Source organism: Cupriavidus sp. F041 (assembly GCF_057814235.1).
The window spans coordinates 230,687-346,029 of sequence record NZ_JBVASY010000003.1; the positions used below are offsets into that span (position 1 = coordinate 230,687).

The window sequence follows — 115,343 nt, forward strand, 5'->3', positions numbered from 1 at the left end:
ACCAGCAGCCTCGCCACCACGGACAAGCCCTGGTACGCGCGTACCCCGATCACAAGCTGGCGCTCCGCCCACGGTTCGTCCAGCCTGATGGTGTGGATGCCAAGCGTGTGCTGGTATGGCGCGGCGCTGCATTTGGGCAGGATGCCCAGGCCCAGGCCGGCCTGCACCATCAAGCACAGGGCGTCGTAGCCCGGCACGTGAATACGCGGCTTGAGCGCCCTTCCCGCCTCGCTGGCGGCCTTGATCAGCTGCAGGTTGATGTGGCTGCCCGCGTGCAGGCTCACGTGGTCGTAGTCCAGCGTCTCGCGTATCGCCACCGACTGCCGGCCGGCAAGCGCGTGCCCTTGCGGCACGATCAGCACCAGTTCGTCGCGCCGGTAGGGAAAGGTCTCCAGCTCCGCCCCTGCCGCCCCGGCGGTAAAGATGCCGATATCGGCGGCGTTCTCCGCCACGGCCCGCACAATCGCGGAACTGATGCGCTCCTCCAGGTGCACGTCGATCAGCGGATATGCCGCCAGGAAGGACTTGAGTTGCGCCGGCAGGAACTGCGTGATGGTGGAGATATTGGCGAATACCCTGGCTCGCCCCCGCAGTCCCCCGGCATAGTCGCGCATGCGAACGGCAATATCGTCGAGGTCGTGCAGGACGCCACGCGCCAGGTGCATCAGCTCCACCCCCGCTGCCGTCGGGCGCACCCCCTTGTTGCTGCGCACGAGCAACGCCGTTCCCAGGCAGTGCTCCAGCTCGCTGACGCGCTTGCTTACCGCCGCCGCGGCAAGATGCGCGCGTTCGGCGGCAGCCGAGATGGATCCCTCTTCGAGGATGCAGACGAAGAGCCGCAATGACGTTGGATCGAGCCTCACGATGATCTTGTGCTCCGGAATGCCGATGGCGGCTGTCTTGTGGCTAAAATACGCGCATGAAACCAATCGCCAAACCCACTGCCGCGGCCGACGAGGACGCGCAGCCCAAACTGGAAGAAGGCCACCGCGACTATGTCGCGGCCCTGGCGCGAGGCCTTGCGGTCATTCAGGCGTTCACCGACAGCGAACCCGAAATGACGCTGAGCGAAGTCGCCCAGGCCACGGGAATGAGCCCCGCCACCGCACGCCGCGCGCTGCTGACGCTGCAATCGCTCGGTTACATCGGCGCGAACGGGCGTCGATTCCTGCTCTTGCCCAAGGTGCTGTCGCTTGGGGCGGCCTTCCTCAGCTCCATGAACCTGCGCGACATCGTGCAGCCCTTCCTGCAAGAGGTGGCCGAGCGCTTTCGCGATTCGGTCTCGCTGGCCATCCTCGACGGCGACAGCGTGGTCTATCTTGCGCACGTGCCAAGCAGCCGCCGCATCGCGTTTCGCGCCTCGGTTGGCTACCGCCTGCCGGTCCACTGCACCTCGCTCGGGCGGCTGCTGCTTGCGCACGCGCCGAAGCGGCAGCAGAACGCTGTCCTCGCCAAGGCGCCGTTCCAGAAGTACACCCCGATGACGCTGAGCGAAGCGGACGATCTGCGGGCGGCGCTGGCCAAGGCACTGGAGCAGGGTTACGCGGCACAGGACAGCCAGCTGGAAATCGGCGTGCTGTCGATCGCGGTACCGGTGCGCGACCCGCAGCAGCGGGTGATCGCCGCCATCAATTGCTCGACCGAAGCCGAACGGACCAGCATGGACGAACTGCTCTCCACCCGCTTGCCCGCGCTGCGCGAGGCCGCCGCCTCGATCGAGGCGGCGATACAGCGAGCGCCCGCCCTGGCGCACTCCATTTCGGCGGCGTCCTGAGCCGGGCAAGACCGGCACGCGCCTAGCGTGCCGCCTCGGGCTCCATGGCGATATCGAGCTCCACCAGTTGGTAGTTGTCGCGCTCGGGATGCGGGCGCACTGCCACGATGTGGTCGTCGATGGTCGAGAAGATACAGTCGACCGGATTGGCGGGATCGCCGGCGAAATAAACCTGCGAGGTGAGCATCCGATAGCCGGGATGTACCACGCGGTAGTGGATATGCGGAGCGCGCTGGCGGTTGCGGCCGAGCCGCTTCATCAGCACGCCGACTTCGGTGTCTTCGCGGCCGATGATGTAGCCGCCTGGCCGCACCGTGAGAATGCTGAAACCGCCATCCGCGTTGCAGCGCAGCTTGCCGCGCAGGTTGTCCGCCGACTGGGAATCGTCCTCGTTTTCATAGCGGCCGAACTGGTTCGGCTGCCACACGATGAGTTGCGCCCCCGCGATGGAACGGCCGGTCACGGCGTCGCGCACCTGCCCCCTTAGCTCGAGACGCTGGCCGGGCTCTTCGTCCGTCGCCAGTGAACAAGGATTGGGGCCTTCGGCGATGCCGTCCTTCGGGAAGGGACCGGTCACGTTCTGCGGGGTGGCCTGATCGTCGGAGCGTGCCAGATCGAGCGCCCGCATGGTCATGCCCATCATGTCGCAAAGCATGATGAGTTCATCCTGGGCCGCCACCTTGCCCAGCCAGCCTACGATGCGATAGAGCTCCTGGTCCGTCAGGCGCAATTCGTCCAGCATGGCGTGAAAGTGGCGAAGCGCCACCGCGAAGCGAGCCTGAAGCGCCGGATCGGAACCTGCGGCACCTTCGCACATCGCGCCGATTGCCCGTTGCAGGGTGGGATTGTCTTGCATGTTCATGGTTGTCTCCGTCTCGATTTATCGGGTTGCGGCGCCGCCGGCCAGGTCGACGGCTCGCGCAAGCAGGGTCGAATCCGCCTTCAGCTTGTGCTTGGCCGGCTTATGCGTGGGCGTGTGGGGAATGGCGTCGACCAGCACCACGAAGCGCGGCAGCTTGTGCGCGGCAAGCCGGTCTTTGGCCCAGGCAACCAGGGCTGCCGGATTGACCGTCTGGCCCTTCCTGAGCTGCACTGCCAGCATGATTTCTTCTTCGCCAAGCTCGGCCGGCACGCCAACGGCCGCGGCTTCTTCGACCGCGGGATGCTCGCCGAAAATGCGGTCGAGTTCGGCGCCGGACACGTTTTCGCCCTTGCGCCGGATGACGTCCTTCTTGCGGGCGACGAAGACGTAGTAGCCGTCGGCGTCCTGGCGCACCAGGTCGCCAGTGGCGAACCAGCCGGCCTTGAACGCGGCTTCGGTCTGCGTGGCGTCTCGAAAGTAGCCCTGCATCAAGGTGGGCGTGCGGATCAGCAACTCGCCCTCCTCGCCCTGGGCCACGTCAACTCCCTCGTCGTCAACGATGCGGGCTTCGGGCGCCGCGATGCTGGTATCGGGATGACGCGAGATAAGGCCCATCGTCCCCAGCTTGTGCGGCCCATTGAAGGGGTTGGCGATCACCCCCGGAATTTCGGTCATGCCATAGCACTCGATCAGCCGCGGCACATGAAACTCGTTCTTCATCACGCGGACCATCTCCTGCGTCTGCGGCGCGATGAACATCTTGGTGATGCGGTGGCCGGGGACGAATTCCTCGCGTGGCCGGCGCGCCAGGATGCTGCCGGCGGCAGCCACGAGGTTGACCTCGGTCGCGCCGCTCTCCGCGGCAAAGCGCCAGAAGGACGAGGCGGAGAACTTGCGCAGCAGCACCAGGCAGCCGCCGCATGCGAAGGCGCCGCCAACCGAGTACATCAGCGCATTGATGTGGAACAACGGCATCACGCACATCACCCGCTCGCTGGGCTGCAGGTGGAGGCGGCCAACGAATGCCTCCGCGGTCAGCACATAGCCGCGATGGCTGTGCATGGCGCCTTTCGGGAAACCGGTGGTGCCCGAGGTGTAAATGATCAGCGCGGTATCGGTCGCGTTGCCCGTGCCCGGCGGTACCTGCGCCGGCGTGCCGGCGCCCATCGATTCCTCAAGCGTGGGCACCGCGTGCTGGCCGGCCTCGTTGGCACGCAGCCAGACACTCTCGCCAAGTTCGGCGACGACGGCCGCCGCGGTTTCGAAGGTGGCCGGGGAACACACCACGCCCGAGACCTGCGCGTGCCGGAGCACGTAGAGCGCCTCGTCCAGCCGGTAGTCCGGATTCGCCGGCACCATGCTGGCGCCGATCCGCGCCAGCGCGAACATCAGTACCACCGTGGAGGGATGGTTGGCCGACAGGATGCCGATCCTGTCGCCGGGGCGCACACGCATATCGTGCGCCAGCCAGTTCGCGGCGCGGGAAATCCGCGCTTCCAGCTGCCCATAGGTCCAGGACTCGCCTTCGAACAGGACGGCGGGCTTGTCCGGATGTGCTTCGACCCGCGCGGCGAGAAAATCCGGGAGCGTGAAGTCATGCGCCCGGTACTGCCGGAGCACCTCCAGCGGGGTGATCATCGCCGGGTTACCGACGGAATGAGGATGGCTCATGCTGCCCTCGCCGGGATGCCGTCAAAAGCGATGGCGTGTTCGGCGGCATCGGCCAGGATGAAGCCAATAGGCTGCCGTTGCTCTTCCTGCAGGTGGGCGATCAGGCTTGCCACGCGGGCCAGCAGCGGCACCCCCTTCAAGGCGCCGGCCGGATATCCGGCATCCAGCAGAACCGCCGGGATCGCCCCGGACACGTTCATGGGCAATGGCTTGGCGTAGTGCGCCGGGACCGCTTCGGCGACCGCTTCCAGCGCGGCGACGTGTTCGCCCGCCAGGCCTAGTTCGCGCGAGTACGCCAGCAGCCGGTGCGCGCGCGGGTCGCCCTGCTTGTGCGTGGGATGGCCAAAGCCCGGCAGCGACTTGCGCGCCTGGCGCAAGGCCCGGACCACCGAGTGCGCGCTTTCGGCAATGGAACCAACCTCCCTGCCCGCCAGCACTTCCTTGAGCATCAGGCCAGCGGTTTCCGATGCACCCAGTATCACGGAGCCGCAGCCAAGGACGCCGGCCGCGACCGCGCCCTGCAGCGCGTCCGGGGCAGCCGCAAGGGTCATTCGCGCAGCCTGCACGGACGGCACCAGGCCATGTTCGGCGATGGCGACGAGGCAGGCATTGGTGACCGCCACCAGTCCTTGGTCAGGTATCCGCCCGGTAAGGAGAAACAGGAAGTACTCCGTGAAGCCGACCTTGCCGATGAGTTCCTGGCTCAGGTCCTTGCCGTGCACGGAGACCCCATGGATATCCACCTCGGCGATGGCCGTACGGCCAGCCGGGGGCTGCTTTGTCTGCTCGATTGTCATATCATCTCCTCTTTATTTTTGCGTTAGGCGCAAATAATAGCGATATGCGAAATAATTCTAGGGCGGGATCTACCAGTTGGCAAGCCACCTGAACGAGGACAGGCGAACCGCATAGCTCGGCAGGTTCGCCCAAGGCATCGCTCACGCTCCGTCCGTGAATGGCTCCGCATTGCCGATCTTTGCCAGCGAACCGTCCGTGAACGGATCGACTTGCCGGATGGCCCCATCGGTGAAGGGATCAACTGGGCGAGCCGCGCCATTGGTATAGGGATCAGCCTTTTGCACCGCTACCTTGCGGAACTGCTCATCGACAAGTCCGCCGTGTCGCGGGAGGTCCTGCGTCGCCACCTGGGGTGCTTCGAGCCGACTGCTGCGCGCACCATCCAAAAAGACGTCGGGAGAACGCACAGTCGCCTGCGCGACTGAACTCGCTACCAGCATCACGGCCGCGCCAATCATTGCCTTTCTCATCGCACTTGCTCCTTTGAAAACTAAAAAAGAGAACGGTAAATCACGTCAGATGCACTTTTCGACCCGAGTGGTTACGCCCTTGGAGCACACTATAGACAAAACCGTACCGTATGGTATTCTTCGGTTTGGAAGACAGGGTTCGGTATCGTTGAATGCTCTGAGCGGCGCAGGACTGCCGCAAGGCCCTGGATCTTCGATTTGATAGACTGCAGAGGACCTGAGACATCAGGTCGCGATTTTGGCGCTTGGCCTCTTAACCACCTTGCTACTCAATGGACCTACAACAGAGCACGTTGACGAAAACCTCCGCGAAGTCGCCTGTGCGCTTGACGCGCCGGGGGGAAGATAAGCGCGCGCTGATTCTGACCATCGCCGCCGACATGTTTCTCGATCACGGCTACGACGGCGTCAGCCTCGACGAGATTGTCAAGGCGTGTGGAGGCTCAAAGACCAATGTCTACAGCTACTTTGGCGGCAAGGACGGGCTCTTTGTCGCCGTTGTAGAGATGCTTTGCGGCAAATTCCTGGAGAAAACCGAGTGCCTGGACCTCTCGCACAGCAGCGCGGCGCAGGGCTTGCAGAAAATAGCGCACAGCTTCCTTCAGTCGCTGCTGGAGGAACGCCACCTCGCATTCCTGCGGCTCATCATCGCCGAATCACGCCGGTTCCCTGAACTAGGGCGATGCGTGGTACACCCGCGGCCCGAAGGCTTCCTGCACGTATATCGCCAGTTTCCTGGCAATGCATGAGGCGGCAGGGGCCACGCTGGTTGCAACACCTGAGATCGCCGCCCAGACATTCCACAGCATCGTGATCGCCGGCACATTGCACCGCGCGCTCGCGACTGACTACCGCCCCACCGAAGGCGAACTCGACGCGCTCATTCTGTCTGCCATTGCTTTGATCGTAAGGTCATAGCTGCCTATCGGTATTTCCCGAATGCCGGGGCCTTGTCGGCTCACAGCGCCGCATTGCGAGCGTCAACGCGCTCGACGCGCGTCCTGTGCTCACTCGGCTCCTCTGACAATCGGTTGCGACAGCCGCTTGCTCCCTCCACCGCCGGTGGCGGAGATATCGCCGTTGTTCCAGCAAGGCCTAGAGTCCCTTCTCGGCCAGCACCTGCCGACTATCCTCGATTGACGTCAAAGCGGGCGCCATCACACATCAACAGGCTGTGATATGAAAATTACGCGCCAGCTTTTGCCGCTGATTTGCTGCGCCTTTTTGTCGTCCGCCGCCCTGGCGGACGCGGTGACACTGCCCCCGATGAATCTCGGCAACACGAGCTTTCTGGACGGCATCGCAGGGCCGGGCTTCCTTTTTGAAGTTGGCTCCAGCTACTACCACGCCACGACCATCAAGGACGACGCCGGCCAACGCCGGTCCGGCGGCCCCGCGCATCGAGGTGGCTGCCATCGTCCCACATATTGCCTACATATCCCCCAATATCACGCTGCTTGGCGGACACGTTGGCGGCGAGATATTGCTTCCGCTTGTCTATGCCAACCTGAAAGTCGGGCCCGGCCTCGAAGACAGCAACTTTGCCGCCGGCGGACGTCCAGTTCAGCCCCTTCCTGGTTCAATGGGACGGGCCAGACGCTGTTTGACATGCCCTTCTTCCAGCGGTTCGATCTGCTTGTTTCGGCGCCAACCGGGCAGTACAACCGCAATGCGCTCGCCAACGCCGGAAGCCATGCCTGGGACGGTCGCGCCTTACTATGCTTTCACGCTGATGCCCACCGATAAGTTCGAGATCAGTGCCCGGCTCAACTACCAGTGGAGCAGCAAGAACACCAAGCCATCCTCGGCCTTCAACGCAGACTCCGTGCAGGCCGGTGACGCGCTGTCTCTAAACCTCTCTGGCTCCTATGCTGTTTCCAAGCACTGGCGGATCGGCATCGCTGGCTATGCCCTGCAACAACTCAGCGAGGATCGCATCAATGGCAAGTACCAGTCGGACTCCAAGGAACGGCTCTTCGGGGCTGGCCCGGGGGTGCTATACCAAGAAAGTTCGTACCAGATCCTGTTGAATGCATATAAGGAATGGGGCGCCAGGAATCGCCCGGAGGGCAGCAAGATCGTGCTGCGGTACCTGCTCCCGTTCTGATTGGAAACACCGCGCCAGCCTCTTGCCTCACTTTCCAGGGGCGGCTTGTTATGGCTGCATGAATTGGCATCATCCGTACGAAAGGTCTCGCCATGGAATATTTGCTGGATCCTCTTTGCCTGGGTGTTGGCTTGGTGCTATGCGACGTTCTCGCCTGGCGCCTCATCGAACCCGGCTACAAGCGGCTGCGCCTTGCCGCCCGGCTGGCAATATTTGCATTGCTGACTGCCGTGCTTCTCCATGGCGGCATGAGCCCGCTCGATGCAGCACCGTCGCCTGAACAGCCGGTTCGCCATTTCCTTGGACAGGCGCTGGAGATCATCTGGTGGCTGCTCGGCGCCCGCGCCCTCACCATTCTCCTGGACGCGCTCTTCATGCCCAAGGCCTGGCACCAGGAGCGCCTGTTCCAGGACGTGCTGGGTGCGCTGATCTTCGTTGCCGCGGCCGTGGCGGCCATCGCCTACGTGCTTGAGCTTCCTGTGAGCGGCTTGCTGGCGACGTCGGGCGCCCTGGCCATCATTGTTGGCCTGGCGATCCAAAGTACATTGAGCGATGTGTTCTCGGGACTCGTACTGAACGCCACACAGCCCTACCATCTCGGCGACTGGGTCTCCATCGATGGCGTGGACGGCAAGGTGCTGGAGATAAACTGGCGCGCCACCCATCTGCTGAGCGCCCAAGGGAATCTGGTGGTGATCCCCAACAACGTGACTGCCCGGGCCAAGATCACCAATATCAGCCGGCCCTCGGAACTGCACGGCGTCAACGTATCCATCCAGGTCACACCGGAAGCCCGCCCGAATGTGGTTGTGGAAGCGCTGGAGCGCGCGGTTCTAGGTTGCAAAGTCGCATTGGCAAAGCCCGCGCCATCGGTGATGGTGAAACAGGCCGGCGCCAACTCGATCGAATATGAAATTACCTGCTACGTCGAGGATATCGCCAATAAGAGACTGGCCACGAATCAACTCTTCGATCTCGCGCATCGGCACCTCGCATCCGTCGACGTCAATCTCCGTCCGCTCGCCGTCCCCAACACAGGCACCCCGGCGACCGATCGCCGCCAGCGCCTGCTTTCGACTGTGAGCATCTTCCAGGCGCTCGGCGCGGACGAACTCTCCCAGCTTGCCAAACGCCTGTCGCGGCATGAATACCAGGCGCACCAGACGGTTGTGACAAGTTCCGATGTCACGGACTACATGCTCCTTGTGGACTCGGGTGTGCTCTCCGTCTCAATTGCACGCGGAAACGAGCGCGTGGAGACTGCCCGCCTCGGACCGGGTGAAGCGTTCGGCGAGCCTGGCGTTTTGGCGGGCATTGCCATGCAGGTGACCATTGAGGCAATTACCGGCGTGGTCCTCTACCGGCTCGATAAAACGGATCTCACACCGGTACTTCAATCCCGTCCTGAAGTGGGATCGCAAATGTGCCAGCTGCTTTCCCAGCGGCAGGAATCGAACAGCGCCTTCGGCAACATGCAACCGCCTGCCCATGCCGGCAAATCCAGCGTCTTGCAATGGCTCCAGGACAAGATGCACAGCCTCCATCATCTTGCCGGACACTAGGTGCCGTGACCCCGGGCACTGGCCTCTCCGGCAGAACACCGTGTTCGGTCGCGCAGAACGCCGGCGCACCTCGTGCTCGACTATGATGACACCAGTCCAGAAACTGCGGGAACACCAGCGTTTGCGCTCTTTTACCACCCTCGTCAGGCTCTGACCCAAGTGCAATGGCAAAGACATCCGGCAGCACGTTAGCGCCAGAGCGCGCATCATTCGCCAATGCCGTCCGGACATACTGGCAGGCGGACCGGGGACGGCTGGTGCACGCGTCCAAGACCGCGCTTGCCGTGGTCCTTGCCATGTGGCTCTCGATGCGGCTTGAGCTTTCCTCGCCGCGCACCGCCATGGTTTCAGCGGTCATCCTGATGATGCATCAGCATAGCGGCATGGTGCTGGCAAGAGGTTTCTACCGCGCCCTGGGGATGCTGGTTGGCAATCTGGCCGCCCTGCTGCTGTTCTTCGCCTTTCCACAAGAACGCGTGCTATTCCTGCTCTGCTTGTCCGTCTGGACCGGGCTATGTGTTTGCGGGGCTGCCTACTACCGGAACTATCAATCGTATGGGTTCGTACTCGCGGGCTACGCGACGTGTATTGCCGCCGTTCCGTCCATCAACAATCCCTATGCGATCTTTGATAACGTGATTGTCAGCCTTAGCGAGGTATCGATCGGGATCCTTTGCGCAGGGTTGGTAAGCGCGCTGATCTTCCCACAGCGGGTCGCCACGATGATGCTGGCTGCGGGCCAGCAGCATATCACCACCTTTGTCGGCTTCATCCGCGAGGCCCTGCACGGCAGGCAATCCCCGTCCGCGCTTGGACTTTCACACCTGCATCTGATGGGCGAACGCGCCCAGCTTGAGAACTTGCGCAGCGCGGTGGTCTTCGAGGATCCGGAGCTGCGCGCGAACAATGACCTGATGGTTCGCCTGAATCACGATTTCCTCGATGCCATTGCGCGCTTTCACACCATTCACCAACTGCGCGCACGCATCGAAAAGACCGACGATCATCGGGCCGGAGGCGCGCTCGATGCCCTCTTCGACTCGCTGTCCAGAATCCTGCCTTTCCCCTCGGACGGCGCCAGGCTAAGCCTGGCGGAGGTACGCGGCCTGCATGCCGGATTGCTGGCATTGAAGTCCGAACTGCCCGGCAGCATCGCGTCCGCCTCGGCGGCGCTTTCCGATGCCCCGCCGCCGGCATCGGACCGGTTTGCCGCTGGTGCGGCAGCACTCGACGAAGCCACGGCCGATCTGCTCTCCTATACCGAGCACTATATTGCCCTGCGCACGGCGCGCACATTCGTCACGGAGCGCCCCCGCAAACGGCCGCACAAACTCTTGTACTCGGGGAATCGCGCCTTTGCCCTGGCATCCGGCCTGCGCGCGGCGATAGCCATCCTGGCATGCTCCTGGCTCTGGATTGTGTCGGGCTGGAACGGCGGCAGCTCGGCAGTCATCGCCGCTGCCATCGCCATCGCGCTCTACTCGGTCATGCCCCAGCCGACCGCCGTCGCCCGGCAGATGCTCATCGGTTGTGCGGCGGCCTGGCTGGCCGGCCTGTTTTTCAACTTCTTCATCCTGCCTCGCCTGGATGGATTCCTGCTGCTCGCGGTCTGGATCGTCCCGTTCATCATGGCAGGCAGCTATCTCGGCACCTTTCCGAAAACCGCGACGATCGGGTTGGGATTCGGTATCTATTTCAATTTCCTCAGCAATCTGACAAACCCGACTATCTACAACCCGACCAGCTATCTCGACTCGGGCCTTGCCACGCTGCTTGGCATTGCGATAGCATCGCTCGCGTTTGCGACCATCGTGCCCCAGGGCGGCCATTGGCTGGCCGAGCGCTATCTGCATCAGTTGCGCAAGCTGGTGGCAAGAGAGGCGTGCCATGGCGCACTCGACGGCCTGCGCCTGACCTTCGAGAGCAATATCCGCGATTTCGTGCAGTACGCCGGCACCCGGCCGGTGACCGGCCGCGCCAGCCAGGCGGAACTGTTGGGATGGTCTTTCGCCGCGCTGGAAATCGGGCTTGGTGTGATCAATATTCGTGAAGCCACGGCCAGGGAGACCATGCCAGCGAGATGGAAAGAACAACAAGACAGCATGCTGGCGGCGATCTCCGCGCTATTCCTTGCACCCTCGCCGCAGACTCATGGGGTCGCGTTGCGCGCCGTCGAAAACGCCATTGAACAGACAGCCGGAACGGCAAGCAATACAAGCAATACGGCAGGCGGCGAGCCTGGATCGCGGCCGTCGCAGGTCCGGGCCTTCCTGCACTTCATCAGGCTGTCGCTGCTGGACGATGCCCTCCCCCTGGTCAATGCCTTTCCGGGCACCGGTGCCGAAGCTGCCTGATGCAAGCATGCGCGCCGTTGCCTCCCATCATGCGGGTGTTCGCCGTGCCAGCTAGATCCCTGATTTGCGCCTGTGCCTGCGCTTGCGCCCTCGCCGGTTGCGCCAATACAGGCGGCATCGCCCCGTCATCCACCCTGATCGATGCCACCGCGGTCGATGCCGGTGCCGCCTTGCGCGCGACGCAGCAGGACGCCGACTGGCCGCAGCAGGCCTGGTGGGACCGCCTTGGTGACCCGGCTTTGAATGCGCTGGTAGAACGTGCGGTCGCAGGCAGTCCCGATATGCGAATCGCGCAGGCAAGAAGCCAGCTTGCCGAAGCGCAAGCCCGGATTGCCGGCGCTGCCGTCGAACCCAGCGTCACCGGTGGCGGTGCATTTGGCCGGACTCGGTTTCCACGCCTGTCCACCCCGCAGCCCATTGGCGGCCACACCACATGGAACAACCGCATAGGCATCGATCTCTCCTACGACCTCGACCTTTGGGGCAGGAACCGGGCCGTACTGCAGGGCACCATCGACAATGTGCAAGCGGCCGCCGCCGATGCCCGCGCCGTGCAGTTGAACCTGGAGACCTCCGTAGTTCGTGCCTATGTGGAACTGGCCCTGCAGTATGCGATCTGGGATGTGAACAAGGCAATGCTTGCGCGGCAAAGCAACATCTACGACATCATCCGCAAGCGCGGGAGCCGGGGCCTGGCCAGCCAACTGGAACTGAGCCAGGCGCGCACGCCGATCCCCGCCCTGCTTGCGCAGCTACAACAATCGGAACGGGAGATCGCGCTGATCAAGAACCAGCTTGCGGTGCTCAGCGGCGACGGCCCGGGCGCGGGGGAGCGGCTGCAGCGCCCAAAACTGGTACTGGAAACGCCGATTACCGTGCCAGCCATGCTGCCGGCGGAACTGGTCGGACACAGGCCCGACATCGTCGCGCAACGCTGGCGCGTAGAAACGGCCGCGCAAGGCATGAAGGTGGCAAAGGCGGATTTCTACCCGAACATCAATCTCGTGGCGAGCCTGGGCCTGGCTTCCGCGGCCTTCGGCAACTTCTTTACGTTTATCAACAACGACGCGATCGGACACAACGTTGGCGCCGCGTTCTCGCTGCCTATCTTTGACGGTGGGAGAAGACAGGGCAACTATGGCGCCGCAACCTCGAACTACGACCTCGCGGTCGAGAGCTACAATAAGGCTGTGCTTTCCGCCTTCCAAAGCGTGGCGGATCAAGTGATCTCCCTCCAGTCGCTCACACAGCAGCAGGCCGGCATCGAGGAAGCGCTACTGTCGGCAAAGCAGGCGTACGGGCTCGCCGAGAAGGGCTACCGCAGCGGGTTCACCGACTACCTCAACGTACTGAACACCGAGAACGAACTCAGGCGCCAGCAGCAAAGCCTCGCGCTGGTGCAGGCCAGCCGCCTCGATGCATGGGCACGTCTCATGCAAGCCCTGGGCGGCGGCTTTGACGCGACAAAATCTGCGAGCCAGAAATGAGCAATGCCGGAGCACTGTCCCATGCCTCGTGAAATCGCCTTGTCATCTGTTCTGATGCCGACGTTGTTGCCGGTATTCCTGGCTTGCGTGGTGCTCTACCTGCTGGTCGACTACCTGTTCGCACGCATTGGTCTCTATCGCCTGGTGTGGCACCCCGCGCTGTTTCGCGCGGCCTTGTTCGTGTGCATGTTCAGCGGCATCGGCCTCATGCTATGGGCCTGATCTTCCCATCCGGGGTTATCGCCAATCACTAATCGGATCAAAATCATTCAGGAACATGAAATTGAAAACGCAATTCCTGTTGCGTCTGCTTGTCACCTTGCTATTGACAACAGCGGCGATCGTACTCGGCTACAGTCTCTGGACGCACTATATGTACTCACCATGGACGCGTGACGGCCGTGTCCGCGCGGAAGTGGTGAATATCGCGGCGGATGTCTCCGGCCTGGTTTCCCGCGTGCCCGTGAAGGATAACCAGGAGGTACATCAAGGCGATCTGCTTTTCGTGATCGATCAGGAACGCTTCCGGCAGGCGCTCGCCCAGGCCGAAGCACAGGTCCAGGCCCGCAAGGCGGAGCTGGACATGCGGCACCAGCAGACTATCCGGCGCCGTGACCTCGATAGTTCTGTCATCTCGATAGAGAGCCGGGAAGATACCAGTGCCCAGGAAAAGCAAGCGAAAGCGAACTACGACGCAAGCCTGGCAGCCCTAGACACCGCGAAGCTGAATCTGCAAAGAAGCGAGATTCGTTCCCCGGTAGACGGATACGTGACCAACCTGAATCTCTATGCTGGCGATTACGTGAGTGCCGGGTCGGCTCGCATGGCCGTCATCAACAAGCACTCCTACTGGATTTACGGCTACTTCGAAGAAACCAAACTATCGAAGGTGCGCGTAGGCGCGAAAGTCGAGATCAGGCTGCTATCTGGTGGCGATCCGTTAAGCGGACATGTGGAGAGCATCGCACGAGGCATTGCCGACCGCGACAACCCTACCAGTGCGAATCTGTTGGCTGACGTGAATCCCGTGTTCACCTGGATCCGGCTGGCGCAGCGCGTGCCCGTGCGCATCCATCTGGATGCTCCCCCTGACGATCTCCGCCTTGCCATGGGGACCACGTGCACCGTCACCGTCGTTGCCGACGGCGGCGGCAAATAGAGCGCGCCCGTTCCGGCGGCGCGATGCCAAGCCATGCATGCCTAGGAAACGAGCTTCAGCTTGTAGAACAATTCGACACGCTCCACCAAGTCACCTTTGTGCTCCTCGAACCGGCGTATATGTTCGGCTTGCGTGTGATGCTCTCCCTGGGCCTCTTCGCTCGCCCAATGCTCTAGGAAGACGAATCGGTTCGGATCATCCTGCTGTTCAAATAGCTCATAGCGCAAGTTGCCCCGGTCCTTGCGCGATGGCTCCACCAGAGCGTTCAGCTTCTCCCTGAGATCCGCCTCGCGCCCCGGCTTCGCATATACGATTACCATTACAAAGAAATCGTCCATTTTCCCCTCCGTCGTGCCGTCAAGAGCGTGCAGCCGTGCCGCTATCGGGCCGGGACATGGCAGGCGCGTCAAAAAGGGGCCACGAACTCGCTAAGTCCCCCTGCAGCGTGAACCAATGAAACGGTCCGCCAGGCACGGCGGCCGGAACCGGGCCGATACTAATCCTTCTTCTCGTAGGCGAACTGGATGCCGGCCGTTCCCCCCGTCTCGATGAAGAGATTCATGAAGGCAGGCACCGTATCCGACCTGGCCCAGTCGCGCTGGAGTTCACACAGCATCTGCGTCCAGCTGATCATCTGGCCGCCCGCTTGCTCGATCCGCCGCAATGCGGCCTCATGCGCCGCAACCGAGGTTCCGCCAACGGCGTCCACTACTGCATAGACTTCGTAACCCTCCTCCAGCGCATCCAGTGCGGGAAAGGATAAGCACGCCTCTGTCCACAGCGCGGTCATGATCAGCTTCTTCCGCCCCGTTGCCTTTACCGCCTGCTTGAACTCCGTGTCCTCCCAAGAGTTGATGGAGGTGCGATCGATGGTCGGCAGGTGGCCGAGCACCTTCTGAATCTGCGGGATTGGCGGCTTGTTCAGCCCGGTCTTCACATTCACCGTCGAATGGACAATCGGCAACCCGTACGCCACTGCCATCTTCGCGGTGCCTACGATGTTGTCGATCAGGAGCTGACGATCCATCGAGGCAATGGAGTTAACCTGCACCGGCTGGTAATCGATGATGATGAAGGTTGAGTTCTGCGGGGTGAGAAGGTGATCACTCTTCGGATCGCGGATCGCTTCGCTGGTCATACTAGTCTCCAATGCGGTAGTTTTGCCATGGGTGCCATGATTGGGCACACACCTGTCGAACCGCCTTTCAATGCCAAAAAGCGCGGTACCGGCACGCAGCTAGACAGGTCATCCACCTCCTAGCAACTCGATGTGTCGAGCCGAGTAAAAGATACCCCCTCAATCAAGGACAATCCGCCAGCAAGAAAAAGTGAACGTGTTCGCGATTTCCCGTTGCCACGAAGAACAGAATGTCAGCGCCGAATTCCGCACCGCCGCCGGGAACTCTGTCGTAGCTGGCTATCGTTTTTTGAGCCGGCGCCGCCACCTTGGTGATAGCGCGCCTGGCACGCGGCCAGAAACAGTACATGCATCTGTCCACGCGAATGCCGCAATGCTCAATCCAGTTGGGCCCCTGAATCCTTGACGAGCTTTGCCCACTTTGCCAGTTCATCCATGATCAAGGCCCGGAACTGTTCTGGCGTGTCGGAAGTAGCTTCGGCTCCCTGCACCGCCAGCCTGTCCTGCACATCCTTGCTATTGAGCACCTTCACGGTCTCCGCGTGAAGTTTCGCGAGGATATCTTTCGGCGTGCCCGCTGGCGCAAGCAGGCCATACCAGGAAACGGCTCCGTAGCCGGAAACGGTTTCCGCGATTGCCGGAACCTCGGGCACGAGCCGGGAACGCTTCTCCGTAGCCACGCCAAGCACGCGCAGCTGCCCAGTTTTCACAAATGGCATCACGCCGGGCAGGCTGCCGAACGTGATCGGGACCTGGCCACCGACGACGTCGGTAGCCGCGGCAGCAGCGCCTTTATATGGTACGTGCGCAAGATCGATCCCCGCCTTTGCCTTCAGCATTTCCCCAAGCAAATGATTCAGCGTGCCATTTCCCGCCGACGCGTAGTCGAGCTTGCCCGGCCTGGATTTGGCCAGACTGATCAACTCCTTGACGGATCTCGCCGGAAACGCAGGATTCGTGACCAGCAGATAGGGGGCCGTAGCCACCAGCGTGATCGGCTCGAAGTCCTTGACAGGATCGAAGGGAATCTTCCTGTACAGCGACGGATTGATCGTGTACGAGCTGCCCACGGTCAGCAGCAGCGTATAGCCATCGCGTGGTGCCTTTGCCGCCAGCTGAATCCCGATATTGCCGCCCGCCCCCGGCCGGTTGTCGATGATGAAAGGCTGCCCCAGGTTTGCGCTTAGCCTTTGCGCGACAATTCGTGCCACCGCATCATTGGCGCCGCCAGGGGCCTGGGGAACGATCAGCGTCACTGGCTTGCCGGGATAGCCGCTGGCCGCCGCCGTGCCGCAGGCAAGTGAGAGGGTCAGGGAAGCCGCCGCGCCAAAGAGGCGGCAAAATGGCTTTGTCGTGTTCTTCAAGTTCTGTCTCCATACAGGGCATGTCCCTGTTCTTCCACCTACGCTACCTGCGCGGTGGAAGCCATGGAGGGTGAAAGAACCCGAGGCGGCTGTAAAGCAATCTTTGGTGAAAGCGCCATCGCGGAAAACGATGGCAAGACAGGAATGAGGCGGACTACCGCAGAAGACGACTGGCGAAGATCGGCCGAAACGGCGTCAGCCCCCCAGTTCCACCGATGCGCTCCGCTTGCGCGCCCGCGCCGACTTGGCTTTCGGTTGCTGGAGGAACTTCAGCACCAGGTTCGTGGTCGCCTGGAAATGATCGGAAAGAAGCCTGCAAGCTTTGTTGGCATCGCGCTCGACGATGGCATTGACGATTGCCTCATGTTCCACCGCCACATCCCGGCCTCGTTCAGCCTTGGGCACAGCGAGAGAAATAAAGCGGTAACGCGCCGTCTGGTCCCTGAGCACTGTCGAAAACCGGCGCATCCATGGCGACTTGCATCCTGCGATCAGAACCTCATGAAAGGCGGCATCGGCCTCCTCCCACTCGGGATTCAGCGCTCCATCCTGTCCACGCAGAACCATCGGGATGCGCGTCAGGCGATAATGCGCGGCAACGACCTCTCCCTCCCAAGCGATATCTCCCGTTTCGATCGCGTCCCGGAGTGCGCTGGTTTCGATCTGCTGCCTGACACGGGTGATGTCCAGAAGCTCCTCCGGCGACAACTCCGCTACCCGAAAGCCCTTTTGATCGATTGCCAATACGAATCCGGTCGTGCACAGGCGAGACAGTGCCTCTCTTAGCGGAATAACACCTGCCTGGTAGCGCTCAGCCGCGAGAGGAAGCGGGAACTGCCTGACCCGGCGAGCGCATCACGACGACGCGCCCCGAGGATGTCGGGCATCCGGGAGACCATGGATCGGAGACAGCATGCACTCAATTGCCCCGCCACATCGTTCGACAAGATAGAACAGCGTGTTCGGCATATGCCTATCACACTCAGCACGGGGGATCGCCTATCCTGCACAGGCTCATCGCGGCGTTTCGATCGATCGAAAGGCGGCAAGCTAACGCCGACAGCCCGCGGTGCGCACACAGGCATCATCAATGCGTATTGAATAGCAGCATCTTTCTTACTGATATGGAGAAAACTATGGCCAGCGAACCCATCCGTGATCCTGCAAGCGACCATCTGCTGACTCCGCAGAATGCAGCGTTTGTCATCATCGATTACCAACCGGTGCAAGTGAACTCCATTGCGTCGATGGACCGCCAGCTTTTGATCAACAATATCGTTGGGACGTCGAAGGCGGCCATTGCATACAAGCTGCCCATCATTCACTCAACGGTGAATGTGAAGACCGGCTTGAACAAACCACCGATTCCGCAGCTGCGCAAGGTCTTGGGCGACTATCCGACCTATGACCGCACGACCATCAACTCGTGGGAAGACGTCGAATTCAAAGCGGCCGTCAAGGCCACGGGCCGCAAGAAGCTCATCATGACTGCACTGTGGACCGAGGCTTGCCTGACGTTCCCCGCACTGGACGCGCTCAAGGAAGGATATGAAGTCTATGTGGTGGTGGACGCCGTCGGCGGTACTTCGGTGGCGGCACACGAAGCTGCCCTGCGTCGCATTGAGCAGGCCGGCGGCAAGATGATCAGTGCTGCGCAGTTGTTCTGCGAATTGCAGCGCGACTGGGCGCGGGAGGAAACCGTACCGGCCTTCATTAACCTGTTCGTTGAAACAGGCGGCACTGCCGGAATCCAGTTCTCCTACGATCGCAGCTGACGATAGCCGGGCTGGCGCCGCACGCCGTTGCGGGCCAGTCCGTTTTTCCCATTGCCAGGAATGCAGCCACGGCCTTCCGGCACTGACCGGCCCATTTGGAGTCTATATGCCTGATTACTACTTGCTTGCTGGACGTGTATTCATCGCATTCATGTACGTGCTCAGCGGCGCCAATAAATTTCTGTTCTTCAGCCATGGCCTGGAAGAAGTCAGATCAAGAAATATTCCGTTTCCGCGTTTGATCCTGTCTAGCACAATACTGGTTCAGCTTACATGCGGCGTAGCCGTCATGGCTGGATGGCAAACCGGGATCGCTTCGCTGCTTCTTGCAGTATTCACGCTGGCAACTGCGTTGGTATTCTACGACTTCTGGAATCTGAAAAGCGCGCAGCGCACTGTCTCCCTAACGGGCTTTCTGGAACATATCAGCATTATTGGCGGGTTTATCATCCTGATTGCGGCGGGACCCGGAAATATCGTCGTCCGAACTCTTTAAGTCCACCGTTTTCCATTGTTCCGGTGTTCCTTTCTTTGATTGTGTGTAGCGAAGATAGTAACGGGGCGCCCGCAGCAGCACCTCAGCTGCCAGCCCGGCCACCGAGTCATCGGCGTCGAGCACAGGGGCTATCGAGTCGGCGATATCGGCCAGGGCATCCACCTGATGCGCCCAGATCCGCGCATCGGAAAGATGCCCGGGCAGCAGCAAGAGCGGCTCCCGCACGCCGGCGCCAGCGCATGCGTCAGCCATGCACAGCCATGTTGCGCCAGCGGCCTGTGGCGCCCTGCCCGTGATTGGAGACGCTGCCCATGCCGGCTTCGAGAGGCTTGAGCGTCATCAGGCCCACGCCAGGCGTGACGCTCCGGACCTCCACCGGGATATCAGTCACGGAATACATGCGCTTACCGTCCAGCCACCATTCGCAAGCGCGCGCCTTCCGGTCGAAGCGGATCTCGTACCGGTGAAACTCGCCTGGACGGGACTGCGCCATCAGCGGGGACTGCACCACATGGATCCAGTCCGCGCCCGTGGGCACGATGCCCGGCAGGGCGAGACGCTCATAGACCACGCCGATGCATTTGCCCGACATGATGAAATCGAACACCATGCCGGTTCCGAAGTCCCCGAGGCTCAATACGGCAAAGCCGTCAAGCAGGTCGTCGGGATTGCCGTTGTGGTTCTCACAGGCCATCTCCCATGAAATCGTCGTGACGTTCGTCTCAGAGAGCGGCACCGGCTGGCGCATCACCATGAGCAGCTTCGGGTTGTCGAACATCTGCACGTGGTCATGCCGGATCCGGAACGTTTCGATGCTCGCCTCCAGCACGCCGTCAGAGGCGCTCAGCTGCAGGCCGGGATCGCGGAACGCCCAGGTGGTGCCGTCGCCGGCCGGCAGCTCAAGCATGCGCCAGGTTGCCGGCACGGGCTGCCCGGAAGTGAATGGGTCGAGAATGATGGTTGGCATGTCGTGGTCTCCGTAGCGCTGTACTGTACTCAGGAAAAGCTGCGGCCTTCAAAGGCTGCGATCTGCGATTGGCCGACCGGCCAGCCCGCGACCGTTTCCGCCACGAAATCCTCATAGCTGCGCGGGGAATGTCCGAGCAGACTGGCAAGGCGGCCCAGTTCTTCGTCGGTGGCGACCAGGCCATCGGCCTGCCAGGCGGTGAACATCATCTTCAGGTCCAGTGCGAACCACTGGGGTGCCCCATGGGTGAGCTGTTGCTGCTCCCACCGCTCCATGTCATGGTCACCATACGTAATCGCCTTGCCCAGCACGGCCGACCACAGCGCCGCCGCGCGCTTTCCCGTAAATGGCTCCGGCCCGGCGATGGTGTAGGCCTGCCCGTCATAGCCATCGGTGGTCAGCACAATGGCCGCGGCCTCGGCAATATCCCGCACATCGCACAGCGAAGCGCCCAGGTCACCCAGCGGCTGCGGATAGATGCCATGGCCGAGCAAGGCGTCCCGGTACCAGTAGTCGTTCTGCATGAACACATTGGGACGGAGAAAGGTGTAGGGCACACCGGAGTCCCGTATCACCGACTCGATCAGCAGCTTCGAGCCGATATGCGGCACGTGGCGTGGCGGCCTGGCGGTCTGGTGCACCGACAGGTAGACGATGCGCTTCACGCCAGCCGCGCGTGCCAGCGCCACGGCCGTCAGCCCCTCGTGCGCCTCGCTCGGGACGCCCGCCAGCAGCAGGAAGAGCGCGTCGATATCCTCGAACGCCGGGCGGAGATCGGAGGGGCTGAGAAGGTCGCCCACCACGGCCTCCACGCGCGGCGAAATCGCCTTGGCGCGCTCCGCGCTGCGCGTCAGGACCTTGACCTGCACTCCTCGCGCGAGCAGCTCGCGCACCACCCGGCTGCCGGTCGTGCCGGTACCGCCTGTCACCATGACTTTCATTGCCGCTCCTCTTCTCGTTGTGTTGGTTTTGGATTGTTGGATTTCAGTGCCGGACGCCGGATGCGCCATCGGCGATTGCATCAACGGGCACCGGCGATCTTCCGGCCCTGCCTTCCGGCAGCAGCACCCATGCCAGCGCCGGCAGCAGGATCAGGGCGCCGAGCATGTTCCACAGGAACATGAAGGCGAGTAGGACGCCCATATCGGCCTGGAACTTGATTGGCGACAGCGTCCAGGTGGCCACGGCAATCGCCAGCGTCACTCCGGTCAGCATCACCACCTTGCCAGTGAAGCGCAGCGCGCGCCGGTAAGCCTGCGGCAGGCTGGCGCCGGCGCGCAGTTCGGCCAGCAAGATCGCCATGATGTAGAGCGCATAGTCCACGCCTATGCCGACGCCCAGCGCGATGACCGGCAGCGTCGCCACCTTGACGCCAAGACCCAGAGCCACCATGAGTGCCTCGGCCAGCACCGAGGTAAGCAGCAGCGGCACCACAGCACACACTGCCGCGCGCCAGGAGCGGAATGTCAGCATGCACAGGACGATGACCGCGCCGTAGACCCAGAACAGCATCTCGCGGCTGGCTTGCCGCACCACGATATTGGTGGCAGCCTCGATCCCCGCGCTGCCGGCCGCCAGCATGAAGCGCGCGTGCTGGCTGTCGTGCGTCGCTGCGAAGGCTTCCACCGCGCTCACCACCCTGGCCAGCGTCTCGGCGCGGTGGTCCTGCAGATAGACATAGAGCGACAGCAGGTTGCACGCCTGGTTGAAGCTCTCGCGTGGAGACCGGTTGGCGGCCGTATTGAGCGTGGCCTGGTTCTGCACTAGCTCGTACCACTTCGGGCTGCCCTCCGCCATGCCCGCGACGATGCGGCGCGCCAGCAGCGCCAGCGAGTTGGTACCCTCGACGCCCGGCAGCTTCCTGAGCTGCCATTCGAGCGCATCCACCTGCCTGAGCGTGGCGTAGTCCGCGCAGTGCCCGTCCGGCGTGCGCACCATCACCACCAGCAGGTCGCTGCTGGCTGCATAGTTGGCGGTCATGAAGCGGTCGTCGCGGTTATAGCGCGAGTTGGCGCGCAGTTCCGGCGCGCCTTCATCGAGATCGCCTACCTGAAGGTGCTGGCTGACCAGGTATCCGCCCAGGCCGAGCACGGCTGCCGGCAGCAATGCAGCCAGGGCCCACCGGGCGGTGGTGAAACGCTCCAGGAAACGCCACGGGCCGCCGGCCTGTGCCGGGGTGTCTTGCGAGCGCAGCGCCCTGGCCGCCGCTTTCGCGTCCACGCCCGTGTATGAAAGCAGCACCGGCAGCAACACCAGGTTAGTGAAGATCAGAATGGCAACGCCCAGGCTCGCCACTACCGCCAGTTCCTGGATCACCGGAATGCGGATCACGAGCAGCACCGCGAAGCCGACTGCATCGCACAGCAAGGCGGACAACCCCGCCATGAACAAGCGCCGGAAGGTATAGCGCGCCGCCACGAGCCGGTGCATGCCACGCCCGATGTCCTGCATGATGCCGTTCATCTTCTGCGCGCCATGGCTCATGCCGATGGCAAACACCAGGAAGGGCACCAGCACAGAATATGGATCGAGCGCATACCCCAGCAGCGGCAGCAGCCCGAGCTGCCAGACCACCGCCAGCAGGGATGTCAGCACCACCAGGAGCATGCTGCGCAGGCAGCGTGTGTACCAGAGCACCGCCGCAGCAGCAATCACCACGGCCAGCGCGAAGAACACCATGACTTCGCCGGTGCCGGTGATCAGGTCGCCCACCACCTTGGCGAAGCCGGTGACGTGAATGCGGATATCCCTGGTCTCGTACCGCTGCCGCACAGCTTCGAGCGCATCCGATAAGCGCTTGTAGTCGAGCGCCTGTCCGTCCTTGGGGTCTCGCTCCAGCAGCGGCAGGAAGATGATCGACGATCGATAGTTGCCGGCAACCAGCTGGCCGATTTCGCCCGACCGCTCCACATTGCGCCGCACCTGCTCCACGGTCTGTGCCGAGCCGTCATAGTCGTCGGGAATCACCGTGCCGCCTTCCAGGCCCTCCTCGGTCACGCCAAGCCATCGCGTGTTCGCGGTCCAGAGCGACTTCTGGTAGGCGCGGTCGACACCGGGGATGAGGAAGAGCTCGTCGTTGATCCTCTTGAGCCGGTCCAGATACGCGGCATCGAAGATCGTCCCTTCGCGCGTCTCCACCGCGACGCGCACCGAGTTGCCCAGGCCGCTCAGATCCGCCTTGTTCTGCAGGTAGTTCTGGATATACGGATGCGCGGCGGGGATCATCTTCTCGAAGTCGGCGTTCAGTCGCACTTGCATCGCCTGCCAGCCGAGCAGCACGGTGACGATGACGCACAGCGCCACGATCCAGGCGCGGTGATTGAAGATAAGACGTTCGACCACCGAGCCCGAGCCGGCGTCGAAATCCTGGATACACTGCACCACCTGCCAGTCGGCCTGGCCTGCCTTGCTTTGCTTCTCATGCATGAGAGGAAACTCCGGTTTGCATCACCGCCTGCCGGCTGTTGCTGGCGCCGCCGAACTGCCGCGAGCGCCCACCAGCACGATCCTGTCGCGCTGCTGCGCCGCACCGGCAAAGGGTTGCGGATGGTCCGGCGCAACCCGCACGAAGGCCTCGGGGTGCAACGGCTCGCTCACGAACATTTCGCCTGCCTGTGTCACCAGCGCTGCCCGGCCGTCGGCCAGGGCCACGCCGGCGGTAATTGCGGCGCTGGTGCCGAGGGCCAGCTTCGACCAGTTCGCGCCCTGGTCGGTCGAACGGAAGGCATTGCCGCGCAGGCCGTACACGATGACGCTGCCATCGGCCTGCGCCAGTACGCCGAAGAGCGTGCCCCGATATGGCGAGACCAGCGGCCGGAAAGTCTCGCCAGCATCGGCCGAGCGCAGCAGCAACCCTTGCTCGCCCGCGATGTACAGATTGCGGCCCGCGCCTGCAATGCCGTACAGATGCAGCGCCTTGGGATTGGGAATGCGATCCTGCCACGGCACCCAGTGCCTGCCGCCATCGGTGGTGCGAAACGCAAGATTGAAGGCACCCACCACCAGCGCCGTGCGGGCGTCGGCCGCATACAGGTCGAGGAATGGCTTGTCCGGCCCGTCCTCCACCAGTTGCTGGGCCTCGGCACGCCGGGCGGGGTCGTTCCCCGCGGCCGCCAGCACCAGACGGGCGGCGGCTTCACCGTCAAGCTGCCGCGACCAGGTCAGGCCACCATCGGCCGTGTGTAGCACCGTCCCGGCGTGGCCGGCTGCCCAACCCTCCAGCGGCGTGGCGAAGCGGACCGATGTGAGCGTGACATCGGTTGGCGCACTGGCGTGCCGCCAGTGCCGGCTGCCATCGTCGGACAGCACCACCGTGCCGCGCTCGCCCACCGCCACCAGGCGCGTGCCAGCGCTCGCCACGCCGACCAGCGCAGCATCCTGGCGAAAGGCGCGTACGGGCTCCGCCGCCGCGGCGCCCTGCACCAGCGCGACCGCCGCGCCGGCGCCGGCCAGCAGCATGGCCAGGCGGCCCGCGGTGCGGCGCCGTGGCGTTTTCAAGCATGCAAACATGGCAATCGTCTCCACAGGGATCATCGCCGGCTTGCTAGCGCACGCCCTCGCCCGCGAGGGCCTCGGGCGAGAAGTAGCTGGAAGGGATGCGGTCGAGCAGCTTGTAGTGATAGCGGAAGCCCGGGCTGCCGTAGTCGGGGTATGCGGCGGCCAGGTATGCGCCGGAAAGCAAGTTGTAGATGCACCACGAGCTGGTGGCGTTGACGAAGGGGCCCTCGGGCACCACATACGGATTGGCGACCTGCACGCGCCACAACTGGCCTTGCGCATCCCAGCCTTCGCCCAGCACCGCGGCCCAGGTGTCCTCGTCGAGATACAGGCGGCGCTTGGGCACGACATGGCGTTTGCCCTGCGCCAGTTCGGCCTCCACCACCCAGACACGATGCAGCTCCCAGCGCATCGAATCGGGGTTGGCATGATGGGGCATCAGCAGTTGCTCGGGCGAAAGGCCCTTCTGGTACAGCTTGTTATTGTTGTAGGGAATGTAAATCTCCTTCTTGCCGACCAGCTTCCAGCTGTAGCGATCCAGCTCGCCCAGGAAGACAAAGGCCTCGTCGAAGTAGCTCTGGCCGGAATTGATGTCGTCCGGCGTGTCATAGCCAAGCGTGGGCGCCTTGCGCACGCGGCGCTGCCCGGTCAGGTATTCCCAGGCCTGGCGCGGCCGGTTGACCGCATCGACCAGCAGGAACTGCGAGCCGGCCTTGAGCGGCGGCTCGGTGGTAAAAATGCGCAGCTGCTGCGACTCGCCCGTAAACTTGTCTGCGGCCCCGCCCTTCTCGTAGTACGGATACTGCGACTTGTTGTAGCCCTTGGTGACCATGATCAGCTTGCCATCCGGCGTGCCGATGTAGTTGACGAAGTAGCTTGAAACCGTCTCGCCCGTCCATTGCAACTTGTGGTTCCACATGGCCTCGTTGCCGCTCTTCGGAATCGGAAACGGAATGCCGCCATAGGCACCTTCCACCCACAGGCCGTTGTCGGTGGTGCGCGCGCGGGTGGCGTTCTGGAAGGTGTTGTCGTAGACCCACTGCGGCGCCGCAGCCGTGCGCCGGGTCGGGTAAACGTCAAGCCGGAAGGTGTCGGGATACTTCTTCAGAAGGCCCATGACGCCCTCGCTGAGCTTGTCGGCGTACTGCGCGGCGTTCTTTGCGTCGATCTTCAGGAGGGGCTTGTCGGCGGCGAACAGGTCGGGTGGTGGATCGCCACTCTTGTAGTTCGGCGGCATCAGGGTATGGCCTCCTGTCCATGCGGGAATGCTGCCATCCTTATTGCCGGCACGCTCAGCGCCAAACGGTGTGAGCGTGGACTTGAGCGCGGCGGCTTCCTGCGCGCTGACCATGGCCAGCGCTGGCTGCGCCGCCAGCATGGCTGCGGCGAGCCATGGCGTCACAATGGAAAAGGCTTTCATCAATCGTCTCCTCTGTTTCAGAACGCGCGCTGGATCGTCAGCGACACGAAATCCCGGTCTTTGAAGGTCTGGCCGTAGGAATACGCCTGGCTGGCGGCGTTAGGCGGCGTCAGCACGGTTGCGGCTGGGCCGAAGTAGTGGGTGTAGTTCAGGCCGATGTTCCAGACCTGCTCGTAGATGCCGTTGACACCCACGCTCAGGTCTCCGCCACGATGCACGCCGAAGCCCGGATTGATCACGGACGACTGGCCGAACAGGCCATAGCCGATGCCGATCGGCACGTTGATGTCGAGTCCGTTGATCACCTGGTAGTAGGCGGGCTGGAACACCATGCGGATGGCCCCCGCGTCGCGCGTTGCGTTGGGATCCAGCGCGCCGGCATTGCGGCTTACGCCCAGGCGCCGGTTCCACGCAATCTCCCCGACGATGCTGCCGCCCCCCCAGATTGCCGTGGGCGGCAGCAGGTTGACCCATGAAATCTGCCCATGCAGGGTATCGCCCACCGGGTACAGCGCATTGCCAGCATTGTTGGCGCTCATCCCGGGCGGCACGAACACCGAGCCACCGCGCGCTACCAGTGGCATGTTGTGCCGGTAAGAGAGCTCGCCAGCCACGTTGGCCGTGCCCAGCGTGGTGGAGAAGCTTGTGCCGAGCACTTTGATGTCTTCCGGGAACACCAACTGGTACTGGCCCAGCTTGCCGGCAGCCAGGTCCTGCCCGGCAAAGCTGGTGTACACGACCGGATCCTTGGCGTGGAAATTCGCGGCATACAGACCGAACTCCGCATCGAGGCCGCGCGGGCGGTAGCGCAGCTGCATGCCGCCCTGACCGGACGACTTCGCCTTGATGTCACCGGTGCGGCTGAAGTACGCGCCGGGGCCGGCAAGAATCCGCTCGCCGCCGGCGTCGAGAATATCCACCGCGGAAAAATAACTGCCCACGCCGGGCAGGCGGTTGCGCTCCCAGTCGAACTGGTAGTACCCGCCCACAGCCAGGTTTGGCGTGACCTGCACTTGTCCGGAGAGCTGCGGCACCGGCCGGATCAGTTCCTTGAACTGAGTGTTCGGTACCGACAGCAGCTTGACCAGGTCGATCGGCGACTGCGCCGCCGCAATGCCGTTGTTGCCGAAAAAGAGACTCTCGCCATAGAGCAACGAATGCTGCCCCAACCGCATGCTGACGGGAATTCCACCCACTTCGACCTTGCCAAAGGCGAAGGCATCCAGCAGTTCCACATCGCGGCCGTTGATGGTACGCGTGCCAGCGGGGAAACGGTCGTGCGGCACTGATGCAGCGTTGGCCGTGGCGGGGGAGTTGTTGTCGTTGCCGCGGTTGTAGACATCGTCGTACCATGCCGCGCCGCTCACGCGCACGCCGAAGTTGCGGTAGCTGACGTCGAACTCCGAGAGCAGGTCAACCCGGTTCGAGATCAGCCCCCAGCGCCGGAAGTTACGGTCGCCATCGTCGGCATTGGCATCGGCCGTCAGGGTGGAAGAGCGGTCCTTGAGGCGCTGGGCGACGCTGTACTTGACGGTGTTGTCCCAGCGGATCATCAGGTCTTCGCTATCGGTCGGAATCTGGAAGGCATGCGCAGGCGGCGCGAGCAGCGCGCACGAGGCCAGCGCCAGCGCGCCGGCGGCGCGGGCCTGGAAGGTGTTGGCGTTCAAGATGGTCTCCTCGCTACTTTATTTTTGTGTGTGCCGCATTGGCGGCCGCTCCCCTTTTTTAGGGGCGATTACCGCTGCATGGCCGCCTCGCTCGGATGGATGCCATACTCGCGCGTATCCAGCAGCGCGGATGCCTCCAGCGCTATCGGCGTGAGACGCAGTGTCGGCCGCGTCTCCAGCAGCCATGCCTGGTAGCCTTCCGGCACGTTCTCGCTGGGCCCCTGGTGGATGACCCCCTTCGGCACCCAGCTCACCGTGCCGGGCTCGCTCACGTCACCCCATGCGCCCGGACCGGCGTGGTAGAGAATCACTTCGTCAAAATCGGCGTTGACATGGATCGGCGGACGCTGCGTGATGCGCGCGCAGAGCGTGTAGATCATGATCTCTCCATCGTCCGAGGTGATGAACTGGAACGGCGGGCCGCCATGCGGCAGGTAGGTGCCGACCTGGACGTTGGCCAGGTTCACCTTCCACACCGGCACGTTCCCATACACGTGCGCCACCGCGCGCAGCGGGTCCTGCGGCAGCCGGAACACCGTCGGACCGTCCTCGGCCTTCAGCACCAGCGTCACCTCCGTCGGCGCGTGGCCGTCTTGTTGCGGTTCAACCCTGGCGTAGTGCACGTCGCGCGCGAAATTGATCATGCCGGACGGGGTCTGGGGGTTCAGGCGCAGCGGCGAGGGGCTTTCGACGATGAACCGCCACGCCGGACCGCCGCGCGGCGTGGTGCGGTAGGCCACCGATCGCGGAATGCAGACAAAATCCCCGGCCTGCGCGTCCAGCACGCCGCAATCGGTTTCGAAGCGCACCTCCCCGCGGTGCACGAAATGCAGTTCGTCGGCCTCGACGTTGCGTACCACAATGAAGGGCTCCTGATCCTGGAGCGCGACGCTCAGCGACACCCCTTTGCGCGAGCTGGCAACCGGCACCGGCATGGCAAGCGCGTCATCGCCGTGAGACATCGCCAGCTTGTCCAGCTGGAATCGGCGCGGCGCATGCGGCCCCTGTGCCGACAGATACGCCGGCGCGTAGTGCGGGCGCAATACCATCGAGCAGGCGCCGTTGAAGCCGTCACGCGTCCACAGCTCGCCCTGCCCCGCCGCGTCGCCATCGCCGGGCGCCGGCCCGAATCGGTTGTCTTTCACGCTACCCCCTCCTTCTTACGTTTTGCTTCGGACAATACGGAGTCGAACCGATATGGTTCGACAACGGATGATTTGCTTCCCTGGCCTTGCCGGCGGACGGTGGTAAACTCCCCTCGCCTGACAAAGCGGAGAATGTAAACGTGGCCACCAGCCGAACCAAGCCCACCACGAAATCCGGCAAGCCGGAGCCTACCGAAGTCCACCCTCCGGTGTTCGACGTAGGAGGCCGCAGCATCGCCTGGCATGTGCGCGACATGCACCGGCTGTTCACCAGCCACCTGCAAGCCCTGATGACCGACGAAGGCGCTTCGGTGGGACATTGGTACTACCTGCGCGTGCTGTCGGAGCAGAACGGGCTGACGCAACTGGAGCTCAGCCGCCGCGTCGGGCTGGCCGCCACCACCTCCGTGCCCGCGCTCGACAGCATGGAAAAGCAGGGCCTGGTCAAGCGCGTGCGCGACACTGAGGACCGGCGGCGCAGCTTTGTGTTCATCACCGACCAGGGCCGCGCCCTGGTCGAACGGCTGATGCCCGCGATCACGGCGCTGCTGCAGCATGCCGTCGACGGTGTCTCCGAACGCGAGCTCAAGAGCTTCCTGAAGGTCATGGTGCACATCGAGGAAAACCTGCTCACGGCAGCCCCAAGCCTCAGCGAAGTGAACGACTGAAACGCCCGGCGCGCGCGTCATACCCGATGCACCTCCAGGGTCGAAGGGTGCAGCAGTTCCTCGACCCGCACCCGGCGTGGCGACAGCCCCTGCGCATGGTGGTACTGCAGGAATGCGTCGAGCGTATGCAGGTTCTGCGCCGCGCCGTAGCTCCAGTAGTCGTGCCCCATCAGGCCCTGCATGGCCTGCATGGTCTCCTGCGCGAGCGGCAGGGTGATGGCGGATGCGGCGATCTCGGCCAGCGATGTCATCGCCACCGCCTTGGCACGCTCGAAGGCCTTGAGCAATGTGCCCGGCAGCCAGGGATGCGCGTGCACCAGCTCGCGCCGCACGCCCAGCAGGTGCATGATGGGAAAGATGCCGGTGCGCCGGAAGTAGTCGCTGGCGGCCTGCACCGGCTCGGAGAACAGCCTGCCCACACCGGGATGGCCCTGCACCCAGCATGAAGGCGGGCGCGGCGCGATCAGGGCATCGATCTCGCCCGCCGCCAGCATCGCGTTGAGCGTAGCGCCGTCAGGCGCGCTCTCCAGGCGCACATCGGCAGGCAGCGCGAGCTCGATCTTCTCGACCCGGCCCGGCTGCTCCTGCCCGCCACGTATCCACTGCAGTTCCGACGGCCGCACGCCATAATCCTCTACGAGCATCGCGCGCACCCAGACGCATGCGGTCAGCTGGTACTCCGGCACGCCCACGCGCTTGCCGCGCAGGTCGGCCGGCTCGCGGATGCCGCGGTCGGTACGGATGTAGATGGCGGTGTGCCGGAAGGCGCGCGACAGGAACACGGGCACGCCGACATAAGGACAGGATTCGCGCGCCGTCTTGACGGTAAAGCTGCTCAATGACAGCTCGCAGACATCGAATTCGGCGTGCCGGAACGCGCGAAAGAAGATCTCTTCCGGATCCAGCGCGAGGAAGACCGGGTCGACACCATCGATCGGTACCCGCCCGTCCAGCAGTGCCCGCGTGCGGTCGTAGTCGCCCATTGCCAGCGACAGGTTCAGCTTGCTCATATCAGATTTACCTTCGCACAGGTTCCATTCCGCCTGCCGCTCACGCGAAGCGGGCCCAGAGATTGCGCCAGCGCCCGCTTGCGCCTTGACCGTGGTTTGACACGCTGCCCATGCCTGCCACGGCAGGCTTCAGCGTGAACAGCCCAAGCGCCACCACCACGCTGCCGATATCCACCGCGCTATCGCGCACGGCATACATGCGCCTGCCATCCACATGCCATGTACAGGTGCGTGCCGGGCGGTCGATGGTGATCTCGTAGCGGTGGAACTCTCCCGGGTGGTTCTGCGCCAGCAGGGGCGACTGCACCACGTGCAGCCAGTCGCCGCCAGCTGGCGTCACACCGGGGATTGGCAGCCGCTCATGCACCACGCCGATCCGCGTGCCGGAGATAATGAAGTCAAACACCATGCCCTTGGCGAGGTCGCACACATTGAAGCCCGCAAAGCCATCGAACAGGTCGTCCGGGTTGCCGTTGCGGTTCTCGCACGCCATCTCGCAGCCGATGGTGAGCACGCCGCCTTCGGCGATGGTCAGAGGCTCGCGCATGGCCAGGAAATGCTTGGGGTTGTCGAACATCGGTATGCGTGCGTGCTGCCGCGTGAACCTGTCCACCTGTATTTCCAGAACACCACTTTCGGCCCGCACGCGCGCGCCGGGCTCCTCGTAGCGCCACTTGCCGCCGTCCGGCATGGGCATCTCCAGCACCTGCCACACTGCCGGGTCCGGCGAGCCGGTCCAGAAGCCGTCCAGCGGGTGGGGCGTCATGCAGGCACCTGTGCGGCGGCTGCAACGCCTACACGGGCGGGCTTGCCGATCATGCGGCGATAGGTGTCCGCGCTGGCGGTGCGGCGGCCATGAAGCTCGGCAATGTCGCGTGCCATGCGGAACATCTCCAGGTTGTCACGCAGACGGACATCGCTGTTGGGGTATTTCCACGGCGTGTCTTCGGTGCCGACGCGGATGTTCAGGCCCATCATGGTGGCCAGCGTGGTCATGTAGAGTGTGGACCGGCCCGCCGCGCAAACGGTGATGACCGAAGCGGGATCGATCTGGCGGATCTGGTCGACCATCATGAACATATGGCGCGCCATGTCCTGCGCATTGCTGGCCCAGGTACCCGAGATCAGCGTACGGCCGACGTTGAACGGCAGCCCATACAGAATGATCCAGTTGTAAGGACCTTTCAGGATGCCGGTATCGATCAGCTTGCGCTTGGCCAGCTCGATCTCGCCGGAACTGTGGATCACGATTTCCGGCTTGACGTCGTACTGCTCCAGCGTGCGCACCGCCGGCACCATGAAAGCATCCGGGTGCCCCGCGGCGCACGGCGCGACTTCCGCCAGCCCGGCCCGGGCGGGGCTCATGCAGATATCGAACGTGCTGCCGTTGAGCACGTTCAGGTTGGCGACGAACTCATGGCCAAAGCGGTCGCGCAGCGGGCGCAGCACTGCGGCGTACGCTTCCACCGGCGGCACGTCGCGGTCCAGGCGGCGCCCCCGGTGGTCGGTAACCATCGAGAAATCGATATGCACGCCGCAAGCGCCAGCCTCGATGACCTCGGAGGCGGCATCGACATAGGCTTCAATGGAGGTCGGATGGCCCTCTTCCTGGCTGTCGCTGAAGCGGCCCGACACGGCAACATTGATGGCGATCTCGGACGGCACGTCCCACTTCGGCTGAAGCTCGGCCCCGGCAACGAACTGGTAGTCGTCCATTTCGCGCTTCGCGGCTTCCCACAACGAGATTCCTTCCTGCATAGCTCACCTCTTTTTTGTTGGCTGATGGGTTGGCTCTCCGGCCCTGCGGCAGAACCAATAAAACTTCTACGTCGGAAAATTTGATATCGACTAATTTTGATACCGCAACTGCAAGAATCAGGCGGCTCAGGCCGTACCGCGCTCCTTCGCCAGGACCAGCGCGAAAAGCACGGCCGCGGCCAGCAGCGGCGTTGCCAGCACGATCGAAAACTGCGTGCGCGACCAGCCCGCCTGAATCAGCACCCCCGCCAGCCAGGGGCCGACTGTGCCACCCAGGCGGCCAAAGCCCAGCGCCAGCCCGGTGCCCGTGGCGCGCACTTCCGGCGGGAAGACCCGGGTCGAGAGCGCGTTCAGGCAGGCCACGGCACCGGTGATGAGGAATCCGATCACCGCGCTCACGGTCAGCACGTGGCCGGCTGCCGCCGACAGCGAACCAAACCAGGCAACCGACAGGAAGCACAGGCAGAGGTAGATCACTGACATCGCCCTGAGCCCGTAGCGGCCGGCCGACCAGCCCAGGGCAATGCCGCCGACAACCCCCGACAGGTTCATGATGACGGCCCCGGAAATGCCCTGCTCCATGCTCATGCCCATGTCCACCAGCAGCTTCGGCATCCAGCTCAGCAAGAAGTAGTTCGTGAGCATGACCAGCAGGTAGCAGGCGCAGGCCAGCAAGGTCAGCCGACGGAAGTCCGGGTGAAACAGCGCGCGCCACGCCGAGCCCTGCCGGACCTGCTCCCCGTGCGGCGGCAGCATCTGCAGCGGCTCCGCGCCAGCCTTGCGCAGTACCCGGTTCAACCGTGCCAGCGCATTGCCCGGCCGCTTGCCGGCAAGGAAGTCAAGTGATTCGGGCAGCCAGGCGAACGCTACCGGCACCATCAACACCGAAAGCAGGCCGCCCACGAGGAACACGGAGCGCCAGCCGTAGCTGCCAACCAGCAGCCCGGAAGCCGCGCCGCCGCAGATGGCGCCCACGGCATAGCCAACGGTCGTCATGCTCAGCGCCAGGTCCTGGCGCCGGTTCGATGCATACTCCGCAACCAGCGTATTGATGCCGGCGATGATGCCGCCCACGCCCAGACCTGTCACCAGGCGCAGGCCGGCAAGCTGCCAGGCGTTGGCCACAAATGCCGAGGCAAGCATGGCGGCGCTGATCATGCCAAGGCATCCAAGCACGATGGGACGGCGGCCCAGCTTGTCGCCCAATGGAGCGATCAGGACCGAGCCGAGCGCCATGCCCGCCACACTGGCGCTCAGCAGCATGCCCAGCAATGCTGCCGGCAGTTGCCACTGCGCCGCTACCGCAGGCGCGGTGAAGGCGGATGCGAGGGCGTCGAAGCCGTCCAGCACGTTGATGGCGATGCAGATGCCGATCACTATCTGCTGATAGCGTGACATCGGCCTGCTGCGCAGCATCGCGCCGACTGCGGCGACGGCGGGCTGCGGTGCGGCGAGCGTCTCGTTCATCGCGGTCATGGGCTCAGACCCTCCCCGCCATGGCTGCGTCGGTGGCGACCGCGCGGGGCGCATACAGCCAGTCCACCGGGGCGAAACTGTCGTCTGCCCGCGCCGACAGCAGCGCATTGCGCACCTCGGCCCCCATATGGCCCAGGTGGATGAAGTCGCCGAACCATCGCGCCGTCAGCTGCACGCGCGCGGTGTGCAGCCGCCTGGCCTCCTGGTAGGCCAGCAGTCCGCCCGGCACGTCGCGGGCGTGACGGCTCAGCGCATCGGCCAGCGTGCCCGCATCCTCGATAGCCTGGGCCGCGCCCTGCGCGAGGTATTGCAGCATCGGGTGAGCGGCATCGCCCAGCAGGGCGATGTGGTTGCGCGTCCAGTCGGCGATGGGATGGCGGTCATACATGGGCCAGCGCCGGTTCGTGTGGATCAGGCTGATCGCGCCACGCACGGGTGCGCAGGCATTGGCGAAGCGCGCCTCCAGCTCGTCAACCGTGCCCCAGTCGTCTGTGGACGGATCGAAGCGGTAGCTGCGGAACACTGCCACCTGGTTATAGAGTTCCCCGCGGCGTACCGGATACTGGACAAGATGCATGTCATGGCCGGTCCACATCACCACATTGTCCAGCCCGGCATGCTCGGGCATGTTCTCCAACGGCAGGGTGCCACGGTAGGCCACATATTCCGAGCACACCGGTGCGCCGTCGTCCGCAATCATGCTGCGCACGGTGGAGTGCAGCCCGTCCGCTCCGATCAGCGCCTGGCAACGATAAACCGAGCCGTCGGCACATCGGACCTCGGCGCCGTCGCCAAGATCCTGCACCGCCACCACGTCGCGGCTGGTTTCCAGCGTGATGCGGGCGTCGCGCCGGCACGCGGCCAGCAGCGCGGCGAGCAGGTCGCTGCGGTGCATCACCAGGTAGGGATAGCCGTATGCCTGCCGGAAGTTGGCGCCAAGGTCCAGCGCGGTCAGCCGGCGGCCGCTCATCGCGTCCATCCACATCAGCTGGCGCGGAAACACCGCGCTTTGCCAGACCGCATCGAGCACACCCAGACGCTCGAGCATGCGCGATGCGTTGGGCGCCAGCTGCAGGCCGGCGCCAACCTCGCTGAACTGCGGCGCACGCTCGAGCACGTGCACCGTGCGGCCGGACTGGGCCAGGGCTAGCGCCGTGGCGAGGCCGCCGATGCCGCCCCCCACAATCAAAGTCTGGATCTTGTTGCTATCGTTCATGAAGGATATCCGTGTGCGGTGAACTCAGGCGGCGCGTACCGGGACACGCATGGCGCCGATGCCTTCGATGCTGGCCTCGATCAGGTCACCAGGCACCACCGGCCCCACGCCGTCCGGGGTGCCTGTGTAGATGACGTCGCCGGGATGCAGGGTGTAGTAGGACGATGCCCAGGCAATCAGCTGCGGAACGCCGACCACCAGGTCACGCGTGTTGGCACGCTGGCGCAGCTCGCCGTTGACGCGCAGTTCCAGCTCCAGGTTTGCCGGGTCGGCGATCTCGTCGGCGGTGACAAGCCACGGGCCGAGCACCGAATAGCTGTCAATCGATTTGCGCAGCGAGCGCTCCTGCGGGCCGCGCACGGTCATGTCCAGCCCGATGGCATAGCCGGCAACGTAGTCCATTGCACTGTCCACCGAAACACGATCCGCGGTGCGGCCGATGACCACCGCCAGCTCCAGTTCGTGGTCGTTGCGGCGGTCGGTGTGGCGCAGCGCCACGCCCTCGCCGGGGCCGGCGAGCGAACTCGATGCCTTGAGGAACAGCCCCACCTCCTGGATGCGCTGCAACTGGTGCGCATGGAAGGTCGCGGGATCGGCCTGTGCCTCGGCCAGGTGGCTGAGATAGTTGACCGGCGCCGCGGCCAGCTTGGACGGATTGGCCACCGGGCTAAGCAGGCGCACGCCGGACAAGGCGCAGCGCGGTGCCGCATCCAGCAGGCGCGGCGCGTGCTCGCGAATGAGCGGCAGGTGCGCAATGAGCGAGTCGCCTTGGGGGAAGGGCCAGCGGTATGAGGGCAGCATCTCCAGGGCGGGTGAGATATCCGCTACGAAGTGGTCCTCGACGATGCCGAGGCGCTCGCCCCGATCATCCTGGAATCGGCAAAATCGCATGGTGCAGGCAGTTTGAAGGATTGATCGGTGTTGTTCAGGCGAGCTGGCGTGCCTGGAAGAAGCCCAGCTTCTTCTGCAGGGGCGCGTCGTCAACGCGAATCAGGAATGCAGGCTGCCCGGGCGTGACACGGTGCGAGACGCGAGCGAACGTGGTGGCGCTGAAGGTGTCGCCCGCGCTCCAGTCAAACACGTGATCGTCGACCCGACTCTCGCCGCTGCCCTCGACAACGTGAAACACCGAACTGGCTGACGTGGGCACTGCCTGCCAGTGCTGGCCAGGGCCGATCATCATCGCCGTAAAACCAAGGATTGGCAGGCAGTCCTGCCCGGTCTCCGGGTTGACATAGGCCAGCTCCGCGCAAGCTTGACCCGTCCCCTCGGCCAGCCGCTCCAGCGCAACCCTGGCGGTCTGCCACGGATAGCGCAGCATCGGGTAGGGATTCTCCCTGCGCCAGCCTTGCGGTGGCCGCAAGCCCTGGCGCAGCAGTTCTGACGTCAGCGTCATCAGCGGCTCTTCGACATTGCAGCCATCATGGCCACCTTCGGCATAAGCGGATTCCGCCGCGGTGAACACCGGCAGGTCCAGCACATCGAGCCAGGTCACCGGACCTTCGCCGTCATGGCCGTGGTCGTGCCACTGCCCGCCCGGCGTGAGGATGAGGTCGCCCCGCTCCATATCGCATCGCTGCCCGTTGACGACGGTGAAGCCGCCGCGGCCTTCGATGACGATGCGCGCCGCGCTCGGCGAATGGCGATGCGTGGGGGCGGTCTCACCGGGCAGGAGCAACTGGATGCCCGCGTAGAGCGTGCCCGTCGCCGACATCGCATTGGGACCGCGCCCAGGATCGCTCAGCACGATCACGCGGCGCTCGGCCTGCGCAACCGGCACCAGGCGCCCGGCTTCCAGCAGCAGCGGACGCACATCGGCATAGCGCCAGCGGTGCGGACGCGTGACGCCCGCGGGGCGGCCGTGCGGCAGGGCAGCCTTGAGGAAGTCCCACAACGGAGCCAGTGCGTGATCGCGCAGCGCTGCGCGGAAATCCTCGGGCAACGAGGCAGTCTCGCGGGCATGCCGGTCCTGAGTGTTTGAGGTGATGGTCTGATTTATCATTTTTATCGAATCATTCGACATCGAATCAATGTGTGTATGATAATCAGCGTGCTTCACATATCCACTGGGGTAAACGTCAGGGTAGGGTCGATCCCACCTGTCGGACCGATCCGCGAAATAGAATGATGGACGAATCCAATCTCGACGAACTGATCTACAACAAGCCGGGCCATCTCATCCGGCGGCTGCACCAGATTGCCACCTCGGTCTTTCACGAAGAGACCGATGGCTTCGATACGACGCCCGTGCAATACGCCGCGCTGTCGGCAGTGCGCGCCTATCCGGGCATCGACCAGCTCAGGCTGGCCAATGCTATCGGCTTTGACCGCACCACAATTGCCGGTGTGGTGGAGAGGCTGGAGGGAAAGGGACTGATCTCGCGCTCGCCGGGCATCGCCGATCGGCGTACCAAGCTGCTATCGCTGACGGCAACCGGTGCGGCGCTGCTGCAGGACATCTACCCGGGCACGGAGCGCGCCCAGACCCGCACGTTGGCCGGTTTGGACCCGGCAGAGCGGGCACTGTTCGTTGCCATGCTGCAACGCGTAGTGGCGGCCAACAACGAGACCAGCCGGGTGCCGGTGTCGCCGCCGCCCGCGCGCGTTGCCTGAGCACGCTCAGCACGCGCGCGGACCCTCCACGAACGCAGCGAAGCCAGCAACGAATTCCTTGAGCCGCGTACGCGTGCCGGCATCCGTGAGTTCACCCTGCGCCTCGAACACCTGGCCCGCGCGCGCAACCAGCAGCCAGCCTGCTGCCGCTATAGTGCCGCGTGCCCAGTGTCTTGAGCACCGGCAGCCAGTCGTTCTGTGCCAGCACGGTGCCAAAGCCCCCGGCGGACGCCCCGAGGACTGCTACCGGGCGATCGCCGAAGACTGCGAGAATATCGCTGGCCGGTCGCGAGAGCCAGTCGATGGCGTTCTTGAAGACACCGAGGATGCCGTCGTTGTATTCAGGCGTGGCCAGCATCAGGCCATCGTTCGCCATGACCTGTTCGCGTAACGCCACCACGGCGGCGGGCAGCCCCTTTACGCGCCTCCAGGTCTGCGTCGTAAAGGGGAATGCCATGCAGGGTGGCGATATCGAGGCGGACCTGCGCGTCAGCGTCGTCCTGCGCCGCCCGCAGCAACGCAGTGTTGTACGATCGCGCACGCAGGCTGCCCGAAATTCCCAGGATTCTGATCATGTGGTGTTCCTCTGGCTATTTCAATCTCGGTGTCTGCTGGCTGCCCGTCGCGCGGGCATGTGCAGGGCGGCAGCGACATGGGCATTGCGTTTCGCGATCCGCACTGCCCCACGCCTACTATTGACGCCCCGCAGCCAACCATCACGCCGGCTCTTGTGCCGCTGCTGTTCGTTCCGCTGGCAGAAGTGCTCAGGCAGCGCTTTTCATACTCTGACACGGTGCCTGAATGGCCGGAAAACGCCGGCCCGATGCCGGGTTCGGCGGGCGGACTTGCCAGGGCCAGCACCGTTGCGACATCGTTTGTTCCCGGAAATAAAAATGGCAACCGGTGTATGGAACCTGGTTGCCATCAAACATCTTTCACTACACCGTGCAACCTGCGCGGTCGCCTCTCACGGCTTCTTTGCACCGTCCGTGTATGGGTCCGCCTTACCAGTCTTGGCGCCATCCGTATACGGGCTACGCGGATCGCCAGCCTTGGCCGCACTTTCACCCGGCTTCAGGTTGCTCTTTGTCGATTGCTTTGCGCCATCGGTATAGGGGTCGAACTTGCCCGACTTTGCACCGTCGGTGTAGGGGTCTGCCGCGCCTGAGCGACCGCCATTGGTATGAACGCTGTTGCCATCCGACTTGTTCGACTGGGCGAAGGCTGGCGAAACTACACCTGCCGCGGCAACCGAAGCTACCAGGACTGTCTTCAGAATTTTGCTCAACATCGTGGTCCTCGTGAAATCGAGACGCATTGCGTCACAGAAGTTTGCGGATGCCGGCAGCCGGCATTAGATCTTCGCGAGCGTTCTATGCCTGCCACCCGCTGGATGACGCTGGTACTCTAGCCGAGTTTAGGGGAATTGCTCGTGATAAAGTAGCCCTGATACAAGAAACTCCATGTTTCACGAGCCCGAACAAGGCTCTCCGCATTAGTGCTCAACAATGCTGGCGCTCCAGGGCTTACAAGCGGCTCTGCCGTCGTCTGCAGGCATCGCTGCTCTCCGAGCCCACGCACCTGTTTCACTTCGCCGATTGCGACTACACTGGGCCAGTCATCAGCAGGCCGCGCCGCCGGATTGGAGCACGCTGCCACGTGTTGCAGGGCTATCCATATGAAATTGACTCATGACCCAAGACCCTACGGCAGGATCGCTCATATACCGGGATGGCCGGCACGCCGGTGCAAGCCGCTCTGGCGATCACTTGCGGCGGCCTGGCTCGCCGCAAGTGGTCTGCTAGGGATCGCGTGTCACCGCGTGTACGCCGGACAAATATGCGACGCGCCCTATGTTCATGAGGGCGGGCAGATCCGTTTCGAAGCGGATGGACTGACGCCGATGACGACGATAGCCTTCTTCAGGAACGTCAACGACCTCGAGCGCGACATTTGTTCGCTCGATCTGGATATCTACTCCAAGTCTGCCCTCCGGCGCTTGATGGGGCCGCCCGTCGAGACAGTGCAGCGTCACCGGCTCGTGATTGATGAGCGCTCAGGACAACCGATCGTACGCAGTCTGAACGCACGTGTTCAGGCCCACGGCCAGTACACCGATCTGGACGGGGAAATGAGTACCAACTCGAACGGACTGCTGCTCTACCCGCCGACGCTGGTCGAGGGCCAGGTACTCCCTGCGGAAACGTTTGTGTCCCGCTACGACTTTCGTATCGTGGATCGCCGCACCGGCACCAAGGTCTCCGATTTCTTCGGTTCAAATGTCCGCCTGACCTTGTCCGAGCGGACGGTGGGGCCACTGCAGCGTTTGCAACTTGCCACCGGCACACTCCTCTGCTGGCCCATCCGATATACCAAGTTCGTTGATCCAGGCAGCTTTCGGTTGGTCGATACTGATATCGAACTGGAGCCGACGGTGCTCGACATGACCGACTGGTATTGTCCCGCCCGGCGATTCGTCATGCGTCAGGAAGTCCGCTACAGGAATCAGCAGCAAATGGTAGATGTGGTGGAAATTGAATAGGACAGCCGTAGACCAAAGGAAAGTTGGGTCTTCCGCAATTTGTGTGACGACGGCGAACTCGCGTGGAGGACCTTGCCGTCGTCTCCCCCGCCCCATTACCACCATTCTTCTGCTTGTTGACAAACGTGGGCGAGCCCGCCAGTCTCGTCCTGGCCGCACGAGCTCACTCGCCTGCGATGGCGACCGGACTAGTACAACATTCCGCAAATAGGTTTAATAATTATCGGGCTGCAAATATGGCTCCAGTAGGGTGACGATCACCTTTAACCATCTCGTCAAGTGTGCCGGTGCCGGGCAGAGGTTCCCAACGCCCACTATGGGTACGAAAGGCGGCGCCATAACGATTGCAGCTGAGCTCGGTCAGCCAAGCCACCACTGTCGGCTCCTCGTCGTCCATACGTTTGATCAGCAGATAACGCCCGTAGGCCTGCGTGACGATTTGCTCGTGGCCGAGCAGGGTGCGTAGTTGCCGCTGCAATTCGGCAGCGTAATGTTTGGCGGGCAAAGCTGGCATGTCGATCCTCGATTACGATGCGCCGGTTTGCAGCGGATAGCCCCGGAAAGTCCATTTGAATGGGCGTGCCGCCTGATTGTGCGCGCTGACAAACTGCTCGGTGCGCTCGCGCAGGTGCGCGGTGCTGGTGTGGCTCGCATGGCGCAGCACCCGCGGCGTGTAGCGGGCAAACCAGAGTTCGATCTGATTGACCCAACTCGTGTGCAATGGCGTGAAGTGGAAGTGAAACCGTCCATCGTGCCGCGCGTTGAACGCCTGCCAGACCGCGTGGGCGCGATGCGTGTTCAGGTTGTCCCAGACGACGTGCACCTGTTTGTCTGGGTACGCGCTTGCCACGCGCTCCATGAAGGCCACCAGATCGTCCTGGGTGCGCCGCTCGCGGCATTCTGCCAGCACCTGTCCGGTATGCACGTCTAACGCGGCAATCACCGCCTGGGTGCCGTGACGAATATATTCAAACTCACGGCGACGCAGCCGCCCCGGCGCGGGCGCGCGTCCCGGGTACTTGCGCTCGATGGCCTGAATGCCTGTCTTCTCGTCAATACTGAGCACTACCGCATTTCGAGGCGCCTTACGGTACAGCTTGCAAATTCCGTTGACCTTCTCGCGAAAGGCCGGATCTGGGCTGTGTAGCCATTGCTGGACCCGGTGCGGACGCACGTCGCCGGCCTGCAGAATGCGCTGCACCTGGCAGCGGCTGATCTGCCCGACGACGCCGCGCTCCACGGCGCGCGCCACAATCTCGTCGAGCGTGGGCGTGACCCGTCCCTCAGGTTCCTGCGTTTCACACGCCAGCGCGATTACCTGTAGCCGCTCCTCGTGCATGATGCGTGGCGGACGGCCACTGCGCTCGCCCTCGCGAATGCCTTGGGCACCTTGCTGGGCAATCCGCTTGCGCCACAGGCAGACCGTTTGCACCGACACGCCCAGTTCCTGCGCAATGACCGTATTGCTGTGGCCCTCGTGGGCCCACAACGCGATTCGCGCCCGCATCACATCTCGCTGTGCAGCCGTCTTGCGTTCGATTAGCGATAGCAGTTCCTGTCTTTCTTTTTTCGCCAGCTTCACTGGCGTTGCATGGCGGCCTCGACTCATCCCGCCATGATATCCGAGGCAATTAATTATTCAACCTATTTGCGGGATGTTGTACTAGCTGGTCCAGCAGGACAAGGCAGGCCAGTTTACGTTATCGCAGAAACGACAGCCGCCGCAGTCGTAGACCAAAGGAAAGTTGGGTCTTCCGCAATTTGTGTGACGACGGCGAACTCGCGTGGAGGACCTTACCGTCGTCTCCCCCGCCCCACTACCACCATTCTTCTGCTTGTTGACAAACGTGGGCGAGCCCGCCAGCCTCGTCCTGGTCGTACGAGCTCACTTGCCTGCGATGGCGACCGGACTAGCGGGTCCAGCAGGACAAGGCAGGCCGGTTTAGCTTGGCTTCAATACCCGCAGCCGCAGAAGCTCAATGTTTGCGCGGCCATACATCTGGCGCTTGAGGAACTTGAGCCGGTTGACGTGACCCTCGGTCTGGCCATTGCTCCATGGCACCTTGAAGGCCGCCCGCACAGCCGGTAAGTCGGCGCGCAGGCTCTGCGCGAACCTACGCATTTCCGCAGCGTCGCAGCGCGAAAGACGCTTCAACCATCGATCGAACTGCCGCGGACTTCGCCGGTGCATGAGCCCGAGAAACTCCCGCGCGAGGCTGCGGACGTCGCCCACCACGGGTTCGATCTTGCACAGCGCCTGCACGAAGCGCTCGTGGTCCGCGCTCCTGGGCTCCTCGACCGCGAGCTTCCTCCATCCGACAGCCATCCGAACACGCGCCTGGCCGACGGGCACGGCATCGTGCGCACGGGTGCCTGGAGAAGCGACTCCTTGCCCTGCGGAAAGAGGAGGCGAACCACGCAATTCCGCACGGCGGCGCGGCTGCCCGTATAGCCTCGCTGCTTGAGTTCGTGCCAGATCAGTTCAGGAAAGCAACAGCCCTGCGCGATTCGTTCCTCGATATAGCTGAGATAGGGATCCAACGGCGTCGGACTCCGCGCCCTGGGTGCGCGCTCGGGGAATGCCTCCGCGGTGACGAAGTTGCGCACGGTTCGTTGGTCAATTGAGAGCTCGCGCGCAATTCCTTTCATCGTGCCGCCCTGGGCACGTAGCGCCATCACCCGCTCGTACAGCGCCAGCCGCGTGGCGCGTCGCTGATCGTTCAGGCGCTGCCATGACCACAGTGAGTTGCGGCTCAGCACCCGCTGCCGGCCCAGGGTCACGCCACCGACTTCGACTTGCTGCGCGGCTTGGCGCAGTTGCGGTCCGAGTCGGTACAGCAGCCTCTCGACGTTGTCGCGCAGGTTGCACAGCAGATGCCAGCGATCGGAGACTTGCGTGGCTGCCGGCAGCGCGATGTCGACCGCCTCGGAGTAGGCCCCGGCCCGGTCCCTGGCGACGATCTCGATCGATGGGTGCGCACGCATCCACGCGGCCACCGCAGTTGCTTCCCTGCCGGCGAACACTTCGATCGGCTCACGTCGCTCCAGGTCGACGATGATCGTTCCGTACTGGTGACCGCGCGCGATCGCCCAGTCATCGATGCCGACGACCCGCGGTCGTGGTTTGCGCTTGCGCCCAGGAGCTCTACGCGACTCCCGCAGCACGGTGTCGGCACTGGTGCGCAAGCCCAAGGCGTTGGCAAGCCGGGCGGCCGCCTCACCACCGAGGGCATGGCCCAGCGCGTGCAACGCCCGAGCCTGCGATCGCGTACGACGTTGATGCCGACCGGCCAAGGCGTGGATACTCTCGGCAAACGTACGACGCGGGCAACCGGCGTTTGGACACTTGAAGCGACGCACCTCAACGGCGAGAACGACCCGTTGCTCGAGCATCGGACGTTCTTCCAGCTTGCGCACATAGCTGCCGTGGCGTCGGTTACTCCAACGATGGCAGGCAGGACAAGCTGCCGCGCGAACCGTACTGCAGGCTTCGACAGTGATGGTCTCCCCTCGCGCGTCGCTGGAGACGACGCGCTTACCCACACGGGCGAGAATACGATCGATCCCATCGAGAACTTGGCTCATGGTAACGATCAACGTGGGGCCAGATCGGCCCGAAATCAAGCCCTCGACGCGGCCGTCACACAAAGTGCGGAAGACCCAGAATTGCTTCGTTCTACGTTTCCTGAACTGATCTGGCAAGAACTCAAGCAGCGAGGCTATACGGGCAGCCGCGCCGCCGTGCGGAATTGCGTGGTTCGCCTCCTCTTTCCGTAGGGCAAGGAGTCGCTTCTCCAGGCACCCGTGCGCACGATGCCGTGCCCGTCGGCCAGGCGCGTGTTCGGATGGCTGTCGGATGGAGGAAGCTCGCGGTCGAGGAGCCCAGGAGCGCGGACCACGAGCGCTTCGTGCAGGCGCTGTGCAAGATCGAACCCGTGGTGGGCGAGGTCCGCAGCCTCGCGCGGGAGTTTCTCGGGCTCATGCACCGGCGAAGTCCGCGGCAGTTCGATCGATGGTTGAAGCGTCTTTCGCGCTGCGACGCTGCGGAAATGCGTAGGTTCGCGCAGAGCCTGCGCGCCGACTTACCGGCTGTGTGGGCGGCCTTCAAGGTGCCATGGAGCAATGGCCAGACCGAGGGTCACGTCAACCGGCTCAAGTTCCTCAAGCGCCAGATGTATGGCCGCGCAAACATTGAGCTTCTGCGGCTGCGGGTATTGAAGCCAAGCTAAACCGGCCTGCCTTGTCCTGCTGGACCCGCTAGTCCGGTCGCCATCGCAGGCGAGTGAGCTCGTACGACCAGGACGAGGCTGGCGGGCTCGCCCACGTTTGTCAACAAGCAGAAGAATGGTGGTAGTGGGGCGGGGGAGACGAGGGCAAGGTCCTCCGCGCGAGTTCGCCGTCGTCACACAAATTGCGGAAGACCCGTTATTCGCCTCACCTAGTGCGGCGATAGCCCCTGATATTCACTGCAGAGAGGCAAAGCTGGCCGGTCGCCTAGCCCGGGCACCAGCGGCAGTTTCCATGGATTGGCCAGTGACGTGTGTCTTGGCCCTGGCAAAGACCGTCCCGGGCTTTTTAACGGCTTCCCTCAACTGTTGCCCACCGCCGGGCGGCGTCGTGGGCGACACAAGCGCCCCGCCGCCCGCCCGTGGACAACTCGCACGACGCCATCAAAAGGAACCCAACTATCGACATAAAGTTCAAATGTAAGACTTTCCAACGAAGCGGGGTAACCTCGAAAGGTTCAAGCGATTCGGTCGACTACATTCATCCCCTCCTTATTATGTGGAAAAACCTCACCTGCAAACCAAGGATGGTTTGAGTTGGCAACCGCAAATGGCTCCCAAGGGTGTCGCCAGATCGCCTCACTTATTCGACGACGATCTTGCGGTCCTTGATGAGGGTCGACAGCCTCTTGCTCTCGTCGGCCAGCAATTCCCGGAATGCGGTCCGGTCCATCGCCGCCGGTTCGGCACCGAGTTGTCCGAACCGCTGCTTGAGGGTCGGTGATGCCAGGGCCTTCTTCAACGCGGCCGAGAACCGCTCCGTAGTGTCGGCCGGGACCTTGTTCGGCGCCCAGACGCCGAACCAGATGTCCAGGCTCGCATTTCGAATGCCCAGTTCCGCGTAGGTGGGCGCATCCGGGAAGAAGGACGACTTCCTTTCACTGGCAACAGCCAGCAACTTGACCTTGCCGCTCTTGATAAGCGCCTCACAAGAAGTATCTCTATACTGTCGGGCCGAACAAGAACCGCTACATAGACGATGGCCGTATTGAAGCCGCTGGAACTGACGAAGGAAGAACGTACCGAGCTTGAGGTTCTGGCGAGAAGCCGCCGTGATTGGAGAACACGAGACAGGTCTCGGACGATTCTGATGTTTAGCAACGGCGTGCCAGCCAAGGAGATAGCCAGGCGGCAGGAGTTGACGTTGGAGGCGGTGTACGAGAGGCGCTATCGTTGGTTGGACAAAGGCATGGCAGGGCTGTCGGACGCGCCGCGTAGCGGTGCGCCGTCGAAGCTGTCGCCGGCGCAGGTTGAGCAGTTGAAGATGTGGGCGACGCAGGAGGCGCTGACGGCCGCGGAACTGCTGGCACGACTCGAAGAGAAGTTCGGGATTCGAGTTCATGTGCGACCTGAAAGTCGCTTGAGTTTCTGTTTCACTGGAGCAGGTATTACCTGATGAAACCGGTTGTTCCATCAACCGTTCCCTACCCGGGCATGCGGAGCCGGTAACAGCTCGGTGTGAAGCTCTGGGGACAACGTAGCCGCCGGATAACCGGTACGCCGAGCCGCGAGGTAAGGCCGAATCTGCCAGCACAGAGGCGGAGAGGAGCAAGGGATGAGTGGGTACGATCAACATATGTGAACTTCCGATAAACGTCGTCAGAATCAACAAGCCAAACGTGCTGACAGGCTTGGACCAAAACGGTACGCGGTGTGGAGTGGCCTTCGTGAACTGGGCCACCATGGACGACAAGCCGCCGGCGAAGAGGAAGGGTCCGCCCCGCTCGGAAATTCATGCGGAACAGGGTAAGCCCATCGCGGCGCCGGCAACGGCAGGCGAACCGCGAGGAACGCTGTTGGCGCGGTGGGTAAAGGAATGCGGAGAAAGCGAACGCCCGGCTGTAATGGACGGGATACGGGCTGAGACATCGCCCGACGCGAAAGCGGGCAGACTTCCGCGTGGTCATTCATGGCGAGATAACCTTGAACAATCGTTATACGGGGGAAAGCAGATGACGGCAACGGACGCGAAAGCTCCTGACGCTGGTGCACTCTCGAGCGCTGCGCAGATGTGGGACCATGCAAACTGGTCGCACATCGAAGCAGAGGTGAAGCGACTTCAGATGCGTATCGCCAAGGCCGCTCAGGAAGGCCGATGGGGCAAGGTGAAAGCATTGCAACGTCTGCTAACCCGCTCGCATGGCGGCAAGATGCTCGCCGTCAAGCGTGTGACGGAGAATCGCGGTAAGAGAACGCCGGGGGTGGACGGCAAGATATGGTCATCCCCGGCGGCCAGATGGAACGGAATGCTGTCGCTACGACATCGCGGCTATCGTGCGATGCCGTTGCGGCGTGTCTACATTCCCAAGAGTAATGGGAAGAAGCGTCCGTTAGGAATCCCGTGTATGCGGTGCAGGGCGATGCAGGCCTTATGGAAGCTCGCTCTGGAACCCGTCGCGGAGACCCTTGCAGACGCCAATTCCTACGGCTTTCGGCCCGAGCGCTCGACCGCCGATGCCATCGAACAGTGCTTCAACGTTCTGGCCAAGCGTGCCTCGTCAGAATGGATTCTGGAGGGTGACATTCGGGGCTGTTTCGACAACTTCAGTCATTCCTGGTTTCTGGAGAACGTACCGATGGATAAGGAGGTTCTGCGCAAGTGGCTTCGAGCCGGATATATCGATGAAGGAACCTTGTTCGAGTCACAAGCGGGCACACCCCAAGGGGGTGTGATCTCGCCTGTGATCGCGAATATGGCGTTGGACGGACTTGAAGCAGCAGTTCATGCAAGTGTGGGCACATCCACACTTGAGTGCAGAAAGGCGCAGCTCAACGTCGTCCGCTATGCCGATGACTTTGTGGTGACTGGCGTATCGAAAGATGTGCTGGAATCCCGGGTACTTCCGGCAGTCAGGCAGTTCATGGCGGCTCGGGGTCTGGAGCTCTCGGAAGAGAAAACCCGGATCACGAACATAGCGGCGGGTTTCGATTTCCTTGGCCAGAACGTGCGCAAGTACGACGGCAAGTTGCTGATCAAGCCAGCGAACAAGAGCATCAAGTCGCTGCTTGACAAGGTCAGGGGAATCATCAAGGAAAACGCGAGCGCCACGCAGGAGGCGTTGATACGACAGCTCAACCCTGTGATCCGGGGATGGGCCCAGTATCACCGTCACGTCGTGTCGAAAGCGATCTTCTCCTCAATCGACTCCCACATCTGGCAACGGCTCTGGAGATGGGCGAAGCGTCGTCACCCCCATGAAAGGAGCCCGATGGGTCCGGCAACGGTACTTCCGGCGCGACGGATACCGGTCCTGGGATTTTGCAACAGAGGGTTCAACCGAGGGTGACACCTGCGGCCTGCAACTCTTCCGCGCAACGACCGTCGCGATCCAGCGACACGTCAAAATCCGGGGACTGGCCAATCCGTTTGACCCGGCATGGGCCGCCTACTTTGCCCGCCGTCGAACCGCGAAACGTTCCGCTGGTCTGCCCGGTGCCACACAATGGTGCTGAACGAATGGCTTGAGCCGGATGCGGGGCGACTCGCACGTCCGGTTCTTAGGGGGCGGCGACGTAGTAATGCGTCGCTGCTACCCGACCGCAATACGCTGACAGGGATTCTCAAACGGGCGGGGCTGGTATGGAAGCGAACCCGGCATAGCTTAAAAAAAAGCGGGACGAACAGCGGTTCCGACAAGCCCAATCCGAAATTGGGGAGTTGGTCCAGCAAGCCCAGCGTGGCGAAATCGAACTCGCCTACGTAGACGAAGTTGGCTTCGCGCAAGCGCAGCCGAATCGAAGTGCGTGGACACCTGTCGGGGAGCAACACATGATTGAAGCCCGGCGTGGTAAGCGTCTGAACGTGGTCGGAGCACTGCTGTCCTCGGGAGAACTGTTTGCAGCGAAGTTGTGGGAGACGATGACCTCGATGCTGTTCGCTGGATTTCTCGGCCTGCTGGTCGAACACGTCGGCAAGCCGCTGACCGTGATTCTCGACAATGCTTCGGTCCACACGGCCCGCGCACTGCGGCCTTATCTCCGGCTGCTACAAACGAAAGGCTTGACGTTGTATTTCCTGCCACCGTACAGCCCGGAGCTCAATCGCATCGAGAAGCTCTGGCACAAGATGAAATACGAGTGGCTGGCCTTCAAGGCCCGCGACACCAAAACCCTTGAAGCTGATGTCGATGTAATCCTTCAGGGATTCGGGGCAGACTACAGATTCACTTTTTGTTGAAAGCTTATGCGGGAAGCCGATACCGGGATCGAAGACGACGTCGGCCTGACCGGCCATCACGTCTTGCAGGGCGGGCGCGGAGCCTTTGTAAGGTACGTGCGTAATGGAGGTGCCGTTGCTCTGGTTGAACAACTCCGCAGCGAGATGGGGCGCCGTACCAGTGCCGGACGACGCGATGGTCAGCTTGCCGGGTTGAGCCTTGGCCGACGCGATGAACTGTTTTACGTCCTTGGCTTCCAGCGTGGGGCGGGCAACGAGATACATCTGGGCGCGTCCGATCGCCATCACCGGAGTGAGGTCGCGAGAAGGCAGCAGATTGGACTTGAACAAATAGGGGTTGGCCGTTTCAACCGAGGTTGGCGCGATGAGAAACGTGTAGCCGTCGGGCGCCGCCCTGACCACTTCTCCAACCGCCATGTTGCCGCTGGCACCAGGCTTGTTGTCGACGATCACGCTCTGTCCCAGCGCTTCGGTGAGCAACTGTCCGATCGCGCGCGCCATCACGTCCGTCCCGCCGCCCGGGGCGAAACCCACCACCAGGCGAATGGGCCTGGACGGCCACGGCGCGGTCTGGCTTGCCGCCGGAAAGGCTGCACCAGCCAGCATCAAGGCCGCAAGAGCCATCACCGAACGGCGTGACAGGGAATGAACGATGGGATTGGACTTGGGATCCATGGGTGTCTCCTCGTGTGTGAATTGGTGGACGCGTCATCGATGCGCCGTTCGCATCGCTCGTCCGTGCCTTAGTCGAGTTCAGCGCTTGTTTGCCTCCCCGCCGAAGCCAAGAAAGTGCAAGTCACCGAAACATAGACTGCCGCGATGATGTTGTAAATAGGGTCTCATGATTATCCATAGGATAACTTTTGAGGTGCTGGCTCCGAGCGAGCTTGATCACGGTCCCATGCGTTTCCTGGATCACAACGTAGTCATATCGCCGCGCTGAGCGGGCTCCGAGGCGTTCAAGCCGCAACAACCCGACGGAGCGCCATCCGCCAAATGCCGTGCAAGCACCACAGAGCCGCCACGCCCTTAAAATTATCCTATAGATAACGGTATAACCCTATTTACAAAGCCAAGGCAATGTTCTACCGTTCGATCACTGGCACTTTCCTGGCACCGATCTGCACTGCATCGCGCAGCAGTCGTCCGAAAGCCCCTTCTGTTCCGCATCCGAAAATTGAGAGACAACGTGCTTGATAAGAGACAGTTTTATATCGATGGGAAGTGGGTCACACCTGAGACGGCCCGCGAGCTAGTGGTGATCAATCCATCGACCGAACAGCCCTGCGCTGTCATTTCCATCGGCGGTGTGGCCGACACCGACCGCGCAGTGAACGCTGCGCGGCAGGCGCTCGAGAGTTGGTCCAGAACCAGGCCCGCTGAACGTCTTCGGCTGGTCGAGCGACTTCTCGAAATCTACGAACGACGTGCCCCCGAGATGGCGCTCGCGATCAGTCTGGAAATGGGCGCGCCGATCGACATGGCGCTGTCCGATCACGTTGGAGCCGGCGCTTATCACACCCGGAACTTCATCACGGCGTTTCGCGAGTTTTCGTTCGAGCGGCCGCTCGGCCTGCATGCGCCCGGAGATCGCATCCTCATGGAGCCGATTGGCGTAGCGGGCTTGATTACGCCGTGGAACTGGCCCATGAATCAAGTGGCGCTCAAGGTTGTGCCGGCATTGCTGGCGGGATGCACGACGGTGCTGAAGCCCTCGGAAATCGCGCCGCTTTCATCGATGCTCTTTGCCGAGTACATCGATGAAGCCGGCTTCCCGAGGGGCGTCTTCAATCTCGTCAACGGTGACGGCGCTGGGGTCGGTACGCGCCTGTCTTCTCATCCAGATGTCGACATGATCAGCTTTACGGGCTCCACGCGCGCGGGCATCGCCATCTCCAAGGCAGCCGCCGATACGCTCAAGCGCGTGGTGCTTGAGCTTGGTGGCAAGGGTGCAAACCTCATATTCCCGGATGCGGATGCCAACGCGGTAAAGCGCGGCGTGCTTCATTGCTTCAAGAACACCGGGCAAAGCTGCAACGCACCCACGCGCATGCTGGTCGAGCGCTCCATCTATGGGCGGGTGGTCGAAGAGGCCCGGGTGATCGCGGAGAGCGTCGCAGTCGATGCGGCGCACGCGGCTGGCAAGCATATCGGTCCGCTCGCCTCGGATGCGCAGTTTCAGAGAGTCCAGGAGATGATCGAAAAAGGTATTGCCGATGGTGCGCGTCTCGTCGCCGGTGGCCTCGGCCGTCCGAAGGGACATGACACCGGCTACTTCGTCCGGCCAACCGTATTCGCAGATGTGAACAACCAGATGGCCCTCGCTCGCGAGGAGATTTTCGGACCGGTGCTCTCGATCATGCCGTTCGACAGTGAGGAAGAGGCGATCGCCATCGCAAACGACACGCCTTATGGGCTTGCCAATTACGTGCAGTCGACCGATGGCGAGAAGCGCAACCGCGTGGCTGGCCGGCTGCGATCCGGCATGGTCGAGATGAACGGCAAGCCTCGCGCTCCAGGATCGCCTTTCGGCGGTATCAAGGCATCCGGACGAGCCCGTGAAGGCGGTGTATGGGGCATCGAAGAGTTTCTCGAAGTCAAAGCGGTTTCGGGTTGGGCCGATCGGCCGAACGCACTCCAGTAGAGCAAGCCCCGAGGCAACGGCGGTCCCCGCCATTGAATGACATTGATCTGGCGCGAGGAGATGCCCCAAAGCGATATCCGGAGTTTTTCCGCGTACTCGCCTTGTCGCCACCCGACCCGCAGATTGTTGAACCGGAGAATACGGAATGAACGGCGCTGAAAGTCTAGTCACCACCCTGCTGGAGTCGGGCATCGATACCTGCTTCGCCAATCCTGGAACCAGTGAGATGCACTTTGTCGCGGCCCTGGACCAGATTCCCGGCATGCGCTGTGTGCTGGGTCTTCAGGAAAATGTCGTGACCGGCATGGCCGATGGCTACTATCGCATTGCCCGCAAACCCGCGAGCACGCTGCTGCATTGCGGGCCGGGACTCGCGAATGGCTGGGCCAACCTGCATAACGCGCGGCGGGCGAACAGCGGGATCGTGAATATCGTGGGCGATCAGGCAACCTATCATCAACCCTACGACGCGCCACTCACTGCCGATACGGCTGGTCTCGCGGGCGCCGTTTCCGCGTGGGTACGCACCAGCCGGCAAGCGGCCGATGTCGGGCGCGACGCCGCCGCCGCCGTGTCCGCAGCCCGAACCGCTCCTGGCCAGATTGCCACGCTGATCCTGCCCTCAGACACATCCTGGGACGAGGGTGGCGCGGCCGCTCACGCGCTGCCAGTGCCCGCGGCGCCGGCGATCGATCCGTTCGCCGTCGACAACGCAGCGCGAATACTGCGTCAGAACAAGAACGTACTGATTCTTCTCGGCGGAGGCGCTGCGCTTCCCAAAGCCCAGGCCCTCGCGTGGCGCATTGCCAGCGCAACCGGCGCGACCTTGAGGTACGAATACGTCATCGGACGGGTCGCGCGTGGACGCGGTCGTCTTCCAATTGAACGGGTGCCGTACAACACCGATCAGGCAATCAAGGTGCTGGCGTCGTTTCGGCACATCATCCTGGTCAATGCGAAGCCGCCAGTCGGGTTTTTCGCTTATCCCGGAAAGCCCTCCATCCAGCATTCGGCCAGCGCGCAGTTGCACTATCTGTCGCGGGTCGATCAAGACCCCGAAGCTGCGCTGCTGGCCCTGGCCGAAGCCCTGAAAGCCCCGGCCGTCGATATGCCGGGTTGCGGGCCATGCCCCGAGGCAGCTAGCGGCGCGCCGACGCCGGAAGGCCTGGCTCAGACGCTCGCGGCCTTGATGCCAGAGAACGCAATCATCTCGGATGAAAGCATTTCCTTTGGCCGTGGCTTTTACCGATTCACGCATGGCGCGGCACCGCATGACTGGCTGCCACTGACCGGAGGCGCCATTGGCGATGGCCTTCCCGTAGCAACTGGCGCCGCTGTTGCCTGTGGCGGATCCAGACGAGTCATTAGTCTGCAAGCAGACGGCTCGGCCATGTACTCGCTTCAATCCTTATGGACCCAAGGTCGCGAGAAGCTTCCCTGCACGACGATCCTGCTCAGTAACCGCAAGTACAACATCCTGATCGGTGAATACGAGAACGTTGGCGCTGTCCCGGGGCCAACTGCCATGGGCATGCTCGATTTGTCGAATCCTGATCTCGACTGGGTCAAGCTTGCGAATGGCATGGGCGTTGAGGCGGCGCGCGCCACGACGCTGGAGGGATGCGCCGATCTGATGAAGCAGAGCTTTCGTCAGGACGGCCCGTTCCTGATCGAATTGCAGATTTGACAGGGGTTGTCGTGGCATGCCCACACACTCCCGTCAAATGACAGACAGACAACATGAGTACCGGGTTGGGATCGCTGTCATGCCCTCAGTCCGAGCAAAACATTGGAGACATACGAATGAGCGACAGAGAACACGTCGGATTTCTTGGCCTTGGGAACATGGGCGCCGCGATGGCCAAGCGCCTTATTCATCCTGAGTCGAAACTTCATGTTTTCGACCCGGATCCCGAGGCCGTGTCGCAACTCGTTGAGCTGGGCGCGGTTGCCCATACGAGCCCTCGCTCGGTTGCGGATTCCGCTTCTGCCGTCTTCGCCTGCCTGCCGAGCAGCGCAGTTTGCGAGACGGCGATCTTCGGGCCGGAGGGCATTGCGGGTGGCAAGAACGTGCGCACCTACGTCGAGATGTCGACGATAGGACCGACTGCCGTCTCGTCGATTGCGCAGAGGCTTGCCCACAACAATATCGCCACGGTCGATGCGCCCGTCAGTGGCGGCCCCTCGGCCGCGCGCGCCGGCAAGCTTTCGATCATGTTGTCCGGCGACAGCAACGATATCGCACATGCCATGCCGTGGTTAAGGCAGATCGCCAAGACGATTCACAAGCTGGGCGATCGAGCCGGTCAGGCGCAGGCAATGAAGCTGGTCAACAACATCATGCTGGCCGCCAACATGGCGGTTGCATCGGAAGCGCTGACGATGGGCGCCAAGGCGGGGTTGAATGCCGACGCCATGATCGAAGTGATCAAATCCAGCACAGGGCAGAGCGCAGCGGCGGACATCCTGGCCCGATTTGCAATTCCCGGAACATTCGATTTCGGCGCGCATATTGCTATCGTCGCGAAGGATGTGGAACTGGCCATTGCCGAAGCGCGCGCCCTGGAGGTTTCCGTTCCCGTCCTGGACCAGGCCAGGGGCGTTTGGCACTCAGCGATGGAACAAGGCCGCGGTAGTGACGATTTCACTTCGATTCTCAAGAGCGTGGAAGAACGCGCCAATGTGCTGGTACGTGGAGCGCCACGACAGTGATCTGCCAATCGGCAGTCATCCACTCCAGACAATTTCAGACCCTTACGGAGAAGACCATGGATTCATCCAGCGAGAACATCCATTCGACCACCAAATCTGATGACGTCGCCGGGCTTGCCGGAAAGCTCGCATATGCCACGCTTGAGACGGCGCCACTTGTGCCGGGACGCCGAACGTTCTTCAAGTATCGCGACCTCGGCGTCACGGACGCTACGGATGGGCGCATGCGCGCCCAGATCACTATCGCGACGGGAGAAATGCAGCAGACTGGCTGGCACTATCATCTCTGCGAATCACAGTTCATTTTTACGCTGCGCGGCTGGGTCGATCTGGTGTTCGAAGACGGTCGCCAGCTTCGAGTGAGTGCGGGAGAGTCGCTCCATATTCCGGGCGGACTCAAGCATAACGAACTCGCGATCTCTGAAGACCTCGAGCTTCTCGAGGTGTCGGTTCCGGCGAAGATGGGTACGGTAGCTTGCGATGCGCCGCCGAACCTTGTCGCGCAGGGCTAATTGCACTCCGACAGACATGTCACGCTGCCGAGGTGCCAGAGAACCGGCATGGCGCGCGGTGAAACCCAATCAAATGCAAAACAAAATGACTAAAGGTTATATCTTCGCCGAAGTGGACATTCATTCTCCCGGAGCGGAATGGGAAGAATACAGCAGCAAGGTCCAGCCTACGCTGGACGCCTATGGTGGCGTGTTCCTGATTCGGGGCGGTACCCCAAACGTGCTGGAAGGCAAGGGCGAAACCGGCACTATCGTGGTTCTCGAGTTTGAGAGTCCGCAGAAGGCCGAGGAGTGGTATGCATCGGAGGACTATCAGAAAATCCTGCCTCTTCGGCTGCGCAATGCCGAGGCGCGAGTTATTTGTCTGCCGGGCGCAAACTAAGGTTTCGAGAAGCGACGGCGTCACTGGGTTCTTGCGCTCCAATGACGTCCTGTGCTTTGTCCTTTCAGACTGGCCTCTCAGAAGTGCTTCGCTTCGCCGTTGAAACAGCCCCGTGATAGACTCGAAAGCCGTTTAGGTGCCCTGCGAGTCGAGGCTCTCGCTAAAGTGGCACACGCGCGAGAAGAACGCGCAAACTGGTTCGCGGCCCGAGCCCTTTTGAGGAGTATCGACGGCTTTGACAGAAGCAAAAAAAACAGTCGCAAAACGATCCGCGGTGATGGCGGACGACGCACCTTCGGCTCCAGCGGGCAACGGTGGAGGGCGGCGCCGCATTCAGTCGGCTGACAAGGCAACGGAAGTTCTCCTCGCGCTTGTCAACGCAGGAAAGGCGACGCCCCTGCGTGACCTGGCGCGCGCCATCGGCATGCCAAATAGTCTCGCGCACCGCTATCTGGCGAGTCTGATGGCGAGCGGCCTGGCGGTTCAGAACGAAATCACCGGTCTTTATGACCTGGGACCTACCGCGGTTCGCATAGGCGCTTCGGCGCTGGCGCGTGTCGATCATCTGCGCCTTGCAAGCGAAGCCATGCCGCAACTGGTAGCCAGTACGGGACTTCCTGCACTGCTCAGCGTCCTGGGGGATCGCGGCCCGACCATCGTTCGTTGGGAGCGCAGTTTTGTTCCGTTTATCACCACGCTGTCGGTTGGCTCCACATTCCAGTTGACCAATTCTGCGACCGGACGAGTATTGCTGGCATTCACACCTGAGCAGGTCAGGAATGATCTGATCGAGCTGGCTGTCTCCCGTAATCTGGAGCAGCCGCCAGCGAAATTGCTCGAGCATCTTGAGAAGATCCGCAAGCGAGGATACGACGAAGCCGAATCGGTCCTGATTCCAGGCCTGTCAGCGATCAGTGCCCCGATACTGGATGTGCAGAACGAGGCGGCTGCCTGTCTGACGTTGATCGGCGCAAGCCCTGATGTGCAGCGTATCAAAGCCAAGGCTATCTCGTGTCTGGTAGAGACAAGTACACGTATCTCGCAAGCTTGTGGGAGCAACTTGTCGTTCGCTTGATAGTTTCAGCCGTGGCAGCCTAAACACGAATATCGCACGGACACCTCGGGATCGCGCAATAGGCGATGCCGCTTCCGGCTTGCCTTAAGCGCGATCTCCACGCCTGCCTTCGCCTTGACCATTTCCATGGTGACGTAGCCCACGCTGGCCGGACCGGACGAGCCATAACTGAGCTGGCGCGCCCCGCGCGCCTGCGCTCGCGCGGCCCCGAGTGGGAAAGCCGGGCCACGGTGCTCGCCAGCGCGTCGGCGCACTGGCTGCGCCATACCGCGGGGTCGCACATGACCGACCAGCAGGTGGACCTGCGTTTCGTGAGGGACAATTTCGGGCACGCTTCCATATCGACCACCAGCGCTTACCTGCACACGGAGGACGATGCGCGGCACGAGGCTACGCAGGGACGCCACCGGATCGGCTGGACGTCTGCCACCGCGGCGCCAGCCCACGCGCAGCCGGAGGAGGCGGTGCCGTTAGACCCCGGTGTCGGCACGCCCGGGAAATCTTCACGTTCGTGAAAGAATCCACGGCCCCCGTCACTCGGCGCTCGCGATGCTGTTCTGCCGGCACGGCGGACGGACCGCACGGCGTTCGTCACGCGCGAGGGGGGTTGCGGCGCGCGGGTCGCGCCACCCACCCACGCCGAGTTGCACGCGGGAACGATGTTCGCCACGAAGCCTCGCCGGTGCGCCCAGCAGATGGAATGGGCGTCCCGCTCAGGCTTGCAGGCCCTGCCCTCACGCCGCAGCGCTCCTCTGGCAAGCGGCCCCCTCCTGCTGATCTGTGTTCTAGTCGTTGGGTGCAAGTGCTGGCGATTAATTGCGTTTTTAGCCCAACTGACAGCGCCGGGCGCTGGGCGCTTAGATTAGACGTCTGCCATCCTGCCAGTATGATCGGACCTCGCAGATCCGACATGAGGGCCTTGGCGTCATGCTGCTCAACAGCCCGCGTTGGCGCTCGCCCCGGATCGCCGGCATCGCCATCGAGATGGCAGCACCGGCATCGACTATCGGGAGCGTTTTTCCTGCGGGACGACGGGATAAGCCTGAGCCTCTATCCGCCCTGGCAGCAAAGCAAGCGGTTGTTGTGTCAGAACATGACCCCCGACAGGTTCACCCACCCACAGGATTGCCAAGACCAGAGGGGACGGTCTAACGACACTTTGGTCTTGTCTTGCTGCTTATACCAGTTTTGGTATAATACTGCCATGACCAACAAAGAAAAATCGCTTGTCTGGATCGGGAGCAGCAAAAAGGACTTGATGGCGCTTCCGCGCTCGACGTGCGGAAGTTCTTTGGTCACGCCTTGGACTTCGCGCAGCACGGCGACCAGCACGACGCGGCGAAAGTGCTCAAAGGCTTCGGCGGCGCCGGCGTCCTGGAAGTGGTCGAAGACGATGCCGGCGGCACTTACCGCGCCGTCTACACCGTTAAATTCGCGGAAGCTGTGTTCGTCCTTCACTGCTTCCAGAAGAAAAGCAAGAGTGGCATCGCCACGCCGAAGGAGGACATGGATATCATTCGCGCCAGGCTGAAGGTAGCCGAGGCGCTGGCAAAGGAGTTAAGACATGGCAAAGCGCATGATTGACGGCATCGAGGTCGAAACCAGTTCCGGCAACGTGTTTGCCGACCTGGGCCTGCCGGATGCCGACAAGCTCAAGATCAAGTCCGGCCTGGTGATCGAAATCGCTCGCGCCGTGCGCCGTCTCGGCCTGACCCAAGACGAGGCCGCCCGACGCATGGGCATCGCGCAACCGAAGGTTTCTGGCCTGCTGCGCGGCGACTTCGCTAACCTGTCCGAACGCAAGTTGATGGACTGTTTGAACCGCCTCGGATACGACATTGAAATCAAGGTGAAGCCTGCGGCTGAACCGGTCGGGCACCTGACGCTGGCGGTTGCTTGAAGCGAGTTGCGGAGGCCGACCCTCTATCGCGTTCAGCACCGCGGAAATGTCTCTCCCCGTGGCTGGTGGCATTGCCGAAGTGCATGTCCCCATTGCAGCCGGCTTTGTCGGGCTCGTGTCCCTGCAGGCGCAGGCACGCACATTTTCACGCCGTCGTCCACGAACTCGGCGGTACGACGAACGCCGCTGCCAACTTGTTCCGGAAGTCGTGACGCGTTGAGAATTCGGGGACGAAGGAAGCCTGGGGAAGTTTTTTTTCCGCCAACTCGGTTGACCGCGCAGTAGAAGGGGGGCTTTTCGTGCATGTAAAATCTAGCGCTTTACCCCGGCGCACCGGCACGCAATCGATAGTCCGCGAGGAGTTGTGCCTGCGCGTCGAACTGTGCGGTCGTCGGGGTAGGGGTAATCGTACTTTTCGTGAATCTGGCGGTTTTGATCTAAAAATCCATATAGATCAATAGGTTGCCAGATTGCTTGATGCGCAAAACAGCAGCGAGCGAAGAGGCTTGCTGCAAGCGCCTCTTCGGTTGCCTTCCGCCACATATCGCACGAAGAGTACGATTACCCCGAACCTGCCCCAACGTCAAGCCGGTGCTGCTGCTCCAGGCCGACACCAGATGAATCGCACTTTGTTCGCCATCATGCGAGCCGCGCACGCACTTGCCGTCGATAGCAATGTGATGCCCTTCCAAACTGGACTGTGCCCGCTAATGTCTTCAAACGTTTTCTAGACGCTCTAGCGAATTGAGCCCGCGTATCAACATGTCCGCATAGCTACGCGGGTTGATATTTGCGCCACAAATAACGACAGCTACGCGCTTGCCTGCGAGCCGAGCTCTGTATGGACCCAAGGCTGCGGCGATCGCGGCCGCACCGGCCGGTTCGACCGCGATCTTTGCCTCTTGTTGTAAAAGAGCGAGCCCAGCGCAAATCAAATCGTCGTCTATCGCAACGAGGTCGTCGAGGTGCGTGCGGCACAGCTGATAAGAGTATGGCGTCACCATAGGCGGAGCGAGGCTGTCGGCGACGGTAGAAGTGCGCCCGAGTTCAATTGCATGGCCAGCCTGAAAGCTCCGGAGCATCGCGTCAGCCCCCGTCGGCTCAACGCCCAGTACTTCGCAGTTTCGATGCACCGCCTTGATCGCTGCCGCAAGACCACCGGCAAGTCCGCCGCCGCCAACTGAAACTACCACCGCATCGAGATCAGGTATTTGCTGGACTAGTTCAAGTCCTAAGGTGCCGGTACCGCAGGCAGTCCGCTCTCCGTCAAATGGGTGGAGGAACGTCATTTTCTCCTCACGCTCAATGCGCATCGCTTCGGCAAACGCTTCAGACGGTGGCTTTAATATCACTTCGGCTCCAAAGTCGCGTGCGAGCCTGACGCGCATAGGGTCTGCGATTGACTGCATGACGACCTTCGCACGAGTACCCATCTTCGAGGCGGCCCACGCAACGGCCACAGCGTGATTTCCTGCACTTACTGCGGTTACACCACGCTTGAGCGCGTCAGGAGATAACGCAAGCATGTTCGCAAGCGCTCCGCGAGCCTTGAATGTGCCGGTGTATTGGAATAACTCCAACTTGAGTACAAGCTGCGATATTCCCTTGGGCACAGTTCCCGGCCATGGAATAGCGGGCGTGCGACGCACATAAGAAAACAGTTCAGCAGCGGTGTTCTCTATCTGTTTTAGTGTCGGCATGTTCTCTTCTTTCTGCTTTAGTGTGGGCATGTTCTCCTCTTTCCGGAAATCTCTGCCGGTTTGGCGCGTCAATATTTCATCGGCTTTCGCTGGCGCGGGACCATATGTCGCTTCTTCATTTCTGCCATTGCTTCACCAACTCGATCATTCATGAACTTCGAGAAAACCTGCTGCGCCACGCGAGGCCCATCAGCGCGCCGTATTTTGCGGCGCGGCGACCGCGCTGGCGGCCAGGCCATCGGGACGGGCGATGCGTGCCTGCGCCCACTCGGCCACCAGCAGCCCGGCCGCGATGAGCACGGCACCGACGAGACCCAGCGCGTGGGGGTCGATCCAGGTGATGGCGGCACCTCCAAGCAAGCCCGACATCGATACGCCGACATAGATCGCGGCCGAATTCAGCCCCAGGAGCAGCGGCGCGGCGGTGGGCGTGATGCTGATCAGGCGATGCTGCTGCGGAACGACCAAGCCCCATCCGCACACGCCCCAGACGACAAGGGCGGGAATAGCGGTGGCGAGCGACGCCGAGGTCCAGGGCAACAGCGCGAAATCGAGCGCGACGAGCGCGATCGTGGCATTGATGATGCGGCGGCTTCCGAAGCGGTCGGTCATCCGGCCGGCAGCCAGGTTGCCGGCCGTCGCCGCCACGCCCCACAGCAGCAGCAGTCCGGCCAGGATGCGCGCGTCGCCGCCCGTGGCCCGGTCGAAGCTCGATCCGATGTACGTGTAGACCAGGAAAAGACCCGAGTAGACGAGCCATGTCGTCAGCAGCGTCAGCAGCACCCGGGCATCGCCCAGCGGCGCGAGCCGACGTGCGAGGCTGACCGGCGGCGGCGTCGGGATATCGCGCAGGCGCCAGGCCACGCCCATCGCGGCCAACGTGCCGACCGCCGCGACAAACCACATCGTCGCGCGCCAGTCGAGCCAGCCGCCGATGAAGGTGCCCAGCGGCGCGCCCAGCGCGGTGGCACTGGACAGCCCGGCGACAACGATAGCAAGCGCGCGGCCCCGCTGTTCGGGAGGCACCAGCGACGCACCGGTGGCCGTCGCGGTCGGGCTGAACATTGCGGCCCCCAAGCCGGCGATTAGGCGGCTGGCCAGGACGAGCCCGATGCTGGGCGCCACGGCCGTCACCACGTTGCCCAGCACGAACACGGCAAGCCCGGCCAGCAGCAGCCGCTTGCGCGGCCAATGGGCCGCCGCCGCCGCGATGACTGGCGAAAGCAGCGCGTAGCTCATCGCATAGAGCGTGACCATTTGCCCGGCCAGCGCCACCGATACGCCCAGCGATGCCGAAACCTGGGAGAGCACGCCAGCTACCACGAAGCTGTCCGTACCGATGGCAAACATGCCGCTGGCCAGAATTATCAGACGTTTATCCATTTGGAAGTCCTTTTGCGACACATGCGGGCCATCCAGGCGCACGTTGGGTGCCAGTAAGTTTCGTGACGAAACTTACGATAGCGCATTACGTTGCATGACGCAACTCTTTCATTTAGGATGACGACATGTACCGAAAAACTTTCGAAGGCATGAACTGCTCGGTGGCGGGCGCGCTCGAGCAGGTCGGCGAATGGTGGAGCCTGCTTATCGTGCGGGAATGCACGATGGGTACGACACGCTTTGACGATTTCCAGCACAAGCTGGGCATCGCGCGCAACGTGCTGACCGCGCGGCTCAACCGCCTGATCGAGCACGGCGTGCTGGTGAAGGTGCTGGCCGAGGGCAGCGAGCGCCGCAACGAGTACCGGCTGACGGAGAAGGGAGAGGCGCTCTACCCGGTCCTTGTCGCGCTGATGCAATGGGGCGACGCGTGGTGTGGGCCCCAGACGCCGATCCGTATCGTCGAGGACAGCTCCGGGCACCCCATCGAACCGGTAAGCGTGCGCGTAGGAGCGCGAAAGCTTGGCCTGCGTGACGTACGATTCGAGCTGGGCGACGGCGCCACGGCAGGTACCAAAGAGGTCGTCAGGGCGCGCAACCTTGCCATTCTGGGCAAGGAGTGACAGACCTGAACGCCTGCTGGGGTCAGGCACAGCCTGTAAGCGTCCCAACGCGGCCGGCTATTTGTCCACCAGTACTCGCGCTTCTCTCCCGCGAAATAGAGTGGCCGCCCCGTGACGGATCGCGCGCTCACTTGGCCGGCACCACAAGCTGGGCACCCTTCTTCACGATATAGGTGGCCAGTTCCGATGCCGTGCCGCTGCCGACATTGCGCGCCGAGTGAGGGGTCCCGGCCGGGATGAACAGCGACTCACCAGCCTTGAGCGTGACCGGCCGGTTGTCGCCAAGCTGGTATTCGAGCGTCCCTTGCAGGACATGTTGCAGATCGCTATTTCGGCTAATGGCGATCTCTAATTACGCAAATGTGGGTGCCGGCCAGGATAGATGAAGGAAAAACGCTCTTCTCCTGCCGATGCTCGCGAGTGCTTTCAATGGAGATCTCCCTGGCGCGCAGATCGTGGCGTGCACGCGGATCGCCAGAATACCCCTATTTTTCCGATCTTTCGCGAGGTCATACGCATGGCTCTACCGAGCTATCACCCTCCCCGTCCGCCCTGCCCGGCCAGCAATAGAATTTCGCCGACACCGGCTCGGCGTAGCCCGCGTTAGCCGAATTAATGATCCGCCGCGCCGCATTAGCGGAATCGTTGGACATGGACGGAAAATGGCGTTGCTCTTGCACAACGGCCAAAGACGCTGCTGAACGCCGGTTTCTCCATTTAGATCAATGGGTTACAGCCATGTGATCGCTAGCGGATATAGCGGTCACCGCTAGCGGAATTAATGATCTTCAACAGCACGATCCGATCCATCTCCCCGAAAAACTTCTCGCGCCGCGTCACGCGCTTCTTCGTCGCAAACTCAACATCGGCAAAGCTGGTCTGTTTCAATTTCCCCATGCCTTCACCTTCATCGCGCCACGCTTTCCGTCCGATGACCAGTGGCTGAATTGATCAGCATTCCCTAAAGGACGAGGCCGTTCTGGGAGGGCCGGCGCCGCATCGACTGCATTGCCGCCGCGTTGCAGCATCTGGAAGCCAGCCGAGGGTGCAAGCGGTTGCGAAGTCGTCACGACATTGTCGGCGAGGAGCGGCAAGCGCTACGACGTGGAAGGAAAAGTCCAAAATGCGTTTTGATTCGATGCCATAAAATTTCGATCTCGAAAGGGGCCGACGCCAAGGCGACTGTGAACGGCCATCCAGTTTGAATACGACGGTAGGGTCGGAAATATGGCGGTACAGCGAGCCACATGGAAGGGCATACCGAATTCCCAGGCCACCACATCCGGGACCCTGATATATGCCCGCCCAAGTGCGTGGTCTCTTGTTCAGCTTGCTTGATGGCGCGCCAGCACGCGCCCTGGCCGCGCGCCCGTCGATCGTCCGCCATGCCAGACGAGGGAGCCATTGACAATCACTGTATCGATACCATGCGCCGGAGCGGTCGGCGCCTCGTAGGTGGCGGCCGCGTCGATGGTCTCGGCGTCGAACAGGACCAGGTCGGCGAACGCACCCTCCTTGAGCAGGCCTCGGTCTTTCAGGCCGAAATTCTTCGCGGTGAGACCGGTCATCTTGCGTACGGCAGTTTCGAGGGGGAACAAGCCGAGGGTCCGGCCATAGTGGCCCAGCACGCGGGGGAAGCTACCCCACAGGCGCGGGTGCGGAGACGCGTCGTGCGGCAAGCCGTCTGAGCCGATCATGACCTTTTCGTGCTTCAGGATGCGCTGCACGTCGCCCTCGTCCAACCGGAAGTAAATCCCCCCCGCTGGACTCAGGCGGCGGATCGCCTCCTCCTGGTCCACGCCAAGCTTTCGAGCGATGGCGTCCAGATCCTGCCCCGCGAATTCCGGAAGCGACTTCGACCAGCTCACAATGACGCGAGTCGAACTCGCCGCGCGGTGGGCCGACAGAACCGTGGAGCCGGCCGTATAGGGATAGCAGTCGATACAGATCGGCTGGGTCGCCATGTTCCGCTCAATGAAGGACAGGGCTTCCTGCGATCGGCCCTTGTTCTTTTCGCCGACCACCTTGAGGTGCGAGATCACCACCGGCACGCCAACCTCACGGCCAATTCGGAAGCTCTCCTCCAGCGAATCGATCACCCGATCCGCTTCATCACGCATGTGGGTGCAGTACACGCCGCCGAATGCCTGGAGCGGGCCGCAGATGTCGATCACCTCCTCGGTCGGCGCCGCAATCGATGGCTCGTAGAACAGGCCGGTCGAGACACCGATCGCGCCGGCTTCCAGCGCTTCGAGCACCAGGCTGCGCATCTGCTCTATCTGCGCCCGCGACGCCGGCTGCTCCAGATCCTCCACTGTCGCCACGCGCAGCGTGGTGTGACCCACCAACAAGGCGCAGTTGGTAGCGGGAGGCTGGTCACGCAGTGCCGCGATGTAGGAGGCGAATGTGGGGAAAGCGAACCAGTCGCCCTGCTCGTCGAGCAGGTTCAGTGGCGGAGTAACTGGCTGCGGGATCGGTCGTGGCATCGGCGCGAGCGAGATGCCGCAATTGCCCGCAATTACCGTGGTGATGCCCTGGCTGACCTTGGGCGCCATATCGGGGCTGGACAGCATGAGCCGGTCGTCGTGTGTATGTGCGTCGATGAAGCCCGGGGCCGCGATGCGGCCTTTGAGGTCGAACTCCACCTCGCCGCGTGCGCCCGATAGATCGCCGATATGGGCGATGCGGTCGCCGCGGATGCCGATGTCACCCTCGTAACGCGGCGCGCCCGTGCCATCCACGATACTCGCGTTGCGGATCAGCAGATCAAAATTTGCTTTCATGGGATTTCCAAAATAAGTTTCGGTGGTGCACTCGCGCTCACAACAAGGCGCCGCGCGCGGCAATCGGCCAGAGGGCCTCAACTTTGTCGCCGCGCACGCACACCAGTTCGTCGTAGAGATTGACGGTAGGGTCGCAGTGGCCCGGCACGAGCATCAGCACGTCTCCCAGCGACACTGCGGTGGCATCGGCAGTAGCCAGGACGCCATGCTCGTCGGCAGCCTTCACATAGCGCAGGTCGGGCCGCTGCCAGACGGCGGGCATGCCCGAATCCACGCTCGATGCCTTCAGGCCGGCATCCACGATCGCGCGCTGCGGATTCGCTCGGCTCATCACCGTGGTGCGCACGAACAATGCGTGCTCGAAGGGCACATCGCCCTCCCCGCGCTCGTTGTCACCGTAGTCGCGGTCCAGGAAGATATAGGACCCCGCCTGAAGCTCATTGAAGACGCCGCTGTCACGTTCATGCAAGAAGGTGCCGGTGCCCGCGCCCGTGATACGCTCGACAGCGACGCCGCAGGCCTCGATGGCGTCGCGCGTCGTGCGCGCAGCCTCGATAGCGTCTTTAATGGCCGCTTTGCGTTGCTGCGGCGACCGCAGATGCTGGGCCGGCCCGTGGTAGCACTGCAGCCCGGCGAAGCGCAGCCCCGCGCTGCCGGCAATCTGCAGGGCAAGTTGCACGGCTTCGTCGCCCGGTGCCACACCGCAGCGGTTGGCGCCGACGTTGACCTCGACGTAGACGTCGAGGGTGACGGCATGCGCCTGCGCGGCTGCGGCCAGCGCCTGCACCTGCTGCGGATGATCGGCCAGCACCCCGATACGCGCCTTGCGTGCCAGCGGTGCAAGGTGGCGCAGCTTGGTGTCGCCGATCACCTGGTTCGTGACCAGGATGTCGCCAACTCCGGCTTCCGCGAACACGGCAGCCTCGCCTACCTTCTGGCAGCAGATACCCACAGCGCCCAATGCGATCTGTCGCAAGGCGATCTCCGGACACTTGTGGCTCTTGGCGTGAGCACGCAGACGCACGTTTCGGCCGCGCAATGCGTCAGCCATTCGCTTCAGATTGCGCTCGAATGCATTCAGGTCGAGCACGAGCGCAGGTGTATCGATGGCGACGGCGGGGTCGCCAGCTTGGGCTGCATTCCAGGGACTCACGGGGATTTCCTTCAATCGATCTTGGCACCAGAGAATTTCACGATCTTTGCCCACTTGACCGTTTCGCTGCGGGAGAGGTCCAGGAACTCCTCAGGCGTGCTGGGCGCGATTTCTGCCCCCAGCACCTTGAATCGCTCTCGCACGGCGGGACTCTCCAGCGCGATGCGAATTTCGCGGTTGAGGCGGGTAACGATGTCTTTGGGCATGTGGGCCGGGCCGACGATGCCTCCCCACGCCGACACCTCGAATCCGGGCACGGATTCGGCGATCCCGGGAACGTCCGGATATGCAGCCAGGCGCTGCGCCGAGGAGACGCCAAGCGCCCGCGCCTTGCCCGCCTGGGCCATCGGCGCGGAAACCGGCGTGTTGATCATCATGAGCTGTATACCACCGCCGATCAGGTCCGTGACGGCCGAAGTCGCCGCGCGATAGGGCACATGCAGCATGTTGACGCCCGTCATCGCCTTGAAGAGTTCGAAGCCCAGATGCGCCGTGGTGCCGTTGCCATCCGATCCAAAGGCCAGCTTGCCCGGATTCTTTTTCGCATAGGCGATCAGTTCGGGAATGGTCCCGACGGGCACACTGTTGTTGACGATCATCATGTTGGACAGGCGCAGCGTGTTCGCGATCAGCGTCAGGTCCCTTTCGACGTCGTATGGCACCGCAGGCAGCAGCGACTTGTTGGTCGCCAGCGAGACAATATTGCCGTAAGCCAGCGTATAGCCGTCGGGCGCGGACCTCACCAGCTCCATCGTGCCGATCACGTAGGAACCACCAGGCTTGTTGTCAATCACGATGGGCACGCCCAATTGCTGCGCCAACTGTGGACCGAGGGCTCTCATTAACGCATCCGGAGCCCCGCCGGGAGCCGACGGCACGATCAGCCGGATCGGCTTGTCGGGATAAGCTGCGGCCGCTGGCGCAGCTATGGCAATGATGGCAAGGGTGAAAATTGAGACCAACAGACGTCTAAACATGGCTCGGGCACATGGTAGGTGGCGTAAGACAGCAAGCGCCGGTGGCATAAGGGACAGGCCGCGCTCTTTCAGGCGCCAGACGGAGCGCACCAGAGCGGGCTCATCTCCTTGAGAACGGGTTCTTAGTCGTTGCGCGCCAGGCCCGGGGTGGAAGCAGGCATCTTGCGCGCGCGGGCAGCCTGCTCGAATCCATACGCGTATCGGATGAGTTGAGGTTCGCTCCACGGGCGACCAGGAGACTCCAGGCCGACAGGCACACCGCGCGGGGCCCCCTCGGTGGGACAAGAGAATCCAGCAGGAACCACAATGGCCGGGAATCCGGTCAGTGAAGCCAGAATGCATACCGGCAATCGCTGCGCAAAGCACAACGCGGCGGCGCTCGTTGAGCCGGCGGGTGAAGGGCGTGGTTGGCATGGCTGTCTCCTGGTTGTTTCGTCCTGCTTTCAGCACCGGTGCATCGCGGCTCTTTGTCCACGGATGGGCCGGTGGTCCTGTTATCGGGGTGCCCAAAGTGGGGCTCCTGTTGTCGCCACACGGAACGCACGCCGCCCTCTCGCGGGCAGTCCTTGAGTTCGGCATGGCCTCGCGGCGTGCAGGGGGAAGCTGACCGCGCGGCCGCCGCAATGACGGTGCGGGCGCGCGTTGGCGCCCAGAGCATTTAGCGGACCGCGCCTTCCCCTTCCGTCCAGGCCGTGTACCGCGCGCGCCTTGTTCTCCTGGTTGGGGGGGTACAAGCCGAGCAACGGCGTGCCGCGCTCCACTTCCTGCATGATCCAGCCCTCCAGGCGTTCCTGTTCCACTGAGGCAGCAATCATTTCGTCAAGCAGGGCGGCGGGAATTGGAACCGAGGCCCGGTATGCGACCGGTAGACGTATTCTGACCAGTTCCCTTGTTGTGACGACGCAGCCAAAAGCTTTGCACGCTGCATCCCCCACACCCCGGCCGCGAAATTTGTTCCCGCTGCGACGGGCATCAGCCTGATGGAGAGATTTTGTCTCCTCATCAGGCAGATATTATCTGCCCCCTGCAACGTGGCAGAACGCGGGCGATCGGGCGCTTCTCAGACGCCAACGCCTTTCGGAACAGCCAATAGCGTTGCGCTTCTGAGGAACGCTTCGCATTTTCGAAGTTGTCGCAGTTCGACGAACTCATTGGGACGGTGCGCCTGCTCGATGTCTCCAGGGCCACAAACCACCGTAGGGATTCCGGCCTTCGAGAAGTAACCCGCTTCCGTGCCGTATGCCACCTTTCGGCGAACTGCATCGTGCGTGAGTGCCCTGACGAGTTGAACTATCGAGGATGCTTCAACCTCAGACAGTGATGGAGCAGCCCCAAGGCAGGAGAATGTTACGCTCGCTCCATCGAATACCGCATTCATCTGCGCTTCCAAACCTTCCGCATACGCCTCGATACTACGCAGCAGGCGGCCCACATCCGTGCCGGGCAAATCCCGGATTTCGAAATCGAATTTGCACACGTTGGGCACCGTATTGAGCGCAACCCCGCCATGCACCAGCCCGGTTTGCGCAGTGGTGTACGGCACGTCGAAGTCATCGTCGAAGGGGCCCGTACGACGGCATTCATCGGCCAAGTCGCGGATGAAGCATATGATTCGCGCCGCGTACTCAATCGCATTGACGCCCGACGGTGTCAGTGACGAATGTACAGAGCGACCCACCACGCAGCACCGGTAATGGTTCAAGCCCTTGTGAGCAATGACCGGACGCATGGATGTCGGCTCGCCCACGATGCAGCCTGTCGGGTGGATTCCGCGGTCGCGCATGTCGGCAAGGAGAAGAGGCACGCCAAGACAGCCGATTTCCTCGTCGAACGAGAATGCGATGTGAACCGGGTCTGCGAGCTTCGCTTCGACCAGCTCCGGCACGAGGGAAAGCAATGAGCCAAGGTAGCCTTTCATGTCCGCGCTCCCTCGCCCATACAGACGGTCGTTGTCGATGACTGCGCGAAAGGGGGGGGTGTGCCAATCCTGGCCATCCACTGGAACGACGTCTGTATGACCGGAGAATACAATCCCGCCATCCACCCTCCCGTCTGCTGCCGGAATTGTCGCAAACAAGTTTGCCTTAGCATTTCTGGCGTCGTAGGTCAGTTGCGTCGTAAGTCCAACACCCCCGAGAAAATCCCGAACCATTTCGATCAGGCCCAGGTTCGAGTTTCGGCTGACCGTCTCGATTTCAACCAGTCGGGATACCCATTCAACGACTCTGGAGAGTCGACTGTCATCGTTGCATGCATTCATTTGTATGTAGGCCTTTCAATCAAATATCGGACGGCGATGAGCGCTCTATCTTTAGCCGACCTATGCCGCTTTAGGGGCGCGACATCGAACTTCCGGGTCAACCGCATTTCGAGGCCACGCTGACCATGTCACGCGCGGCCGACCACCATATGAATTTCTTGCGCCGTATCGTCGGCTCCTCGCCAGTTCGAGGATTGGAAGCTAACCGAGCTTCCCGCTTTCGCCTGGAGGCACGCGCCCCGGGGCGTATCGAGTGTCAATTGCTCCGAAGTGCGGCTTGTTCCAATTCCGCGGCGCCTGGCGATGGCTCACCAGCGTCGTCATGCCCCGTCGCGCGGGTCGCGTGCTTGGGGGTGCCGAGCAACACGGCGAGACCTGCAATCACCAGCAACGCTGCCAGGATATAGAGCCCACTTGTAAAACTCCCGGTGGTCGTTTTCGCCCACCCCATAATGGCGGGGCTGACGAAACCACCGATCAGCGCAAGACTGTTGATGAGGGCGATACCACCAGCAGCGGCGGTGCCGGACAGGTAGGAGGTCAGCATCGCGAAAAATAACGGCATGCCGGTGAAAATCGTCGCAGTGGCGATCGCGAACGCGAGCAGGGCCAGCGCCAGACTGCTTGCGGTCGCCGCGACCATGACCAGTGCCGCACCGCCGATGAACGCGCACCCAGCCAGGTGCCAGCGCCGCTCCATCTTGATGTCGGAATGGCGGCTGATAAAGATCATGCCCAGTGCACCGACGCCATAGGGAATAATGGAGAACATGCCGATTTCGAATGCATCGTTGACGCCGGCATTCTTGAGGATGGTTGGCAGCCAAAAGCTGACTGCGTAGATCCCGCAGATGACGGCGAAATACACGAACGCGAACAGATAGATCCTCGGATCCTTGAGAGCGTCACCAAAGGTATGGCTGCGATTCGCTGTAGACGGTCCGCGTTCGGCTGCGAGTTGGTGCTCGATGATGTCCTTCTCGCGACCGGTCAGCCACCTGGCGTCGCGGGGATGGTTGACCAGCACGACCGGCACGAGCAAGCCGATTACCACTGCGGGAAGGCCTTCAAGCAGGAACAGCCATTGCCACCCGCTCATGCCGTGAACGCCGGAAAGATGGGTCATGATGGCGCCTGAGACCGGACTGCCGATCACGCCGGCAACGGTGATGGCACTGGAGAAGATACCCAGGACCCGCGCGCGCCGTGTTTCCGGATACCAATAGGTCAGGTAAAGGATGACGCCAGGCGTGAAGCCGGCTTCGAATACGCCGAGCAAAAAGCGCATGACGTAGAACTCAATCGGACTTGAAATGAACAGCATGCACATCGATACCAGGCCCCAGCAGATCATGACGCGCGTCATAGTCTTGCGCACGCCAATCTTCTCAAGCATCAGGTTGCTGGGCACTTCAAAAAGAAAATAGCCAGTGAAGAAAATGCCGGCGCCAAGTCCGTAGACCGCATCGCTGAAGCCGAGGTCATGCTGCATCTGCAGTTGCGCGAAGCCTACATTGATGCGGTCCAAATAGGCTATCAGATAGCCGACAAACAGGAATGCCACAAGTCTCCAGCTGACCTTTCTGTAGGTTGCATCGACTTCGTCGGCAACGTAACGGGTGTTGCCAACGACATCCCTCAGTGAATGCTCCATCATCAAATCTCCATATTTTCCATCTAGACCGCAATCGGTCGTTGCGCCGCCGGCGCCGTCTCAACCATCATGTTGACCTGCCCGCCCACCAGGTCTGTCATGGCGGGACCGCTGCCTTTGTACGGCACATGGGTCATGTCGATATTTGCATCTTTCTTAAAGATCTCCGCCGCCATGCGCTGCGGGGCGCCGGCACCAGACGAGGCGTAGTTAAGCTTGCCGGGATTGGCCTTGCCGTACCTGACCGGCTCCTGGAGCGTCTTGACCGGCACCCTCGGATTGACCACCACCACCAGTGGCACCGAGCCAACGACCATCACCGGGGCGAAATCCTTGATGATGTCGTACCGCAAGTGCTCTTTTTCCAGGGTGGCCATGGTTGCATGGGACGTCGGTGCGCCCATCAGCAACGGATAGCCGTCTGGCGCGCTCCGGGCGCCACTTCCGCGCCAATATTCCCGCCCGCGCCTCCCCGGTTGTCAACGACCACCTGCTGGCCCAGTACTTCGCCCAGGCGGGTGGCAACGATGCGGCCGATCACGTTCGTGGCGCCGCCCGGCGGATAAGGCACGACCCGCCGGACCGGCTAGTCCGGATAGGCCGCGAACGCGACCGTGGCACTGGTGAAAGCGGTCATGACGGTGAAGGCCAACAGCCCTGCCCGCAGCAGGGTGCGTCGAGTCACATTGGTGATGGGGAAATCCATGTCGTCTCCGGTCTGTTGTTGTCTGCGCATCCAACAGCCGGTAATGCGCATGTACGTAGTTTGACGAAGACGGAAGGCAAGAAAAAGCGATCCCGGGACCGATTAACCAAAAAAATTTTTTGGTTTCGCGGCTCCCCGCTAGCGGAGAGCGTGCAAAACTTGAGGAGGCCCCAAATGAGCGGGCGCTAGAGAGCATCCGGCCATCGCGTCGGCTCCGTGTGGACTACGCTGATCGGTATCGCAACGGCGGGAGCAAACCATGCGGTTGATCATCGAAGCCAGGTTGGCCGCTGAGGGCAGCGACACCGGCCATGACGTTGACGGCGTTTTGGCCGTGATTGAGCGCCCTGCCGGTAGTCTTGCGAACCTGGGTCTGACTCTCGCGGAGGCGCGGTCGCTGTTGGCCAAGGTGCAGGTCGAGCTGGTTTCGAAGCAAGTGGATGAGTGGCTCTCGGACCAGATCCATTGTCGGTGCAGTGGCGCGGCATTGCACCACAAGGACAGTCGCTCGACGGTGGTACGCACTGTGTACGGCAAGGTGACGGTGAACAGTCCGCGGCTGTGGTCGCGTGCTTGCCAACGGACTGTGCGGACGCCGCGGCGTGTGGTCCACCCCTTGTCTAAAGCTCTGTCTAACCGTGCCACGCCGGAGCTGAAATACCTCCAGGCGAAGTGGGCGGCCCATCTGCCGTACCGGCAGCCCACGGCCATGCTCAAGGAAGTGCTGCCGCTGGACAAGGGCATTTCGTTCAGCGGGACCCGGGGTCGGATTCGCACTATTGGAAAACAGCTCGACGCTGACATCGAGCGTGACATCGCGAAACTGCCCCAGGCCGTTGCAGACATACAGGTTCGCAAATCCAGCCCTGTCGCCGCCGTGAGCGTCGACTCGGCGTGGCTGCGGCATTGCGACTCCGTGAGAGGCCTTGGCCGCCACGTCAACCTAATTGCCGGGCGAGCGACGTTTACCGACAGTCCGCCAAAGTTCTATGCCTATGTGCACCGGGAAGTTACCTCGGCTGCAGCGCGACTCGATCAGTTCCTCAACCGAAACGGTGTGGCGACCGATGAACGCGTGACCGTGATCAGCGACGACACTGGTGAATTTGAGAAGGCCGTCCAGGGCAGTCAGCTGGCTCGCGGCCGGATCCTCGATTGGTTCCACATCGCGATGAAGTTCAAGGCGACGCAGCGTTCTGTGATCGGCAGCAAGATGATCGCCTCGCTGGAACGGGAGTCCGTGGAGACCGAAATCAACCACGCCAAGTGGTTGGTCTGGCATGGCAAGGGCAGCAAGGCAGTGGAGCGGATCAAGGCACTGGACGATCGGCTGCTGACGAGGGAAGGGTACGAATTCAGCACGTTGTGGTGGAACCTGAACACGGTCTACGGGTACCTGAGGAACAACGCGCACACTTTGGTCAACTACGGCGCTCGGCATCGCAAGGGCCTGCCGATCAGCAGCAGCATCGCCGAGTCCGCTCTCGACCGACAGTACTGATATCGGTTCTGCGCTGCCCTGCGGAGGTTTCCCTTGGGCGGGCAGTATTGCAACCTATTGATTAATAGGTGTACCTCTCTTCCGGTTGCGCCACAGCACGCCAGAAGTCGTGCAGCGCCGGGCGCGCGCCGTCGCGGCCACCCTGCAACAGCCCATATGCCAACATGGCGGCATTCGTGGCGTCTGCACTGGTCGCGCCGACACCCTCAATTTTTAGTAAGCCGCCCGTCCCCAAGCAACTGGTCGAGGACGCCCCGCGTGAACGCACCGTGCATCCCACCGCCCTGCAAAGCGAGCGCGATCGGCTTTTGCGCGCCACCGCCCGGCTGTCTTCCGCTCGTTGTAGCCATCCCGAAGCTCCTCGGTGGTGCTGCTGGGCATCATGGGCGCTGCGCGTCGTTCCGGCCGGTCAGGAACCACGTGCGCAGCTCACCCATGCCTTTGGCTGCAATCGTGCCACGCTCCTCGAACAAGAATGGCTCCGCGAGGTACTGCCGGGTGGCCTCCGTAACCTGCACGCGACCGGCCACGCCATGGGACTCCATACGGCTGGCGATATTGACGGCGTCGCCCCACAAGTCATAGATGAACTTGCGCTTGCCGACGACACCGGCCACCACCGCACCACTGTTGATGCCAACGCGCAACTGCAAGCTGTGGCCGCAGCGCGCATTGAAGCCGGCCAGCGCGTCGATCATGTCCAGCGCCATGTGCGCCGCCCGTACTGCGTGATCGGCCGCCGCGACTGGCAGCCCTGCGGCAGCCATGTAGGCATCGCCGATGGTCTTGATCTTCTCGAGGCCACGATAGTCGGCAATGCTGTCGAAGGCGGTGAAGATCTCATCGAGTACCGCCACCAGCCGCTCGGGGTTCATGCCGGCAGAAAAGCGGCTGAATTCAACGATGTCGGCGAACAATACAGTGGCCTCCTGAAAACTGTCGGCAATCACTCCTGGGTGCGCCTTCAGGCGCTCGGCAATCGGGTGGGGCAGCACATTGAGCAGCAACCGCTCCGACACCTGCTGCTCCGCGACGATCCTGTCGTACAGCTCCTTGAGCTCGTCCCTCTGATGGCGGATCAGCTCGCGGCTGGTCTCCAGCGCCTGTTCGGCTTGCCGGCGCTCGACGATCTCCTGCTGCAGTTGCGCGTTTTGCGCCTCCAGCCGCTGTTGCATCGCATGCAGGTTCAGGTGCGTGCCGACCCGCGCCATCACTTCATCGATCTGCAGCGGTTTGGTGACATAGTCGACCCCGCCCGCCTTGAACGCGGTGATCTTGTGCTCGGTCTCGGTCAGCGAGGTCATGAAAATCACCGGGATCTTTCGGGTGCTTGCCAGCGCCTTCAGGCGGCGGCAGACTTCAAAGCCGTCCAGTCCGGGCATCATCACGTCGAGCAGGATCAGGTCCGGCTGTACAAAGTCGGCGCGTTGCAGCCCTTCTTCGCCGTCCTGCGCGACGACGATCCGAAAGCCGTGGTCCTCAAGACTTTCCACGATCACGTCCAGGTTGGCTGGCGTGTCATCCACAATCAGGATCGTGTGGGTGCCAGTTTCCTGTGCCGAGGTCGCCGTCATTGCGCTGGTCTCCTTTCCAGGTGCCGCTCCACAAGGCTTAGAATGGCTTTGGACTGGTACCCCTTGGCCAACAGGCGCAGTTGGTCGGCGAACGGACGATAGCGCTCATCGAGCTCGGCTAAGTGAGCGGCGCGCTGCACTATGTCGCGCATGTTTCCCTCCCGCGCCAGACGATGTAGGATTTCCATCTCCTGCGCCGGTGGCACCAGCAGTGGCCCGGGCGCCTGATGTTCGCGAGCGGAGCTCGCTGGCGGCGCTGCGTAAGTCCAGCTGAGCTTCAGCAGGCTGGCGATCTGTGCCAGGAGCATGCCGAAGTCGATCGGTTTGGGCTGGAACGCGCTCATTCCGGCTGCCAGGCTGCTCTCCTTGTCGCCACCGGAAGCGCTGGCGGAAATCGCGATGATCGGCACATCCTTCTGGGCCGGCAGCTGGCGCAGGCGGCGCGTGGCTTCCAGCCCGCCCATCTCCGGCATGACGATGTCCATCAAGATCAAGTCCGGGCGCAAGGTTTGGGCCTTTTCCAGTCCCTCGCAGCCGTTTTCCGCCTCGACCATCTCAAAGCCGATCTGGCCCAGCAGGTCGACCACCACGGCCCGATTCTCGGCCACATCATCGACGACCAACACCTTCTTGCGCGGCCCCTGATAGCCGGTCACGACCCCTGCGGCAGACGGAGGCGCGATCTCGAACTCGACCACCGGCAGTTCCAGCTCGAACCAGAAGGTGCTGCCCTGGCCGATCCGGCTCTCGACCCGGATGTCTCCCCCCATCAGCCGCACAAACCGCTGGCTGATGGCCAAACCCAAGCCGGTACCTCCGAGCCGGCGCAGTGCGTCGCCCCCTTGCTCGAAAGGCTGGAAGATGGATTCCAATTGGTCGTCGCTGATGCCGATGCCGGTGTCTTGCACTTCGAAGCGCAGCCGGGTGGGAGGCGCAAAGCGCACGTGCAGGCTAACCTGACCGCGGTCGGTGAATTTGATGGCATTGGCCAGCAGGTTGAGCAGCGCCTGGCGTAGCCGCTTCTCGTCGGCGCGGATCCCGCTGGGTAAGTCCGGCGCAGTGTCACAGAGAAAGACCAGGCCCTTCTGCTCCGCTTTGACGCTGATGATCTCGGCAATGATGCGCAGAAACTTGGCCAGCGGGATGTCGGTGAGGCTGAGCTCCTGCTTGCCGGCTTCGATCTTGGCGAAATCGAGTACATCGTTGATGAGCGTCAGCAGTTGCTCGCCGCTTTGCTGGATCACGCGCAGCCCCGCGACCTGCCGCTCGCCCAGCATGGTGTCCCGCAGCAGTATCTGCGCGTAGCCAAGAATACCGTTCAGCGGCGTGCGCAGCTCATGGCTCATGCTGGCAAGGAAATCAGATTTCGCGCGGTTGGCTCTTTCCGCCGCGGCCTGCAGCTGCTTTTGGTCCTCAATGTCGGTGCTGGTCCCAACCCATTTGACGATATGTCCATTCAAGTCTTTAAGCGGTAATCCGCGGGCCAGATGCCATCGATAAATGCCATCGGAGGCTCTTTTCCAGCGGTATTCAGTTTCATAATCTTCACCGCTTTCTAATGAGCTCGTCCAGCGATCGATGGTAGGTTGCAAATCATTCGGGTGGAGTGCTTGAGTCCAGCCCCACCCTTGGAGTTGCTCAAAAGTAAGTCCCGTATAAGTGATCCACCGTCGATTGCTGTAGTCGATCCAGCCATCCGGCATGGCTGTCCACACTATTTGGGGCATCGCATCTGCAAGCGACCTGAAGCGCCGTTCGCCCTCATCAATCTCGTCCGCGAAAGAAGGCAATTTTTCCGGGGGACTGGGCATGTTTGCCTACCTGAATAAGAGCCAAATATTGTTGGCAGCGCGCCTACGCTTTGCTAGTCGCGGCCCACCGATCAAGGCGCCGTCCGCTTCCACCAACCCGTGCAAACGGTATTGTTTATCCCGTTCACTCATCACCGGACCATACGCAGCGTAGTGTGTGCCGTGATCCATGACACGTCAAGCTGCTCGGACCAGCGCAAAGCGGAAATACCGCCCTTGTCTGAAACCGTCAGGCATGTGGCCGAGAACAATTTCTGCAGCGGCGGTTTGCTGGTGCGAACCCAGCCTCACACGGCCGCCAAACCATCTGATTACTCGTTCCTAGCCCCATATCACTTTCCCTCTAACATGCAGCGCCATTGCTGCTACAGGAAATGAATTCGCAGCATGGTGGCAATGAGAAATGGGGGGAGGCCTGTCGAACGCTTTCGCGCATGCGGCTGGACCAATGCCACCAGGGTATCTCAAGGGACGACCAGGTTCGATGCGCGAGCGGGCATCGACAGATACCAAGAAGCGGGGATCGTGATCACCTACGCTACAATCTCCTGACCCCGCAGTACCACCTTCCTTCCCCGATCACGTTCACCGAAACGGCCGATCACCTTCACCGAAATCCGCAAAATGGCCGTCAAAGCCGGACTGGCGGGTGCCGCGATCTCATATAGCCGCGCGTCATAAGCCCGATAAGAAAACTGTCTGCTACGATGCGCCGGCGCGGGGCTTACGGGCCTATGCTAGGTGACGATGCCCGGGTGACTAACCGGCGCGATGTGTTCTCCGATGGGGCTCGGGTAAGTGATCGACGCGACGTGTTCTCCGATGGGGTCTGCACGGAAGGCGGCCGGTAGCGCGTTGGCTGGCCAGAAATTAGTGTGAATTATTGGGTAGCAATGATTATTGACGCTAGATTTCGAATGATCGAGAGGTGGCATGCGGCCTGAAGCGGGGCACGCAGCTTGCACCCTTTCATAAACGCGGCATTCCGCCGCAGGGCCAGAAGGCCGATCAGGCTGGGCAGAACCAGCAAGGCCAGAAGGGTGGCCAGCAAGGCCAGCGCTAATTACCTGCTGGCATAAAGGCTAAAAGCTCGCGGCGGCAATCCATGCCGCCGCTAGGCGCCGCCTCCGCGTGCATGCGTGGAGGCGGCTTTTTGCTTGATGAGCGGCAGCATGTCGGCGGGCAGCACCTTCAAGGAGGCTGTCACATTACCCGCCGCGGGCCCGAGTCCTGCGCACCAATGCCCCAAGAACACCGCTTTTTTTTCAAACCAAAGTCGAGGCGATGCAAAACCCGCAATCCCTCGCGCAGTATGGCCTTCTGGCTTTTTTTGGGCTTCATTCTGATCTTTCAAAACAAGCCCCCCCACAGCGGTGACCAGCAAGGCAGTGGCAGGCGCGCTAAGATTGCTGCCCTGTCGTCTCACCGGCCTTACAGCCGACCCGCCACGCATGGGGATCCGCCATTTGTCGAACGACGCCCGCGCGCTCCCCGCCAACCAGGACACACCATCATGGATCTCGAACTCCGCAATCAACGCGTGCTCATCACCGGCGGCAGCCGCGGCATCGGCCTGGCCTGCGCGGCCGGCTTTCTGCGCGAGGGCGCGCGCGTGGCCATTGTTTCGCGCAGCGCCGAGAACTTGGCCAAGGCCTGCGCCAAGCTGGCCGAAGGCGAGGGAAAATTCACCAGGGACGTGGTCGCGGTATCCGCCGATCTGACCAATATCGCCGAGGCCGCGCGCGCGGTGGAGGAAGCGGTCGCGGGACTTGGCGGCATCGACATTTTGGTGACCTCTGCCGGCGCGGCCAAGCGCCGCCCGCCGGACGAGCTGACCCCACAGCTGTGGCAGGACGCCATGACCGCAAAGTACTTCAGCTACGTCAACGTGATCGACCCGGTAGTCAAGCGCATGGCGCAGCAGGGACGCGGCGCCATCGTCAACATCGTGGGCATGGGTGGCAAGATGGCCAACCCCGCCCACCTGGCTGGCGGCGCCGCCAACGCGGCGCTGATGCTGGCCAGTGCCGGCCTGGCCAATGCCTACGGCAAGCAGGGTGTGCGCGTGAACGCTATCAACCCGTCGGCCACACATACCGAGCGCCTGCAGCAGGGCATGGAAGTGGATGCGCGCATCGGCGGCATGACAGTGGAGCAGGCGCTGGCGCGCGCCAACGCGCGCACTGGCCTGGGCCGCTTGGCCACGCCGGAAGAGGTGGCGGACGCCGTGCTGTTCCTCTCCTCGCCACGCGCCAGCTATATCTCGGGCGCCATCCTGTCGATCGATGGCGCCACCACGCCGATGGTGGTCTGACGCTGCCAGCCTATCGCGTCGGCGCTTGCGAAGGTGCCCCGCGCGATCAGCCCGGTGCGATTGGCTGTTTGACTTGAACGCGCCGTTGCGCGGTGGCCACCAGCCAGCCCGGCTTGCCCTTGACCTCGGCATCGGCGCGAGACGCACTCGCGGCATGAGCGACGAATGTCTTAATCGGCTCTTTGCGGGGGGCTCGGGAATCCCCCCAAGATAAGCCATCAAATAGAATCGCAATTTGCCACGCGAATGCTTGACAGGTGACGAGATTCGAGCGGCCGCCGCCCTGCTTGGGCGGCATCCTCCGACAGGATCGACTCGGCAAGCGCCGCCTTCTGCTCCTGCATCGCGACGATCTTCTCCTCGACGCTGCCGGCGGTGATCAGCTTGTAGACGAACACGGGCTTGTCCTGGCCGAGACGGTGAGCGCGGTCGGTGGCCTGATTTTCAACGGCGGGGTCTTCGCGATCAAGCGGCACGTGCTCAAGCGCCTCGCAATATCGCAAGCGACTCGCCACACGATTTGCGGCATGGCCCCGCTTCACTGGACTCACGCTAAATCCGTCCACTGCTTTCCGAGCAGTGCGACATCAACGGCTTGCTTCACCTGCGGCACCCCAGCTTGAGAGTGCCGCGACCACCCATAGAAGCGATCCTCAACACTAGTTTGCGCGACGCAGGCATCAGGACACCACCGCGCTCCCGTCCGCCATCAGCATCTCCCCGCGCCGCTCCACAATCATCGCGTACGCCTGCGGCTGCCGGTGCGCGTCGAAGTTGAACGTGGTGCGCTTGTAGACCTCGCAGAAATCCAGGTCGCAGCGGGCGATCGCGACCTCGTCGCCCTTGGTGATGCAGTGGGCCAGCACTTCGCCGGAGGGCGCGATGATGCAGCTGCCGCCAATGCCGTCCACGCCCTCTTCCATCCCGGCCTTGGCCACGCCAACCACCCAGGTGCCGTTCTGATAGGCCCCGGCCTGCATGGAGAGCTGATTGTGGAAAAGCGAGAGGTCGTCGTGCTGCGGCGCCGGCGCATTGTGCACGGGCGTGTTGTAGCCGATCAGCACCATCTCCACACCTTGCAGGCCCATCACCCGATAGGTTTCGGCCCAACGGCGGTCGTTGCAGATGGCCATGCCGATCTTGCCACCAAAGGCTTCGGTCACGCCGAAGTGGTTGCCGGGCGTGAAGTAGCGCTTTTCCAGATGCTGGAAGCGGCGCCACGGTTCGTGCTCGCGATGGCCGGGCAGGTGCACCTTGCGATATTTACCGACGATCTCGCCCTGGCGGTTGACGAGGATGGAGGTGTTGTAGCGCACTGCCTTGCCTTGTTCGCTGGTGAGCTCGGCGTAGCCGAGGTAGAAGCCAACACCAAGCTCGCGCGAAAGATCGAACAGCGGCTGCGTGGCGGCGCTGGGCATCTCGCGTTCGAAGAAGCTGTTGATCTCTTCGTCGCTCTCCATGTACCAGCGCGGGAAGAAGGTGGTGAGCGCCAGCTCGGGGTAGACGATCAGGTGCGAGCCGCAGGCGTGGGCTTCGCGCATCAGATCGCACAGGCGCCTGACCACTTGCTGGCGGCTGTCGGCGCGGGCGATGGGGCCGAGCTGGCCGATGGCGACATTCACAATACGGGACACGGGTAACTCCAGGATGCTTTCGGGGTGGTGGTTCAGGCTAGTGGCAGGGGCTTGGCGTCGATCACGGCCGGTTGGCGAGTTTGAGCACCACCTGCAGCAGGATCTGCGCGCCGCCGATGAGGTCGTTCGGTTCGGTGAACTCGCGCACGTTGTGGCTCAGGCCTTTCACGCTGGGCACGAAGATCATGCCGGCGGGGCAGACGCGGGCCAGCATTTGCGCGTCGTGACCGGCACCGCTGGGCATGCGCATATGGGTGAAGCCAAGCGCTGCGGTTTCCTGCTCGACCAGGTCGATGACCATGGGATCGAATGCCACCGGCTCGAAACGTGCCAGGCGGCGATGGCTAAGAGATAGGGTTTCCGTCTCGCAGGTTTGCCGGGCAAAGGCGAGGACTTCAGCTTCGGCTTGGGCGAGCCGCCGTTCATCGGTATTACGCAGGTCTACGGTGAAGACGGCGCGGTTGGGGATGACGTTGATCAGGTTCGGCTCGAAACGCATGGCGCCCACGGTGGCGATCTGCCGGCCGCCGTAGCGCAACGCCAGGTCGTGCACGAAATTGGCGATGCGCGCGGCGGCATAGCCGGCATCATGCCGCAGTTCCATGGGCGTGGTGCCGGCGTGGTTGGATACGCCGTCGATGGTGAACTCGGTCCAGGAGATCCCCTGGACCCCTTCCACCACGCCAACCTGCAGGCCACGCAGATCCAGCACCGGGCCTTGCTCGATATGCAGCTCCACGAAGCTGTCGACGCGCGGCTTGCCCGCGGGCGCCTGGCCGTCATAGCCGATGCGCCGCAGCTCGGCGCCCACCGAGACGCCATCGATGCCGGTAGTGGCCAGCGCGTCTTCCAACGGCATTCCGCCCACGTAGACCAGCGAGCCCATCATGTCCGGATGAAAGCGCGCGCCCTCTTCATTGGTGAAAAAAGCGACGGCGACAGGACGACGCGGACGCAGGCCGGCATCACGCAGGGTGGCGACCACTTCCAGGCCGGCCAGCACCCCGTAGTTGCCGTCGTAGCGGCCGCCGGTGCGCACGGTGTCGATGTGCGAGCCGATCATGACGGGGAGCAGGTCTTCGCTGCCGGGATACACGGCCACGCCGTTGCCGATGGCGTCGATGGTAACGGTCATGCCCAGCGCCTCCATGCGCGCCACCGTCCAGTCGCGGCCGAGTTTGTCGGCATCGGTCAGCGCCAGGCGGCACACTCCGCCCCCTTCGATGGCACCGAGTTGCGCGAGATCGTCCAGGCTTTGCAGCAGGCGCTCGCCGCGAATGCGCGGCGCGGGGTCTGCCTTTGGCGCGCTCTGCTCGCTCATGCCGCGGCTCCGGCGCGCACTGCGTCCGCGCTTCGGCCAACCAGTTCGGCGTACAGCGCGGGATCAGTGTCGGCCTCGCTGCCGATAAACAGTAGCCGGCTCTGGCGGTTGAGCCCGAGCGCCGCGCGGGCCTGCGGGTCCTGCATGGCGGCGATGGCAGCGGCCAGCCCGGCCACGGCGGATTCGCCGGCCACGATCACGGGATCGTCGCCCAGCGGTTGGGCCAGCAGGCGCATGGTTTTTACCGCGGATGCGTCGTCGACCGTGCAGAATGCGTCGGCGCCTTCGGCAAGGATTTCCCAGGCGAGCAGCGAAACTTCGCCGCAAGCCAGGCCGGCCATCAGCGTATCCAGCTCGCCGGTGACGGCGGTGACCTTGCCAGCGCGCGCGCTTTGCATCAGGCAGGCCGCCTTGGCGGGCTCCACCACCGTGAAGACGGGGCGCTGCCTGTCCTTGCCATCCTCACGTTCCCAGAAGTAGCCGCAGACGGCGGCGGCAAAGCCACCCACGCCGGCCTGGATGAACACATGCGTGGGCCAGGCCGGCAGCGCGTTGACGGCTTCGTCCACCATCAGCTGATAACCCTGCATGACATCACGCGGCACGTCCATATAGCCGGGGTACGAGGTATCCGAGATCACGTACCAGCCATTGATCCGCGCATCGGCATCGGCTTGCTGCACGGCCTGATCGTAGTTGCCCGTGGTGCGTACCACCTGGGCGCCGAAACGTTCGATGGCGGTCTTGCGCCCTTCGCTGACGGTGGCGTGGATATAGATCTCGCAGCGGCAGCCGAACAGCTGGGCGCCCCAGGCCACGGAGCGGCCGTGGTTGCCGTCGGTGGCGCAGGTCACGGTGAGTTCGGCGCACAGGCTGCGCAGCGCCGGCATACTCAGGTCAGCGATGCTTAGCTCGCGGCCGATCCGGGGCCCGATTTCGCGGCAAAGCAGGCGTCCCACGGCATACGCGCCGCCAAGCGCCTTGAAGCTGCCCAGCCCGAAGCGCGAGCCTTCGTCCTTGTAGTGGATCTGGCCGACGCCCAGCGCGGCCGCCAGGTTCGGCAGGGCTTTCAGCGGCGTGGGCTGGTAGCCCTCCCAGGCGGAGATCTCGCGGCGGGCGGCGGCCAGGGCCGGCTCGCTCAGGATGGCGGCGCGCTGTGCACCATAGGGTTCCGCGCGGCTCAGGGCCGGATTGGGGAGAAGATCAAGCGAGAGGTTGGGGAGCGTGGTCATGCGTGTGTATTGGTCCAGTCAGAATGCGTTATTGCGTGTATTGATGGCGGCGCTGCGTGCCGGTCGATCTCAGTGGCCGGTCTCCAGGTCCCCGAGCACGTCGTGCGCGCGCTCCACGCGGGCCATGCGTGCGCGCGAACGTTTGCGGGAGCGGCCTGCCATGGCGGTGGCCAGGTAGTTCACCAGGCTGACGGCGGCCACGTAGGAATCGAAGACCTGGCCGCCGTGGTGCGAGCAGCGCAGCACGGCGTCGGCCTTGGTGGCTAGCGTGGAAACCGGGGCATCGCTGAGCAGGATGAGTTTGGCGCCGGCCTCCCGGGCCAGTGTCACCATGCCGTCCAGGCGCTTCGCACGGCGTCGGAAGTCCACCGCCAGCAGTACATCCTTGCTGTCGATTTCGGCCACCAGTTCGGCATCCTTGCCCGCTTGCTCATTGAGCAGGTACACCTCGGGGCGCACCTGCGAGAGCAGCGCATTGGCATAGAAAGCCAGCATGAAGCTGTTGCGATAACCCACCACCCACACGCGGCGCGCGTTGGCCAGTTCGGTGAGCGTGGTCTCCAGCGCGCGCTCGCTGAGTTGTTCCGGCAGACTGGCGAGCCGGCGGCTGTCGAGTTGCACGTGCGCCTCGAGACCGGCCACGACCGATTGCGGCGCGCCCCCCGACTCGGGCGGCAACCCGTTGTGTTCCATCAGGTACAGCGGAGATTGCTCGGAGACCTGGTCCCGCAGCGATTGCCGGAAGGCGCTGAAGTCCGCATAGCCGAGGCGGCGGAAGAAGCGCGCCGCGCTCGCCTTGGAGACGCTCGCCAACTCCGCCAGCTCGGTGGCCGAGTAGCTGAGCAGGTCTTTTTGCCGCATGAGCAGCACGTCGGCCAATTTTTTGTCTGCTGAAGAAAGTTCGCCGTAGCACTGGTGGATTTGCGCTTCCAGCGCGGGTTGAATGGCCATGTCGGGTCCGTGCCTCCGTTCCGCTTGCCCGCACCAAAGTGGTCCGGGCCTGCACAATGGTGAAACCATGATTTCATGTTTTGGTGCATATGAAACCGTTGTTTCAGTATTGGCGGCCTTTCATGCAAGGGCAATGCCAAGTCAGTGGCGCTATCGGGGAGGCGTGTAACTTCTCAATAAGCCGGGGCAAGGCCAGGTGGTGAGGCGTGGCCGGTGACTGGAATGTCGGCGTGGAAATATCGGCGCGAGCTTGCCGCAAGCCGCAACGCGTTCCACTTGTAAACGCTGGGTGGGGATGTTAACTTTCGCCGTCGCCATTCACGCTGCCCGATCATGACCACTTGCCAAAAATTCACGCCGCCGGACATCGCGCGAGAAGGATTGACGCCAAAAGAACTTGAGGTGTTGGCATGGGTTGAGGGATTGGTCGACATGGCCAATGGCTTGCAGCAGGAGACGGAGCAACTGGAACAGGAACTCGCCGAGTTGAGAAGAGCGGAAAAGCGCGCGTAGCCTGACTGCGGCCGTGAAGAAGAAACTTGTTGCGCCGTTCATTGCCGAGGCCGAACGCACGCCGGCGGTGCTGAAGGTGCTGGCCTGGGGTGAAGGTCTGGTGGAGCTCATCCATCGTCTGGTGGAGAACGCGGGGCACATGAAGGACGAAGTCGCGGTGCTCAAGGGAGAGAAGAAGCGCCCTACGTTCAAACCAAGCCGTATGCATGAGGAGGCCGGCAAAACCAGCGAGTCCAATCGGCAGCAGCAGGGCAAACCAGCCAGACGACGCGGTTCGCCCGCCAGGAGCAAGACGGGGCAGCTGAAGATCGATTGCGAGCAAGTCATCCAGCCGGCCGAGTCGATCCCGTCTGGCTCGCGGTTCAAGGGCTACCGGGATTTCGTGGTCCAGGACCTCGTGATGGGGACACACAATACGCGCTACCGGCTCGCACGCTGGCAGACCCCGGACTGTCAAACGCTGACCGGGCAACTGCCCAAGGCCGTTGCCGGCAGCCACTTTGGCGCGACACTGGTCAGTTACGTGCTGTACCAATATCACCACTGCCACGTGACGCAGCCGCTGCTGTGCGAGCAGTTGCGGGAATGGGGTATCGAGATCTCGTCCGGGCAGATGAATGCGCTGCTGCAGGAGGACAAGGGGCGATTCCACGAGGAAAAGGAGGATCTGCTGTCGACGGGGCTGGCGCTCTCGGCGTATGTGACGGTCGACGACACCGGCACGCGGCATCAGGGCCGCAACGGCTACGTCACCCACATCGGTAACGAACATTTCGCCTGGTTCAAAAGCACAAGCACGAAGAGCCGCATCAATTTCCTCGAACTGCTCGCGGCGGGACATGGCTACCAGGTCAACGACGAGGCCCTCTCCTCCATGAAAAAGCGTGGGCTCCCACAGGCGTTCGTTGATGGGCTGCGTCAGCATGAGTGCGCGAGCTTTGCCGACCAGAGTGCGTGGCTGTCTCACCTGGACAGCCTGGGCATGGACGTTACCCGCCACCGGAACATCGCCACCGAAGGGGCGTTACTGGGCAGCCTGAGGCGACGTGGCGTCGCCCAGGATCTGGCCATCATTAGCGATGATGCGGGACAGTTCAATGTGTTGATTCACGGCTTATGCTGGGTCCACGCCGAGCGTCTCGTGCACAAGCTGCTGCCGCTCAATGACCTACATCGCGAGGATATTGCCCGTGTGCGCGGCGATATCTGGTCGCTCTATGCGGATCTGAAGGAATACAAGCAGAATCCGACGATCCAGCGCAAAGCCGAACTGCAAAAACGCTTTGACGCAGTCTTCATCCAAAAGACCCGTTACGCGACGCTGGACCGTTTGCTCAGACGCCTTCACAAGAACAAGTCCGAGCTGCTCTTGGTGCTCGAACGCCCCGAGATCCCACTGCATACCAACGGCAGTGAACGCGACATTCGCGACCACGTGAAAAAGCAGAAGATCAGTGGCGGCACGCGCAGCGAACTCGGTCGCCAATGCCGTGACACCTTCTCGAGCTTGAAGAAGACCTGTCGAAAGCTGGGAATCTCGTTCTGGGAATACCTGGCCGACCGCATCTCACACACCAATCACATTCCCCTCCTTCCCCACATCCTCGGACAGCGCATCGCTCTCTCCACCTGAGCCGCGTGCCGCCGTTTGCCCCGCTTTATTGAGAAGCTACGGAGGCGTTCGTTAAATATTTGATTTCAAAGCAATGCCGTCGAAAAAATCCGATCGCATTCGCCCGCGCAGCCGGCATCGCCAACAGTGGCACACAACTTGCCTTTCAGTCCCTCGTGTTCCCCGACCGACTGATAAAGGTGCCTTTATGAAACGCAGACAGTTCACCTCCATCGCCAGCCTGATCGCAGGCGCCGCACTCATCGCGATGGCACCCGCCAAAGCCGACGATTCCCTGAGCGCCGTGATAGGCAAGAAGTCGATTGCGATCGGCATCCCGACCGACTTCGCGCCGTATGGCTTCATGGGCACTGACCTGAAGCCGCAGGGCCTGGACGTGGCCGTGGCGCAGATGATCGCCGACAAGCTCGGCGTCAAGGCCGATCTCGTCCCGGTGAGCACGCCGAACCGTATCCCTTACCTGCAGACCAAGAAGATCGACCTGATCGTCTCGGCGCTAGGCAAGAACGCCGAGCGCGCCAAGGTGATCGATTTCACGATCGCGTATGCGCCCTTCTACCAGGCGGTGTTTGGTCCGAAGGCAATGAGCATCAAGAGCTTTGCCGATCTTGGCGGCAAGACCATCGCGGTCACGCGCGGCACCATCCAGGACGATGTGCTGCAGCAAGTGGCGCCGCCCACGCTGAAGATCCAACGCTTTGAGGACGACAACTCCACCGTGGCCGCCTTCGTGTCGCAGCAAACGCAACTGCTGGCCACCGGCGCCGCCGTGGCTGCCGCGGCGATCGCGAAGAACCCCAAGGTAGAGGCCGAGTACAAACTGCTCCTCAAGGATTCGCCCAATTTCATCGGTGTGCGCAAAGGCGAAACCGCGCTGCTGGAGAAGGTCAACGAGATCCTGCGCAAGGCAAAGGCGGATGGCACGCTCAACGGCTACGCGCAGCGCTGGCTCGGCCGCGGCATGGGCGATTTGCCGGACTGATTGCAAACGGGTAAGCGGGCATACGGGTAGGCGGGATAACGGATCGCATTGTTTCCGGCCCCGTGCGCGGGCTCCATGTTGCTGGCGCACTGGCCTGCCTCGCAGGTCAGTCTCGCCGAAGAAAAAATAACTCTCTAGCGGCACTGCATGATCTCCTTCGACTTTGCGCCGGTTCTCTCGCAGTGGCCCATGCTGCTGCGTGGCCTGTTGCTGACGATTCTCCTGACGGCGTTCTCCGCGGCCTTCGGTACGCTCGTGGGCATCGGCTGCGCCTGGGCGCGCATCCATGGCACGGCATGGCTGCGGGCACTGGTGGGCGGCTATGTGGAGGCAGTCCGAAATACGCCGTACATCATCCAGCTGTTCTTTATCTTCTTCGGCCTGCCTTCGATTGGCGTGCGGATGCCGGCGGAAGTGGCGTGTGTGCTGTCGATGACGCTGAACCTCGGCGCCTATGCATGCGAAATCATCCGGGCCGGGCTGGAGTCCACGCCGCGCGGGCAGATCGAAGCCGCGCAGAGCCTGGCGCTCAACCGCTGGCAGATTTTTACGCGCGTGGTGCTGCCGCCTTCGCTGTCGCGCGTGTGGCCGGCGCTGGTGAGCCAGGTCATCATCGTGATGCTGGGCTCGGCGGTATGCAGCCAGATCTCCACCGAAGAGCTTTCCTATGCGGCCAATATTATCGCCAGCCGCACGTTCCGCAATTTTGAAGCCTATATCGTCACCACCTGCGTCTACCTGGGCCTGGCCGTGGTGCTGCGCGAGATCCTGAACTGGGTTGGTCCGCGCTTCATCTTTGGCCGCTGAGACCGGGAGGCATACATCATGGTCGACTTTTCCCTGTGGGACATTTTTCGCAACCTGCTGCTGGCGCTGCGCTGGACAGTGGGGCTGTCGCTGATCGCCTTCGCCGGTGGCAGCGTCGTTGGCATGCTGCTGCTGGTTGCGCGCATTGCGCGCCTGCCGGGCGCCGTGCGCGGCGTGGCGCTTTACGTGCAGCTGTTCCAGGGCATCCCGTTGCTGATGCAGTTGTTCCTGTTCTACTTCGGGCTGGCGTTGCTGGGTGTCGAGACCTCGGCGCTGTTCGCGGCGGCGCTGTGCCTCACGCTATATGCCAGCGCCTATCTCACGGAGATCTGGCGCGGCTGCATCAACGCCATTCCCAAGGGCCAGTGGGAGGCCTCCGCCAGCCTGGCGATGAATCTGCGCGAGCAGCTTCAGCACGTGATCCTGCCGCAGGCCGCGCGCATCGCGGTGGCACCCACGGTGGGATTCCTGGTGCAGGTGATCAAGGGCACTGCACTGGCCTCGGTGATCGGCTTCGTGGAAGTCACCAAGGCTGGCCAGATGATTTCCAACGCCACCTTTCAGCCCTTCCTGGCTTACGGCTGCGTCGCGCTGCTGTACTTCGCCCTGTGTTTCCCGCTGTCGTTGTGCAGCCGCCGCCTTGAGCGCCGCCTGCGGCCCAAGCATTGAGGTCCCGTCATCCCATGTCCAAGCAAACCGAAACCACCAAGCCCTTTTCCCTCGTCGATATCCAGGGCCTGCGCAAACGCTTCGGCGCCAACGAAGTGCTCAAGGGCATTGACCTGCAGATCGGGCGCCGCGCCGCGAGGTGGTCTGCATCATCGGCCGCAGCGGCTCGGGCAAGAGCACCTTGCTCCGCTGCATCAACGGACTGGAAAGCTTCGATGAAGGTGCGCTCAGCGTGGATGGCCAGGCACTGCGCCATGGCGACGCCCGCGCCATGCGCGACCTGCGCCAGAACGTTGGCATGATCTTCCAGAACTTCAACCTGTTCCCGCACCTGAGCGCCGGGCAGAACGTGATGCTGGCGCCTACGCTGGTGAAGGACACACCCAAGTCCGAGGCCGGCAAGCGTGCACTAGCACTACTCGATCGCGTGGGCCTTGGCGACAAGTTCCACAGCTTGCCCGACCAGCTATCCGGCGGACAACAGCAACGCGTGGCAATCGCCCGCGCGCTGGCCATGGACCCGGCCGTGCTGCTGTGCGATGAAGTCACCTCCGCACTCGATCCGGAACTGGTCGGCGAAGTGCTAAGCGTGGTGGAAGGCCTTGCGGCGGAAGGCATGACCTTGGTAATGGTCACGCATGAGATGAACTTCGCCCGCAAGGTCAGCGACCGAGTGGTCTTCATGCATCACGGCAAGGTGCATGAGATAGGATCGCCGGAGGAAATCTTCGAGCAGCCGAAGACGTCGGAACTGAAGAAGTTTCTCTCGGGGCTGCATGGTTGAGCACGTGTCGATCCATACCGGCGCACTCAAGTAAGCATCACGTCCAGCGGATACGTTCAGGCGCGTCAAGACCTTCGCGACCGCCGGATTCACACCCATCTCACTGCACTGAATTCAATATCGCAAACTCTACTGGATGCTTGCTCCACCATGCAGCTTTGCGCGGCGATCGAGTGCGGAAAACTTCCGAGAGATCCGGATTACTCGCCGAAATCTTCGCTGAATGACCCTTCGATGATCACTCGATCAGACCGGGCGGCTACGTGGACAGCAGCCGATTCCAGACATTTCCGAGCCGCGTCGCCCTCCTCATGGACGGATCCGACGCGGCCAGATCGCGAGGCCCCCGCCTTCTTGTGTACTGATTTCTCTGAAGCTTTCCTTGCAATTCGTCTTGGCACCATTTGTCAATTGTGGCCCGCCATACCTCGACACTGATCCTGGGACCCATGGCGCATCCGCCGCTAGTGGGCGGACTGTTTGCGCAGAATCCGTGTCTCTCTCACGCCGTGCATCTTCGCGGCAGTGATCCGGCACCCGCAACGCTCTCATTTCTGGGACGGGAAGGCCGGCACGGCCGCGCCGCTCACCCGCATGCCCGACGAGAGCGTCAATTTCATCGGCGGCTTCGACGGCTACGTGGTCGGAAATATGAAGGAAATCCGCCGCATCTTCGATCTGCTCGGCGTGCAGGTCAACATCATCTGCGATCCCTCGGAAACCTGGAACACGCCGACCGACGGCGAGTTCCGCATGTACGAAGGAGGCACCACCAAGGAAGGTTGTGCCCGCGATCGACTGCAGCGCTTCCGCGGCCTCGCGTGTCTGCTCGCCCACGCCAATCGTCAAGGCCGAAGCGCCGGCGGCGCGGATCTGCGCCAGCGTGGTGCCGCCCAGGGTGGTGCCGCGCCAGTCAGGCGCGATGTGTCCGTCCAGCGAACCGGAGATATCCGGCAGCACGATGGGCTCCAGGCCGAAGGCTTCGATGAGATCTCGCGCAACTCGTCGATGTCGCCCGGCGACAGGTGGCTGCCCGGCAGCAGCGTGACCTGATTGGCCACCACCGGCAGCGGCCTGACCAGCGCCTTGACCACCGCGGCGACGGCGTGCTTGTAGCCGTCCTCGAAGGCGCCGACGTAGTCGGCGGTGGCCCCGGACGGTCACTTCAAACTCCCCCACTTGTGGTCGGCTAAATTCCCCCAGGCAGGACGGGCAGATTATGAATCGGCCTTCTCAGAAACAGCAAGCCTGGTGGCGGCTTCTTTGAGGCGGTAGCTTTTGCCTTCGAACTCGAGAAGCTTGGATCGATGCATCAGGCGATCCAGAATGGTAGTGGCCATGGTGTTGTCGCCGAGGTATCGCCCCCAGTCCTGCACCACGCGGTTGGAAGTGACGATGATGCTGCGACGCAGTTTGTAGCGCTGATGGACCAAGGTCTGCAGCAGTTCGGCGGCGGCGTCCGGGATGCGTTTTGCCAGGAACAGGTCGTCGAGCACCACCAGTTCCGGCTCGAGCAAGGTCTTGAGCAGTCGGTCCTGATCGGCGCGCGTGTCCACGGCGTAGCCGGCGAACACCGTGTCGGACTCGACGTAACGCACCTTCATGCCCTGTAGGGTACCCGAATCAAATTGCGCACCGGTACGATGCTGAACCGGGAGACCCCCTGGGTTGCAGCCATCTCGGCCGCAAGTCCCGCCGGCGATAGCGCGCGCGCCTTGTCCGGTGCGACCAGGCTGATTCGCCACACGGCCTGGTTGTCGGCAAACGTGATGGTCAGGCTATCGTGCAGCACGCGATAACCGCGGGACTTTGCCCTGTCGATCAGCAGATCGAAGTCAGGGACTTCTCCGGGTTGGAAAGTCAGCGACACATCAAGCGTCATGCGCCCCGGAAGCCTGGACTCCAGCCGGTGCAACAGGGACATCGAGCCCATGCATAGCACGGCAAGCAGCAACGCGGCGGCATAGAAACCGACGCCCAGCAACACGCCTATGGCCGAGGCAGCCCAGATGGATGCCGCGGTCGTGAGGCCGCGGATGCTCATGCCGTCCTTCATGATGACCCCGGCGCCCAGGAAGCCGACGCCGGTGACCACACCCTGGATGGTATGGGTCGGGTCTGCCTGGATGTGCGCTGTGGCGCCGCCGTACCAGAGCGACGCGTGACCGACGAACACCGTCAGCGCCGTGGACGCCATGCACACGAGGCCGTAGGTGCGCATGCCGGCGGCGCGGCCGTTGTACGAGCGCTCGTAGCCCACCAGCATGCCGAGCAACAGCGCGCCCACCATGTTCAGCCCGATGAACGCGTTGGCGGCGAGAAAAGTGCCGCTCCAATAGTGCTGCAGTTCTCCTAGCATAGGATTTCTCGATCAGGATGCGAGCCAGGCATTCAGCGAACGCAGGGTTTCCTCGCTCAATTCCCCCGTCGCGGCGGCAAGCCGCAGACGGCCAAGGAGGTAGTCCAGGCGTGCCTGAACCAGGTCAAGCTCAGCGGCGAACACGCGCTGCTGGGCGTCCAGCACGTCGGGTTCCGTACGGGTGCCAACGTCCCGGCCAAGCGTTGTCGCCGCGAGCGCGCTACGCGCCGAAGTCAACGACTGCTCGAGTGCGGCGACCCGCGACACGCCCGTTTTCACCGAGAGGAATCCGTCCTGCACATTCAGGCGCACATCTCGCCGGGCGGCGGCAACGTCCTGCTCTGCCTGGCTCTTCCTCGCAACAGATTCCCGCTCGCGCGAATCCAGTCCGCCGCCCGCGTACAGCGGAATGTTGAGCTGCAAGCCGATCGTCGCGGTTCGGGTGTTGCTGGCTGCAACCCAGGGAGCCAGGTTGCCGGTTTGCCCTTGTGCGCCATAACGTGCCACGAGCGCGACAGTCGGGCGACTGCTGACGCGGTACTTGTCGATCTCCGCGCCGGCAATGTCGAGCGCCGACTGCTTGGTCTTGACGAGGTAACTCTGATCTTCACCCCTTGCCTGCCACGCCATGAGATTGTCCGGTTCCGGCGGTCGCGGCGCGAAATTGGGCGCCAGCCCGCTGAGCTGATCGGGCGGCATGCCGACCGTTTCCAGGAAGCGCGTGCGTCGTTGCGCGAGCGCAGACTGCGCCGTAACTTCGCGACTCTCTACGCCATCCAGGCGCGCCTGGGCTTCATGAAGATCGGTGATCTTGCCCTGGCCGATGTCGAAGCGCGCCTTCGCGCGGTCCCGTTGCTGTCGCAAGGCCGCCTTCTCGGCCTGCACTACACGCAGCGTTTCCTCGCCCAATACCACGCCGAAGTATGCCTCGGCCACCCGCAAGGCCAGATCCTGGCGGGACTGGTCGAACTGCGTTTGCGCCAGGTTCGATTGCCCATGCAACTGCTTCCTCGTGGCTACCGCGGTCCTGTCGTACAGTGGCTGAATGAGCATCACGCCGGCCTGCCGCGCAGTGCCTGAACTATCGGCGGATACCAACGGCGCGGCCTCGGCCGGCGGGTTGCCGGACGAACGATTGTTGATCCGGTCCAGTGCAGCTTGCAGGCTTACCCGAGGACGCAGCAAGGCGTCGCCCTGCACAGCCAACTCCCGCCCCGCCGTGAGTGCATCACTTGCAGCGAGGCTTGTCGGATCATGCGCCAATGCCTGCTGGTAGGCCCCCACGAGATCGATAGCGCCCGACTCTCCAGCGTTCAGGAAAAGCATGCAGCCCAAAGCCACGTGCCCGGCCCGCAGGGCCATACTCAATCTTTTCATCGAAATAACTCTCATCGTCATACTTGCGATCAGACGGTCTCTGGGCGCTTGGCCCGGTACCAGGTCGCATACAGAGCGGGAAGGAAGACGAGCGTCAGCACCGTGGCAACGGCGAGCCCTCCCATGATTGCCCACGCCATGGGGCCCCAGAACACGGAATGGGTAAGCGGCACCATCGCCAGAATTGCCGCCAAGGCAGTCAGCACGATCGGACGCAGCCGCCGCACCGCCGCTTCGACGATAGCCGTCCACAGTGCGACGCCCGCGCCCACGTCTTGATCGATCTGTACGACCAGGATCACCGAGTTGCGGATGATCATTCCAGCGAGGGCGATAACGCCCAACATGGCGACAAAACCGAATGGAATCCGGAACGCAGCCATAATCGCGCTGACACCGATCAGCCCAAGCGGCGCCGTCAGCAGGACCATCGCCATCTTCTTCATGTCCTGCAGTTGAATCATCAGCAGCACGAGCACCGCGATGATCGTCACAGGCATCACCGCGAAAACGGAATGCTGGGCCTTCGCACTTGATTCGTAAGCGCCGCCGATCTCGATGCCATAGCCGAGCGGAAGCGCCTTTTCCAGTGCGTCGATCTTCGGTTGTAGTGCACGCGTGACGTCAGGCGCCTGCGCCCCTGCGATATCGGCACGAACGGTCAACGTTGACACGCGGTTACGCCGCCACAGCTCGCTGTCCTCGCTGTCAAGCGTGAGCCGGGCCACTTGCGAGACCGGCACAAACTTGCCTTCGCGCACGTAGATCTTTGCGTCCTTCAAGTTGTTCAGGTCCGTGCGTTCCGCTGCGACAAGGCGCGAGACCACGTCGATACCCTGGTCTTCCTCGCGGTACTGCGTGATCGGCGTGCCCGACAGCGAAGCCTCAAGGGCCTCCTTGATCTGGCCTGAGCTGATGCCCAGTGCACGCGCCTTGTCCTGGTCGACGTCGACCTGCACTCGCTTGATGCGTTCGCCCCAGTCCTGGTTGACCTGGCGCACGTTGGGCTCTTCACGCATGATGTCCGCCACCTGCTGCCCTATTTCACGAATCTTGGCGTTGTCCTGCCCGTACACGCGGAACTGCACCGGGTAACCGACAGGGGGACCGTTTTCCAGTCGATTGACGCGCCCACGCACATTCGGGAATTTTCCGTCGAACAGCTTCTCGAGCTTCTCCTTCGCCCGCTCCCGTGCCTCACCGCCCTTCGTCATCACCAGCATCTCGCCCAGGTTCAGATTGGGCGTCTGCACATCGAGCGGCAGGTAGAATCGTGGCGTACCGTTGCCTACAAAGCTGGTCACCGCCGCAATGTCCGGATCGCCCTTGAGCAGGCCTTCCAGCTTCTGGACCTCGCGCTGACTCGCCTCAAAGGTCGAGGCCTTCGGCATCCACAGGTCCACAATGAGTTCGGCCCGGTCTGACGCTGGAAAGAACTGCTGGGGTATCGCCTTGAACAGCACCAGTGCGCCAACAAATGCCGCGAGCGTGATGCCGAGTACCCATACGCGCTGCTTAAGGCAGAAGTCGATGAAGTGGCGGAACTTGACATAGAAGCCGCGCTGGTAGACGGCATCCTCGTCATTCGACGCGTGCGCATGTTCCTTCAACAGCTTGAAGCCGATGTAAGGCGTAAAGAGGACGGCCACGATCCACGACAACAACAGCGAAATGCCCACCACCTGGAACAGGGAGTACACATATTCGCCAGTGCCCGACTTCGCAAAGCCGACCGGAAGGAAGCCCGCCGCCGTGATCAACGTGCCGGTGAGCATCGGGAAAGCCGTGGCCGTGTAGGCGTAGGTGGCGGCGCGGAACTTGTCCCAGCCCTGTTCGAGCTTCAGTGCCATCATTTCAACGGCAATAATGGCGTCGTCCACCAATAGTCCGAGCGCAATGATCAGCGCACCCAGCGAGATGCGCTGCAAGTCGATGCCCATCACATACATCGCCAGGAATGTCATGGCCAGCACGAGCGGGATGCTGAGCGCGACGACCAGTCCCGTGCGCAAGCCCAGCGACAGGAAGCTCACGACGAGCACAATGATCACTGCCTCGGCCAGACTCTTCTTGAACTCGAATACGGAATGCTCAACGATACGTGGCTGGTCGCTTACGGCGTGGATCTGCACACCCACCGGCAAGTTGGACTCGATGCGCTTCACCGTTTCGTCCAGCTTTGTTCCAAGCCGGATCACGTCGCCGCCCTTGCGCATGCTCACCGCAAGTCCAATCGCCTCGTTGCCGTTGAAGCGCATCCTCGAGGTGGCAGGCTCCACAAAGCCCCGACGGACGTCGGCGATATCGCCAAGGCGGAAGGTACGCTGGCCGGCACGGATACCGATGGCGCGAATCCCTTCGACCGAGTCAAACTCGCCACTGACAGCCAGCCGCACCTGTTCCGCGGTGGTTTGCACCGTGCCGCCCGATGTCACGGCATTGGTTTGTTGGAGCGTCGACGCAATCAGTGCCGGGTCGATCCCCAGCGAGGCGAGCTTGGCGGTGGAGACTTCCACATAGATCTTCTGTTCCTGCTTGCCCACCAGGTCGACCTTGTTGACGTCGCCGACACGAAGAAACTCGTGACGCGCGGCATCCGCAATCCGTCTCAGATCGTCATAGTCGAAGCCGTCACCAGTGATGGCATAGAGGTTACCGAAGGTGTCCCCGAACTCGTCATTGAAGAAAGGGCCCTGCGTGCCCTGTGGCAGGGTGTGCCGGATGTCGCCCATCTTCTTCCGAACCTGATACCACACGTCCGGCACTGCGCCGGGTGGTACGTCCTCGCGCAAGTTCACCTTGACCTGCGTTTCGCCCGGCTTCACATAGGTGGATGTATAGTCGATCTCCGCCACCTCTTGCAGCTTGCGCTCGATCTTGTCGGTGACCTGATCGGCCATCTGCTGTGCGGAGCTTCCCGGCCAGTACGCCTGGACGACCATGGTCTTGATCGTGAACTCTGGGTCTTCCTTCTGGCCCAGGCCGCCATATGCCAGCACGCCGGCCACGGACAACAGCAACAGCAGGAACGCGATCATCTGCTGGTGCTTCAGTGCCCATTCGGACAGGTTGATGCCTTTCACTTCACACCTCCCGCCTTGGCGACAGCTACCGCCTCGGCCACCTTCACCTGCTGGCCAGGCTGCAACATATGCACGCCGGCACTCACCACGGTTTCTCCGCCCGCCAGGCCCCCAACCACGATGACACTGTCGTTCTGCGCGGCGCCCAGCTTGACTTCACGCGCGATAACCCGCGACGTCTTCGGGTCAACCACCCACACCTGGCGGCCACGTTCATGATCGACAATGGCGGTCAGCGGCACCCGGACCACGCCACTGCCGTCCACGTCGGGCGCGATGACAGACGCTGTCATGCCTAGACGCAGCAGCTCCGGATCCGCCTCCTGGATGGAAATGCGCGCCGAGTACGTCCGCGTGATACTGTCCGCGTCCGGAGCAAGCTCCCGGAGTTTGCCCGTCCAGGACTTGTCCGGATGCGCCCACACCGTAATCGTTAGCGTCGGCGCCTTACGCAGCTCGTCAACTCGCGACTCCGGAATACTGATAGAGACCTCGCGTTCGCCGTCAGCCGCGACGGTAGCGATCGTCTGCCCGGCTGAGACCACCTGGCCGGCTTCCGCGTTGATTGCGCTGACCACGCCATCGCGGTCGGCCACGAGTGTGGTAAATCCGCGCATGTTGGCATTCAACTGCTGCCGCGCCAGTGCCGAACGCAGTTGGGCTTCCGCCTGGTTAAGCGCCAGCCGCTGCTGGTCCAACTCGGCTTGCGAGGCAAAGTTCTGCGCGAGCAGTTGCTCGGTACGCTTAACGTCCACCCGCGCCTGGGCTACCCGGCTCCGCGCCGCATCTGCCTCCGCTCCCGCCGCGGCCACCTGCAATGTTTCCTGCGTGGGATCGAGCTGGAACAGCGGCTGGCCGCGCTTGACATGACTGCCAACTTCCACCATCCGCGCGACGATCTTGCCGGCTGTGCGGAATCCCAACTGACTTTCGTAACGCGCACGAATCTCGCCTGAGTAGTTCGCGCTGACCGACCCGGCGGCACGCCCGGCGATCACTGTCCGCACCGGCCTCACGTCCTTGTGTTCGGATGCTGGACCCGGTGTACAGGCGGCCAGCAGTTGCGCCGCGATGATGGTAAGAGCTGCCGCTCGATGGTTCCTGTTCAATTTCTGCCCTCCAATAAGGTCCGTCGCTCGCCTGCGAGTCATCAGCGGTCGACGCCACCGAGCCGCTCCAATCGGACTCGTGCTGGCTTCATTGACGGCAGGCCTGTTCGGGCTTTCGCCCTTCCCGAGAGCCTGGAATATACATCATACTGACTTTAATGTCATGATGACGTATAATTTATTTTATGGGCGGCGCAACTTTGACTTGCCGGACCGAATGAGACGAAGAAGGCGCGCGCGACGGAAGCATGTGGTGCGCAAAGACAATCGCTATACGCGGAGTGATGCGACGGACATGGGCCGAAGACGCAGGAAGACCGGCGCGCGTCCATGTCGACCCATTGACCACGAGGAGAGAACGGATCGATGACCTCGATACAGACGAGATTCGCAGCTGAAACAGAACAGTGGGAGGCTACCGGCCACCGACAGCGAGTTGCGGCAAAGCGGCGGCAGCGTATGCGTTCGCTGTTGCTGAACAGCGCGCTGCGCTTGATGGTAGAGAAAAGCGCCGCGTCGCCTTCCATCGACGACATCATTTCGGCAGCACGGGTTTCGCGCGGGACGTTCTACAAGTACTTTCCGTCGTCTGACGCGATCGTGCGGGAGCTTGTTGGGAAGATTGCTGAACAGTGGGTGCGGGCGGCCGACCCTATTGTGCGCGCCCATGACGACCCGGCCGAGCACATCGCCAGGGGAATACGGCTGGCGTCGATACTGACGGTACACCAGCCGGGAGTGGCTGGCATCCTTGGCCGGCTCGGCTGGGCGGGCTACCAGGCACCCAATATGCTGGAGTTTGTCCGTAGGGACATCGAGGAGGGCGTTCGTCGCAATCGCTTCAAGCGCATGCCGATCGCCCTGGGGTTCAATATCGTTGCCGGAGCTGCAATGAGCGCGATGCAGTGCATGCTTGAAACCGAATGTCGCGAAGATTTTTCGGAGCTCGCCGCTGCCGTGGCATTGCGCGCCTTAGGTGTGGAGGAATCTGCGGCCGATGCGATATCCAGGTCGCCGCTGGATGCGAGCGAAGCGCTATTCGACGGCTTGCTCGCCGAAGCGATCAGCGATCTGCCGTAGCGTTACCTACGCTCACAAGTTGGAGGGCTCGGCCTTGGCGGCGAGCTTCTCCTGTGCCTTTTCGAGCAGTGATTCCGGCGGAGGCACCAGCTTTGGCAAAGGCGCGGACGTCAACTGTGCGGCACTCGATGCAGGCACGCCGAGTGACCGCAACACCGCCTGGACGATCCGTTCGGGATAATCCCTGGTGGTTCTGCCCTTGGCCATGCGGTGAACGGCGATCAGCCCGGCGCCGGCCACCATATCCAATGCAACGTCGGCCGAAGCGTCGTCAAACGTGCCCCTCTTCAGGCCTTCCTTGATATCCGAGGGCAGGTGCTCATACACGGCACTCTTCTTGCCGACCAAACTCAGGCCCGTAGCGGAAAGAAATTGCGCCACGACAGGATAGGATCGTGCAAGGTGCAGGTACAAGCGAATACCCGTTGCAACACGCAACGCTGGGTCTTCAATATTGCCGACCACGCTCTCGATCATTTGCACCATGTCGTGACTGAGCGCGTCGCTGACAGCCGCCAGCAGATCGTCGTTAGTACGGAAGTAGTTGTAGAAGGAACCTTGTGAGACGCCGGCTGCCGCGATGACATCCGGGATCACGCTGGCTCCGATACCCCTTTGCGCAAAAACGATCATCGCGCTTTCAATGAGACGCTTGCGCATCCGTGCACGCCGTTCAGCGGCAACGCGAGGGCGGTGGTCTTTGGGATCAGGATCGGCAGGCATCTTCAATTAGTGGTCCTTATGTGACGAGGCGATTATATCAATACGCTGCTACAACGCCGACAACATGGCGTAGGCCATGAACGTCCCGCCTTCCTTCATACGAACAAACTCCATGCCGTCCGCGACTCGCGTCGAGCGCGCAGCGTCGCGCGGTGCCTCCGCCACGACAACCAGGCGTTCGGCCGCGGCGAGGATGTCATGCGGAGGACCTTCGCGAACTTCGACTTCGCAGGCTGCTTTCATGGATAGCGTTTTGAAGAGAAAAGGCCCGCATGCCGCATGGCACAGCGGGAGAAGGGGGCGTTTTTCGGCAGCGGCGCCCGCTGCAATTCTTATACGATAATTTGTGTCATGATGACATGCAAGTCATTTTGTAGCAGAATACCGAGTCTTGAAAGATTCCGGTGCGCTCACGCACTGCTTGCCTCATACAACGAGGCCGATAACCATTCCAGGACACGTCGTGCATCAGGACCACTTCCCGCCGCCAGCTCCGCCACAGGAACCGCGCCGGCTGGTTGCATGCGAGCATTGCGACGCACTCCATACGCGCGTGGCACTGAAACCGGGCGAACGTGCCACCTGCCTGCGCTGCGGCGGTGGGCTCTATCGCGATAGTTCGCTTGCCTATCGCCGCCTGCTGCCGCTCGTGGTGACCGCTCTGATCCTGTTTCTGATCTCGAACGCGTACCCGATTGTCGCTATGGACCTCAAGGGCTCGCGCATGGAGACCACGCTATGGGGTTCCGTACAGGCACTCTACGCGGACGACATGACGTTGGTGGCGATGCTCGTGTTCGCCACGACGATCCTGCTTCCGCTGGCCGAGTTGCTCATGATGTGTTACCTGCTGGTGCCGATGGCGCAGCACCGCATACCACCCGGGTTCGACCTCATCGTGCGCAGCATTCGCCAGACGCGGCCGTGGGGCATGATCGAAGTGTTCATGATCGGCGTCCTGGTCACGGTGGTGAAGCTGTCCACCATTGCGCAGGTGCTGCCTGGCGTCGCCCTCTGGTCGTTCGGTGCCCTTGTGGTCGTACTTGCCGCCATCCTGTCCTTCGATCCGCGCGAACTGTGGCATCACCTCGATGTGCATGATGCAGATGACGTGCCACCCTGCTCACCGGATGCCGCGTCATGACCACGCCTCAATCGCCCCACACTACCGCCACTTCGCTCGGACTGCTGTCGTGCCACGCTTGCGACCGGCTCAGTCCGATGACGCTCGAGGCCAAACCCTGTCCGCGCTGCGGCGCCGTACTGCATCACCGCAAGCCGGCCAGCGTGGCGCGCGCCTGGGCCTTCCTGCTGGCCGCCTACCTCCTGTATATCCCGGCCAATCTGCTGCCGGTGATGGTGACGCAATCGATATTCGGCACACAGCGCGACACCATCATGTCCGGCGTGATCTATCTGTGGCTGTCCGGCTCGCACCTGCTGGCCCTCGTGGTGCTGATCGCCAGCGTTGTCGTCCCGCTGCTGAAGATGATGATCCTGACCTTGCTGCTGCTATCGGTGCGCCGCAGATCCACCTGGCGCATCCGCGAGCAGACCCGGCTCTACGCGCTGGTCGAAGTCATCGGCCGGTGGTCCATGCTCGACATCTTCGTGGTGGCGCTGCTGGCCTCGCTGGTGCGGGCCGGGGCGCTGGCCACGATCATGCCCGGGGCCGGGGCTCTGGCCTTTGCCTCGGTTGTCGTACTGACCATGCTCGCGTCACTGAGCTTTGATCCCCGTCTGCTGTGGGATGCGCTCGAGACGTCGCCCTCCCCCATCGAATCTCCCCACTCCGACCATGCCAGAACACGTTAATCATCCCCCGCCTCACGGTGTACCGCAACCTGGACGCAGGCCTCGCGCGCGCTGGCTACCCTCGCTCGTCTGGCTGATCCCCATCGTTGCGGCGGTGGTCGGCCTTTCGCTGCTGATCAACACGCTTGCATCGCGCGGGCCCGAGATCACCGTCACATTCCGCACCGCGGAAGGACTGACGCCGGGCAAGACCCCGGTGCGCTACAAGGACGTCGATATCGGACTGGTCAAGACGGCACGGCTAGCGGCGGACCGTTCGCATGTGATCGCGACCATCGCGCTGACCAAGGACGCCGAGAACTTCGCCGTGGCCGACACACGCTTCTGGGTGGTGCGGCCACGCTTTGCCATCAGCGGCGTGTCGGGGCTCGAGACGCTGCTATCGGGCGCATATATCGGCGTGGATGCCGGCAAGTCGGGCAAGACGACGCGCAGCTTTACCGGGCTCGAAGTCCCGCCGGTTATCACCACAGATTCCTCGGGCAGGCAGTTCGTGCTGCGTGCGCAAGACCTGGGCTCGCTCGACATCGGCTCGCCGCTCTACTATCGTCGCGTGCAGGTCGGCCATGTCGTGGCGTACCAACTCGAGCCAAACGGCCGCGACATCACGCTGCGGGTCTTCGTCAACAAGCCCTATGACAAGCTCGTCTCCGCCGATACGCGTTTCTGGCACGCCAGCGGCGTCGACCTCAAGCTCGACGCCAACGGGCTGAAGTTGTCCACGCAGTCGCTTGTCACCGTCATGCTTGGCGGCGTAGCCTTCCAGGCCCCGGAGCACTCGACCGCGCACACCGCGGCCGCCGAGAACACCGAGTTCCTGCTGGCCGCGGACCAGTCTGAAGCCATGAAGGAACCGGAGGAACTCGCCCCCGCGCTGGCAGTGCTCAATTTCGATCAGTCCGTGCGCGGCCTGTCCCCGGGTGCGCCGGTCGATTTCCGCGGCGTGACCGTTGGACAGGTGCGCTCGATCGGTATGGAATACCAACGTGACAAGAAGGCCTTCCGCATGCCCGTGGTGGTGGAGCTCTATCCGTCTCGCATGGGTCTGCGCGAGAAAGATGTGGCTGACGACATGCGCAAGCGCGCCATCGTGCAAAGCCTGGTACAGCGCGGCATGCGTGCGCAGTTGCGCACCGGCAACCTGCTGACCGGCCAGCTATATGTGGCACTCGATTTCTTTCCGAAAGCGTCTCTGCCGGCTGATCTGGACCTGAACGCGTCGCTGCCGGAATTCCCGACCACACCGGGTACCTTCGACGAGCTGCAAGCCAAGCTTGGCGACATCGTGACCAAGATCGGCAAGGTGCCGTTCGACCAGATCGGGCAGGACGCGCGCACGGCGATGGTCTCGATGAACAAGATGCTCGTCAACGCGGACAAGCTCGTGGCACAGGTCAATGGCGACGTGGCACCGCAGGTGCTGGCCGCGCTGCAGGATGCGCGCCGCACGCTCGCCACGGCCAATGGCGCGCTGGCGCCCGATGCATCGCTGCAGCAGGACACACGCCGGATGATGCAGGAACTCACGCGAACAGCCACCTCGCTGCGCGCGCTGACCGACTATCTCGAGCGGCACCCGGAAGCACTGCTGCGCGGAAAAAGGGAAGAGGAATGATGAAACGTCTGACGATACTGTTTCCGCTGGCCGTCGCGGCCACGGCCTTGATGAACGGCTGCGGGTCGCCCGAGCCGCGCTACTACGCGCTGGCCGCCGGTCCCTCCAACGCCGCGACGGCGGTAACCGAGCGAGTCAGCCGGACCGGCGGCCCGCTATGGATCGAGGTCACGCCGGTGCGTGTGCCGGAGCGCCTGAATCGCACTCAGTTGGTGGTGCGTGACGGCACCAGTGGTGGCGTGAAGCTGTCGGACACATCGCGCTGGGCGTCTCCGTTACCCGACGAGCTGCGCGATGCGCTGTCGCAGCAACTGCAAACGCGTCTCGATGCGGTGGATGTCTACCGGCACGGCCTGTCGGCGATGCAGCCAGCCTTCCGCGTGACGACCGAGGTGGTAAACCTCGACGCCGATGTGGGCAAGCGGGCCGCGGCGACCATCGCCTGGACCGTGCGGCGGCTGCCGGACGGCAAAGTCTTGAGCGGCCACACCGAAACAGAAGTGCCTGCGCCGGGGCAGTTGGAGGGCGTGGTGACTGCGTATCGGGAGATCCTCGCGGCAACCGCGGCCGAAATAGCAGCCGGCGTGCAATCCCTTAACCGCTAGACGTGAAACGGCCCGCACATTGCGCACGGCGGGGCGGCGCGACCAAACCGTTTTTCGCACCACCTAGGTGTTAACGACATATCCGTCATCCTGACGTTTAGACTATTATTATACCGGTGAGCGACGTCGCTTGACCTCCCATTCCGACGTCGCAAGCGCCGTGGCGGCCGCCCTTGGCGGCATCAGCATGCACGGCGCCAATCCAAAACAATGACAAATGAACCGCTCAGCGGTTGGAGACCTCATGTCCAAATCGACTGGAATACTCCGTCAGCCGGAGTCTTACCCTGAGAGTCGGCTGCCACCTGGCGTGCAACGACTGATTCGCCCACAGCCATGCGGAAGAGCCGTGGAGCTGGCGTTCCTTCGCTGGGAAAAGAAGGACCTGGCAGCGACTCAACGCTTCTGGCGCGATTTCGGCTTGCATGTGGCCAGCGACTCGCCTGAGCGGCTCACCGCCCGTGGCGTCGGGACGGCCCCCTGCATTGCCGTGGCCGAACGTTCGGCGGTGAGCCGCTTCGTCGGGCCCGCCTTTCGCATGTCGGACGATACCGACTTGAATCGGTACATCGATCGCTTTGGCGCCACGTGGTTGTCCGAACAGCAGATTCCCGGAGGCGGGCGCGGTGTCGAGCTATTCGATCCTTCCGGGCGCAGTGTCTGGCTCGTGCAAGGCCAGCAGCGTGTCGAACCTCTGCCCATGCGCCCACCCATGACATTGACCAACACGGCGCAACATGCGCCGCGAGTCAACCGCACCGTTCGCACCCCGATTGAGCCGGCCAGTATTGTCCGGCTGGGACATGTTGTATTTCAAACCGTGGACTTTGCCGCCATGGCGGGGTGGTACATGACCGTACTCGGCGTCATTCCGACCGATGTGCAGTACCTCGCGGATGGCAGTCCCAACCTGGCCTTCTGCCGGCTCGACCTTGGCCAGGCGCCAGCCGACCACCACACCCTCGTACTGGTGGGTGGCATCGAAGAGAAATACGAGCACAGCGCGTACGAAGTCATCGATCTCGATGCGCTCGGGCAGGGTCAACAGGTGCTGCGTGCGCAAGGCCATTCGCACATGTGGGGCATCGGGCGGCACTTGCTGGGAAGCCAGTTGTTCGACTACTGGCGCGATCCGGACGGTTTCGAGCTGGAGCACTACACCGATGGGGATCTGTTCACCGCGGATTTCGAAACCGCTTACTCGCCGCTTGACTTCGGCGGCATCTGGGCCTGGGGCGCCGACGCACCGGCTTCCATGAAACCAAGAAAGACTTTGCGCAATGTGCTGAAGGTGCTGAGGCTGGTACGGCGCAAGGCAATTGCGCCGGCGCGGCTCAAGCTGATCGAAACAGCGCTGGGTGCACCCGCCAGGCCCTGGCTTTAGAACTAAGCAATTCCCTAGGAAGTGTCATGTCTCGTACCGTAATTCGCTACATCCATACGGATGGCCCGCAATGGGGCATTCTCTTTGGCGCACGCATCGCGCCGTTGCAGGTCAACGCCGCCACCACAGGCGAGTTGCTTGCCAAACACTGGCAAAGCATCTGGCAAGTGCCGGCGGCGCAGGCGTCGATACCGCGCGAGGCCGTCGAGCTTCTGGCTCCCGTCACGCAGAACCAGCAATTCCTCTGCCAGGGAGTCAACTACCGCAGCCACGTCATGGAATCCGGCCTGCGTGTCGAGGATTTTCCCTTCAACACGATCTTTACGAAGGCGTCCTCATGCATCACGGCCGCGGATGCCCCGGTCGTCTCCCCGCCCCACGTCAAGCTGCTCGACTACGAGATCGAACTGGGGCTGGTGCTGCGGCGGAACTTGCAGCCTGGTGCGAAGATCAGCCCCGACGCTCTCGGTGATTGGCTTGCTGGCGTGACCATCGTCAATGACCTTTCGGCGCGTGACGTGCAGTTGCCGCAGGGTCAGTTCTACAAGGGCAAGAGTTATCGCGGCTTTGGCCCGGTCGGCCCTGGACTCGTATTGCTGACGCCGGATGAATGGCGCCGCTGGCCGACATTGCGGATGCGCCTCGATGTCAACGGACAGCCCCGGCAAGACGCCTACTGCGCCGACATGATCCACGCGCCGGCCTCGACCCTGACGGAACTGGCATCCATGCACGACGTTCACGCGGGCGACCTGATCGCAACCGGTACGCCTGCCGGTTGCGCGGCGCGCGCGCCGGGCAAGCTGGCCATGTTCATGGCGAAACATCTTCTCAGCGACGCCGGAAAATGGCGCATGTTTGTGCGCCGCGGCATGACCAATCCCGCTTACCTTCGGCCCGGCGACAGCATCCGGGCCTCGATTCGCACCGATGACGGCACCATCGACCTGGGTGAGCAGACCAACGTTATCGCCCCGGCGTGACGACCACGCCGGTTGGTGATGAAACACGTGGCATCCCATCGCAGTATTTGGAATGAGAGTGAAGTCTTATGAGTAGCCTTGCAATCAACCCGATGCCAGATGTCGTCAGGCGACTGGAGGACGTGGAACAGATCGAACGGACGCCCTGGCAGGACGTGATCCACGCCACAAACACTTACACGGTGCTACGGACCGCTTGCGAGCGCTGGTCGGAACGCGTGGCCCTGCGGCTGCTGCTGGACGGCAGCGCCTCCGCGCCAACGCGCGACGTCCGTTATGCCGAATTGTTGGAGGGCATCCATCGCACCGCCAATGCATTCCACCGCCTGGGTGTCACGCCGGGGGTGCCAGTCGCCATCCTGCTACCGAACCTGATCGAGGGTCACCTGGCGCTATGGGGCGCGGAAGCTGCCGGCATTGCCAGCCCGATCAACCCGATGCTGGAATCCAGCTTCATTGCCCGTATCTGCGAAGAGACGGGGGCCAGGGTGGTCATCGCCCTGGGGCCCACGACGGACGGGAATATCTGGGAAAAGGCCGTGGAAGTCGCGGACCGGCTGCCTCGGGTCCATACGATCCTGCAGGTTGACCCGATGGCCGCATTGGGGGGGCGTATCTGCTCCGGCGGCCACACCCCGCGCGGCAAGATGCCGGCCCGTACCGGCGTGCAGGTGCTTGACTTCCATGACGCGCTGGCCGAATCCGACAGCACGCGGCTGATCAGCGGGCGGCGATTCACGCCCACCGAGCCGTGCGCCTATTTTCATACGGGTGGCACCACCGGGTATCCCAAGGTGGCCGTGCACAGTCACCTGAACGAAGCCGTGATGGCATGGGTCCTTCAACGGATCGATGACCGGCGCAACGTGATGCTGGCTGGGTTGCCCCTTTTCCACGTCAATGGCGCCATGGTGACCGGACTCGGCGCGCTTCATAGTGGTTCGGAGATCGTCATGCTGACCGCTGGCGGGTATCGGACGCCGGGCCTGCTGGACGCCTTCTGGGAGATTGCCAACCGATTTGGGGCCACCACGTTTTCCGCCGTACCAACCATCCTGGCGGCGCTGCTTGCCAGACCTCTGCCTGCGGGCGGGATCCCGACCTTGCGCCACGTTCTCTGTGGTGCCGCGCCGCTACCCAGTCAGGTCGCACACGAGTTTGAAGAGCTCACCGGCGTACGCATCCACGAGGGATATGGCCTGACGGAAGGTAGTTGCGTATCGACCGTCAACCCGCCAAAAGCCGCGCCCAAGGCCGGTACGGTTGGCATCCGCATTCCGTATCAGGAATTGAAGCTATTCAAGCTACGCGCAGACGGCAGGCCCGCCGAGCTTGCCGAAGCTGGTACGACCGGCGTAATTGGCGTACGCGGCCCCAATGTGTTTCCCGGTTACCTAAGGGAAGCCGACAACCGCGGCATCTGGATCGAGGGCGGATGGTTCAACACGGGCGACCTGGGCCGCCTTGATGCGGACGGAGCTCTCACGCTGTGCGGCCGCGCGAAAGACCTGATTATCCGTGGCGGCCATAACATCGACCCGTCGATGATCGAGGATGCGATCGCCGCACACCCCGCGGTCGCCATGGTCGCTGCGGTCGGGCAGCCGGACACCCATGCGGGCGAATTGCCGGTGGCTTTCGCGGTACTCAAGCCCGACGCACAGGCTTGCAGCGAAGCGTTGATGGAATACGCGCGGGAGAGGATTCCTGAACGCGCGGCGGTGCCGGTGCGCATCGAAATCATGCCTACACTGCCCCTTACCGCCGTCGGCAAGGTCTCCAAGCCAGACCTGCGCCTGCTCACCATCGAGCACGTCATCCGGGCGGCGCTTGCCGAGCATGGCATGTCCGACACCCGCGTCAAGGCCCGGCTCTGCCCCGAGCGCGGCGCCGTGGCCGATATCTCCGGTCCGGTCGCGTCACGTGAGGCGGCGATGGCCCTGGTGGCCCGCTATCCCGTGATTCCCGCATGGCAGGAGCAATGATGACGGACACCACGAAGACCCCGCAGGGGAACATGCTCGATACGGATGTCCTGCTTGTTGGACTGGGGCCGGTGGGGGCAGCGCTGGCCAACCTGCTTGGCCGCTACGGGATCCGCGTCCTGGCCATCGACCGCGCCACGGAGATCTTTGCCAAACCGCGCGCGATCGCGCTGGACAACGAGGCCCTGCGCATTCTGCAGCTCGTGGGCGTAGCGGAGGGCGAATTCGCCACGGTGGCGATTCCAAAGGTGCAATACCGCTCGCCACTGTTCGGCCGCTTTGCGCGCATCAACAGCGCGAGAATTGTCGACGGCCATCCGATGCTCGTGACGTTCTACCAGCCGGAATTGGAGGCGGTGCTGCGCAAGAAGCTGTCAGCGTACCGCACCGTGGACGTTCGCCTCGGGGCCGAACTCCAGTCCTTCGTCGATGATGGTCACCATGTGCATGCCGTCGTGAAATCGGCTGGCTCGCCCGACCTGCAGGTCAGGGCGAAGTACATGGTGGGCATCGATGGCGCAGGTTCACTGGTCCGGCGTGAGCTGGGGCTTGATTTCGAGGGCCGCACATTCCAGCAGGACTGGCTGATCGTTGACGCGCTTGGCGTGCCGAATCCCATTGACCATTGCGAGTTTCTCTGCGACCCGGCACGGCCCACGCCGCATATGGTCGCGCCAGGGGGCCGCCAGCGCTGGGAATTCATGTTGAAGCCGGGGGAACTCGCTGCGGAAATGGAGCGGCCTGAATCGGTGCGCAAGCTGCTCGCGCCGTGGTGCGATGTAGACAAGGTACAGATCGAACGCACTGCGGTATATCGATTTCACGCACGAGAAGCCAAGTCGTTCTCGAAAGGTCGATGTTTCCTGGCCGGTGATGCCGCTCACATTACACCCCCTTTTGCCGGGCAAGGATTGGTGGCCGGCCTGCGGGACGTGGCCAACCTTGGGTGGAAGCTGGCGTGGGTGCTACGCCGCCAGGCGAGCGAGCAGATTCTCGAGAGCTATGACCAGGAACGCCGGCCTCACGCAAGAAAGATCATCAACCTGGCGCGCTTTCTTGGGGCACTTGTCATGCCACGCAACCGAGCAGCGGCACTCGCCATACACGGGTGCATGAGCGCGATCAGGGTGTTGCCGCGCGGCCGTGCCCTGTTCGAAGACCTGAAAGTCAAGCCCGCAAACACGTTCGACAAAGGCCTGTTCGTGCGCGTGCCCGGCACCGAGAAATTGCGTGCCGGTTCGAGTTTTCCACAGGGCTGGGTCCGGCCGGCAGATAGCGGAACCCCGACACTCAGCGACGAGTGCCTGGGGCTTGAGTGGGCAGTAATCGGATTCGGCTTCGACCCCGCGACGCGTCTGTCGTCTGAGCTCATGGTGCGCTGGTCCCTCGCTGGCGGCAAGGTGTGGCAATGGTGCCAGCGTGCCCAAGCGCAGCATCTCGCGCCCAAAGGCCGGCGCCTTGAAGCACTGGACGAGGTCGTGTTGCCCCGCGTGGCCCCGCTCGACTGGCTGGTGGTGGTCCGCCCGGATCGATGCGTGCTCGCGGAAGGCCCGGCCTCTCAGGCCGAGCACATCCTTCAGCGTGCCCTGGACCTGATCGATCCGCCACAGCTACGCCTTGACATGCACCTCCCCAAGGCCGCCTGAAGTACCCGTCGCCCCGCAGACAGATAACAAACCTTCTCGCGCCAGTTCATGGCGCCAGCGGGCGGGGCTTCTTTTACGCCGCTTCAATAACAAGGAGGAGACCCTTGTGTTGCAGACTTCTGTTTATTGCCTTTCCATCGCGGCAATCACTTGCCTTGCAAGCATGACCGCACATGCCGGAGAAGACTTTCAGGTGCGGTACAACGTCGCAGGCAGCATCGGAGGGGAAATGTTTACACCCCCGGATGCCGCCGGGCTTGCAGTTGGCGTTGCAGCAACATATATCGACATCAGGAAGGTGACCGGCAACGATGGCAACACACTGACGAAGCCGATCCCCGGTGGCGCCATTCCACTTCCGTCCCCTGCCCCCGTGACGGCGTATCCCACGTATGGTGCCAATACCGCCCAGATCCCTGCCTCAGGCACTTTCAAGCTGTTCAACCTCGGCATTGGCTACATTACCGACGCGGACTATGGTGGCGGTCGCCTCGCATTCGGCGGCGTTCTGCCGTATGGCGCCAAATCCCAATCGGTCAGGGCTACTGCCGCAACGCCAGCCGTGCAGGCGACCCCCGCGGTCCCCGCGGCCGCACGGCAGGCCATCGCGAGCCAGTTTGGGGCGGCATATCAGTCAAGCCTTGCCGGCGAGGTAGCCAGTGCCTCTGGCGACGTATCTGGCATCGGCGACCTGGAGTTGCAAGGCGGCTGGCTCTATACGACCGAACAACTGCGCGTATTGCTGGGCGCATCCCTCGTGATTCCGACAGGACGCTACAACGCATCGCCCGCACCCGATATAGGCACTGGCAATTTCTATACGCTGCGGCCGGCGGTGCAAGTGGCCTACCTGCCAACGCCGGACATCGCCCTCGCGGCAAAGGTGACCCTGGGCCTGAATACGAAGAATCGGGACAATGACCTCCGCAGCGGAAACTGGGTCGGGCTGGAAGGCGCGGCGGCATACAAGACCGGGATTGGCGTATTCGGACTGCACACCGTCTTCATTCAACAGTACCAGGACGACTCGAACAACCCCTGGGGCCAAAGCCGCTACCGATCGCTCAATGCCGGTGCGTTCTATACGGCGATGGTGCCCGGCATTGACGCTGCGCTGACGTTGCAATACATGGCGACAACCAGTTCGCGCAACGCAAAGGTCGGCATCTTTACCCAGATCCGAATAATCAAGCTGTTCTGATGACGATGGCGAAAGAGCTGTCATCCCGTCTCGCCGTTTCCATGGGCCTGACAGCTCGGTTGCACTTAATTCGGAAGCAGGTCGTCGATCTTTCGCTGTGCCTGCTCGATAGCGACTTGCCTTTGTTCGGCACCGGCAGACACACCCTCGGCGGCGACCACTTCGAGCTGGGACACGCCCACGAAGGAGAATACGCTTCGCAGATAGGCTTCCGCGTGCTCCAGTGCCGCGTTGCGCGAACCGGGGCCATAGTACCCGCCGCGTGCCACGGCCAGGATGATGCGCTTCCCGGTCACGAGCCCCTCCGGACCTCTGTCCGTATAGCGAAAGGTCTTTTCCGCGACGGCGATGCGGTCGATCCAGGCCTTCAGTTGACTGGCGATACTGAAGTTGTAGAAAGCGACACCAATGACCACCATGTCGGCCGCCAGAAACTCATCCAGGATGGCCCGTCCCATTGCAAGATCCTGCAGAAGCCCAGAGTCGTGTGGCGCGTTGAGTTCGCGGGATGCGGCAAGGTATGCGCCGGACAAGTGAGGAATCGGTGAACTGGCGAGGTCACGGTATATGACATCGGCCTCCGGATGCGCGGCCTTGAACCTGTTGACGATGGCGGCCGAAAGGGTACGGCTGACGGAATTGTCTCCCAGGATGCTGGAATCAATGTGAAGAAGCTTCGTGGTCACTCGGGGATCTCCAATGGTAGGCGCTGCCCATCGCGGAGTTGAACAGTCCGAATTCAATGGGCGCGCTTGCGTGATGGCTCGCGACCAACATACCCACCATTCGCGTCCGCCACAAGGAGGCACACCGATGTTACCTGCGACCATTCAACGGGAGTCTGACGAGGCGACTGGCACGACTTCCGAGCACAAGGGCCACTTTCCCGGCATGTTGGACAGACGTAACGGCATAGATCTGCCCGGAGACTGCCAGGCAGCAGGGGCTGTCCTCACGCGCATTGGCGATAAGTGGGGCGTCCGCATCGTCATGCTCCTTGCTGACGGACCCATGCGGTTCAATGAAATGAAGCGGAAGATCGGCGGCATCTCGCAGCGCATGCTGACCCTGACTCTGCGGGGATTGGAACGAGACGGACTGGTTACGCGGACCGTATATGCCACGATTCCGCCGCGCGTTGACTACGCGTTGACTTCCCTCGGTCACTCGCTAATGACACCTGTGGAAGCACTCGGCCTATGGGTCATCGCGCATCTCCCGGCCATTGAACAGGCGAGACAGGCGTTCGACCTCCGCAGCAAGAGAAACTCGGAGTGTGACCAGCCCTTCTATGAGCAGTCCATTGTCAAGCCGTTTTGCAAACTGACCGATTGATCGATATACGAATCCTCCCTTATGGCGACAGAGCGGGGTAGCTCCGTTGCGATGAAAGCAGGATGAACCGGAGCCGGGTCTTGCGCTCGTGAGAAATGACATCTCACCACCTTCTATCCGCTGACGTGAAGCCAGCCTCATCCTGCATGCGCATTACGCCGGAATAGTCACCGAGAGCGTGCCCCATCTAGAGAATCGGTTGCCTGTCGTGAAGGAGAGCGTGCAAAAGATGGAATGAACGCGCCCCGGCCCCCACGAAGCGGGCGGCGGTTCCATTCAGATCTGGGAAGCGAGGCAGGTAGGCGGGCCTCCCCATCACGAAACGGCGTCGATGTGCCAGAGTGGGAGTGTCTTCAACCACGCGAGGATGGAGGGACCCGAAATGAATGCTACGACTTACGGCCTGGACATTGCAAAGACTGTGTTCGTGCGACCTGCAAGTCGCCTGAATTCCTGTTTCACAGGAGAACGTATGACCTGACGAAACCGGTTGTTCCATCAGCCGTTCCCTACCCAGACATGCGGAGCCGGTAACGGCCCGGTGTGAAGCTCTGGGGACAACGTAGCCGCCGGATAACCGGTACGCCCAGCCCCGAGGCGAAGCGGAATCTGCCAGCACGAAGGCGGAGAGGAGCAAGGGATGAGTGGGTATGACCAACATATGTGAACTTCTGATAAACGTCGTCATCTTTGACAAGCCAAACGTGCTGACAGGCTTGAACCAAAACGGTATGCGGTGAGGAGTGGTTCTTGAATACTGGGCCACCATGGACAACCAGCCGCCGGCGAAGAGGAAGGGGCCGCCCCGCTCGGAGATTCATGCGGACCAGGGCAAGCCCATAGCACTGCCGGCGACGGCAGGCGAACCGTAAGGAACGCTGCTGGTGCTGAATCGCGTTCATAGAAGCGAAAAATATCGTGAGCGCTGATTTCACCGCACCGGCAACTAGCTGAGTTTGGACACACGCGACGGCTACAATCAGACGGCCATACATGTACCAGAGCCGAAACGCGCCCGCACGACAGGTTGCCTTAGCCGCTGGTGCTTACGCCTTATGCCGTGGTATTGACACGTCCCCTCAGTTCAAGAAAAGGCTGTCGGCGCCGATACAGAAGACTGCGGTGCCTTTATGCCTTCGCCCTGTTCACACCTCGTCACGAAGTAGTGCATGGCGTAACTCCTTGAACGACGTTGATGGATTGACGTGCTCTTTGCCTCTACAGCCCGCACGCCATCAAAGAACCACTCCCGCCGAGTTTGGCCGCCTACGCACCCTTGCCGCGACATTTCCGTAAAGAACGAGATTGTGCCGATGTAACCAGCCGAAAATCCACTATAGTCCAAACCGCTGCAGTGACAATAGAACGCCTGAATCACGAAACTGAGTCTTTCAGGCGAGCCTTAAAGTCCGCCCAAAAGTGGCAGCGGGATTCGCTTTTCCATAGGCTGTCGAGTTTCCCCACCTTAGACTGGCGGCATGCTTTCGCTCGTTGGTGTATATTCCACCCGCTATAAATAGCCGGCCTAAAACCGAATCGGCGTGCAGATACACGCTTCGGTGCCGCAAATACGAGCGGACCATCGCTAGCGCCAATGGCTTGTGAATCGAGGCGGATCGTCGGTGTCCTTCGGTTTTTACAATCGAATAGTCAATGAACCGCATCTACCGCCTTGTCTGGAACCGCACCTTGCGGGTCTCCCAGGTTGCTTCCGAACTCGCCGTCGCGTCCTGCGGCGGCTCCCCCACCGGCCGTGTCGTACGGCGTATGCCAGCGCGCCGGGTGCTCAAAGCCCTGCATCCGCTCGCGTTGACGCTCGGCATTACCGGCGCGGCGGTCCCGGCATGGGCGGCTAATTGCGTCTCCGGCGCAACGACAGCTTGCAGCGCCACCGGCGGCAACGGCGCGCCCGGTCGCGGGGGCAACGGCGGCGCCGGCAACGGTGACGGCGGTGGCGCCAGCACCCTGGTCGGCGCTGACACGGTCCAGATCGCGGGCAGCCCAGGCGCCAATGGTGTAGGCGGAAGCGGTGCGGCGGGCGAGAGCGCTGGTGGAACGGGCGGCATCGTGGGCGTGGACGCGGCCGTGTTTACACCGGGCAGTGTGGCCACCGTCATCGGAACGATTTCTGGCGGCACTGGGGCACAGGGACCGGACGGCTTCAACTTCGCGAGCGGCGGCGGGGGCGGCGGCACGGCTTTATATTTTGCCGGCGGAAGCCTGAGCATCATTTCGGGCCCAGCCGTTACAGGTGGTAACGGCGGCGCTGGCGGAAATGGTACCAGCGGCTTTGTTTCCAATGCCGCTGGCGGCGGTGGCGGCGGCACCGGCATTACTACCACGGCGGCGAATGCCATTCTCACCAACGCAGGCGATATCGGCGGGGGAAGTGGCGGCAACGGAGGCGCAGGCGGCTTCGGCGGCGGCGGCGGTGGTGGCGGCGACGGCTTGTTGACGCTCGGCGGCAATACGGCTATCACCAACACGGGCAACATTGCCGGGGGCGCCGGCGGCAGCGCCGGGGTCAGCAGCAATGGCAGCCTCACCACCGCAGGCACCGGCGGCGCCGGGGTCAATCTCGCCGGAGGGGGAAGTACCTTAACCAATCAAGGCAATGTCGCCGGTGGCGCCGGAAGCGGAGCCGCGGCCGGGGCCGGTGTCATCGCTAACGGGAATGACACCATTACCAACAGCGGCACGATCAGTGGCGGTCTGTTCAGCGACGGCCTGACCCGCGCCGCGGCGATCCAGTTCAACGGCACCGGCAACACATTGAATCTGCTGACCGGCTCAAAACTCGTTGGAAATATTCAGCTGAGCGCCGGTGCGACAGCGACCATCGCGGCAAAGAGCACAGGGCTGACGCTTGGCAATGCGATTGTGCTGGGTGCAAGCACATCCACGGTGAGCATCGACACCAGCGCGGCCAACCTTATAGTTTCTGGCGTCGTCTCCGGCACCGGCAGCCTGGCCGCAACCGGAGGGAGCACCGTCACGCTCACCGGCGCAAACACCTACACGGGTGGCACAACGATCAGTGCAGCCACGCTGCAAATCGGCAATGGCGGCACCATGGGCTCGATCGCAGGCAACGTCATGAACAACGGGACGCTGGTCTTCGGCCGGAGCGATACCGTGGCCTTTGGCGGCAACATCGACGGATCCGGCGCCTTGGCGCAGGCCGGCACGGGCACGCTTTCACTCTCGGGGGCCAACAGCTATACCGGCGGCACGACCATCACGGCGGGCACCCTTGCGCTCGCCGGCACCGGCAGTATTGCGGCGTCCGGCGGCGTCATGAACAATGGAACGTTCGATATTTCGGGCACCGCCAGCGGCGCATCAATCGTCAGCCTCTCCGGGACAGGTACCGTCAGCCTCGGCGGCCGCACGCTGACGCTGAGCAACGCGGTGGGAGCGTTCAGCGGCAGTATCGCCGGTGCGGGTGGCCTCACGCTCAACGGCGGCACGCAGACCCTCAGCGGCGCGAATACCTACAGCGGCGACACGACCATCAACGCGGGCACCCTCGCGCTCACCGGTGCCGGCAGTATTGCGGCGTCCGGCGGCATCGTGAACAAAGGTACGTTCGATATTTCAGGCACCACCAGCGGCGCATCGATAGCCAGCCTCTCGGGGTCTGGCGCCGTCAGTCTCGGCCGCCGCACGCTGACAATGACCAACGCGGCTGGCACGTTCAGCGGGAGCATCGCCGGTACTGGTGGTCTCACGGTCAACGGCGGTACGCAAACCCTCAGCGGTGTGAATACCTATACGGGCGACACGACGATCAATGCGGGCGCGCTCGCTCTGTCGGCTGCAGGTAGCCTTGCCTCCGGGACAAACGTAAATCTGGCGGGCTCTGGTGCGCTGCTTGATCTCTCCGCAGGCGGCAACCAGTTGATCGGTAACCTGTCGGGGGTCGCAGGCAGCCGGTTGGCGCTCGGCGCCAATTCCCTGACGGTGAACACCAGCGGCGCCCAAACGTTTGGCGGCAGCCTGGTCGGGACCGGCGCATTCATGAAGCAAGGCGCGGGCAGCCTGACGCTGAACGGGGTAAGCAATAGCTTTTCCGGCACGACAACGGTCATCGGCGGCCTGCTGGAAGTCGGCGACCTGAACAACGCCAGCGCCATGCTCGGCGGCAGCGTGACGGTCGGCTCCCAAGGCACCTTGCGCGGCCATGGCACCATCTCCGGCGACGTCACCAATGGCGGCATTGTGATGCCAGGCGGGTCGATCGGCACGTTGACGGTGGGTGGCAATTACACACAGGCCAGCAATGCCAAGCTGACGATCGAGGTGAGCCCGACCGAGGGCTCACAGCTCAGGGTCAACGGCAGCGCCGCCCTGAACGGCGCGCTCGCGGTTGTCTACGATCCGGGCACCTACAC

98 protein-coding genes and 13 pseudogenes (2 of these 111 running past the window's edge) are annotated in these 115,343 nt (G+C 62.6%); 49 read left to right on the plus strand and 62 right to left on the minus strand.

Annotated elements, in window-relative coordinates; genetic code table 11:
- A protein-coding gene (locus ACZY0R_RS39660) for a LysR family transcriptional regulator (protein WP_488866836.1) crosses the window boundary here: on the minus strand, positions 1-863 show its 5' portion. Its footprint begins 25 nt before the window's first position; only the first 863 of its 888 coding nucleotides appear in the window; the start codon lies at positions 861-863; its stop codon lies beyond the left edge, outside the window.
- Between the two features lie 56 nt (positions 864-919).
- On the opposite strand from ACZY0R_RS39660, the gene ACZY0R_RS39665 reads away from it, so the two are divergent.
- The gene (locus ACZY0R_RS39665) at positions 920-1,774 is read left to right on the plus strand and encodes an IclR family transcriptional regulator domain-containing protein (RefSeq protein WP_488866838.1); all 855 of its coding nucleotides are present in this window, start codon (positions 920-922) and stop codon (positions 1,772-1,774) included.
- Positions 1,775-1,796: 22 nt separating this feature from the next.
- Here ACZY0R_RS39665 and ACZY0R_RS39670 read toward each other — a convergent pair whose 3' ends face one another.
- The 4 genes from ACZY0R_RS39670 to ACZY0R_RS39685 form a co-directional block, all read right to left on the minus strand.
- Complete coding sequence (locus ACZY0R_RS39670) at positions 1,797-2,636, minus strand: dioxygenase family protein (RefSeq protein WP_488866840.1); 840 nt, start codon at positions 2,634-2,636, stop codon at positions 1,797-1,799.
- An 18-nt stretch (positions 2,637-2,654) separates the two neighbouring features.
- Positions 2,655-4,307: a class I adenylate-forming enzyme family protein gene (locus ACZY0R_RS39675; RefSeq protein ID WP_488866842.1), complete on the minus strand. Its 1,653-nt coding sequence runs from the start codon at positions 4,305-4,307 to the stop codon at positions 2,655-2,657.
- Positions 4,304-5,104, minus strand: coding sequence for a citryl-CoA lyase (locus tag ACZY0R_RS39680; RefSeq protein WP_488866844.1), 801 nt, complete (start codon positions 5,102-5,104; stop codon positions 4,304-4,306). Before ACZY0R_RS39680 ends, ACZY0R_RS39675 begins: the two co-directional genes overlap by 4 nt.
- Before the next feature lie 141 nt (positions 5,105-5,245).
- Entirely contained in the window at positions 5,246-5,575 is a 330-nt protein-coding gene (locus ACZY0R_RS39685) for a hypothetical protein (RefSeq protein ID WP_488866846.1), read from the minus strand.
- A 293-nt stretch (positions 5,576-5,868) separates the two neighbouring features.
- Here ACZY0R_RS39685 and ACZY0R_RS39690 point away from each other — a divergent pair, with 293 nt between their 5' ends.
- The 8 genes from ACZY0R_RS39690 (at position 5,869) to ACZY0R_RS39725 (ending at position 14,244) form a co-directional block, all read left to right on the plus strand.
- A complete protein-coding gene (locus ACZY0R_RS39690) occupies positions 5,869-6,324 on the plus strand; it encodes a TetR/AcrR family transcriptional regulator (protein WP_488866848.1) in 456 nt (151 codons plus the stop codon).
- On the plus strand, positions 6,317-6,493 hold the full coding sequence (locus ACZY0R_RS39695) for a hypothetical protein (protein ID WP_488866850.1): 177 nt from the start codon (positions 6,317-6,319) through the stop codon (positions 6,491-6,493). Before ACZY0R_RS39690 ends, ACZY0R_RS39695 begins: the two co-directional genes overlap by 8 nt.
- 487 nt (positions 6,494-6,980) lie before the next feature.
- Positions 6,981-7,682, plus strand: a complete 702-nt coding sequence (locus tag ACZY0R_RS39700) for a SphA family protein (RefSeq protein WP_488866852.1) — start codon at positions 6,981-6,983, stop codon at positions 7,680-7,682.
- Between the two features lie 92 nt (positions 7,683-7,774).
- Positions 7,775-9,244: a mechanosensitive ion channel domain-containing protein gene (locus ACZY0R_RS39705; RefSeq protein WP_488866854.1), complete on the plus strand. Its 1,470-nt coding sequence runs from the start codon at positions 7,775-7,777 to the stop codon at positions 9,242-9,244.
- A 164-nt stretch (positions 9,245-9,408) separates the two neighbouring features.
- A complete protein-coding gene (locus ACZY0R_RS39710; protein WP_488866856.1) occupies positions 9,409-11,598 on the plus strand; it encodes an FUSC family protein in 2,190 nt (729 codons plus the stop codon).
- A gap of 44 nt (positions 11,599-11,642) precedes the next feature.
- Complete coding sequence (locus ACZY0R_RS39715; protein ID WP_488866858.1) at positions 11,643-13,085, plus strand: efflux transporter outer membrane subunit; 1,443 nt, start codon at positions 11,643-11,645, stop codon at positions 13,083-13,085.
- Between the two features lie 21 nt (positions 13,086-13,106).
- Positions 13,107-13,307, plus strand: a complete 201-nt coding sequence (locus ACZY0R_RS39720; protein WP_488866859.1) for a DUF1656 domain-containing protein — start codon at positions 13,107-13,109, stop codon at positions 13,305-13,307.
- Positions 13,308-13,362: 55 nt separating this feature from the next.
- Positions 13,363-14,244: an efflux RND transporter periplasmic adaptor subunit gene (locus ACZY0R_RS39725; protein ID WP_488866861.1), complete on the plus strand. Its 882-nt coding sequence runs from the start codon at positions 13,363-13,365 to the stop codon at positions 14,242-14,244.
- A gap of 41 nt (positions 14,245-14,285) precedes the next feature.
- Here ACZY0R_RS39725 and ACZY0R_RS39730 read toward each other — a convergent pair whose 3' ends face one another.
- The 5 genes from ACZY0R_RS39730 to ACZY0R_RS39750 form a co-directional block, all read right to left on the minus strand.
- Entirely contained in the window at positions 14,286-14,582 is a 297-nt protein-coding gene (locus ACZY0R_RS39730) for a putative quinol monooxygenase (protein ID WP_488866862.1), read from the minus strand.
- Positions 14,583-14,740: 158 nt separating this feature from the next.
- Positions 14,741-15,382, minus strand: coding sequence for a hydrolase (locus tag ACZY0R_RS39735; protein WP_488866864.1), 642 nt, complete (start codon positions 15,380-15,382; stop codon positions 14,741-14,743).
- A gap of 163 nt (positions 15,383-15,545) precedes the next feature.
- Entirely contained in the window at positions 15,546-15,731 is a 186-nt protein-coding gene (locus ACZY0R_RS39740; RefSeq protein ID WP_488866866.1) for a hypothetical protein, read from the minus strand.
- A gap of 28 nt (positions 15,732-15,759) precedes the next feature.
- The gene (locus ACZY0R_RS39745; protein WP_488866868.1) at positions 15,760-16,746 is read right to left on the minus strand and encodes a tripartite tricarboxylate transporter substrate binding protein; all 987 of its coding nucleotides are present in this window, start codon (positions 16,744-16,746) and stop codon (positions 15,760-15,762) included.
- Positions 16,747-16,941: 195 nt separating this feature from the next.
- Entirely contained in the window at positions 16,942-17,490 is a 549-nt protein-coding gene (locus tag ACZY0R_RS39750; RefSeq protein ID WP_488866870.1) for an FCD domain-containing protein, read from the minus strand.
- Positions 17,491-17,882: 392 nt separating this feature from the next.
- Between ACZY0R_RS39750 and ACZY0R_RS39755 the strand changes: the two genes are divergently transcribed.
- Both ACZY0R_RS39755 and ACZY0R_RS39760 read left to right on the plus strand, forming a co-directional pair.
- Positions 17,883-18,521, plus strand: coding sequence for a hydrolase (locus tag ACZY0R_RS39755; RefSeq protein WP_488866872.1), 639 nt, complete (start codon positions 17,883-17,885; stop codon positions 18,519-18,521).
- A gap of 106 nt (positions 18,522-18,627) precedes the next feature.
- The gene (locus ACZY0R_RS39760) at positions 18,628-19,017 is read left to right on the plus strand and encodes a DoxX family protein (RefSeq protein WP_488866874.1); all 390 of its coding nucleotides are present in this window, start codon (positions 18,628-18,630) and stop codon (positions 19,015-19,017) included.
- A gap of 244 nt (positions 19,018-19,261) precedes the next feature.
- Here ACZY0R_RS39760 and ACZY0R_RS39765 read toward each other — a convergent pair whose 3' ends face one another.
- The 7 genes from ACZY0R_RS39765 to ACZY0R_RS39795 all read right to left on the minus strand — a co-directional run bounded on the left by ACZY0R_RS39765 (position 19,262) and on the right by ACZY0R_RS39795 (position 28,713).
- Positions 19,262-19,984 carry a DUF6081 family protein gene (locus ACZY0R_RS39765; protein WP_488866876.1) on the minus strand — a complete coding sequence of 241 codons (723 nt, stop codon included), beginning with the start codon at positions 19,982-19,984 and terminating at the stop codon, positions 19,262-19,264.
- Between the two features lie 29 nt (positions 19,985-20,013).
- A complete protein-coding gene (locus ACZY0R_RS39770) occupies positions 20,014-20,925 on the minus strand; it encodes an SDR family oxidoreductase (protein ID WP_488866878.1) in 912 nt (303 codons plus the stop codon).
- A 43-nt stretch (positions 20,926-20,968) separates the two neighbouring features.
- On the minus strand, positions 20,969-23,410 hold the full coding sequence (locus ACZY0R_RS39775; protein ID WP_488866880.1) for an efflux RND transporter permease subunit: 2,442 nt from the start codon (positions 23,408-23,410) through the stop codon (positions 20,969-20,971).
- 21 nt (positions 23,411-23,431) lie between these two features.
- On the minus strand, positions 23,432-24,493 hold the full coding sequence (locus ACZY0R_RS39780; RefSeq protein WP_488866882.1) for a WD40/YVTN/BNR-like repeat-containing protein: 1,062 nt from the start codon (positions 24,491-24,493) through the stop codon (positions 23,432-23,434).
- A 34-nt stretch (positions 24,494-24,527) separates the two neighbouring features.
- A complete protein-coding gene (locus ACZY0R_RS39785) occupies positions 24,528-25,901 on the minus strand; it encodes a DUF1329 domain-containing protein (RefSeq protein ID WP_488866884.1) in 1,374 nt (457 codons plus the stop codon).
- A 17-nt stretch (positions 25,902-25,918) separates the two neighbouring features.
- A complete protein-coding gene (locus ACZY0R_RS39790) occupies positions 25,919-27,568 on the minus strand; it encodes a DUF1302 domain-containing protein (protein WP_488866886.1) in 1,650 nt (549 codons plus the stop codon).
- A gap of 68 nt (positions 27,569-27,636) precedes the next feature.
- Positions 27,637-28,713: a homogentisate 1,2-dioxygenase gene (locus ACZY0R_RS39795; RefSeq protein WP_488866888.1), complete on the minus strand. Its 1,077-nt coding sequence runs from the start codon at positions 28,711-28,713 to the stop codon at positions 27,637-27,639.
- Positions 28,714-28,853: 140 nt separating this feature from the next.
- On the opposite strand from ACZY0R_RS39795, the gene ACZY0R_RS39800 reads away from it, so the two are divergent.
- The gene (locus tag ACZY0R_RS39800) at positions 28,854-29,381 is read left to right on the plus strand and encodes a MarR family winged helix-turn-helix transcriptional regulator (protein WP_488866890.1); all 528 of its coding nucleotides are present in this window, start codon (positions 28,854-28,856) and stop codon (positions 29,379-29,381) included.
- 17 nt (positions 29,382-29,398) lie between these two features.
- Here the strand turns inward: ACZY0R_RS39800 and ACZY0R_RS39805 are convergent, their stop codons facing one another.
- The 7 genes from ACZY0R_RS39805 to ACZY0R_RS39835 all read right to left on the minus strand — a co-directional run bounded on the left by ACZY0R_RS39805 (position 29,399) and on the right by ACZY0R_RS39835 (position 36,843).
- A complete protein-coding gene (locus ACZY0R_RS39805; protein ID WP_488866892.1) occupies positions 29,399-30,391 on the minus strand; it encodes a substrate-binding domain-containing protein in 993 nt (330 codons plus the stop codon).
- A gap of 40 nt (positions 30,392-30,431) precedes the next feature.
- A complete protein-coding gene (locus tag ACZY0R_RS39810) occupies positions 30,432-31,157 on the minus strand; it encodes a DUF6081 family protein (protein ID WP_488866894.1) in 726 nt (241 codons plus the stop codon).
- On the minus strand, positions 31,154-32,149 hold the full coding sequence (locus ACZY0R_RS39815) for a 3-keto-5-aminohexanoate cleavage protein (protein ID WP_488866896.1): 996 nt from the start codon (positions 32,147-32,149) through the stop codon (positions 31,154-31,156). Before ACZY0R_RS39815 ends, ACZY0R_RS39810 begins: the two co-directional genes overlap by 4 nt.
- Positions 32,150-32,275: 126 nt before the next feature.
- Positions 32,276-33,625, minus strand: coding sequence for an MFS transporter (locus ACZY0R_RS39820; RefSeq protein WP_488866898.1), 1,350 nt, complete (start codon positions 33,623-33,625; stop codon positions 32,276-32,278).
- A gap of 4 nt (positions 33,626-33,629) precedes the next feature.
- Complete coding sequence (locus ACZY0R_RS39825) at positions 33,630-34,841, minus strand: FAD-dependent monooxygenase (RefSeq protein WP_488866900.1); 1,212 nt, start codon at positions 34,839-34,841, stop codon at positions 33,630-33,632.
- A gap of 24 nt (positions 34,842-34,865) precedes the next feature.
- The gene (locus tag ACZY0R_RS39830; protein WP_488866902.1) at positions 34,866-35,732 is read right to left on the minus strand and encodes a fumarylacetoacetate hydrolase family protein; all 867 of its coding nucleotides are present in this window, start codon (positions 35,730-35,732) and stop codon (positions 34,866-34,868) included.
- Between the two features lie 34 nt (positions 35,733-35,766).
- Entirely contained in the window at positions 35,767-36,843 is a 1,077-nt protein-coding gene (locus ACZY0R_RS39835; RefSeq protein ID WP_488866904.1) for a cupin domain-containing protein, read from the minus strand.
- Positions 36,844-36,965: 122 nt separating this feature from the next.
- Here ACZY0R_RS39835 and ACZY0R_RS39840 point away from each other — a divergent pair, with 122 nt between their 5' ends.
- A complete protein-coding gene (locus ACZY0R_RS39840; protein ID WP_488866906.1) occupies positions 36,966-37,454 on the plus strand; it encodes a MarR family winged helix-turn-helix transcriptional regulator in 489 nt (162 codons plus the stop codon).
- 91 nt (positions 37,455-37,545) lie between these two features.
- Here the strand turns inward: ACZY0R_RS39840 and ACZY0R_RS39845 are convergent, their stop codons facing one another.
- The 3 genes from ACZY0R_RS39845 to ACZY0R_RS39855 all read right to left on the minus strand — a co-directional run bounded on the left by ACZY0R_RS39845 (position 37,546) and on the right by ACZY0R_RS39855 (position 38,745).
- Positions 37,546-37,830 (minus strand): NADPH-dependent FMN reductase, encoded by a 285-nt coding sequence (locus ACZY0R_RS39845; RefSeq protein WP_488866908.1) that lies wholly within the window; start codon positions 37,828-37,830, stop codon positions 37,546-37,548.
- Entirely contained in the window at positions 37,796-38,029 is a 234-nt protein-coding gene (locus ACZY0R_RS39850) for an NADPH-dependent FMN reductase (protein ID WP_488866909.1), read from the minus strand. Before ACZY0R_RS39850 ends, ACZY0R_RS39845 begins: the two co-directional genes overlap by 35 nt.
- 392 nt (positions 38,030-38,421) lie before the next feature.
- Positions 38,422-38,745 carry a hypothetical protein gene (locus ACZY0R_RS39855; RefSeq protein WP_488867318.1) on the minus strand — a complete coding sequence of 108 codons (324 nt, stop codon included), beginning with the start codon at positions 38,743-38,745 and terminating at the stop codon, positions 38,422-38,424.
- 387 nt (positions 38,746-39,132) lie between these two features.
- On the opposite strand from ACZY0R_RS39855, the gene ACZY0R_RS39860 reads away from it, so the two are divergent.
- A complete protein-coding gene (locus ACZY0R_RS39860; RefSeq protein WP_488866911.1) occupies positions 39,133-39,996 on the plus strand; it encodes a hypothetical protein in 864 nt (287 codons plus the stop codon).
- 220 nt (positions 39,997-40,216) lie between these two features.
- On the opposite strand, the gene ACZY0R_RS39865 is transcribed toward ACZY0R_RS39860, so the two are convergent.
- From ACZY0R_RS39865 to ACZY0R_RS39875, 3 genes and pseudogenes are all read right to left on the minus strand, one after another.
- Positions 40,217-40,510 (minus strand): hypothetical protein, encoded by a 294-nt coding sequence (locus ACZY0R_RS39865; RefSeq protein ID WP_488866913.1) that lies wholly within the window; start codon positions 40,508-40,510, stop codon positions 40,217-40,219.
- 12 nt (positions 40,511-40,522) lie between these two features.
- Positions 40,523-41,605 (minus strand): IS630 family transposase, encoded by a 1,083-nt coding sequence (locus ACZY0R_RS39870; RefSeq protein WP_488866915.1) that lies wholly within the window; start codon positions 41,603-41,605, stop codon positions 40,523-40,525.
- Between the two features lie 333 nt (positions 41,606-41,938).
- Positions 41,939-43,581: pseudogene (locus ACZY0R_RS39875) on the minus strand (ISL3 family transposase).
- A 96-nt stretch (positions 43,582-43,677) separates the two neighbouring features.
- On the opposite strand from ACZY0R_RS39875, the pseudogene ACZY0R_RS39880 reads away from it, so the two are divergent.
- Positions 43,678-44,225, plus strand: a pseudogene (locus ACZY0R_RS39880) (ISL3 family transposase); the annotation flags it as partial.
- A gap of 640 nt (positions 44,226-44,865) precedes the next feature.
- On the opposite strand, the gene ACZY0R_RS39885 reads toward ACZY0R_RS39880, so the two are convergent.
- Positions 44,866-45,339, minus strand: coding sequence for a tripartite tricarboxylate transporter substrate-binding protein (locus ACZY0R_RS39885; protein ID WP_488867320.1), 474 nt, complete (start codon positions 45,337-45,339; stop codon positions 44,866-44,868).
- Between ACZY0R_RS39885 and ACZY0R_RS39890 the strand changes: the two genes are divergently transcribed.
- The 3 genes and pseudogenes from ACZY0R_RS39890 to ACZY0R_RS39900 all read left to right on the plus strand — a co-directional run.
- Positions 45,262-45,678, plus strand: coding sequence for a helix-turn-helix domain-containing protein (locus tag ACZY0R_RS39890; RefSeq protein WP_488858095.1), 417 nt, complete (start codon positions 45,262-45,264; stop codon positions 45,676-45,678). The two genes, ACZY0R_RS39885 and ACZY0R_RS39890, sit on opposite strands and share 78 nt — an antisense overlap.
- 271 nt (positions 45,679-45,949) lie before the next feature.
- Positions 45,950-47,569 (plus strand): group II intron reverse transcriptase/maturase, encoded by a 1,620-nt coding sequence (gene ltrA / locus ACZY0R_RS39895; protein ID WP_488866916.1) that lies wholly within the window; start codon positions 45,950-45,952, stop codon positions 47,567-47,569.
- Positions 47,570-47,940: 371 nt separating this feature from the next.
- Positions 47,941-48,363, plus strand: a pseudogene (locus tag ACZY0R_RS39900) (IS630 family transposase); the annotation flags it as partial.
- On the opposite strand, the gene ACZY0R_RS39905 reads toward ACZY0R_RS39900, so the two are convergent.
- On the minus strand, positions 48,268-49,134 hold the full coding sequence (locus ACZY0R_RS39905) for a tripartite tricarboxylate transporter substrate binding protein (RefSeq protein ID WP_488866918.1): 867 nt from the start codon (positions 49,132-49,134) through the stop codon (positions 48,268-48,270). The pseudogene ACZY0R_RS39900 and the gene ACZY0R_RS39905 sit on opposite strands and share 96 nt — an antisense overlap.
- Positions 49,135-49,648: 514 nt before the next feature.
- Between ACZY0R_RS39905 and ACZY0R_RS39910 the strand changes: the two genes are divergently transcribed.
- The 6 genes from ACZY0R_RS39910 to ACZY0R_RS39935 all read left to right on the plus strand — a co-directional run bounded on the left by ACZY0R_RS39910 (position 49,649) and on the right by ACZY0R_RS39935 (position 55,784).
- A complete protein-coding gene (locus tag ACZY0R_RS39910) occupies positions 49,649-51,103 on the plus strand; it encodes an aldehyde dehydrogenase family protein (protein WP_488866920.1) in 1,455 nt (484 codons plus the stop codon).
- A 145-nt stretch (positions 51,104-51,248) separates the two neighbouring features.
- On the plus strand, positions 51,249-52,790 hold the full coding sequence (locus ACZY0R_RS39915; RefSeq protein ID WP_488866922.1) for an acetolactate synthase large subunit: 1,542 nt from the start codon (positions 51,249-51,251) through the stop codon (positions 52,788-52,790).
- Between the two features lie 116 nt (positions 52,791-52,906).
- Positions 52,907-53,815, plus strand: a complete 909-nt coding sequence (locus tag ACZY0R_RS39920; protein WP_488866924.1) for an NAD(P)-dependent oxidoreductase — start codon at positions 52,907-52,909, stop codon at positions 53,813-53,815.
- Between the two features lie 56 nt (positions 53,816-53,871).
- A complete protein-coding gene (locus ACZY0R_RS39925; protein ID WP_488866926.1) occupies positions 53,872-54,327 on the plus strand; it encodes a cupin domain-containing protein in 456 nt (151 codons plus the stop codon).
- Positions 54,328-54,412: 85 nt separating this feature from the next.
- Positions 54,413-54,709 (plus strand): DUF1330 domain-containing protein, encoded by a 297-nt coding sequence (locus ACZY0R_RS39930; RefSeq protein ID WP_488866928.1) that lies wholly within the window; start codon positions 54,413-54,415, stop codon positions 54,707-54,709.
- 235 nt (positions 54,710-54,944) lie between these two features.
- Positions 54,945-55,784 (plus strand): IclR family transcriptional regulator, encoded by an 840-nt coding sequence (locus ACZY0R_RS39935; protein ID WP_488866930.1) that lies wholly within the window; start codon positions 54,945-54,947, stop codon positions 55,782-55,784.
- Between the two features lie 5 nt (positions 55,785-55,789).
- Here the strand turns inward: ACZY0R_RS39935 and ACZY0R_RS39940 are convergent, their stop codons facing one another.
- Positions 55,790-56,038, minus strand: coding sequence for a hypothetical protein (locus tag ACZY0R_RS39940; RefSeq protein ID WP_488867352.1), 249 nt, complete (start codon positions 56,036-56,038; stop codon positions 55,790-55,792).
- Here ACZY0R_RS39940 and ACZY0R_RS39945 point away from each other — a divergent pair.
- The 3 genes and pseudogenes from ACZY0R_RS39945 to ACZY0R_RS39955 all read left to right on the plus strand — a co-directional run.
- A pseudogene (locus ACZY0R_RS39945) lies at positions 55,973-56,299 on the plus strand (tyrosine-type recombinase/integrase); the annotation flags it as partial. The gene ACZY0R_RS39940 and the pseudogene ACZY0R_RS39945 overlap by 66 nt on opposite strands.
- 689 nt (positions 56,300-56,988) lie before the next feature.
- A pseudogene (locus ACZY0R_RS39950) lies at positions 56,989-57,368 on the plus strand (type II toxin-antitoxin system RelE/ParE family toxin).
- Positions 57,349-57,684, plus strand: a complete 336-nt coding sequence (locus ACZY0R_RS39955) for a helix-turn-helix domain-containing protein (RefSeq protein WP_488866932.1) — start codon at positions 57,349-57,351, stop codon at positions 57,682-57,684. The pseudogene ACZY0R_RS39950 and the gene ACZY0R_RS39955 overlap by 20 nt, the downstream one beginning before the upstream one ends.
- A gap of 716 nt (positions 57,685-58,400) precedes the next feature.
- Here the strand turns inward: ACZY0R_RS39955 and ACZY0R_RS39960 are convergent.
- Together ACZY0R_RS39960 and ACZY0R_RS39965 are read right to left on the minus strand one after the other, a co-directional pair.
- On the minus strand, positions 58,401-59,414 hold the full coding sequence (locus tag ACZY0R_RS39960; protein ID WP_488866934.1) for a threonine ammonia-lyase: 1,014 nt from the start codon (positions 59,412-59,414) through the stop codon (positions 58,401-58,403).
- A gap of 159 nt (positions 59,415-59,573) precedes the next feature.
- Positions 59,574-60,767 (minus strand): MFS transporter, encoded by a 1,194-nt coding sequence (locus ACZY0R_RS39965; RefSeq protein WP_488866936.1) that lies wholly within the window; start codon positions 60,765-60,767, stop codon positions 59,574-59,576.
- Between the two features lie 125 nt (positions 60,768-60,892).
- On the opposite strand from ACZY0R_RS39965, the gene ACZY0R_RS39970 reads away from it, so the two are divergent.
- Complete coding sequence (locus ACZY0R_RS39970) at positions 60,893-61,390, plus strand: winged helix-turn-helix transcriptional regulator (RefSeq protein ID WP_488866938.1); 498 nt, start codon at positions 60,893-60,895, stop codon at positions 61,388-61,390.
- Positions 61,391-61,517: 127 nt separating this feature from the next.
- On the opposite strand, the gene ACZY0R_RS39975 is transcribed toward ACZY0R_RS39970, so the two are convergent.
- From ACZY0R_RS39975 to ACZY0R_RS40015, 9 genes and pseudogenes are all read right to left on the minus strand, one after another.
- Positions 61,518-61,736, minus strand: coding sequence for a cupin domain-containing protein (locus ACZY0R_RS39975; RefSeq protein ID WP_488867322.1), 219 nt, complete (start codon positions 61,734-61,736; stop codon positions 61,518-61,520).
- Between the two features lie 401 nt (positions 61,737-62,137).
- Positions 62,138-62,287, minus strand: coding sequence for a hypothetical protein (locus tag ACZY0R_RS39980; protein WP_488866940.1), 150 nt, complete (start codon positions 62,285-62,287; stop codon positions 62,138-62,140).
- 428 nt (positions 62,288-62,715) lie between these two features.
- Positions 62,716-64,173: an N-acyl-D-amino-acid deacylase family protein gene (locus tag ACZY0R_RS39985; RefSeq protein WP_488866942.1), complete on the minus strand. Its 1,458-nt coding sequence runs from the start codon at positions 64,171-64,173 to the stop codon at positions 62,716-62,718.
- Between the two features lie 37 nt (positions 64,174-64,210).
- Positions 64,211-65,326 carry a DSD1 family PLP-dependent enzyme gene (locus tag ACZY0R_RS39990; RefSeq protein ID WP_488866944.1) on the minus strand — a complete coding sequence of 372 codons (1,116 nt, stop codon included), beginning with the start codon at positions 65,324-65,326 and terminating at the stop codon, positions 64,211-64,213.
- Between the two features lie 11 nt (positions 65,327-65,337).
- Positions 65,338-66,393: a Bug family tripartite tricarboxylate transporter substrate binding protein gene (locus tag ACZY0R_RS39995; protein ID WP_488866946.1), complete on the minus strand. Its 1,056-nt coding sequence runs from the start codon at positions 66,391-66,393 to the stop codon at positions 65,338-65,340.
- Positions 66,394-67,004: 611 nt separating this feature from the next.
- Positions 67,005-67,151, minus strand: a pseudogene (locus ACZY0R_RS40000) (ribonuclease activity regulator RraA); the annotation flags it as partial.
- A gap of 212 nt (positions 67,152-67,363) precedes the next feature.
- Positions 67,364-68,563, minus strand: coding sequence for an acetylornithine deacetylase (gene argE / locus ACZY0R_RS40005; protein WP_488866948.1), 1,200 nt, complete (start codon positions 68,561-68,563; stop codon positions 67,364-67,366).
- Positions 68,564-68,819: 256 nt separating this feature from the next.
- Positions 68,820-70,220: an MFS transporter gene (locus ACZY0R_RS40010; RefSeq protein WP_488866950.1), complete on the minus strand. Its 1,401-nt coding sequence runs from the start codon at positions 70,218-70,220 to the stop codon at positions 68,820-68,822.
- Between the two features lie 38 nt (positions 70,221-70,258).
- A pseudogene (locus tag ACZY0R_RS40015) lies at positions 70,259-70,788 on the minus strand (tripartite tricarboxylate transporter substrate-binding protein); the annotation flags it as partial.
- A 394-nt stretch (positions 70,789-71,182) separates the two neighbouring features.
- Between ACZY0R_RS40015 and ACZY0R_RS40020 the strand changes: the two are divergent.
- Positions 71,183-72,424 (plus strand): hypothetical protein, encoded by a 1,242-nt coding sequence (locus ACZY0R_RS40020; RefSeq protein WP_488866952.1) that lies wholly within the window; start codon positions 71,183-71,185, stop codon positions 72,422-72,424.
- Between the two features lie 70 nt (positions 72,425-72,494).
- On the opposite strand, the pseudogene ACZY0R_RS40025 reads toward ACZY0R_RS40020, so the two are convergent.
- The 4 genes and pseudogenes from ACZY0R_RS40025 to ACZY0R_RS40040 form a co-directional block, all read right to left on the minus strand.
- Positions 72,495-72,774: pseudogene (locus ACZY0R_RS40025) on the minus strand (patatin-like phospholipase family protein); the annotation flags it as partial.
- Between the two features lie 30 nt (positions 72,775-72,804).
- Positions 72,805-73,998, minus strand: a complete 1,194-nt coding sequence (locus ACZY0R_RS40030) for an adenylate/guanylate cyclase domain-containing protein (RefSeq protein WP_488866954.1) — start codon at positions 73,996-73,998, stop codon at positions 72,805-72,807.
- Positions 73,995-75,809 (minus strand): PAS domain-containing hybrid sensor histidine kinase/response regulator, encoded by a 1,815-nt coding sequence (locus tag ACZY0R_RS40035; protein WP_488866956.1) that lies wholly within the window; start codon positions 75,807-75,809, stop codon positions 73,995-73,997. Before ACZY0R_RS40035 ends, ACZY0R_RS40030 begins: the two co-directional genes overlap by 4 nt.
- A gap of 1,114 nt (positions 75,810-76,923) precedes the next feature.
- A complete protein-coding gene (locus ACZY0R_RS40040) occupies positions 76,924-77,193 on the minus strand; it encodes a hypothetical protein (RefSeq protein WP_488866958.1) in 270 nt (89 codons plus the stop codon).
- Between the two features lie 129 nt (positions 77,194-77,322).
- Here ACZY0R_RS40040 and ACZY0R_RS40045 point away from each other — a divergent pair, with 129 nt between their 5' ends.
- On the plus strand, positions 77,323-78,123 hold the full coding sequence (locus ACZY0R_RS40045) for an SDR family oxidoreductase (protein ID WP_488866960.1): 801 nt from the start codon (positions 77,323-77,325) through the stop codon (positions 78,121-78,123).
- A 218-nt stretch (positions 78,124-78,341) separates the two neighbouring features.
- Here the strand turns inward: ACZY0R_RS40045 and ACZY0R_RS40050 are convergent.
- The 5 genes and pseudogenes from ACZY0R_RS40050 to ACZY0R_RS40070 all read right to left on the minus strand — a co-directional run.
- Positions 78,342-78,581 (minus strand): annotated as a pseudogene (locus ACZY0R_RS40050) (hypothetical protein); the annotation flags it as partial.
- A 222-nt stretch (positions 78,582-78,803) separates the two neighbouring features.
- Positions 78,804-79,757 (minus strand): N-carbamoyl-D-amino-acid hydrolase, encoded by a 954-nt coding sequence (locus ACZY0R_RS40055; RefSeq protein ID WP_488866962.1) that lies wholly within the window; start codon positions 79,755-79,757, stop codon positions 78,804-78,806.
- Between the two features lie 61 nt (positions 79,758-79,818).
- Positions 79,819-81,078: a Zn-dependent hydrolase gene (locus ACZY0R_RS40060; protein WP_488866964.1), complete on the minus strand. Its 1,260-nt coding sequence runs from the start codon at positions 81,076-81,078 to the stop codon at positions 79,819-79,821.
- Entirely contained in the window at positions 81,075-82,310 is a 1,236-nt protein-coding gene (locus ACZY0R_RS40065; protein ID WP_488866966.1) for a diaminopropionate ammonia-lyase, read from the minus strand. The genes ACZY0R_RS40060 and ACZY0R_RS40065 overlap by 4 nt, the downstream gene beginning before the upstream one ends.
- A gap of 69 nt (positions 82,311-82,379) precedes the next feature.
- Positions 82,380-83,261, minus strand: coding sequence for a MurR/RpiR family transcriptional regulator (locus ACZY0R_RS40070; RefSeq protein ID WP_488866968.1), 882 nt, complete (start codon positions 83,259-83,261; stop codon positions 82,380-82,382).
- Positions 83,262-83,594: 333 nt separating this feature from the next.
- On the opposite strand from ACZY0R_RS40070, the gene ACZY0R_RS40075 reads away from it, so the two are divergent.
- From ACZY0R_RS40075 to ACZY0R_RS40105, 7 genes and pseudogenes are all read left to right on the plus strand, one after another.
- On the plus strand, positions 83,595-83,774 hold the full coding sequence (locus tag ACZY0R_RS40075) for a hypothetical protein (RefSeq protein WP_488857125.1): 180 nt from the start codon (positions 83,595-83,597) through the stop codon (positions 83,772-83,774).
- Between the two features lie 13 nt (positions 83,775-83,787).
- Complete coding sequence (locus tag ACZY0R_RS40080) at positions 83,788-85,407, plus strand: IS66 family transposase (RefSeq protein ID WP_488858764.1); 1,620 nt, start codon at positions 83,788-83,790, stop codon at positions 85,405-85,407.
- A 187-nt stretch (positions 85,408-85,594) separates the two neighbouring features.
- Complete coding sequence (locus ACZY0R_RS40085) at positions 85,595-86,389, plus strand: transporter substrate-binding domain-containing protein (protein ID WP_488866970.1); 795 nt, start codon at positions 85,595-85,597, stop codon at positions 86,387-86,389.
- Positions 86,390-86,536: 147 nt separating this feature from the next.
- Positions 86,537-87,196, plus strand: a complete 660-nt coding sequence (locus ACZY0R_RS40090) for an amino acid ABC transporter permease (RefSeq protein ID WP_488866972.1) — start codon at positions 86,537-86,539, stop codon at positions 87,194-87,196.
- A gap of 18 nt (positions 87,197-87,214) precedes the next feature.
- Positions 87,215-87,865, plus strand: coding sequence for an amino acid ABC transporter permease (locus tag ACZY0R_RS40095; RefSeq protein WP_488866974.1), 651 nt, complete (start codon positions 87,215-87,217; stop codon positions 87,863-87,865).
- A 14-nt stretch (positions 87,866-87,879) separates the two neighbouring features.
- Positions 87,880-88,649, plus strand: a pseudogene (locus tag ACZY0R_RS40100) (amino acid ABC transporter ATP-binding protein).
- A 549-nt stretch (positions 88,650-89,198) separates the two neighbouring features.
- Positions 89,199-89,441, plus strand: a pseudogene (locus tag ACZY0R_RS40105) (nitrogenase molybdenum-iron protein subunit beta); the annotation flags it as partial.
- Here the strand turns inward: ACZY0R_RS40105 and ACZY0R_RS40110 are convergent.
- The 6 genes and pseudogenes from ACZY0R_RS40110 to ACZY0R_RS40135 all read right to left on the minus strand — a co-directional run.
- A pseudogene (locus ACZY0R_RS40110) lies at positions 89,427-89,800 on the minus strand (nitrogenase component 1); the annotation flags it as partial. The pseudogenes ACZY0R_RS40105 and ACZY0R_RS40110 overlap by 15 nt on opposite strands.
- Positions 89,801-89,866: 66 nt before the next feature.
- Positions 89,867-90,310 (minus strand): annotated as a pseudogene (locus tag ACZY0R_RS40115) (ATP-binding protein); the annotation flags it as partial.
- Positions 90,250-91,008 carry an MgtC/SapB family protein gene (locus ACZY0R_RS40120; protein ID WP_488866976.1) on the minus strand — a complete coding sequence of 253 codons (759 nt, stop codon included), beginning with the start codon at positions 91,006-91,008 and terminating at the stop codon, positions 90,250-90,252. The gene ACZY0R_RS40120 and the pseudogene ACZY0R_RS40115, both read right to left, overlap by 61 nt.
- A 12-nt stretch (positions 91,009-91,020) precedes the next feature.
- A complete protein-coding gene (locus ACZY0R_RS40125) occupies positions 91,021-92,334 on the minus strand; it encodes a TolC family outer membrane protein (RefSeq protein ID WP_488866978.1) in 1,314 nt (437 codons plus the stop codon).
- A gap of 80 nt (positions 92,335-92,414) precedes the next feature.
- Entirely contained in the window at positions 92,415-95,468 is a 3,054-nt protein-coding gene (locus ACZY0R_RS40130; protein ID WP_488866980.1) for an efflux RND transporter permease subunit, read from the minus strand.
- Entirely contained in the window at positions 95,465-96,466 is a 1,002-nt protein-coding gene (locus tag ACZY0R_RS40135; RefSeq protein ID WP_488866982.1) for an efflux RND transporter periplasmic adaptor subunit, read from the minus strand. Before ACZY0R_RS40135 ends, ACZY0R_RS40130 begins: the two co-directional genes overlap by 4 nt.
- Positions 96,467-96,943: 477 nt before the next feature.
- Here ACZY0R_RS40135 and ACZY0R_RS40140 point away from each other — a divergent pair, with 477 nt between their 5' ends.
- Positions 96,944-97,657: a TetR/AcrR family transcriptional regulator gene (locus ACZY0R_RS40140; protein WP_488866984.1), complete on the plus strand. Its 714-nt coding sequence runs from the start codon at positions 96,944-96,946 to the stop codon at positions 97,655-97,657.
- Positions 97,658-97,669: 12 nt separating this feature from the next.
- Here ACZY0R_RS40140 and ACZY0R_RS40145 read toward each other — a convergent pair whose 3' ends face one another.
- Together ACZY0R_RS40145 and ACZY0R_RS40150 are read right to left on the minus strand one after the other, a co-directional pair.
- Positions 97,670-98,380: a TetR/AcrR family transcriptional regulator gene (locus tag ACZY0R_RS40145; RefSeq protein ID WP_488867324.1), complete on the minus strand. Its 711-nt coding sequence runs from the start codon at positions 98,378-98,380 to the stop codon at positions 97,670-97,672.
- A gap of 48 nt (positions 98,381-98,428) precedes the next feature.
- Positions 98,429-98,623, minus strand: coding sequence for a hypothetical protein (locus ACZY0R_RS40150; RefSeq protein WP_488866986.1), 195 nt, complete (start codon positions 98,621-98,623; stop codon positions 98,429-98,431).
- A gap of 220 nt (positions 98,624-98,843) precedes the next feature.
- Between ACZY0R_RS40150 and ACZY0R_RS40155 the strand changes: the two genes are divergently transcribed.
- The 9 genes from ACZY0R_RS40155 to ACZY0R_RS40195 all read left to right on the plus strand — a co-directional run bounded on the left by ACZY0R_RS40155 (position 98,844) and on the right by ACZY0R_RS40195 (position 109,614).
- Complete coding sequence (locus tag ACZY0R_RS40155) at positions 98,844-99,524, plus strand: paraquat-inducible protein A (RefSeq protein ID WP_488866988.1); 681 nt, start codon at positions 98,844-98,846, stop codon at positions 99,522-99,524.
- Entirely contained in the window at positions 99,521-100,195 is a 675-nt protein-coding gene (locus ACZY0R_RS40160) for a paraquat-inducible protein A (protein ID WP_488866990.1), read from the plus strand. Before ACZY0R_RS40155 ends, ACZY0R_RS40160 begins: the two co-directional genes overlap by 4 nt.
- Positions 100,179-101,810 carry a PqiB family protein gene (locus ACZY0R_RS40165; RefSeq protein ID WP_488866992.1) on the plus strand — a complete coding sequence of 544 codons (1,632 nt, stop codon included), beginning with the start codon at positions 100,179-100,181 and terminating at the stop codon, positions 101,808-101,810. Before ACZY0R_RS40160 ends, ACZY0R_RS40165 begins: the two co-directional genes overlap by 17 nt.
- Positions 101,807-102,415, plus strand: a complete 609-nt coding sequence (locus tag ACZY0R_RS40170) for a PqiC family protein (RefSeq protein ID WP_488866994.1) — start codon at positions 101,807-101,809, stop codon at positions 102,413-102,415. Before ACZY0R_RS40165 ends, ACZY0R_RS40170 begins: the two co-directional genes overlap by 4 nt.
- A 349-nt stretch (positions 102,416-102,764) precedes the next feature.
- Positions 102,765-103,799 (plus strand): VOC family protein, encoded by a 1,035-nt coding sequence (locus ACZY0R_RS40175; RefSeq protein ID WP_488866996.1) that lies wholly within the window; start codon positions 102,765-102,767, stop codon positions 103,797-103,799.
- 104 nt (positions 103,800-103,903) lie between these two features.
- Positions 103,904-104,782: a fumarylacetoacetate hydrolase family protein gene (locus ACZY0R_RS40180; protein WP_488866998.1), complete on the plus strand. Its 879-nt coding sequence runs from the start codon at positions 103,904-103,906 to the stop codon at positions 104,780-104,782.
- Positions 104,783-104,850: 68 nt separating this feature from the next.
- On the plus strand, positions 104,851-106,767 hold the full coding sequence (locus tag ACZY0R_RS40185) for an acyl-CoA synthetase (RefSeq protein WP_488867000.1): 1,917 nt from the start codon (positions 104,851-104,853) through the stop codon (positions 106,765-106,767).
- Positions 106,767-108,413, plus strand: a complete 1,647-nt coding sequence (locus tag ACZY0R_RS40190; RefSeq protein WP_488867002.1) for a bifunctional 3-(3-hydroxy-phenyl)propionate/3-hydroxycinnamic acid hydroxylase — start codon at positions 106,767-106,769, stop codon at positions 108,411-108,413. The genes ACZY0R_RS40185 and ACZY0R_RS40190 overlap by 1 nt, the downstream gene beginning before the upstream one ends.
- A gap of 106 nt (positions 108,414-108,519) precedes the next feature.
- Positions 108,520-109,614, plus strand: a complete 1,095-nt coding sequence (locus ACZY0R_RS40195; RefSeq protein WP_488867004.1) for a transporter — start codon at positions 108,520-108,522, stop codon at positions 109,612-109,614.
- Positions 109,615-109,679: 65 nt separating this feature from the next.
- Here ACZY0R_RS40195 and ACZY0R_RS40200 read toward each other — a convergent pair whose 3' ends face one another.
- Positions 109,680-110,300, minus strand: a complete 621-nt coding sequence (locus tag ACZY0R_RS40200; protein ID WP_488867006.1) for an FMN-dependent NADH-azoreductase — start codon at positions 110,298-110,300, stop codon at positions 109,680-109,682.
- A gap of 205 nt (positions 110,301-110,505) precedes the next feature.
- Between ACZY0R_RS40200 and ACZY0R_RS40205 the strand changes: the two genes are divergently transcribed.
- Positions 110,506-110,949, plus strand: coding sequence for a winged helix-turn-helix transcriptional regulator (locus tag ACZY0R_RS40205; RefSeq protein WP_488867326.1), 444 nt, complete (start codon positions 110,506-110,508; stop codon positions 110,947-110,949).
- Positions 110,950-112,602: 1,653 nt separating this feature from the next.
- Positions 112,603-115,343, plus strand: the 5' portion of a protein-coding gene (locus ACZY0R_RS40210; protein WP_488867008.1) for an autotransporter domain-containing protein. It continues 1,114 nt past the right edge of the window; 2,741 of the gene's 3,855 nt are visible here — the first part of the coding sequence; the start codon lies at positions 112,603-112,605; its stop codon lies beyond the right edge, outside the window.

Excerpts from the sequence above, each read along its gene's own strand:
- ACZY0R_RS39870 (WP_488866915.1), bottom strand. The coding sequence starts at position 41,605 with ATGAGTCGAGGCCGCCATGCAACGCCAGTGAAGCTGGCGAAAAAAGAA.
- ACZY0R_RS39985 (WP_488866942.1), bottom strand. The coding sequence starts at position 64,173 with ATGAAAGCAAATTTTGATCTGCTGATCCGCAACGCGAGTATCGTGGAT.
- ACZY0R_RS39970 (WP_488866938.1), top strand. The coding sequence starts at position 60,893 with ATGTACCGAAAAACTTTCGAAGGCATGAACTGCTCGGTGGCGGGCGCG.
- ACZY0R_RS40150 (WP_488866986.1), bottom strand. The coding sequence starts at position 98,623 with ATGAAAGCAGCCTGCGAAGTCGAAGTTCGCGAAGGTCCTCCGCATGAC.
- ACZY0R_RS39775 (WP_488866880.1), bottom strand. The coding sequence starts at position 23,410 with ATGCATGAGAAGCAAAGCAAGGCAGGCCAGGCCGACTGGCAGGTGGTG.
- ACZY0R_RS39850 (WP_488866909.1), bottom strand. The coding sequence starts at position 38,029 with ATGATCAGAATCCTGGGAATTTCGGGCAGCCTGCGTGCGCGATCGTAC.
- ACZY0R_RS39785 (WP_488866884.1), bottom strand. The coding sequence starts at position 25,901 with ATGAAAGCCTTTTCCATTGTGACGCCATGGCTCGCCGCAGCCATGCTG.
- argE (WP_488866948.1), bottom strand. The coding sequence starts at position 68,563 with ATGAATGCATGCAACGATGACAGTCGACTCTCCAGAGTCGTTGAATGG.
- ACZY0R_RS40075 (WP_488857125.1), top strand. The coding sequence starts at position 83,595 with ATGACCACTTGCCAAAAATTCACGCCGCCGGACATCGCGCGAGAAGGA.
- ACZY0R_RS40090 (WP_488866972.1), top strand. The coding sequence starts at position 86,537 with ATGATCTCCTTCGACTTTGCGCCGGTTCTCTCGCAGTGGCCCATGCTG.
- ACZY0R_RS40165 (WP_488866992.1), top strand. The coding sequence starts at position 100,179 with ATGCCAGAACACGTTAATCATCCCCCGCCTCACGGTGTACCGCAACCT.
- ACZY0R_RS39685 (WP_488866846.1), bottom strand. The coding sequence starts at position 5,575 with ATGAGAAAGGCAATGATTGGCGCGGCCGTGATGCTGGTAGCGAGTTCA.
- ACZY0R_RS39845 (WP_488866908.1), bottom strand. The coding sequence starts at position 37,830 with ATGGCGAACGATGGCCTGATGCTGGCCACGCCTGAATACAACGACGGC.
- ACZY0R_RS39830 (WP_488866902.1), bottom strand. The coding sequence starts at position 35,732 with ATGCGATTTTGCCGATTCCAGGATGATCGGGGCGAGCGCCTCGGCATC.
- ACZY0R_RS39810 (WP_488866894.1), bottom strand. The coding sequence starts at position 31,157 with ATGACGCCCCACCCGCTGGACGGCTTCTGGACCGGCTCGCCGGACCCG.
- ACZY0R_RS39765 (WP_488866876.1), bottom strand. The coding sequence starts at position 19,984 with ATGCCAACCATCATTCTCGACCCATTCACTTCCGGGCAGCCCGTGCCG.
- ACZY0R_RS39760 (WP_488866874.1), top strand. The coding sequence starts at position 18,628 with ATGCCTGATTACTACTTGCTTGCTGGACGTGTATTCATCGCATTCATG.
- ACZY0R_RS40035 (WP_488866956.1), bottom strand. The coding sequence starts at position 75,809 with ATGCCCAGTCCCCCGGAAAAATTGCCTTCTTTCGCGGACGAGATTGAT.
- ACZY0R_RS39835 (WP_488866904.1), bottom strand. The coding sequence starts at position 36,843 with ATGATAAATCAGACCATCACCTCAAACACTCAGGACCGGCATGCCCGC.
- ACZY0R_RS39890 (WP_488858095.1), top strand. The coding sequence starts at position 45,262 with ATGGCCGTATTGAAGCCGCTGGAACTGACGAAGGAAGAACGTACCGAG.
- ACZY0R_RS40095 (WP_488866974.1), top strand. The coding sequence starts at position 87,215 with ATGGTCGACTTTTCCCTGTGGGACATTTTTCGCAACCTGCTGCTGGCG.
- ACZY0R_RS39980 (WP_488866940.1), bottom strand. The coding sequence starts at position 62,287 with ATGGGGAAATTGAAACAGACCAGCTTTGCCGATGTTGAGTTTGCGACG.
- ACZY0R_RS40045 (WP_488866960.1), top strand. The coding sequence starts at position 77,323 with ATGGATCTCGAACTCCGCAATCAACGCGTGCTCATCACCGGCGGCAGC.
- ACZY0R_RS39675 (WP_488866842.1), bottom strand. The coding sequence starts at position 4,307 with ATGAGCCATCCTCATTCCGTCGGTAACCCGGCGATGATCACCCCGCTG.
- ACZY0R_RS39780 (WP_488866882.1), bottom strand. The coding sequence starts at position 24,493 with ATGTTTGCATGCTTGAAAACGCCACGGCGCCGCACCGCGGGCCGCCTG.
- ACZY0R_RS40145 (WP_488867324.1), bottom strand. The coding sequence starts at position 98,380 with ATGCCTGCCGATCCTGATCCCAAAGACCACCGCCCTCGCGTTGCCGCT.
- ACZY0R_RS39965 (WP_488866936.1), bottom strand. The coding sequence starts at position 60,767 with ATGGATAAACGTCTGATAATTCTGGCCAGCGGCATGTTTGCCATCGGT.
- ACZY0R_RS39925 (WP_488866926.1), top strand. The coding sequence starts at position 53,872 with ATGGATTCATCCAGCGAGAACATCCATTCGACCACCAAATCTGATGAC.
- ACZY0R_RS40030 (WP_488866954.1), bottom strand. The coding sequence starts at position 73,998 with ATGACGGCGACCTCGGCACAGGAAACTGGCACCCACACGATCCTGATT.
- ACZY0R_RS39805 (WP_488866892.1), bottom strand. The coding sequence starts at position 30,391 with ATGAGCAAGCTGAACCTGTCGCTGGCAATGGGCGACTACGACCGCACG.
- ACZY0R_RS39865 (WP_488866913.1), bottom strand. The coding sequence starts at position 40,510 with ATGCCAGCTTTGCCCGCCAAACATTACGCTGCCGAATTGCAGCGGCAA.
- ACZY0R_RS39820 (WP_488866898.1), bottom strand. The coding sequence starts at position 33,625 with ATGACCGCGATGAACGAGACGCTCGCCGCACCGCAGCCCGCCGTCGCC.
- ACZY0R_RS39705 (WP_488866854.1), top strand. The coding sequence starts at position 7,775 with ATGGAATATTTGCTGGATCCTCTTTGCCTGGGTGTTGGCTTGGTGCTA.
- ACZY0R_RS39905 (WP_488866918.1), bottom strand. The coding sequence starts at position 49,134 with ATGGATCCCAAGTCCAATCCCATCGTTCATTCCCTGTCACGCCGTTCG.
- ACZY0R_RS40185 (WP_488867000.1), top strand. The coding sequence starts at position 104,851 with ATGAGTAGCCTTGCAATCAACCCGATGCCAGATGTCGTCAGGCGACTG.
- ACZY0R_RS39730 (WP_488866862.1), bottom strand. The coding sequence starts at position 14,582 with ATGGACGATTTCTTTGTAATGGTAATCGTATATGCGAAGCCGGGGCGC.
- ACZY0R_RS39840 (WP_488866906.1), top strand. The coding sequence starts at position 36,966 with ATGATGGACGAATCCAATCTCGACGAACTGATCTACAACAAGCCGGGC.
- ACZY0R_RS39665 (WP_488866838.1), top strand. The coding sequence starts at position 920 with ATGAAACCAATCGCCAAACCCACTGCCGCGGCCGACGAGGACGCGCAG.
- ACZY0R_RS40205 (WP_488867326.1), top strand. The coding sequence starts at position 110,506 with ATGTTGGACAGACGTAACGGCATAGATCTGCCCGGAGACTGCCAGGCA.
- ACZY0R_RS39960 (WP_488866934.1), bottom strand. The coding sequence starts at position 59,414 with ATGCCCACACTAAAGCAGAAAGAAGAGAACATGCCGACACTAAAACAG.
- ACZY0R_RS40010 (WP_488866950.1), bottom strand. The coding sequence starts at position 70,220 with ATGATGGAGCATTCACTGAGGGATGTCGTTGGCAACACCCGTTACGTT.
- ACZY0R_RS39735 (WP_488866864.1), bottom strand. The coding sequence starts at position 15,382 with ATGACCAGCGAAGCGATCCGCGATCCGAAGAGTGATCACCTTCTCACC.
- ACZY0R_RS40170 (WP_488866994.1), top strand. The coding sequence starts at position 101,807 with ATGATGAAACGTCTGACGATACTGTTTCCGCTGGCCGTCGCGGCCACG.
- ACZY0R_RS39740 (WP_488866866.1), bottom strand. The coding sequence starts at position 15,731 with ATGTACTGTTTCTGGCCGCGTGCCAGGCGCGCTATCACCAAGGTGGCG.
- ACZY0R_RS40060 (WP_488866964.1), bottom strand. The coding sequence starts at position 81,078 with ATGAGCGAGCAGAGCGCGCCAAAGGCAGACCCCGCGCCGCGCATTCGC.
- ACZY0R_RS39770 (WP_488866878.1), bottom strand. The coding sequence starts at position 20,925 with ATGAAAGTCATGGTGACAGGCGGTACCGGCACGACCGGCAGCCGGGTG.
- ACZY0R_RS39720 (WP_488866859.1), top strand. The coding sequence starts at position 13,107 with ATGCCTCGTGAAATCGCCTTGTCATCTGTTCTGATGCCGACGTTGTTG.
- ACZY0R_RS39930 (WP_488866928.1), top strand. The coding sequence starts at position 54,413 with ATGACTAAAGGTTATATCTTCGCCGAAGTGGACATTCATTCTCCCGGA.
- ACZY0R_RS39825 (WP_488866900.1), bottom strand. The coding sequence starts at position 34,841 with ATGAACGATAGCAACAAGATCCAGACTTTGATTGTGGGGGGCGGCATC.
- ACZY0R_RS40125 (WP_488866978.1), bottom strand. The coding sequence starts at position 92,334 with ATGCTTTTCCTGAACGCTGGAGAGTCGGGCGCTATCGATCTCGTGGGG.
- ACZY0R_RS40070 (WP_488866968.1), bottom strand. The coding sequence starts at position 83,261 with ATGGCCATTCAACCCGCGCTGGAAGCGCAAATCCACCAGTGCTACGGC.
- ACZY0R_RS39680 (WP_488866844.1), bottom strand. The coding sequence starts at position 5,104 with ATGACAATCGAGCAGACAAAGCAGCCCCCGGCTGGCCGTACGGCCATC.
- ACZY0R_RS39755 (WP_488866872.1), top strand. The coding sequence starts at position 17,883 with ATGGCCAGCGAACCCATCCGTGATCCTGCAAGCGACCATCTGCTGACT.
- ACZY0R_RS40140 (WP_488866984.1), top strand. The coding sequence starts at position 96,944 with ATGACCTCGATACAGACGAGATTCGCAGCTGAAACAGAACAGTGGGAG.
- ACZY0R_RS39920 (WP_488866924.1), top strand. The coding sequence starts at position 52,907 with ATGAGCGACAGAGAACACGTCGGATTTCTTGGCCTTGGGAACATGGGC.
- ACZY0R_RS39855 (WP_488867318.1), bottom strand. The coding sequence starts at position 38,745 with ATGTTGAGCAAAATTCTGAAGACAGTCCTGGTAGCTTCGGTTGCCGCG.
- ACZY0R_RS39695 (WP_488866850.1), top strand. The coding sequence starts at position 6,317 with ATGCATGAGGCGGCAGGGGCCACGCTGGTTGCAACACCTGAGATCGCC.
- ACZY0R_RS39815 (WP_488866896.1), bottom strand. The coding sequence starts at position 32,149 with ATGCAGGAAGGAATCTCGTTGTGGGAAGCCGCGAAGCGCGAAATGGAC.
- ACZY0R_RS39710 (WP_488866856.1), top strand. The coding sequence starts at position 9,409 with ATGGCAAAGACATCCGGCAGCACGTTAGCGCCAGAGCGCGCATCATTC.
- ACZY0R_RS39955 (WP_488866932.1), top strand. The coding sequence starts at position 57,349 with ATGGCAAAGCGCATGATTGACGGCATCGAGGTCGAAACCAGTTCCGGC.
- ACZY0R_RS40065 (WP_488866966.1), bottom strand. The coding sequence starts at position 82,310 with ATGACCACGCTCCCCAACCTCTCGCTTGATCTTCTCCCCAATCCGGCC.
- ACZY0R_RS40160 (WP_488866990.1), top strand. The coding sequence starts at position 99,521 with ATGACCACGCCTCAATCGCCCCACACTACCGCCACTTCGCTCGGACTG.
- ACZY0R_RS40085 (WP_488866970.1), top strand. The coding sequence starts at position 85,595 with ATGAAACGCAGACAGTTCACCTCCATCGCCAGCCTGATCGCAGGCGCC.
- ACZY0R_RS39915 (WP_488866922.1), top strand. The coding sequence starts at position 51,249 with ATGAACGGCGCTGAAAGTCTAGTCACCACCCTGCTGGAGTCGGGCATC.
- ACZY0R_RS39670 (WP_488866840.1), bottom strand. The coding sequence starts at position 2,636 with ATGAACATGCAAGACAATCCCACCCTGCAACGGGCAATCGGCGCGATG.
- ACZY0R_RS40120 (WP_488866976.1), bottom strand. The coding sequence starts at position 91,008 with ATGCTAGGAGAACTGCAGCACTATTGGAGCGGCACTTTTCTCGCCGCC.
- ACZY0R_RS40020 (WP_488866952.1), top strand. The coding sequence starts at position 71,183 with ATGCGGTTGATCATCGAAGCCAGGTTGGCCGCTGAGGGCAGCGACACC.
- ACZY0R_RS39725 (WP_488866861.1), top strand. The coding sequence starts at position 13,363 with ATGAAATTGAAAACGCAATTCCTGTTGCGTCTGCTTGTCACCTTGCTA.
- ACZY0R_RS39860 (WP_488866911.1), top strand. The coding sequence starts at position 39,133 with ATGAAATTGACTCATGACCCAAGACCCTACGGCAGGATCGCTCATATA.
- ACZY0R_RS40190 (WP_488867002.1), top strand. The coding sequence starts at position 106,767 with ATGACGGACACCACGAAGACCCCGCAGGGGAACATGCTCGATACGGAT.